Origin of the sequence: Allobosea sp. (assembly GCF_017308015.1) — a bacterium.
Classification (GTDB): Bacteria; Pseudomonadota; Alphaproteobacteria; order Rhizobiales; family Beijerinckiaceae; genus Allobosea.
Window position 1 is genome coordinate 1 of record NZ_JAFKFW010000020.1, and the last position, 101,698, is coordinate 101,698.

General features: G+C 66.8%; 104 protein-coding genes, 4 tRNA genes and 2 pseudogenes. 49 read left to right on the forward strand and 61 right to left on the reverse strand.

All coding sequences use genetic code 11. The features are described from left to right. The 5 genes from tssL to J0I42_RS16445 all read left to right on the forward strand — a co-directional run. Positions 1 to 1,311 (forward strand): type VI secretion system protein TssL, long form (tssL, locus tag J0I42_RS16425; protein WP_366509839.1); only part of this gene is annotated, 1,311 nt, incomplete at its 5' end. A gap of 11 nt (positions 1,312 to 1,322) precedes the next feature. Further along, positions 1,323 to 4,958 (forward strand): type VI secretion system membrane subunit TssM, encoded by a 3,636-nt coding sequence (gene tssM / locus J0I42_RS16430; protein ID WP_291656306.1) that lies wholly within the window; start codon positions 1,323 to 1,325, stop codon positions 4,956 to 4,958. Positions 4,959 to 4,961: 3 nt separating this feature from the next. After that, positions 4,962 to 5,669, forward strand: coding sequence for a type VI secretion system-associated protein TagF (gene tagF / locus J0I42_RS16435; RefSeq protein ID WP_291656307.1), 708 nt, complete (start codon positions 4,962 to 4,964; stop codon positions 5,667 to 5,669). 10 nt (positions 5,670 to 5,679) lie between these two features. Then, positions 5,680 to 6,489 carry a PP2C family protein-serine/threonine phosphatase gene (locus tag J0I42_RS16440; RefSeq protein ID WP_291656308.1) on the forward strand — a complete coding sequence of 270 codons (810 nt, stop codon included), beginning with the start codon at positions 5,680 to 5,682 and terminating at the stop codon, positions 6,487 to 6,489. Beyond that, complete coding sequence (locus tag J0I42_RS16445) at positions 6,486 to 8,624, forward strand: serine/threonine protein kinase (protein ID WP_291656310.1); 2,139 nt, start codon at positions 6,486 to 6,488, stop codon at positions 8,622 to 8,624. The genes J0I42_RS16440 and J0I42_RS16445 overlap by 4 nt, the downstream gene beginning before the upstream one ends. A gap of 65 nt (positions 8,625 to 8,689) precedes the next feature. On the opposite strand, the gene J0I42_RS16450 is transcribed toward J0I42_RS16445, so the two are convergent. The 3 genes from J0I42_RS16450 to J0I42_RS16460 form a co-directional block, all read right to left on the reverse strand. After that, complete coding sequence (locus tag J0I42_RS16450; protein ID WP_291656311.1) at positions 8,690 to 8,968, reverse strand: hypothetical protein; 279 nt, start codon at positions 8,966 to 8,968, stop codon at positions 8,690 to 8,692. Positions 8,969 to 9,025: 57 nt separating this feature from the next. Then, positions 9,026 to 10,786: a transglycosylase SLT domain-containing protein gene (locus tag J0I42_RS16455; protein ID WP_291656312.1), complete on the reverse strand. Its 1,761-nt coding sequence runs from the start codon at positions 10,784 to 10,786 to the stop codon at positions 9,026 to 9,028. A gap of 66 nt (positions 10,787 to 10,852) precedes the next feature. Further along, on the reverse strand, positions 10,853 to 12,406 hold the full coding sequence (locus J0I42_RS16460; RefSeq protein WP_291656313.1) for a methyltransferase domain-containing protein: 1,554 nt from the start codon (positions 12,404 to 12,406) through the stop codon (positions 10,853 to 10,855). A gap of 367 nt (positions 12,407 to 12,773) precedes the next feature. Between J0I42_RS16460 and J0I42_RS16465 the strand changes: the two genes are divergently transcribed. Further along, positions 12,774 to 14,891, forward strand: a complete 2,118-nt coding sequence (locus J0I42_RS16465; protein ID WP_291656314.1) for a caspase family protein — start codon at positions 12,774 to 12,776, stop codon at positions 14,889 to 14,891. Positions 14,892 to 15,005: 114 nt separating this feature from the next. Then, positions 15,006 to 15,079 (forward strand) — tRNA-Gly (locus J0I42_RS16470). 117 nt (positions 15,080 to 15,196) lie between these two features. On the opposite strand, the gene J0I42_RS16475 is transcribed toward J0I42_RS16470, so the two are convergent. Together J0I42_RS16475 and J0I42_RS16480 are read right to left on the reverse strand one after the other, a co-directional pair. After that, the gene (locus J0I42_RS16475) at positions 15,197 to 17,920 is read right to left on the reverse strand and encodes a bifunctional diguanylate cyclase/phosphodiesterase (RefSeq protein ID WP_291656315.1); all 2,724 of its coding nucleotides are present in this window, start codon (positions 17,918 to 17,920) and stop codon (positions 15,197 to 15,199) included. 22 nt (positions 17,921 to 17,942) lie between these two features. Next, a complete protein-coding gene (locus tag J0I42_RS16480; protein WP_291656317.1) occupies positions 17,943 to 19,043 on the reverse strand; it encodes a TRAP transporter substrate-binding protein in 1,101 nt (366 codons plus the stop codon). 170 nt (positions 19,044 to 19,213) lie between these two features. On the opposite strand from J0I42_RS16480, the gene J0I42_RS16485 reads away from it, so the two are divergent. Further along, complete coding sequence (locus J0I42_RS16485; RefSeq protein WP_291656318.1) at positions 19,214 to 19,897, forward strand: hypothetical protein; 684 nt, start codon at positions 19,214 to 19,216, stop codon at positions 19,895 to 19,897. A 53-nt stretch (positions 19,898 to 19,950) separates the two neighbouring features. Here J0I42_RS16485 and J0I42_RS16490 read toward each other — a convergent pair whose 3' ends face one another. From J0I42_RS16490 to napE, 16 genes and pseudogenes are all read right to left on the reverse strand, one after another. After that, a complete protein-coding gene (locus tag J0I42_RS16490) occupies positions 19,951 to 20,202 on the reverse strand; it encodes a hypothetical protein (protein ID WP_291656319.1) in 252 nt (83 codons plus the stop codon). A 189-nt stretch (positions 20,203 to 20,391) separates the two neighbouring features. After that, positions 20,392 to 20,694 carry a DUF6522 family protein gene (locus J0I42_RS16495; protein WP_291656320.1) on the reverse strand — a complete coding sequence of 101 codons (303 nt, stop codon included), beginning with the start codon at positions 20,692 to 20,694 and terminating at the stop codon, positions 20,392 to 20,394. A gap of 68 nt (positions 20,695 to 20,762) precedes the next feature. Continuing rightward, positions 20,763 to 20,906: pseudogene (gene ccoS / locus J0I42_RS16500) on the reverse strand (cbb3-type cytochrome oxidase assembly protein CcoS); the annotation flags it as partial. Beyond that, positions 20,903 to 23,161, reverse strand: a complete 2,259-nt coding sequence (locus tag J0I42_RS16505; RefSeq protein ID WP_291656322.1) for a heavy metal translocating P-type ATPase — start codon at positions 23,159 to 23,161, stop codon at positions 20,903 to 20,905. The gene J0I42_RS16505 and the pseudogene ccoS, both read right to left, overlap by 4 nt. Further along, entirely contained in the window at positions 23,158 to 23,943 is a 786-nt protein-coding gene (locus J0I42_RS16510; protein WP_291656324.1) for a DUF2189 domain-containing protein, read from the reverse strand. Before J0I42_RS16510 ends, J0I42_RS16505 begins: the two co-directional genes overlap by 4 nt. A 15-nt stretch (positions 23,944 to 23,958) precedes the next feature. Then, a complete protein-coding gene (locus tag J0I42_RS16515; RefSeq protein WP_291656325.1) occupies positions 23,959 to 24,165 on the reverse strand; it encodes a hypothetical protein in 207 nt (68 codons plus the stop codon). Continuing rightward, positions 24,162 to 25,040 (reverse strand): cytochrome-c oxidase, cbb3-type subunit III, encoded by an 879-nt coding sequence (gene ccoP / locus J0I42_RS16520; protein WP_291656326.1) that lies wholly within the window; start codon positions 25,038 to 25,040, stop codon positions 24,162 to 24,164. Before ccoP ends, J0I42_RS16515 begins: the two co-directional genes overlap by 4 nt. 3 nt (positions 25,041 to 25,043) lie before the next feature. Continuing rightward, positions 25,044 to 25,214, reverse strand: coding sequence for a cbb3-type cytochrome c oxidase subunit 3 (locus J0I42_RS16525; protein ID WP_291656327.1), 171 nt, complete (start codon positions 25,212 to 25,214; stop codon positions 25,044 to 25,046). 4 nt (positions 25,215 to 25,218) lie between these two features. After that, positions 25,219 to 25,953 (reverse strand): cytochrome-c oxidase, cbb3-type subunit II, encoded by a 735-nt coding sequence (gene ccoO / locus J0I42_RS16530; protein WP_291656328.1) that lies wholly within the window; start codon positions 25,951 to 25,953, stop codon positions 25,219 to 25,221. Positions 25,954 to 25,957: 4 nt separating this feature from the next. After that, positions 25,958 to 27,613, reverse strand: coding sequence for a cytochrome-c oxidase, cbb3-type subunit I (ccoN, locus tag J0I42_RS16535; protein ID WP_291656329.1), 1,656 nt, complete (start codon positions 27,611 to 27,613; stop codon positions 25,958 to 25,960). 338 nt (positions 27,614 to 27,951) lie between these two features. Next, on the reverse strand, positions 27,952 to 28,665 hold the full coding sequence (locus J0I42_RS16540) for a NapC/NirT family cytochrome c (RefSeq protein ID WP_291656330.1): 714 nt from the start codon (positions 28,663 to 28,665) through the stop codon (positions 27,952 to 27,954). 12 nt (positions 28,666 to 28,677) lie between these two features. Then, positions 28,678 to 29,181, reverse strand: a complete 504-nt coding sequence (locus J0I42_RS16545) for a nitrate reductase cytochrome c-type subunit (RefSeq protein WP_291656331.1) — start codon at positions 29,179 to 29,181, stop codon at positions 28,678 to 28,680. After that, on the reverse strand, positions 29,148 to 31,649 hold the full coding sequence (gene napA, locus J0I42_RS16550) for a periplasmic nitrate reductase subunit alpha (RefSeq protein WP_291656332.1): 2,502 nt from the start codon (positions 31,647 to 31,649) through the stop codon (positions 29,148 to 29,150). Before napA ends, J0I42_RS16545 begins: the two co-directional genes overlap by 34 nt. Then, the gene (locus J0I42_RS16555; protein ID WP_291656333.1) at positions 31,646 to 31,933 is read right to left on the reverse strand and encodes a chaperone NapD; all 288 of its coding nucleotides are present in this window, start codon (positions 31,931 to 31,933) and stop codon (positions 31,646 to 31,648) included. The genes napA and J0I42_RS16555 overlap by 4 nt, the downstream gene beginning before the upstream one ends. Next, on the reverse strand, positions 31,926 to 32,438 hold the full coding sequence (gene napF, locus J0I42_RS16560) for a ferredoxin-type protein NapF (protein ID WP_291656334.1): 513 nt from the start codon (positions 32,436 to 32,438) through the stop codon (positions 31,926 to 31,928). Before napF ends, J0I42_RS16555 begins: the two co-directional genes overlap by 8 nt. Positions 32,439 to 32,448: 10 nt before the next feature. Then, positions 32,449 to 32,643, reverse strand: coding sequence for a periplasmic nitrate reductase, NapE protein (gene napE / locus J0I42_RS16565; RefSeq protein WP_291656335.1), 195 nt, complete (start codon positions 32,641 to 32,643; stop codon positions 32,449 to 32,451). 333 nt (positions 32,644 to 32,976) lie between these two features. On the opposite strand from napE, the gene J0I42_RS16570 reads away from it, so the two are divergent. After that, positions 32,977 to 33,669 (forward strand): Crp/Fnr family transcriptional regulator, encoded by a 693-nt coding sequence (locus J0I42_RS16570; protein ID WP_291656336.1) that lies wholly within the window; start codon positions 32,977 to 32,979, stop codon positions 33,667 to 33,669. Here J0I42_RS16570 and J0I42_RS16575 read toward each other — a convergent pair whose 3' ends face one another. The 5 genes from J0I42_RS16575 to J0I42_RS16595 all read right to left on the reverse strand — a co-directional run bounded on the left by J0I42_RS16575 (position 33,670) and on the right by J0I42_RS16595 (position 38,110). After that, positions 33,670 to 34,299, reverse strand: a complete 630-nt coding sequence (locus tag J0I42_RS16575; protein WP_291656338.1) for a hypothetical protein — start codon at positions 34,297 to 34,299, stop codon at positions 33,670 to 33,672. Positions 34,300 to 34,378: 79 nt separating this feature from the next. Beyond that, the gene (locus J0I42_RS16580) at positions 34,379 to 34,810 is read right to left on the reverse strand and encodes an RrF2 family transcriptional regulator (protein WP_291656339.1); all 432 of its coding nucleotides are present in this window, start codon (positions 34,808 to 34,810) and stop codon (positions 34,379 to 34,381) included. Positions 34,811 to 35,007: 197 nt separating this feature from the next. Then, a complete protein-coding gene (locus tag J0I42_RS16585) occupies positions 35,008 to 36,213 on the reverse strand; it encodes an NnrS family protein (RefSeq protein ID WP_291656341.1) in 1,206 nt (401 codons plus the stop codon). Between the two features lie 77 nt (positions 36,214 to 36,290). Next, positions 36,291 to 36,719, reverse strand: coding sequence for a pseudoazurin (locus tag J0I42_RS16590; protein ID WP_291656342.1), 429 nt, complete (start codon positions 36,717 to 36,719; stop codon positions 36,291 to 36,293). 371 nt (positions 36,720 to 37,090) lie between these two features. Then, entirely contained in the window at positions 37,091 to 38,110 is a 1,020-nt protein-coding gene (locus J0I42_RS16595) for a DUF2891 domain-containing protein (protein ID WP_291656344.1), read from the reverse strand. 203 nt (positions 38,111 to 38,313) lie between these two features. On the opposite strand from J0I42_RS16595, the gene J0I42_RS16600 reads away from it, so the two are divergent. The 5 genes from J0I42_RS16600 to araD all read left to right on the forward strand — a co-directional run bounded on the left by J0I42_RS16600 (position 38,314) and on the right by araD (position 42,971). Further along, positions 38,314 to 39,084 (forward strand): HpcH/HpaI aldolase family protein, encoded by a 771-nt coding sequence (locus J0I42_RS16600; protein ID WP_291656346.1) that lies wholly within the window; start codon positions 38,314 to 38,316, stop codon positions 39,082 to 39,084. 87 nt (positions 39,085 to 39,171) lie between these two features. Next, on the forward strand, positions 39,172 to 39,387 hold the full coding sequence (locus J0I42_RS16605) for a hypothetical protein (protein ID WP_291656348.1): 216 nt from the start codon (positions 39,172 to 39,174) through the stop codon (positions 39,385 to 39,387). A 102-nt stretch (positions 39,388 to 39,489) separates the two neighbouring features. Continuing rightward, entirely contained in the window at positions 39,490 to 40,191 is a 702-nt protein-coding gene (locus J0I42_RS16610; protein ID WP_291656349.1) for a GntR family transcriptional regulator, read from the forward strand. Continuing rightward, entirely contained in the window at positions 40,181 to 41,098 is a 918-nt protein-coding gene (locus tag J0I42_RS16615) for a dihydrodipicolinate synthase family protein (protein ID WP_291656351.1), read from the forward strand. Before J0I42_RS16610 ends, J0I42_RS16615 begins: the two co-directional genes overlap by 11 nt. Positions 41,099 to 41,237: 139 nt before the next feature. Continuing rightward, complete coding sequence (gene araD, locus J0I42_RS16620) at positions 41,238 to 42,971, forward strand: L-arabinonate dehydratase (protein WP_291656352.1); 1,734 nt, start codon at positions 41,238 to 41,240, stop codon at positions 42,969 to 42,971. Positions 42,972 to 42,984: 13 nt separating this feature from the next. Here araD and J0I42_RS16625 read toward each other — a convergent pair whose 3' ends face one another. Continuing rightward, positions 42,985 to 44,091, reverse strand: coding sequence for a helix-turn-helix transcriptional regulator (locus J0I42_RS16625; protein WP_291656354.1), 1,107 nt, complete (start codon positions 44,089 to 44,091; stop codon positions 42,985 to 42,987). A 133-nt stretch (positions 44,092 to 44,224) separates the two neighbouring features. Here J0I42_RS16625 and J0I42_RS16630 point away from each other — a divergent pair, with 133 nt between their 5' ends. Continuing rightward, positions 44,225 to 44,560: a hypothetical protein gene (locus J0I42_RS16630; protein ID WP_291656355.1), complete on the forward strand. Its 336-nt coding sequence runs from the start codon at positions 44,225 to 44,227 to the stop codon at positions 44,558 to 44,560. A gap of 13 nt (positions 44,561 to 44,573) precedes the next feature. On the opposite strand, the gene J0I42_RS16635 is transcribed toward J0I42_RS16630, so the two are convergent. Both J0I42_RS16635 and J0I42_RS16640 read right to left on the reverse strand, forming a co-directional pair. Then, positions 44,574 to 45,968: a DUF2793 domain-containing protein gene (locus J0I42_RS16635; protein WP_291656356.1), complete on the reverse strand. Its 1,395-nt coding sequence runs from the start codon at positions 45,966 to 45,968 to the stop codon at positions 44,574 to 44,576. Positions 45,969 to 46,057: 89 nt separating this feature from the next. Continuing rightward, positions 46,058 to 46,807, reverse strand: a complete 750-nt coding sequence (locus J0I42_RS16640) for an aspartate/glutamate racemase family protein (protein WP_291656357.1) — start codon at positions 46,805 to 46,807, stop codon at positions 46,058 to 46,060. Between the two features lie 242 nt (positions 46,808 to 47,049). On the opposite strand from J0I42_RS16640, the gene J0I42_RS16645 reads away from it, so the two are divergent. Both J0I42_RS16645 and J0I42_RS16650 read left to right on the forward strand, forming a co-directional pair. Continuing rightward, positions 47,050 to 47,424: a VanZ family protein gene (locus J0I42_RS16645; RefSeq protein ID WP_291656359.1), complete on the forward strand. Its 375-nt coding sequence runs from the start codon at positions 47,050 to 47,052 to the stop codon at positions 47,422 to 47,424. Between the two features lie 189 nt (positions 47,425 to 47,613). Beyond that, positions 47,614 to 49,056, forward strand: coding sequence for an undecaprenyl-phosphate glucose phosphotransferase (locus J0I42_RS16650; RefSeq protein WP_291656360.1), 1,443 nt, complete (start codon positions 47,614 to 47,616; stop codon positions 49,054 to 49,056). Positions 49,057 to 49,067: 11 nt separating this feature from the next. Here the strand turns inward: J0I42_RS16650 and J0I42_RS16655 are convergent, their stop codons facing one another. The 3 genes from J0I42_RS16655 to J0I42_RS16665 all read right to left on the reverse strand — a co-directional run bounded on the left by J0I42_RS16655 (position 49,068) and on the right by J0I42_RS16665 (position 50,666). After that, the gene (locus J0I42_RS16655; RefSeq protein WP_366509840.1) at positions 49,068 to 49,628 is read right to left on the reverse strand and encodes a WecB/TagA/CpsF family glycosyltransferase; all 561 of its coding nucleotides are present in this window, start codon (positions 49,626 to 49,628) and stop codon (positions 49,068 to 49,070) included. Between the two features lie 192 nt (positions 49,629 to 49,820). Then, the gene (locus J0I42_RS16660) at positions 49,821 to 50,042 is read right to left on the reverse strand and encodes a hypothetical protein (RefSeq protein ID WP_291656363.1); all 222 of its coding nucleotides are present in this window, start codon (positions 50,040 to 50,042) and stop codon (positions 49,821 to 49,823) included. 228 nt (positions 50,043 to 50,270) lie between these two features. After that, entirely contained in the window at positions 50,271 to 50,666 is a 396-nt protein-coding gene (locus J0I42_RS16665; protein WP_291656364.1) for a (R)-mandelonitrile lyase, read from the reverse strand. Between the two features lie 210 nt (positions 50,667 to 50,876). Here J0I42_RS16665 and J0I42_RS16670 point away from each other — a divergent pair, with 210 nt between their 5' ends. Next, positions 50,877 to 51,143, forward strand: a complete 267-nt coding sequence (locus J0I42_RS16670) for a heavy-metal-associated domain-containing protein (protein ID WP_291656365.1) — start codon at positions 50,877 to 50,879, stop codon at positions 51,141 to 51,143. 22 nt (positions 51,144 to 51,165) lie between these two features. Continuing rightward, positions 51,166 to 51,657: a DUF411 domain-containing protein gene (locus tag J0I42_RS16675; RefSeq protein WP_291656367.1), complete on the forward strand. Its 492-nt coding sequence runs from the start codon at positions 51,166 to 51,168 to the stop codon at positions 51,655 to 51,657. Between the two features lie 389 nt (positions 51,658 to 52,046). Here J0I42_RS16675 and J0I42_RS16680 read toward each other — a convergent pair. Continuing rightward, a tRNA-Tyr gene (locus J0I42_RS16680) sits at positions 52,047 to 52,131 on the reverse strand. Between the two features lie 168 nt (positions 52,132 to 52,299). Continuing rightward, positions 52,300 to 52,854, reverse strand: coding sequence for an AAA family ATPase (locus J0I42_RS16685; protein WP_291656369.1), 555 nt, complete (start codon positions 52,852 to 52,854; stop codon positions 52,300 to 52,302). A 100-nt stretch (positions 52,855 to 52,954) separates the two neighbouring features. Here J0I42_RS16685 and rlmB point away from each other — a divergent pair, with 100 nt between their 5' ends. From rlmB to J0I42_RS16700, 3 genes are all read left to right on the forward strand, one after another. Continuing rightward, positions 52,955 to 53,752 carry a 23S rRNA (guanosine(2251)-2'-O)-methyltransferase RlmB gene (gene rlmB / locus J0I42_RS16690; protein WP_291656371.1) on the forward strand — a complete coding sequence of 266 codons (798 nt, stop codon included), beginning with the start codon at positions 52,955 to 52,957 and terminating at the stop codon, positions 53,750 to 53,752. Between the two features lie 325 nt (positions 53,753 to 54,077). Further along, a complete protein-coding gene (locus J0I42_RS16695; RefSeq protein WP_291656373.1) occupies positions 54,078 to 55,688 on the forward strand; it encodes an MFS transporter in 1,611 nt (536 codons plus the stop codon). 167 nt (positions 55,689 to 55,855) lie between these two features. Continuing rightward, positions 55,856 to 55,930 (forward strand) — tRNA-Thr (locus J0I42_RS16700). 71 nt (positions 55,931 to 56,001) lie between these two features. Here the strand turns inward: J0I42_RS16700 and J0I42_RS16705 are convergent. Next, positions 56,002 to 56,487 (reverse strand): DUF3617 domain-containing protein, encoded by a 486-nt coding sequence (locus tag J0I42_RS16705; protein WP_291656374.1) that lies wholly within the window; start codon positions 56,485 to 56,487, stop codon positions 56,002 to 56,004. A 184-nt stretch (positions 56,488 to 56,671) separates the two neighbouring features. Between J0I42_RS16705 and J0I42_RS16710 the strand changes: the two genes are divergently transcribed. From J0I42_RS16710 to J0I42_RS16730, 5 genes are all read left to right on the forward strand, one after another. Next, positions 56,672 to 56,962: a hypothetical protein gene (locus tag J0I42_RS16710; protein WP_291656376.1), complete on the forward strand. Its 291-nt coding sequence runs from the start codon at positions 56,672 to 56,674 to the stop codon at positions 56,960 to 56,962. An 80-nt stretch (positions 56,963 to 57,042) separates the two neighbouring features. Next, positions 57,043 to 57,546, forward strand: a complete 504-nt coding sequence (locus J0I42_RS16715) for a hypothetical protein (protein WP_291656378.1) — start codon at positions 57,043 to 57,045, stop codon at positions 57,544 to 57,546. Positions 57,547 to 57,669: 123 nt separating this feature from the next. Further along, a complete protein-coding gene (locus J0I42_RS16720) occupies positions 57,670 to 58,095 on the forward strand; it encodes a hypothetical protein (protein WP_291656380.1) in 426 nt (141 codons plus the stop codon). 75 nt (positions 58,096 to 58,170) lie between these two features. Further along, positions 58,171 to 59,154, forward strand: coding sequence for an MBL fold metallo-hydrolase (locus tag J0I42_RS16725; RefSeq protein WP_291656382.1), 984 nt, complete (start codon positions 58,171 to 58,173; stop codon positions 59,152 to 59,154). A gap of 152 nt (positions 59,155 to 59,306) precedes the next feature. Next, positions 59,307 to 60,080, forward strand: a complete 774-nt coding sequence (locus J0I42_RS16730; protein WP_291656384.1) for an NAD kinase — start codon at positions 59,307 to 59,309, stop codon at positions 60,078 to 60,080. 83 nt (positions 60,081 to 60,163) lie between these two features. On the opposite strand, the gene J0I42_RS16735 is transcribed toward J0I42_RS16730, so the two are convergent. Both J0I42_RS16735 and J0I42_RS16740 read right to left on the reverse strand, forming a co-directional pair. Next, complete coding sequence (locus J0I42_RS16735; protein WP_291656387.1) at positions 60,164 to 61,378, reverse strand: DUF2336 domain-containing protein; 1,215 nt, start codon at positions 61,376 to 61,378, stop codon at positions 60,164 to 60,166. Next, on the reverse strand, positions 61,375 to 62,451 hold the full coding sequence (locus tag J0I42_RS16740) for a lytic transglycosylase domain-containing protein (RefSeq protein WP_291656388.1): 1,077 nt from the start codon (positions 62,449 to 62,451) through the stop codon (positions 61,375 to 61,377). Before J0I42_RS16740 ends, J0I42_RS16735 begins: the two co-directional genes overlap by 4 nt. A gap of 192 nt (positions 62,452 to 62,643) precedes the next feature. Here J0I42_RS16740 and J0I42_RS16745 point away from each other — a divergent pair, with 192 nt between their 5' ends. The 3 genes from J0I42_RS16745 to J0I42_RS16755 are packed head-to-tail and all read left to right on the forward strand — an operon-like array spanning position 62,644 to position 64,251. Continuing rightward, complete coding sequence (locus J0I42_RS16745; RefSeq protein WP_291656391.1) at positions 62,644 to 63,141, forward strand: MaoC family dehydratase; 498 nt, start codon at positions 62,644 to 62,646, stop codon at positions 63,139 to 63,141. Between the two features lie 2 nt (positions 63,142 to 63,143). Continuing rightward, positions 63,144 to 64,022: an HpcH/HpaI aldolase/citrate lyase family protein gene (locus J0I42_RS16750; protein ID WP_291656392.1), complete on the forward strand. Its 879-nt coding sequence runs from the start codon at positions 63,144 to 63,146 to the stop codon at positions 64,020 to 64,022. Positions 64,023 to 64,041: 19 nt separating this feature from the next. Then, on the forward strand, positions 64,042 to 64,251 hold the full coding sequence (locus J0I42_RS16755; protein WP_291656393.1) for a heavy-metal-associated domain-containing protein: 210 nt from the start codon (positions 64,042 to 64,044) through the stop codon (positions 64,249 to 64,251). Positions 64,252 to 64,381: 130 nt separating this feature from the next. On the opposite strand, the gene J0I42_RS16760 is transcribed toward J0I42_RS16755, so the two are convergent. Both J0I42_RS16760 and J0I42_RS16765 read right to left on the reverse strand, forming a co-directional pair. After that, positions 64,382 to 64,987 carry a flavin reductase family protein gene (locus J0I42_RS16760; protein ID WP_291656394.1) on the reverse strand — a complete coding sequence of 202 codons (606 nt, stop codon included), beginning with the start codon at positions 64,985 to 64,987 and terminating at the stop codon, positions 64,382 to 64,384. Positions 64,988 to 64,991: 4 nt separating this feature from the next. Continuing rightward, positions 64,992 to 65,561, reverse strand: coding sequence for a nitroreductase family protein (locus J0I42_RS16765; RefSeq protein ID WP_291656396.1), 570 nt, complete (start codon positions 65,559 to 65,561; stop codon positions 64,992 to 64,994). A gap of 262 nt (positions 65,562 to 65,823) precedes the next feature. Between J0I42_RS16765 and J0I42_RS16770 the strand changes: the two genes are divergently transcribed. Further along, on the forward strand, positions 65,824 to 66,687 hold the full coding sequence (locus J0I42_RS16770; protein WP_291656397.1) for a hypothetical protein: 864 nt from the start codon (positions 65,824 to 65,826) through the stop codon (positions 66,685 to 66,687). Between the two features lie 26 nt (positions 66,688 to 66,713). Here J0I42_RS16770 and J0I42_RS16775 read toward each other — a convergent pair whose 3' ends face one another. The 6 genes from J0I42_RS16775 to yidD form a co-directional block, all read right to left on the reverse strand. Continuing rightward, the gene (locus J0I42_RS16775; protein ID WP_291656398.1) at positions 66,714 to 67,556 is read right to left on the reverse strand and encodes an SGNH/GDSL hydrolase family protein; all 843 of its coding nucleotides are present in this window, start codon (positions 67,554 to 67,556) and stop codon (positions 66,714 to 66,716) included. Further along, complete coding sequence (locus J0I42_RS16780) at positions 67,463 to 68,689, reverse strand: OpgC family protein (RefSeq protein ID WP_291656399.1); 1,227 nt, start codon at positions 68,687 to 68,689, stop codon at positions 67,463 to 67,465. Before J0I42_RS16780 ends, J0I42_RS16775 begins: the two co-directional genes overlap by 94 nt. Before the next feature lie 287 nt (positions 68,690 to 68,976). After that, entirely contained in the window at positions 68,977 to 69,594 is a 618-nt protein-coding gene (locus J0I42_RS16785) for a GDYXXLXY domain-containing protein (protein ID WP_291656401.1), read from the reverse strand. Next, positions 69,594 to 70,883, reverse strand: a complete 1,290-nt coding sequence (locus J0I42_RS16790) for a DUF2157 domain-containing protein (RefSeq protein WP_291656402.1) — start codon at positions 70,881 to 70,883, stop codon at positions 69,594 to 69,596. Before J0I42_RS16790 ends, J0I42_RS16785 begins: the two co-directional genes overlap by 1 nt. 158 nt (positions 70,884 to 71,041) lie before the next feature. After that, the gene (gene thrS / locus J0I42_RS16795) at positions 71,042 to 73,039 is read right to left on the reverse strand and encodes a threonine--tRNA ligase (protein WP_291656404.1); all 1,998 of its coding nucleotides are present in this window, start codon (positions 73,037 to 73,039) and stop codon (positions 71,042 to 71,044) included. A 51-nt stretch (positions 73,040 to 73,090) separates the two neighbouring features. Then, positions 73,091 to 73,453 carry a membrane protein insertion efficiency factor YidD gene (gene yidD / locus J0I42_RS16800; RefSeq protein WP_291656406.1) on the reverse strand — a complete coding sequence of 121 codons (363 nt, stop codon included), beginning with the start codon at positions 73,451 to 73,453 and terminating at the stop codon, positions 73,091 to 73,093. A gap of 101 nt (positions 73,454 to 73,554) precedes the next feature. On the opposite strand from yidD, the gene J0I42_RS16805 reads away from it, so the two are divergent. After that, positions 73,555 to 74,316, forward strand: a complete 762-nt coding sequence (locus J0I42_RS16805) for a phosphatase PAP2 family protein (RefSeq protein ID WP_291656407.1) — start codon at positions 73,555 to 73,557, stop codon at positions 74,314 to 74,316. Positions 74,317 to 74,323: 7 nt separating this feature from the next. Here the strand turns inward: J0I42_RS16805 and J0I42_RS16810 are convergent, their stop codons facing one another. Then, on the reverse strand, positions 74,324 to 74,770 hold the full coding sequence (locus J0I42_RS16810) for an iron-sulfur cluster assembly scaffold protein (protein ID WP_291656408.1): 447 nt from the start codon (positions 74,768 to 74,770) through the stop codon (positions 74,324 to 74,326). Positions 74,771 to 74,955: 185 nt separating this feature from the next. On the opposite strand from J0I42_RS16810, the gene folE reads away from it, so the two are divergent. The 3 genes from folE to J0I42_RS16825 all read left to right on the forward strand — a co-directional run bounded on the left by folE (position 74,956) and on the right by J0I42_RS16825 (position 77,255). Then, positions 74,956 to 75,600: a GTP cyclohydrolase I FolE gene (gene folE / locus J0I42_RS16815; RefSeq protein WP_291656410.1), complete on the forward strand. Its 645-nt coding sequence runs from the start codon at positions 74,956 to 74,958 to the stop codon at positions 75,598 to 75,600. Between the two features lie 68 nt (positions 75,601 to 75,668). Next, entirely contained in the window at positions 75,669 to 76,076 is a 408-nt protein-coding gene (hisI, locus tag J0I42_RS16820) for a phosphoribosyl-AMP cyclohydrolase (protein WP_291656412.1), read from the forward strand. A 201-nt stretch (positions 76,077 to 76,277) separates the two neighbouring features. Continuing rightward, positions 76,278 to 77,255 carry a patatin-like phospholipase family protein gene (locus J0I42_RS16825; RefSeq protein ID WP_291656413.1) on the forward strand — a complete coding sequence of 326 codons (978 nt, stop codon included), beginning with the start codon at positions 76,278 to 76,280 and terminating at the stop codon, positions 77,253 to 77,255. Positions 77,256 to 77,429: 174 nt separating this feature from the next. Here the strand turns inward: J0I42_RS16825 and J0I42_RS16830 are convergent, their stop codons facing one another. Together J0I42_RS16830 and J0I42_RS16835 are read right to left on the reverse strand one after the other, a co-directional pair. Then, on the reverse strand, positions 77,430 to 77,861 hold the full coding sequence (locus tag J0I42_RS16830; protein WP_291656415.1) for a CBS domain-containing protein: 432 nt from the start codon (positions 77,859 to 77,861) through the stop codon (positions 77,430 to 77,432). Positions 77,862 to 78,059: 198 nt separating this feature from the next. Continuing rightward, positions 78,060 to 78,872 (reverse strand): rhomboid family intramembrane serine protease, encoded by an 813-nt coding sequence (locus tag J0I42_RS16835; RefSeq protein WP_291656417.1) that lies wholly within the window; start codon positions 78,870 to 78,872, stop codon positions 78,060 to 78,062. A gap of 408 nt (positions 78,873 to 79,280) precedes the next feature. Here J0I42_RS16835 and J0I42_RS16840 point away from each other — a divergent pair, with 408 nt between their 5' ends. Both J0I42_RS16840 and J0I42_RS16845 read left to right on the forward strand, forming a co-directional pair. Beyond that, positions 79,281 to 79,850 (forward strand): PAS domain-containing protein, encoded by a 570-nt coding sequence (locus J0I42_RS16840; protein WP_291656419.1) that lies wholly within the window; start codon positions 79,281 to 79,283, stop codon positions 79,848 to 79,850. Between the two features lie 61 nt (positions 79,851 to 79,911). Beyond that, a complete protein-coding gene (locus J0I42_RS16845) occupies positions 79,912 to 80,526 on the forward strand; it encodes a PilZ domain-containing protein (RefSeq protein WP_291656421.1) in 615 nt (204 codons plus the stop codon). 15 nt (positions 80,527 to 80,541) lie between these two features. Here the strand turns inward: J0I42_RS16845 and J0I42_RS16850 are convergent, their stop codons facing one another. Further along, positions 80,542 to 81,204 (reverse strand): glutathione S-transferase family protein, encoded by a 663-nt coding sequence (locus J0I42_RS16850; RefSeq protein WP_291656422.1) that lies wholly within the window; start codon positions 81,202 to 81,204, stop codon positions 80,542 to 80,544. A 377-nt stretch (positions 81,205 to 81,581) separates the two neighbouring features. On the opposite strand from J0I42_RS16850, the gene J0I42_RS16855 reads away from it, so the two are divergent. Beyond that, positions 81,582 to 82,217 (forward strand): transglutaminase-like cysteine peptidase, encoded by a 636-nt coding sequence (locus J0I42_RS16855; protein WP_291656423.1) that lies wholly within the window; start codon positions 81,582 to 81,584, stop codon positions 82,215 to 82,217. A gap of 142 nt (positions 82,218 to 82,359) precedes the next feature. Here the strand turns inward: J0I42_RS16855 and J0I42_RS16860 are convergent, their stop codons facing one another. Together J0I42_RS16860 and J0I42_RS16865 are read right to left on the reverse strand one after the other, a co-directional pair. After that, positions 82,360 to 82,890 (reverse strand): gamma carbonic anhydrase family protein, encoded by a 531-nt coding sequence (locus tag J0I42_RS16860; RefSeq protein ID WP_291656426.1) that lies wholly within the window; start codon positions 82,888 to 82,890, stop codon positions 82,360 to 82,362. Positions 82,891 to 82,944: 54 nt separating this feature from the next. Next, entirely contained in the window at positions 82,945 to 83,271 is a 327-nt protein-coding gene (locus J0I42_RS16865) for a DUF6949 family protein (RefSeq protein ID WP_291656427.1), read from the reverse strand. A gap of 163 nt (positions 83,272 to 83,434) precedes the next feature. Between J0I42_RS16865 and J0I42_RS16870 the strand changes: the two genes are divergently transcribed. After that, on the forward strand, positions 83,435 to 84,154 hold the full coding sequence (locus J0I42_RS16870; protein ID WP_291656428.1) for a hypothetical protein: 720 nt from the start codon (positions 83,435 to 83,437) through the stop codon (positions 84,152 to 84,154). A 109-nt stretch (positions 84,155 to 84,263) separates the two neighbouring features. Here J0I42_RS16870 and J0I42_RS16875 read toward each other — a convergent pair whose 3' ends face one another. Continuing rightward, positions 84,264 to 84,476 (reverse strand): DUF3126 family protein, encoded by a 213-nt coding sequence (locus tag J0I42_RS16875; protein ID WP_149128549.1) that lies wholly within the window; start codon positions 84,474 to 84,476, stop codon positions 84,264 to 84,266. 168 nt (positions 84,477 to 84,644) lie between these two features. Here J0I42_RS16875 and J0I42_RS16880 point away from each other — a divergent pair, with 168 nt between their 5' ends. Further along, on the forward strand, positions 84,645 to 86,021 hold the full coding sequence (locus J0I42_RS16880) for a serine hydrolase domain-containing protein (protein WP_291656431.1): 1,377 nt from the start codon (positions 84,645 to 84,647) through the stop codon (positions 86,019 to 86,021). Positions 86,022 to 86,220: 199 nt separating this feature from the next. After that, entirely contained in the window at positions 86,221 to 86,559 is a 339-nt protein-coding gene (locus J0I42_RS16885) for a hypothetical protein (RefSeq protein ID WP_291656433.1), read from the forward strand. Here J0I42_RS16885 and J0I42_RS16890 read toward each other — a convergent pair. Continuing rightward, positions 86,556 to 87,878, reverse strand: a complete 1,323-nt coding sequence (locus J0I42_RS16890; protein WP_291656435.1) for a serine hydroxymethyltransferase — start codon at positions 87,876 to 87,878, stop codon at positions 86,556 to 86,558. The genes J0I42_RS16885 and J0I42_RS16890 overlap by 4 nt on opposite strands. A gap of 125 nt (positions 87,879 to 88,003) precedes the next feature. On the opposite strand from J0I42_RS16890, the gene J0I42_RS16895 reads away from it, so the two are divergent. Next, positions 88,004 to 88,909 (forward strand): LysR substrate-binding domain-containing protein, encoded by a 906-nt coding sequence (locus tag J0I42_RS16895; RefSeq protein ID WP_291656437.1) that lies wholly within the window; start codon positions 88,004 to 88,006, stop codon positions 88,907 to 88,909. On the opposite strand, the gene cysE is transcribed toward J0I42_RS16895, so the two are convergent. Both cysE and J0I42_RS16905 read right to left on the reverse strand, forming a co-directional pair. Further along, positions 88,900 to 89,748 (reverse strand): serine O-acetyltransferase, encoded by an 849-nt coding sequence (gene cysE / locus J0I42_RS16900; RefSeq protein ID WP_291656438.1) that lies wholly within the window; start codon positions 89,746 to 89,748, stop codon positions 88,900 to 88,902. The two genes, J0I42_RS16895 and cysE, sit on opposite strands and share 10 nt — an antisense overlap. A 189-nt stretch (positions 89,749 to 89,937) precedes the next feature. Next, entirely contained in the window at positions 89,938 to 90,705 is a 768-nt protein-coding gene (locus tag J0I42_RS16905) for an alpha/beta fold hydrolase (protein ID WP_291656440.1), read from the reverse strand. Between the two features lie 124 nt (positions 90,706 to 90,829). On the opposite strand from J0I42_RS16905, the gene J0I42_RS16910 reads away from it, so the two are divergent. The 4 genes from J0I42_RS16910 to J0I42_RS16925 all read left to right on the forward strand — a co-directional run bounded on the left by J0I42_RS16910 (position 90,830) and on the right by J0I42_RS16925 (position 93,772). After that, a complete protein-coding gene (locus tag J0I42_RS16910; RefSeq protein WP_291656441.1) occupies positions 90,830 to 91,789 on the forward strand; it encodes a heparan-alpha-glucosaminide N-acetyltransferase in 960 nt (319 codons plus the stop codon). 79 nt (positions 91,790 to 91,868) lie between these two features. Continuing rightward, complete coding sequence (locus tag J0I42_RS16915; RefSeq protein ID WP_291656442.1) at positions 91,869 to 92,120, forward strand: zinc-finger domain-containing protein; 252 nt, start codon at positions 91,869 to 91,871, stop codon at positions 92,118 to 92,120. Between the two features lie 84 nt (positions 92,121 to 92,204). Continuing rightward, entirely contained in the window at positions 92,205 to 93,386 is a 1,182-nt protein-coding gene (locus tag J0I42_RS16920) for an FAD-dependent monooxygenase (RefSeq protein WP_291656443.1), read from the forward strand. Positions 93,387 to 93,457: 71 nt separating this feature from the next. Continuing rightward, on the forward strand, positions 93,458 to 93,772 hold the full coding sequence (locus J0I42_RS16925; protein ID WP_291656445.1) for a hypothetical protein: 315 nt from the start codon (positions 93,458 to 93,460) through the stop codon (positions 93,770 to 93,772). 3 nt (positions 93,773 to 93,775) lie between these two features. Here J0I42_RS16925 and chrA read toward each other — a convergent pair whose 3' ends face one another. After that, on the reverse strand, positions 93,776 to 95,164 hold the full coding sequence (gene chrA, locus J0I42_RS16930; protein WP_291656446.1) for a chromate efflux transporter: 1,389 nt from the start codon (positions 95,162 to 95,164) through the stop codon (positions 93,776 to 93,778). A gap of 6 nt (positions 95,165 to 95,170) precedes the next feature. Further along, positions 95,171 to 96,433 carry a hemolysin family protein gene (locus J0I42_RS16935; RefSeq protein ID WP_366509841.1) on the reverse strand — a complete coding sequence of 421 codons (1,263 nt, stop codon included), beginning with the start codon at positions 96,431 to 96,433 and terminating at the stop codon, positions 95,171 to 95,173. 126 nt (positions 96,434 to 96,559) lie between these two features. Between J0I42_RS16935 and J0I42_RS16940 the strand changes: the two genes are divergently transcribed. Then, a complete protein-coding gene (locus tag J0I42_RS16940; protein WP_291656448.1) occupies positions 96,560 to 97,207 on the forward strand; it encodes a DUF938 domain-containing protein in 648 nt (215 codons plus the stop codon). Positions 97,208 to 97,255: 48 nt separating this feature from the next. Here the strand turns inward: J0I42_RS16940 and J0I42_RS16945 are convergent. The 3 genes from J0I42_RS16945 to J0I42_RS16955 all read right to left on the reverse strand — a co-directional run bounded on the left by J0I42_RS16945 (position 97,256) and on the right by J0I42_RS16955 (position 99,679). Then, positions 97,256 to 97,342 (reverse strand) — tRNA-Leu (locus tag J0I42_RS16945). A gap of 67 nt (positions 97,343 to 97,409) precedes the next feature. Beyond that, entirely contained in the window at positions 97,410 to 98,066 is a 657-nt protein-coding gene (locus J0I42_RS16950) for a DUF1190 domain-containing protein (protein ID WP_291656449.1), read from the reverse strand. Positions 98,067 to 98,113: 47 nt separating this feature from the next. After that, complete coding sequence (locus tag J0I42_RS16955) at positions 98,114 to 99,679, reverse strand: AMP-binding protein (RefSeq protein ID WP_291656450.1); 1,566 nt, start codon at positions 99,677 to 99,679, stop codon at positions 98,114 to 98,116. Between the two features lie 201 nt (positions 99,680 to 99,880). On the opposite strand from J0I42_RS16955, the gene J0I42_RS16960 reads away from it, so the two are divergent. Continuing rightward, a complete protein-coding gene (locus J0I42_RS16960; RefSeq protein WP_291656451.1) occupies positions 99,881 to 100,474 on the forward strand; it encodes a DUF2239 family protein in 594 nt (197 codons plus the stop codon). 143 nt (positions 100,475 to 100,617) lie between these two features. Next, positions 100,618 to 101,511, forward strand: a complete 894-nt coding sequence (locus J0I42_RS16965; protein ID WP_291656452.1) for a DMT family transporter — start codon at positions 100,618 to 100,620, stop codon at positions 101,509 to 101,511. Between the two features lie 65 nt (positions 101,512 to 101,576). On the opposite strand, the pseudogene J0I42_RS16970 reads toward J0I42_RS16965, so the two are convergent. Beyond that, positions 101,577 to 101,698 (reverse strand): annotated as a pseudogene (locus J0I42_RS16970) (xanthine phosphoribosyltransferase); the annotation flags it as partial.

Below are 101,698 nucleotides of genomic sequence, written 5' to 3' on the forward strand. Positions count from 1 at the left end.
CCCCAGCCCTATCAGCCGCCGCAGGCGCCCTCGCCCGGCGTGCCCGGCACCGGCGACGAATGGATGTCGCAGCCGGCGCCGGTCCCGCAGCGGCAGGCTCCGCCGCCTTCCAGCGGCGGCCAAGCCCTGCCCCGCCGCGACCAACTCCTGACGCCGAACGCCAATCCGCTGCTGCGCGCCGCAGGCCCGCTCCTGCTCCTGCTCGGGCGGATGCGCGCCAATCTCTCGAACGCCCCCTTCGCCCAGCTTCTTGGCCAGGTCGGCGAGACGATCGAGGCCTTCGAGCATGAGGTCCGTGCCGCCGGCGTCTCGGCCGAGACGGCGCAGACCGCGAAATACGTCATCGCCGCCACCGCCGACGACATCGTCCAGAACATCCCCGGCGACGACCGCCATGTCTGGACCCAGTACAGCATGCTCTCGCGCTTTTTCGGCGAGCGCATCGGCGGCGTCCGCTTCTTCGAGATGCTCGACAAGGCCAAGGCCGATCCGTCGGTCAATTACGACCTGCTGGAGCTGATGCATGCCTGCCTGGCGCTGGGCTTCCAGGGCATCCATCGCACGTCTGCCGGCGGCGCCAACAACCTCCAGATGATCCAGCGCAACCTGTTCGAGACCTTGCGCCGGGTGAAGCAGCCCGATCCCGAACTCTCACCGCGCTGGCGCGGACAGGCTATCGCGCAGGCGGTCGCCGGCTTCAAGGTGCCGGTCTGGTCGGTGGCCGCGATCGCGGCCGTCGCCCTGCTCGGCGTCTATTTCGTCTTCCGCGCCCTTCTCGCCGGCAATGCCGAGGCGGCCTCGACCGCCCTGCTCTCGGTTCATCCCAAGGGCGAGATCGGCATCATGCGCAAGGTCTTCACGGCCCCCCCGCCGCCTCCCCCACCACCGCCGCAGCCGCCCAAGGTCTGCGCCGCCGTGCAGCCGCCGATCGTCTGCCTGGTGACGCCCAACGTCGTCATCGTCCGCCTCGTCGGCATCACCCTGTTCGAACCCGGTCAGGCCGCCGTGCGCACGGAGTTCCAGCCGCTGATCGAGCGCATCGCCGGCGTGCTGGAGCAGGAGGGCGGCGCGATCAAGGTCGTCGGCCATAGCGACAACGTGCCGATCCGTACCGCCCGCTTCCCGTCCAATGTCGAGCTCTCGCAGGCCCGCGCCAAGGCGGTTGGCGATGGGCTGAAGGCCAAGCTCAGCAAGCCGGACAGGATCGCCACCGAGGGCAAGGGCGCCGACGCCCCGATCGCGCCGAACAACACCGCCGATGGACGCGCCCAGAACCGGCGCGTCGAGATCCTGATCCAGCGTCAGAACTAGGAGGCGGAACGATGAACCTCGCCACCTGGCTCCGCATCGTCGCGATCCTGATCGGCGCGCTCGCGCTCGCTGCGCTGATCTGGTTCGGTGGCCCCTTCGTCGCCTTCGGCGAGGTCCGCCCGTTCGAGTCCGTCTGGGTCCGCCTGCCGATCGCCGTGCTGCTGCTTGTCGGCGCGCTCGGCTGGATCGCCGTCATCGTCATTCGCCGCCGCAAGGCGACGGCCGCGCTCACTGAGGCGCTGGAAAAGGAAGAATCGACCGGCGACGGCGCCGCCCTTTCCAGCGCGATGAAGGATGCGCTGGCAACCCTGAAGAGCGCGCGCGGCAAAGGCGGCGATTATCTCTACGACCTGCCCTGGTATGTCATCATCGGCCCGCCCGGCGCCGGCAAGACGACCGCACTGGTCAATTCCGGCCTGAAATTCCCGCTGGCGCGCGGCACGACTCCGGCCGCTGTCGCCGGTTCGGGCGGCACGCGCTATTGCGACTGGTGGTTCGCCGAGGACGCGGTGCTGATCGACACCGCCGGCCGCTACACCACGCAGGACACCGACACCAAGGCGGAGAAATCGAGCTGGTTTGCCTTCCTCGACCTGCTCAAGACCAATCGCCCGCGCCAGCCCATCAACGGCGTGCTGGTCGCGATCAGCGTCGAGGACCTGCTGACCTCCTCAGCCGAAGAGATCGCTGCCCATGCCGACGCGATCCGCGCCCGCCTGCTCGAACTGCACGAGCGCCTGAAGGTCGATTTCCCGGTCTATGCGGTCTTCACCAAGGCCGACCTGATCGCCGGCTTCAACGAATTCTTCGGCCAGTTGACCGAGCCGCAGCGGCGCATGGTCTGGGGCCATACCTTCCAGACCGCCGACAAGACCCGCAACATGATCGGCGACGTGCCGCCGGAATACGACGCGCTGATCGAGCGGCTGAACGAGCGCCTGCCCGACCGTCTGCAGGATGAGCACAACCCGACGGCGCGCGCCCAGATCTTCGGCTTCCCGAGCCAGATGGCGACGCTGAAGCGTTCCATCGTCGATTTCCTCACCCGTGTCTTCGAGCCGACGCGCTACCACGCCAATGCGACCTTGCGCGGCTTCTATTTCACCTCGGGCACGCAGGAGGGAACGCCGATCGACCAGTTGATCGGCGCCCTCTCGCGCAATTTCGGCTCGGACCATGCCGGCGCAGCCTCCTTCTCCGGCAAGGGCAAGAGCTATTTCCTGACCGAGCTGGTCCAGAAGGTCGTGATCGGCGAATCCGGCTGGGTCTCGACTGATCTCGGCGCCGCGCGCCGCACCACCGCGCTGCGCATCGCCGGCTTCGCCACGGTCGCGCTTTTGTCGCTCGCCGCTCTCGGCCTGTGGTGGACCAGCTTCTCGCGCAACAGCGACCTGATCACCGCGACCAATTACGGGCTGTCCGACTACCGCAGCGCCGCGGCGCCTGTGTTGCAGGAAACCACGATCTCCGACCGCAATTTCAGCCGCATCCTGCCGCTGCTGCATAAGCTCCGGAACATGCCGGCGGGCTATGCGACGAAGAGCGAGCCGACACCGACGCTCGCCACCTTCGGGCTCAGCCAGCGCGACCGCCTCCAGAACGCGACCGAGATCACCTATCAGCAAGCGCTGGAGCGCATGCTGCGCTCGCGCATCATCTTCCGGCTGGAGGAGCAGCTCGAGGCCAACGCCAACAATCCCGGCTTCGTCTACGAGGCGCTGAAGGTCTACATGATGGTCGGCGGCCAGGCGAAGCTCGACCGCGAGCTCGTGACCTCCTGGATGCGGCTCGACTGGGCCGAGAACCTCTTCCCCGGCCCGGCGAATGCCAAGGGCCGCGAGGCTCTGGAGGAACATCTCGCCGCCATGCTCGATCTCGACGAGGGCACGGGCGAGCCGATCGTCAAGCTCAACCAGTCGCTGATCGAGCAGAGCCAGCGCACGCTCCGCCGCCTCAGCATCGCCGAGCGCGCCTATGAGCTCCTGCGCACGCAGTCCCGCAGCGAGAGCCAGAAGGACTGGGTCGTCTCGCAGCGCGGCGGCTCCGATGTGCGCCTGGTCTTCGAGGGCATCACCGGAGAGGATCTCGACCAGATCCGCGTGCCCTATTTCTACACTTATGACGGCTTCCAGAACGCCTTTATCGCCAAGCTCGGCGATATCGGCGACCAGATCGAGCGCGAGCGCTGGGTGCTCGGCGAGAACCTCGACCAGCAGGCGATCACCGCCCAGTACGCCACGCTCTTCCCTGACCTGATGAAGCTCTACAGCCGTGACTATGCCGCGAGCTGGCAGCGCATGCTGAAGCGCCTGAAGCTCCGGCCGCTCAACGCCGACAAGCCGCGCTACGTCGCGCTCAGCGCCATCTCGGCCGCGACGTCCCCCTTCAAGCAGGTGCTGGAAGCGCTCCGCGACGAGACTCAGCTCACCAAGGAACGCCCCAACGCCAAGAAGGCCGTCGCGCAGGCCGCGGCCCAGGCAGCCGCCGATACGCTAGCCCAGCGCGCGAGCAACGCCTTGAGCCGCCTCGGCACCAACCTGCCGCTGGCAGCGCCCGGCGTCGACCGCGTGCTGGCGGGCGGCGGGCCCGATACCGCGCTCGGCGCCGATATCGAATCGCAGTTCAAGCCCTTCCACGTCCTCGTCGATGGCGATCTCGGCCGCCGGCCGGTCGACCAGCTCCTCCAGACGTTCTCGGAGATCAACCAGAACCTCGCGACAGCCGCGACCAACCCGGCCCAGTCAGCGGCGGCGAATGCCGCGCTCGTGCCGCTGATAGCGACGCTCCGCGCCAATTCCTCGCGCTATCCCGCCCCCTTCGACGGCATGGTCATCCAGGCGGTCAACGATTTCGAGGGCGATGCCACTGGCGCGACCGTCGCCCTGCTGCGACAGGCCCTGGCCGAGCAGGTCACACGCGTCTGCACCGAAGTGATGAACAACCGCTACCCCTTCACCAAGGCGAGCACGCGCGACGTGCCGCTCGCCGATTTCGCCCGGCTCTTCGCGCCCGGCCAGATCATGGACAAGTTCTACAAGGAGCGGCTCGAGCCCTTCGTCGACACCTCGAAGCCGCAATGGAACTGGCGCGTCGACAGCCGCGTGGCCCGCGCGCTCTCGCCGACGACCTTGCGCGAGTTCCAGCGCGCCAACGAGATCAAGGAGGCGTTCTTCCCGACCGGCGGCAACCTGCCCTCCTTCCAGATGGTGGTGACACCGACCGCGCTCTCGGCCGATGCCGCCAATGCCAAGCTGGAGATCAACGGCTTCACCGTGACGAGCCAGCAGGGCGTCAACACGCCGACCCCGGTGATGTGGCCGGGCGGCGGCGTCGGCAAGACGGCGGTGACACTGACGCTCGGCGGCGGCAGCAACAATTCCGGCGGCATGTTCAGCGGTGGCTTCTTCTCCTCGGGCCAGCAGGGTGGCGGCGGTCAAGGTGGCGAGGCCAAGCTCTTCGAAAAGGAGGGCACCTGGTCCTTCTTCCGCCTGCTCGATGCCGGCTCGGTGCTGAAGCAGGGCGACAATGTCGGCTTCAACCTGAATGCCGGCGGCCGGCAGGTCGGCTACTCTTTCGGCGTCGGCTCGCTCAAGAACCCGCTGATCCTGCCGGCGCTGCGGGAAATCCGCTGCCCAACCGGGATCTGAGCCTTGAGCTGCGGCCTCTTCGGCAAGCTGCCGGCCAAGCGCGACTTCATCGCGCTCAACGCCCCCTCCGGCTTCCTCGCCACTTACGAAAAATGGCTCCAGGGCGGCCTGACCGCGAGCCGGCTCGAACTCGGCAATCGCTGGCAGGAGGCCTATCTCAACGCCCCGATCTGGCGCTTCTGGCTCGGCGGTGCCCATGGCGGGCAGACGGTGGCTGGCGCCTTCATGCCCTCCGTCGATGGCGTCGGCCGCTATTTCCCGCTGGCGGTCTTCGCCGCCGCCGGCCCGGGCGCCGCGATCCCGCCGCCGGAGCTCGATCCGCAGGACACATGGTTCGAGGCGATCGAGGATTTCCTGCTGCAGGCGCTGGAGCCCCAAGCGAGCTACGAAGCCGTGGCGCAGCGCCTCGCCACCCTGCCCGTCCCCCACGACCACCATCTCGCCGCCCCGCCGCAGGACATGGTCCGCCTCTCCGACGGCACCATCGTCAGCGCCGCGATCGCCTCCGGTTTCCCCGAGCGTCTGGCCGCCTTGCGCGTCGAAGACCATGCCCGCGCCTATGCCCATGCGTGTTATCTTTGGACTGTTGGCGGCCCAAATTTCGAGCCGCTGGCCCTCACCGGCCACGCCTTGCCCGATCCCTATCTCTTCGCCGGCCTGCTCACCGGCCGCTTCGACGGCCACCTCGCGCCCGAGCGAGCCGGGTCATGAGGGCGACACCATGAACGACGCCCCGCGCCGAAATGCTGATTTCGAGACCGGCTGCATCAGTCATACCGGCATGGTGCGGAAGGCCAACGAGGACAATTTCATCCTGCGGCCGGAAATCGGCCTCTGGGCCGTCGCCGACGGCATGGGCGGGCACGAGAACGGCGCGCTCGCCAGCGCGACCGTCGTCGCGGCGCTGGAGGCGGTCGGCGCCGCAGGTTCCGCGCCGGACCTGCTCGCCATGCTCGAAGCCGGCGTGCTCAAGGCCAACGAGGACCTGCGCGCTGAGGTCGACCGGCGCGGCGCGACCATGGGCGCGACGCTCGTCTGCCTCCTGATCCACCAGCGCCATTTTGCCTGCCTCTGGTCCGGCGACAGCCGCATCTACCTGATCCGCAGCGGCATCATCGCGCAGGTCTCGCGCGACCATACCGAGGTCCAGGACATGGTCGATCGCGGCCTCCTCACCGCCGAGGAGGCGAAGCGCTCGCCGCGCCGGCACATCATCACCCACGCCATCGGCGTCCACGAGACACCCGAGCTCGACCTCGAGAACGGCGAGATCGCCGATGGCGACGCCTTCCTGCTCTGCTCGGACGGGCTGACCGAGCATGTCACGGACACGGAAATCCTGGCTGCCGTCCAAGCCGGTAACGCGCAGGAGGCGTGCGACGCCCTGCTGGCGCTGACGCTGGAGCGCGGCGCGCACGACAATGTCACGGTCGTGATCGTGCGCTATCGACAGGGCATGAGCGAAAGGACACGCTGGATGCCGAACCGGTCCATACGCGGGGGCACGACGCCAGGGAGCACAACGCCATGAGCGACGACTCCGAGCGCACCGTCTTCGCGCCCCGCGCCAATGCCCGCATCGGCACGAAGCTGAACGGCATCTACGAAATCGAGAGCCTGATCGCCGTCGGCGGCATGGGCGAGGTCTACAAGGGCCGCGCCATCCAGACCGGTGATGCCGTGGCGATCAAGATGATCCGCCCCGAGATGGCACGCGACGAGGCCGTGCTCGCCCTGTTCCGGCGCGAGGCGGCAGCCCTGCACAATCTCTATAACGAAGCCATCGTCCGCTACTACGTCTTCGCCATCGATCCGGTGAGCGAAACGCCCTATCTCGCGATGGAATTCGTCGACGGCCAGCCGCTCTCCGAGCGCATCCGGCAGGGGCCGCTCAGCGTCGAGGAAGCCGACATCCTGCGCCAGCGCGTGGGACCCGGCCTGCATGCGGCGCATCGGCTCGGCATCATCCATCGCGACATCTCGCCGGACAACATCATCCTGCCGGGCGGCGATCCCTCCCGCGCCAAGATCATCGATTTCGGCATCGCCCGCTCCAGCATCCTCGGCGAGGGCACGGTGATCGGCTCCGGCTTCGCCGGGAAATACAACTATGTCTCGCCCGAGCAGCTCGGCCTCTACGGCGGCGAAGTCTCCGGCCGCTCGGACATGTATTCCTTCGCGCTGGTGCTGGCCCAGGCCCTGACCGGGCGCGCCATCGACATGGGCGGCAGCCAGGTCGACATCATCGACAAGCGCCGCCGCCTGCCCGATCTCTCCGGCGTCGATGCGCGCATCCGCCCGCTGCTGGCACGCATGCTCGCGCCCGACCCCAAGGATCGCCCCGCCGACATGGCCGAAGTCGCCAACTGGCAGGCGCCGGCTTTCGGAAAGACGGCAGCGGCCAAGGCGCCGATCGGCAAGGCAGATCCGGAAAAAGCGGGGCGCTCGCCCCTGCCGCTCGTCGCCGGCATCGCCGTGCTCGCGCTGCTGGCAGGCGGCGGCTTCTACGCCTGGACGACTCTGGGCGGCAGCCAGCCCCCGCGTGTTGCCACCAACGAGCCACCGCCGCTTTCGGAACAGCCGTCCACCAGCGCCCCCACGACAACGAACGCGCCGCCCGCCCTGAGCGAAGTGCCCGCCACGAGCGCCCAGCCGGCACTCACCGAAGCGCTGGCACAGCCATCCGCGTCCGCAACGCCGGCTGCGCCTCCAGCCACCGAGAAGCCCGTCGCTGCGCAGAGCCCGCCCTCGCAGCCTCCGACAGCTCAGCCTCCTGCCGCGCAACCGCAAGCCGGGCAGCAGCAGCCTTCGCGGCCTCAGCGGCCTCCGTTCAGCTCATCGGGATCGCAGATCGCGGTCAATGTCGAACCGCCCCCGCAGCAAGCCCCTACACGTCCGCCGGGGACGGAATCCGTCAAGCCGCCTGTGGCCGTCGAAGTGAAGCCGCCGGAGCCGCCGCCCGTCGCGGTCGTCATCCCGACGCCGCCCGCCAGCCAGACAACCTCGCCGCCGCAGGCCGCCGCCATGGTTCCGGACCCCGAGCCGCGTACCCCGGCCGAGCGGATCGAGCGCTATGTCCGCGACTATGACGGCGGCTCCTGCTTTTTCCTCTGGCCGCTGGAGATCGGCGATCGAAAGGCGACGCTGGAAGGCTTCGGCAGTTCGTCCGCACCCTTCGTCGCCTTCGACAGCGCCTTCAAGGCCGCGCAGGGCTTCGAGGCGCAGATCCACCTGCGGCCGATGACCGAGGCGCAATGCCCGATGGTCGATTTCCTGCGCCGGCCCGGTATCGGCATCGACCGCAGCCCGCGAGTTCAGATCGGCGCCTTCAATATGAAGAGCGGCGACATCCTCAACGGCTCGGTCGAGGCCGGCGGGGGCCAGAATCTCGACGTCGTGCTGATCGGCGACGACGGTCTCGTCTACAATCTCGCAAGCTTCATGAAGCGCGAGGGCGGCAAGGTGACCTTCAACCTCAAGCTGGAATCGACCGGCGGCGCCGCCCGCCCACAGACAGTTCTGGCACTGGTGACCAAGGAGGCCCTGCCGGCACTGTCAGGGCCAAATCCGTCGCCGGCTTCCGAATTCTTCGCCAATCTCAAGCTCGACCTCGCCCGCCAGAGCGGCAAGCTCGGACTGGGAATCAAGTATTTCCGGATCGAGTAAGGCGATGACGGACGAGGCGTCCACCGGGCTCTCTCCTTGAAGGACAAAGCCCGGCCGACACTCTCTCAATCCTCGCGATAGAGTACGCCCCACTCGTCCTGCCAGACGCCGGCCTTGTCCTCGACGACGATCGGCGCCCTGATCTCGTTAGCGAGACGGATCGCAGTGCGGAAGGCGTCCTTCGCGGCCAGCTCATCGCTGACGAAGTCGTTGACGAGATGACCGCCGGCGAGATCGGCCGGGCAGAGCACGCGTCCGAAGGCCTCGCCGCCGCGCTGGGAGAGGCTGAGCGTGATGGCATCGGTCGGCGGCTCGTCGACCTGTTCGAAACGGTTGGCCGGCATGGGTCGTCTCCTTTCGGTGCTCGCTGGGAGCGGATGGCCGCGCGCGGCGGCAAGACGTCATTTCTTCGGTTGCGGTCGGGCGATTCCTGGCCCCTGCCCCGGCCGGACCGCGCTGTAGCGGTCGAGCCTGACCTTGATCATCTCGTTGAATTTCCTGTGGACCTCGGAGACCGTGAGCACCTTGGTCTCGCCGCCGGCATCGGCATAGAAGATCGGCCGGTTGGCCTGGGCCGGCTTGGGCAGCAACTCGGCTGCCTTGACGCCCGGCTGCTCCTCCATCGTCTCGATGAAGGTCTGCGCGGCATCCGGGCCGAGGAAGTGGATCAGGTAGATCTCGCCGCCGGTGAGATGGCGCCCGAGCGCCCGCTCCAGCCGGAGCGTGTCGCGCTTGAGCATCTCGGCCGCCAGCAATGCCGAGATATAGGGCTCGCGCCGCATGTCGAGGATGCGCTGGCGCTGGGCAGCGTCGGTCACGACGAATTGCCGGCCGGACTTGCCGATAAGCTTGGCGTCGGCGCCAAGTCCATGCTTTGCGCCGAACTCGTAGATCACGCCGAGCCAGGTCTGCTCGATGAACTGGTAGAGCCCGGTCGCCGAGGAGGTCTGCGCCTTCACCGCCGTCGAGAACGAGGATTCCTTGTCGGCGACGGCCATCAGCAGGGTCGGGTCGGCACCGACGACCTTGCTGGCGCGCACGATGGTATCGACGAGATGGCGGCGGATCTTGATCGGCCCGAAGGTCAGCACCTGGTCGGGATCGCCACTGGAGATCTGCGGCGGCGGCTGCGGCGCACCGCTGGACGAGACCGATCCCGGCGGCGGCCCACCCTGCATCTTCGGCGGCACCAGCAGAATGTTGGACGGCAACTGCAACTGGTTGACCGGCACCTGCTGGGACGGTGCATCCTCCTGCGGCTTGATCGCCGCCAGAGACGGATCGTTGTCGAGTGCGAACTGGGCCGCCTGCCGCGCGCCCTCCAGATCCTGCTCGACCGAGGACAGGATCAGCGAGGGCCGGGCCGGCGCATCCTTCAGTGCAGGGGCCTCGACGGCCGCGACGTCGACCCCGCGGTCAGGCTCCGCCCGCTCCCGCTGCTGGAGCCGCGCATAAGCCAGGCCGAGCACGGCGGCCGCGACGCAAGCGACCCCGACTGCAACGGCCGCGATCGCCGCGTGCCCGGAGAAGGCCTTCCGCGGTCGCGTATCGGGCGCTTCGGCAGCGGCCGTAGATTTCGCGGGGGAGGCTCGCAAGGAAGCCGGAGGAGCGGCGGCCGCCTCAGCCGGCCGAGTCGAAGCGCGTCGCGGTCGCTCCGCCACTGCCGGTCGCACGGGAGTGGGCACGGCCGGAGCGGATGATGTGCGCGGAAGCGGCAGGCTGGGCGTCACCGGCGCCGCGACCGCCTCCGGTCTCCCGGTCACGAGGCTGCGCAGCCTCTCCAGCCATCCTGCATCGCTTCGTCCGGCAAGGGCCGTCAGATCATCGACAAGCCGCTGCGCGGTGATCTGCGCTGCCCCGGTATCGCGCGTGATCATACCGATCGCAGCCTTGCCGGGCTGCTCCGAAGCCGCCTTGAGGGCGTAGAACCAGAGCTGGAGCGGCGTGCGCCGGCTTTCCAGCGGCGTTCCGGCCGCCGGATGGATCATGTAGTTGCAATGCTGGCAGGTGAAGCCGCGCAGCTTCGGGCGCGGCTCGAATTGCGCCGGCCGGCCACAGGCTGGGCAGTTCATGCTTGTGCCGCCATGGCGCAGGCGCATCAACGCGGCGAGGCAAGCCTCCTCCGGAAACAGCGCCTGGAATTGCCGGAAGCGCTCGCTCATTCAGCCGGCCCGCGCTCCATCGCCCCGTGCCGCAAGGTTACGCCTGGCACGGGCGCTCCACAATCGTCACGCCCGCAGCAGCCCGAGACGCGCGACATCCTTCAGGTGCATCGCCACCTCCTCCGCCGTTGCCCGCTCCGGCAGGCCTGGGATCGTGATGCCGGCGGCGCGGGTCTCGTCGAGGAAGGCGTTCATCCCATCGAGCAGCATGCGCTGGTCGCGCGAGCCGTCGAGCAGGCAGACGAATTTACGCACGACGACACCGTCGAGCTGCACGGTGCGGTGACGCAGATCGGTAACCTCGGCGGAGGTCGAGGCCTGCCAGCGCGCGATCTCGCTGGCGGCCGGCTTCTCGCTGATCGCCGTCGTCAATGGCGGCGCTTCCAGGCGTATGTCGAGCAGCCCCGCCTTGAAGATCGCGATCAGGGCTTCGTCCAGCCGGGCGATCTCATGAATGCGGTCCGGCCCCAGCTCGCCCGCCGCATCGCGGCAGGAGCGATCGACGAGCTCATCCCAGCCGATGCTCGCCGGCCAGATCGTGCTGAGGATGGCGAGTGCCGCCTTGCAGAGCGGCAGGTCGACGGCAAGCTGCACGCCTTCGTCGAAGTTGAAGCGCTGGACGCCGGGCTTCTCGCCGTCCTTGGCGGGCACCAGCCGCGCATTGGCAGCGAGATGATAGGGTTTCAGCGAGCCTGGGCGGACGCCGCGCCTGAGCGGGACGTCCGCCCTGCACAGCAAGGTCTCGCGAAAGGCGCGGCCAATCAGCAGATCCAGCGTCTGCTCGCGCAAGGCCATCTGCTCCAGCGGCATCCTGTCGAGCATCTGCTGTGCCGGCCCCTTGGCAGCGCCGTAGAGGTTCGGAAACGACGCCTCGGCCAGGAACTGCAGGCCATGCTGCCCGGCGACCGAAAGCACCTCGTGCAGCGCGAAGGCGCGCGCGCCTGGATTGAGATCATCGTGATAGAGGACATTGTCCGGCAGTTCGTCGACCTGCTTCAGGCGCTGCCGCAGCGCCGCGCCATGGAAGCTGTCGGGGTCGCTCGCTTCCGCGATCTCCTTCAGGGCCGTGCGGGCAACGCTGACCCGCTCGCGCGGGTCCTCGATACCCTTGACCGCGAAGAGCATGACGTCGCGCGCGATATCCCGCAATCGGCAGCCGGGCAAGGCGTTATAGCTGACATAGGCCACGCCCTGCGGCGCCAGCAATTGCCCGAACAGCACGATGATCCGCTCGCGCACCGCATCCGGCACCCAGGAGTAGACGCCGTGGACGATGATATAGTCGAACGTCCCGATCTCCTCGTCCACGGCGAGAATATCCCGCTGCTCGAAAGCCAGATTGGTGAGCCCGAGCTCCGCGACATTGATGCTCGCCTGCCGCACCGAGTCGCCGCTGAGATCGATGCCGAGGAAGCGGCTGCCGGGATATTGCGCCGCCATGGGAATGAGATTGCCGCCGCGCCCGCAGCCCAGTTCGAGGACGCGCATGTTCGTCGGCAAGGCGGGGGCCATGCCGTGGAAATGCGCGATGGTCGCCAGCCGTGATGGGTGTGTCTGCGAAAAGGAATGGCCGGGATAGGCCACGGCATCATAGGGATTGATGGCAGGATCGCTCGTCATGGCCGCTTCCGCCCTGCTCCGTCGGCATCATTCCACCCGAAGCGTGCCCTCGACGCCTCATTCATTTGAAGGAGCGGCCTCCGGGACCGCCCGCCGGAATTGGCAGACAGGCCCCGTTTACGCTGACAATAAGGTCACACCTTCACGATCTTACTTCAAATACCGCTGCAACCGACGCAGCTAACGCAAGGTACGATCTGCAGAATGGCGCATTCGGCTTCGCTGCCCGTCCGTGCTTCTTCCATGAGATCGGGTATTGCTTCAGCATGCGGCTTTCTGGGAACCTCCCTCATATGGCGGACGCCCCTTCGAACCACGAGTGTCAGACAGATCCAGCGAGTCGTTCTTCTCGCGCAGGGGAAGCAGCATGCGGATACATGCCCGGGCCTATGCGTATCTCGTCGTCGCATGGACGGTGCTCTTCGCCGCGCTGAGCCTCGGCGCCACGCCCGCTCTCGCCGAGAAGCGCTTCGCCTTCGTCATCGGCAATGGGGCTTATGCCAATGTCACGAAGCTGCCCAATGCCCTGAACGACGCCAACGCCACCCGCGCCATGCTGCAGGAGGCAGGCTTCGACATCACGCCGGCGCTCGATCTCTCGCTCGCCGGCCTGCGCAGCGCACTCGACGTCTTCGTCGACAAGGTCCGCCGCAGCGGCCCGGATACCACGGCGCTGGTCTATTACGCCGGCCACGCGGTGCAGCTCGACGGCGCCAACTATATCCTGCCGACCGATATCCGCCCGCAGATCGCGACCAGCATCGCCGATCAATCCCTGTCGCTGGGCGATATCCTGCGCCGCCTCGACGGAGCCGGCGCCAAGTCGAAGATCGCGATCCTCGACGCCTGCCGCGACAATCCCTTCGCCAACCGCCAGGTTGCCCGCGGCCTCGCCCTGCAGATCGTCGACGGCGCCAACGAAGGCATCAGCAGCGAGGCAGGCCTCGCCCGCATCGATTCCGGCAGCGGCACCTTCGTCGCCTTCGCGACCTCGCCAGGCTCCACCGCAGCGGACGGCACAGGCAACAACAGCCCCTTCACCACCGCCTTCCTGCGTGAGGCACGCGAGCCGGGCCTCGCCGTCGAGCAGATCTTCCGTCGCATCCGCCTCGCCGTCTACGATTCCACCAACGGCACCCAGATCCCCTGGGACACCTCTTCGCTGATCACGGAATTCAGCTTCTTCCAGCGTCCGCCCGCTGCTCCTGCGGCCCAGCCAGCGACCGCCGGCAACGTGCCGATGACCACGCGTCCGACACTCGCCGCGCTGCGTGCCATGTCCCCGGCCGATGCCGCCCGCACCGCGATCGCCTGGGACCGCAGCGACATCTATGGTAATGCACTGGCCATCAATCCCGAGGACCAGACCGCGCTGCGCCTCAACCGCATCCTCGCACAGCGCACCGACGAGCGCGCCTGGGCCGAGGCCGTGCTCGCGGGCGATGCCGAATCCTTCAGGCTCTACGCAAGGCTTTACCCCGTATCAGAACACACCGCCGCGGCTCTGCGTCTGGCCGCGACCGCGCCCAGCCGCAACCGCGTTCAGGTTGCCCAGACCTGCCCGGTCTGCCCGGCCATCCAGCAGCCCCGGACGCGACGCGCCGACTACACGCCGCGCGGCGTCTCCCCGACGCATGCCGGCGCGCCGCATCAGGCTCCCGTTACACCTCCTTACGCGGCGCCTCCCCCGCCGCCGGGGCCTCAGGCTCAGGCGCCGGACCTGCCCATGCTCTTCCCCGAGCGCCCGCGCTGGACCGGCTTCTATGTCGGTGGCTCCCTCGGCGCCGGACGCCAGGGCGGCCGCACGACCGTCGCCGGCCCCTTCGGCAGCCCGACGATCCCGACGACGATCATAGTCCAGACGACTCCGATTCTGATTACGGCTCCCGGCCCCGCCAATCGCGCGCCCTATGCGATCGATCCGGCAGCGGTACCAGGCCGGCTCTCGCCGGACGGCAACGGCGTGGCCGGCGGCGCACAGTTCGGCGTCAACTACCAGATCGGTGCGGTCGTCATCGGCGCCGAGACCGATCTGACTGCGACGCGCCTCGGCGGCAGCCGGACAAGTTCTGCCAATCCAGGCGGAACCCGCTTCACTACGCGGGCCGAGAGCGATGTCTCAATGCTGGGGACAATACGCGCCCGCGCCGGCTTCGTACTCGGCGATTTCATGATCTACGGCAGCGGCGGCTATGCCTATGGCCTGCTCGACCAGAAGGGCTCGATCTCGCCCGACAATTCCGCGACCACATCCGGCGTCTCGGCCTCGCGCTCCGGGCTTGCGAGCGGCTGGGTGCTCGGCGGCGGTGTCGAATACGCGATCCTGCCGGGCATGACGCTCCGGCTCGACTACACGCATTACGATCTCGGCAACCGGAAACTGACCCTGCAGGATTACACCGGGCTCGCGCCCACCCAATACGCGATCATGCGCACTCGCTCCTCGGGGGACATCGTCAAGGCCGGTTTCAACTTCGGCTTCTGAAACCGCCGGGGTCCCGTCTGGCCGCAGCGTCGAGCACGCCGGGACCGCATCTGGCGATCAACTCCCATCGGCCTCTTGACACCGGCGGGTCCGATGGGGAATTTGGCGCCCGATGCGGGTGTAGCTCAATGGTAGAGCAGCAGCCTTCCAAGCTGAATACCCGGGTTCGATTCCCGGTACCCGCTCCACTTCCCTGCCCTTCCGAATGCCCGGTTTTCCCGTTGATGCCTATCCGGCAGAATTGCGCCGGGACGCGGGTAACGTCGGAATGACGCACCGCAGCGCCGCGGTCGGCGCTCGCGCGTTTACAGCGTGTCGGACGAATCGTGCGCCCGCCCACCCCGCTGTCCGCCGCGGCTTCGTGTCGAACGCCTGAACAGCGTCGTGTGGATCGCCTGCAGGATCGGTTGCGGTTTCCCCAGAAGATAGCCCTGCACTTCAGTGCAGCCTGCCCGATCGACCGCGTCGAGCTGGTCCTGCGTCTCGATTCCTTCCGCGGTGGTCGCCATACCGAGTTCGGCCGCCAGCGCAGCGACGGCGGCGACGATCGCGGCACTGTCGGAATGGGCCGTCATATCGCGGACAAAGGAGCGGTCGATCTTGATCTTGTCGAGCGGGAAGAGCCGCAGATGGCTCAGGCTGGAATAGCCCGTTCCGAAATCGTCGAGCACGATTCGGACGCCGAGTTCCTTGAGGCTTTTCAGCGTCCCGAGATTGCGATTGTCGTTGGCAAGCAGCGCGGTCTCTGTGATCTCCAGTTCGAGCCGCGCCGGATCGAGCCCGGTCTCGGCCAGGATACCGCGCACGGTCGCGACCGCGTCGCCGAAGATCAACTGCACGGGCGAGAGGTTGACGGCGATGCGGAGGTCACCCGGCAACCGGGCCGCGTCCATGCAGGCTTGGCGAATGACCCATTCGCCGAGATCGACGATCAGTCGCGTCTCTTCCGCCAGCGGCACGAATTCCGCCGGCCCGACCAGCCCCCGGCCGGGGTGATGCCATCGGAGCAGTGCCTCGAAGCCGCAGAGCCTGCTCGATTTCAGGTCGAAGATCGGCTGGTACGATAGCTCGAACTGCCGCTCCTCAATCGCCTTGCGCAGATCCATTTCGAGGGCGAGACGGGCGCGCAACTTCTCGTCCATGGCAGCCGTGAACACGCAACAGACGCCGCGGCCCTCCGCCTTGGCCTGGTAGAGGGCGAGGTCGGCCTGTTTCAGCAGGAGGTCGGCGTCGAAACCCGGCCCTTCGGCGATGGCGATACCGACGCTCGCGGATATCGAGATCGTCCGGTCCTGAATGGAATAGGGCTGGCTCAGGATCTCGATGATACGGGCACCCAGCGCCTGCGCCTGCTGCGGCTGCTCCCGGCCGAGGCTGAGAACCGCGAACTCGTCCCCGCCCAGCCGGGCGACGCATTCCGTATCCGGCACGCAGGTCGCCAGCCGCTCCGCGACCGAGAGAAGCAGCAGGTCGCCGACAGGGTGCCCGAGCGTGTCGTTGACGTCCTTGAAACGATCGAGATCGAGGAAGAGCAGCGCAACCGTCCCCGGCTCGCCCCCTTCCTGCAGCAGCGACTTCGCGATCTGGCTGCGGAAGGCGAAGCGGTTCTGCAACCCCGTCAGGTCGTCGTGATGGGCCAGGAAGCGGATGCGGCCTTCCTGCTCGAGCAGCGCCACATTCTGCTGCCGTGCCTCTTCGGCCGCTTCGTTCGCCCGCATATTGGCGACAGCGAGATCCGCGAGCGCTTCCTTGAGCGCCGTGATGTCGGTGCGGATTCCGACGGTCCCGCCATCCCGCATCCTTCTCTCCGAGATCAGGAGCCAGCGACCGCCCGGCAGCAGGCGCTCGATCGAGCCGCTGCCCTGCCGGTGCCAGGTCGCGATATCACGCACGAACGCATCGATATCTCCGCCGGCCTGGGGATACTGGCCGAGTTCCGCCCCCTTCCGGATGATGTCCTCGAATCGCGCTCCCGGCACCATGAAAGGCGCGCTCAGGGCATAGAGTTCGCGGTAGCGCTGGTTGCACGTCACCAGCCGGTCGTCCCTGTCCCACATCACGAAGCCGTCGGACATCGCGTCGATCGCATTGTCGAGAACGGTCGCTGCCCGCGCACGCTCGGCATCCGCCCGTTCACGCTGATGGATGGCAAGCAGAATAGCCCCCGCAAAGGCCGTGAGGAGCAGCACCGCGACGGCCGCCGCAGTCACCGTCCTGTCGCGGTCGTGGCGCCAATCCGCGAGGAGCACCGCGCTCTTTGCGCTTAGAACGACCCGGATGTCGCCATAGAGCGAATTTCTGACCACGTTGAGCGTGCTGGTGTCGCTCGCCCTGTCTCCTGCCATGAAGGCCTTGCCGTTCTCCGCCCGCTCGGGCAGTGCCACAGCGCGGACTTTGCCGATCAGCAGTTCGTCGTGCGGCAGCGTCGCGACGATCTCACCGTTGGCACGCTCCAGCGAAATCCGGGTGCCCGGGCCGATGCTGGCCTCCCCCAGAAGCTTCATGAGGGTGTGCAGAGGCACTTCCGCAACGGGGATGATGCCGTGCCACGCCGGAATCCGGCGCGCGACATAGAGCGCCCAGTCGCCGGTGACGGCATTGCGGAGCGGGCCGATCAGATTCGTGGGCGTACGCCCGACCATTGCGACATCGAGTGGCAGCGCATGGCGCGCCCCGCTGGCTCTGGCGGAGGCCACGATGCTACCGTCCGGTCCGACGAGTTGCAGATCGCGAAACGCCATCGTCTGGAAATTGAGGCCGCGAAGCAGGCGGCTGGCGGCCTCTCTCTGGCCAGGGCCGATCTGCGCGACATCGAACAGGGTCGCAAAGCTCGCCAGTGCCCCATCGACCTGCAGCAATTGCCGGTCCAGCGCATTCTCGACCGCGACGGCCGCGCCTTCCAGGGAATGCTCGGCGGTGCGCCAGGCAGCTTCCTCCCTCTGGCGAACCAGATTGGAGGCGCCGAAAGCCGCCACCGCCATGATGGCCGCCATCCCCGCTACGACCATGAGTTTGAGGCGCTTGATCATTGATCCTCGTCGAGGCGGCGCGTCACCGCGTCCGGGGCTCGATGGCGTGGAGCGGTTTGAGGTAGGTGTTCCAGGCCGAGACGCAGTCCTGGCCGCAGCGCTCGATCCAGCGCGGCAGGACGACCTCCGCCAGGAGGCGTCGGCGCGCCGCGTCCGCCGGAAGGGCCGGCACTACGGTCATCGGCCGCTCGGGCTTGCCCGAACAGGTTTCCGTTCCGGCATTGCAGGCGAGGCCGCGCAACGTATCGGCTTCCGTCTGCGACCAGATCCGCTCCTCGAGCCCGCTCACGCCTTGGCGGATGATGCTGCGCACATCGGCCGGGAGCGCATCCCAGTAAGTCCCGTTGGCTCCGAAGATCGAGATGCCCCAGTTCAGCGCGAAGGCGTGAACGGCGACGGCAACGCGCGGCAGCCCGATCTCGTAGCCGCTCAGCGTGCCGGTGATCGCGCAATCTGCCACCCCACCGCGCAAGGACGCGGCGATCTCGGCAAAGGGCAGGATGATCGGCACGGCGCCCATAGCCGCCATCAGCTCGGATTGCGCGACCGACGAGGTTCGTATTTTCCGGCCGGCGAGATCGTCGAGCCCCTTGAAGGGCTTGGCGCAGAACAGCACCTGGGCGGGCAACGCGTAGATTCCGAGAAGTTCGATATCGTAGCGTTCGCGCATGACCTCGCGCAGGTGCGTCCTGAACGCCGAGACCGTGCGGCGCAGCGTCGCGACATCGGGATTCAATACGGGCAGATCGACAGCGCTGAATTCCGGCTCCTCCCCGGCGATGGCGCTGAGCTGGGCCGTGCCGAACGACACGACGCCGAGCCGCATCAGTTGGAGCATCTCCTGGTTGCGCAAGCCACCCGTATCGAGCGGCCGGATCGTCGCACTGATCCGCCCCTTCGACAGCGTGTTGATCTCCGATAGCCAGAACGGCTGTTCGATCTTGGTGTATTGGGTGATACTGGCGAGCCCGCCGATGATCTGAAGTTTGATCGGCTCCTCGGCGCGCACCCGCGCCGGAGCACCGCAGTCCGCGAAGACAAGGATGGCTGCGGCCGCTGCAATCACAGGCTGCAGACGACGGTGCGGGCGAGATGTGATGGCGATATCGCAGGCCCTGGCCATCTCCCCCCCGGTGTCAGCCCGTCAGATCGGGATGATATTCAGCCGCCGCGGTTAACCGCGGTTGAATCGGCAGCTCGCATTCGAGCCGAATTCGCATCTTTTCGCTGCATTCGACACGCAGAGCGCGCATCCGGCGGCACGTATGCGACCCCATGGCTCGCACTGGATCCGTGTCCGTTCTTCAAGGGGCGCATCTGTCGGAACCGGCTTCACCTCACGGCGACAAGGTCCTCAAGGATGCGGCCGGGAATTGTTCCCGACTCTGTCGCGGCTATATTGCAAAAGCGCGATATCGCCGAAGCCCGGCACAACAACGCCGGATTATGGATTCGGCTGTTGTCGTACAAACGAAGATTGCTATGCTCGGTCAACTAGCGCTCCCCTTGCAGATACACGCCCTGACCTCCAAGGCTCTTCCCGCCATGTGCGTCAGGCGACAGAACGCGAGGCGGGGCAAGGCTGCCGAACCGCCGCCGGCAGAGCCTGAAGATCGGAAGCGGCCGGGGACGACAGCATCGGAAGGGATCGGGGGAATGATGCGTCTGGGGGCGATGGCGGCACTTTTGATGCTGGCTTGTCCGGCATCTGCGATGGGCGAAGTGCTGCGCCAGGGAGAATTCCTGCAGGACTACGTCACCTGCGAAGCATGGTTGAAACGCGAGGCGGCGGATGCGGAGATTCATGGCCTGATCGGCCGCTGGGCGATCGATTCACTGCGCCGGAGCTCCCCGTCGCGGCTGTCGAAATATGGCGATGGCGAAGTCCTCGACGCGGTCGAACGGCAATGCCGGGCGCAGCCGGGCAAGACGCTGACCGTCGCCACCTTCCTCGCCGGGCTTCGCTTGCCGGAATAGCGCCCCGCGCGGCCCGAAGCCTCCTCCGCGGCGCGTTTCCGACGCCCGCCGCGTCAGAACGATGGCAGTACGCCGTTGCCGAAGCTGTCGGAACGCCCGGCGAAACTCGTCCCGCTATCGCGCTGATAGGCGGCTCCGCTCTGCCGGGCAGGCGCTGGACCGGGATCGAGAAAGCTGCGCTGCGGCGGCTGGATGGTCATGCTCTGGACCACCGGCGCTTCTGAGAATTCAGCAGGCTCGCGGGAGGCGCAGCCGCCCAGCGCGGCGAGAAGGATCGTGGCCGGAGCGAGTTGGATAAGACGCATCGTTCCCTCATCGAGGCAGCGCGGAAGCAAAGCGCAAATCACCTATGCGAGTCGCGCGATCGAAACCGCATTATCGGGATAGCGCCCGGAAAAGTACATCGAGGCTTCGCCCGGCAGATTCGCGCCACGACCTGCCGCCGCAACCGATGGACCGCCGATATCCCTGACCGGAGTGTTCCTCATGTTACGTCAGGCCCGTCCGCGACGGCCGGGCGGTGGCACGAATTCGAGCTGCTCCTCCGCCACCGTCCCGTCGGGCAGCACGACGGCTTGCCAGCAGCGATTGCCGCACCGAACAGAGAGGCGCCAGCGCCCCTCATCCTCCGCCTCGCCGCGCTCGACCAGGCTCTTCACCAACCCGCGGCGCATCAACTCGCGCAACTCCTCCGCCGACCAGCCGAAGCGCTTCGCCAATCGCGCGGCATCGAGCACGAAGGAGCCGTCCTCTCCCCGGACGAAGGGAAACTCGGGCGCCGCCTCACCCGCGATCATCGCATTTCACTCGGCGGCGGCGATCGGTCGGGCGTCTTCTGCTCCGAGGAACTGTCGGCATCCAGGGCATCGTCCTCCTCGTCGAGCAGGATGCGCACGGCAGCACCGTCGAGGTCGTCATATTGGCCGCTGCGCAAGGACCACAGAAAGCTGGCGAGCGCGGCCCCGCCGAGCAGCAACGCCAACGGCACCAGGAAAACCAGGCTGCTCATGTACCGGTCTCATGCGCCGCAGCGAGCCCCTTCACCGGCCGAGGGCCCGACTTCGCCGGCACCGCCGCGTTTCCCGCATCGAGCCGCAAGGCATTGGCGACGACGAGGATCGAAGACAGCGACATGGCGAGCGCCGCGATCAGCGGCGTGACATAGCCAGCGATCGCGACCGGCAGGGCCAGCGCGTTGTAGAGAATCGCCAGGGCGAAGTTCTGCCGCACCAGCCGGCCGGCCGCTCGCGCCACGGCCACAGCCACCGGCACCGCATCGAGCCCGTCATGAAGGAAGACGAAATCCGCGGCGTTGCGGCCGATATCGGCGGCCGAGGCCGGCGCCATCGAGGCATGCGCCGCAGCCAGCGCCGGAGCATCGTTGAGGCCGTCGCCAACCATCAGAACCTTGCGACCCTCGGCCGCCAGCGCCTCAAGGCGCTCGACCTTGCCGGTGGGCAGCAGCCCGGCCGAGACATCCCCGATGCCAAGCCGGCTGGCGACGGGTTGCACCGCCTCCGGGCGGTCGCCGGAGAGCAGTTCGATGACGAGACCATCCGCGCGCAGGACATCGATGGCGTCACGCGCCTGTGGGCGCAAGGTCTCGACGAAGGCAAAGCTGGCGACGAGCGCACCGTCGCGGCTCAGCACCGTCCCGCTCTCCTGCCGGCCACCCGCTTGCGCCAGTGCCCATCGCGCGCGTCCGAGACGATAGCGGTGCCCTTCCAGCTCGGCCTCGATGCCAAGGCCAGGATGCTCCCGGATCTCGCGTAGCCCCAGTGCCTCCTCGGGCGCCGCGGCAGCGATGGCGCGCGAGAGCGGATGGCCCGAGCGCCGAGCGATCGCCGCCGCGATGGCCAGATCGCCGGCCGGAATCGATTCGGGGTCGACCAGTTGCGGCTGGCCGTAGGTCAGCGTACCCGTCTTGTCGAAGGCGACCGTATCGACCTCAGCGATCCGCTCGATGGCCGAGCCGTCCTTGACCATGATGCCCGCTTCGAACAGGCGCCGCGAAGCCACGACCTGCACGATCGGGACGGCCAGGCCCAGCGCGCAGGGACAGGTGATGATCAGCACGGCGATGGCGATGGTGATCGCGCGATGCCAGTCGCCGGTCGCCAGCATCCAGCCGAGGAAGGCGACGAGCGCGGTGGCGTGGACCACCGGCGAATAGAGCGCCGCAGCCCTGTCGGCGATACGGCGATAGCGCGCGCGGCCGCCTTCCGCTGCCTCCATCAATCGAACCATCTCGGCGAGGAAGGAGCTCTCTGCCTTCGCCGTCGCGCGGATCGTCAGGGGACCTGAGAGGTTGAGCGTCCCGGCCTGCACCGCGATGCCCGGCGAGACCGCCTGCGGCAGGCTCTCGCCGGTGGCGATGGCGCAATCGAGCTCGGAGGTGCCGTCCTCCACAACGCCGTCGACGGGCACGCGCTCGCCGGCGGTGAGCGCGATCCGCCTGCCCGGCCCGACCTCGGCCAGCGGGAGATAGCTCCGCTCGCCATCCACGTCGAGCACGGTCGCACCGCGCGGCGCCAGCCGCATCAGGCCGCGCACGGCCGCACGCGCCTTCTCATGCATGAGATGGTCGAGCGTGCGGCCGATCAGCAGGAAGAAGATCAGCGAGGTCGCCGCGTCGAAATAGGCATGCGGCCCGTCATGGATCGTGTCGTAGAGGCTGAGGGCGAAGGCGAGGCAGATGCCGATCGAGATCGGCACGTCCATATTGGTCCGGCCGCGCCGCAGCACCGTCCAGGCCGACGCGAAGAAGATGCGGCCCGAATAGAGCAGGCAGGGCAAGGCCAGCGCGCCCGAAATCCAGTGGAAGGCCTGCCGCGTCTCCGGCTCCGCCCCCGACCAGACCGAGACCGAGAGCAGCATGATGTTCATGGCGCAGAAGCCGGCTACCGCCAGCGCCCGCACCAGCCGATCGCGCTCGGGGTCCGTCCCGGCCGCCTCGCTCTCGAAAAGATGGCCGGGATAGCCGAGCCCGGTCAGCGCCGTCAGCAGTTCGGGCGGGTCCTCTCCCTGCCACTGCACGGAGACGCGGCGGGTCGAGAGATTGACCCGCACCTGCGCGACGCCGGGCAGCCGGGCTAGCCCTGTCTCGACCGCCCGGATGCAGGCAGCGCAATGCAGCCCCGGCACAGAAAGATCGCTCTGCCGCAGGCCGTTGCCGAGATCGCGACTGGCGAGGCGGATTTCCTGCCGCGCGGCGGAAGGATCGGGCGCGCCATCCAAAGCCAGTGGCGGCGCGCAGCAGCTCATCTCAGCGCCCGATAGCTGTGCCAGGTCGCATGGCCGAGCAGCGGGAAGACCACGATCAGCCCAAGAAGCCCGGTCGCGACGGCCACCAGGAACAGGGCAAGCACGATCGCGCCCCAGGCGAGCATCACCGGGAGGTTGTTCCAGACCATGGAGATGCTGGTGCCCATCGCGGTGAAGGCATCGACCTGCTCGTCGAGCAGCATCGGGATCGCGAAGGCGCTGATGGCGAAGGAAAAGGCGGCGAACAGCCCGCCGACCACCGTGCCGACCAGCAGCATCGCCCAGCCGACCGGCGTCCCGAACAGCATCGCCGCGACGTCATGGAGGCCGGGAAACGGCCGCAGCCCGAAAAACAGCGCGTAGATGATGACCGCCGCGCGCATCCAGACCAGCATCAGCAGCGACAGGATCGCACCGGTGTACCAGACCTGACCGCCCGAGGCCGCCTTGACGAAGATCATCCGGGAGAGGCTGATCGGCTCGCCCTGCTCGATCGCGCGGCTTTTCTGGTAGAGCCCGATCGCGAGCAGCGGCCCCATCACCATGAAGCCCGCCAGCGCCGGGAACAGGATGTAGTCGAGCCCCAGCCGGAACAGCCCCCAGACGATGATCGCGGAGACCGCGAAGACCGCGAGCCCGTAGAGCAGGCTAGGCGCCGGCTGGCGCCAGAGATCGCGCCAGCCTGACCCGAGCCAGGACAGGGCCACGCCCGCCGGCAGGTTGCGCCGCCGCTGGGCGGAGAGAGGCAGCGGCATCTCCTGGCCGTTCCCGATCGCAGCCATGTGCTCCTCCTCTCCTCAGCAGGATGGGCGGGCAGCGCGGAAACCGCCTGCCTCGCCCGCCGATTTCGCATGCGGCACGCAGTCCGGCTGCGAGCCTATGGCGACATAGACCAGATGAGCGTTGGCGAGGATCAATCCCCCCGCCAGCACGCCGGCAAGCGTCAGCCAGAAGGCCTTTCGCCCGTTGCGCCGCCTCGCTTCGCCGCAGGCCGGCGAGCTCATCGTTTCGCCTCGCCCAGCGTGCCGACATAGAGCGCCAGCAGCTTGATATCGGTCGGCGAAAGCCGGCCCTCCCAGCTTGGCATATGGCCCATCCGCCCGCCATGGATACTGTTGACGACCGATTGCAGGTCTCCCCCGTAAATCCAGTTGGCGTCGGTCAGGTCCGGCGCACCGAGATCATGCTGGCCCTTGGCGTCTTCCCCGTGGCAGGCGACGCAATTCGCGGCGAAAACCTCCTTGCCCGCCGGGACACGCGCCTGCTCGGTCGCATCGAGCGTCTGGCCCGACAGCGAGCGGACATAGGAGGCGACGGCCAGTACCTGCTCGCGCTGGAGCACGCCGTCGCGGCCGAAGGCCATCATCTGCGCCGTACGGGTATCCTTGGCCGTTCCATTGATGCCGACCCGGATCGTCTCGGCGATGGCTTCCGGGCTGCCGCCCCAGAGCCAGGAGCCGGCGGCGAGATTGGGGAAGCCCGGTCCGCCCTTCCCCTGCACGCCGTGACAGACGGCGCAGTTATCTTCGAAGAGCGTGCGGCCGGTGTCGCGAACATGGCGCATCAACGCCGGATCGGCGGCGATCTCGGCGAAGGAGGCCTTGCCCAGCTTCGCGGTCCAGCTCGCCCGCTCGGCCGCGGCGTCGCGAACCTGCTCGGCCACGACCTGCCGCTGGTCTATACCGAGCAGCCCCTTGGTATAGGTCACGCCCAGCGGCCAGGCTGGCATCAGCAGCCAGTAGCCGATCGAGAACAGCGTGGTGACGGCCAGGAAGAACAGCACGACGCGCGGAATCGGCGTATCGAGTTCCTCGATGCCGTTCCACTCGTGGCCGGTCGTGATCGTCCCTGTGACGGGATCGCGGGTCGCATCTGCCATCGCTCAGTCCCCCGGCCTGTCGTCCTTGTCGAAAATACTCTTCTTGGCCCGGTCGAAACGTTTCCGGTTCGAAGGCCACAACGCGTAGATCAGCACGCCGGCCGCCATGGCGATGAGGTAGAACAGCCCCCAGCTCTTGGCGAAACCGACCAGCGACTGATGATCGAGGTCCATCGGCTCATTTCTCCGCCGTCGCGGCCTGCTTGTGTGCCGCATCGGTCAGGCGGCCCAGCACCTGGAGATACGCAACCACCGCATCCATCTCGGTCAGGCGGCCCGGCTCGCCATCGAAGGCGCGAACATTGGTGGCATCGCCATAACGCTCGCTGACACCGCTCGCGAAGGCGCTGTCGGGGCTGGCCTGACCGTAGGCGTCGCTGCTGGCATTGGCGATCTGCGCATCGGTATAGGGCACGCCCACCGCGCGCTGTGCCTTGAGATGCCGGCCGAGATCCTCGGTTTTCAGTTCGTTGCGCATCAGCCAGCCATATCGGGGCATCACCGATTGCGGCACGACATCGCGCGGATTGATCAGATGCGCGACATGCCAGGCATCGGAATACTTGCCGCCGAGCCGCGCGATATCCGGCCCGGTCCGCTTCGAGCCCCAGAGCATCGGATGGTCGTATTTCGACTCGACCGCCAGCGAATACGGACCGTAGCGCTCGACCTCGTCGCGCAGCGTCCGGATCATCTGGCTATGGCAGGCATAGCAGCCCTCGCGGATATAGATGTTGCGCCCTGCCAGCTCGAGCGGCGTGTAGACGCGCATGTCCGGCGCCTTCTCGACGGTGTCGCCGATGGTGAAGAGCGGCGCGATCTCGACGAACCCGCCGATCGCGGAGACGCCGATGATGGCCAGGACGAAGCCGATCGCGCTGCGCTCGAGCTTGCGGTGGAAGAACTCGCGCATCGGCTTACTCCCCAGCCTGCAGCGCAGCGCCCTGCAGCGCCGGCAGGTCGGTGTCGCCGGCACCCGCCGCGGCCTGCGAGCGGGACATCCGGATCGTCATCCAGACATTGTAGGAGGCGACGATCGCGCCGAGCAGGAACAGGAGCCCGCCCACGGTGCGCGCGATGTAATAGGGATGCATCGCCACGAGACTGTCGATGAAGGAATAAGCCAGCGTGCCGCTGTCATTGTAGGTGCGCCACATCAGGCCCTGGATGATGCCCGAGTTCCACATCGCGAAGACGTAGATGACCGTCCCCGCCAGAGCGAACCAGAAATGGACTTCGATCAGCTTGGGCGAATACATCCGCTCGACTTTCCACATCCACGGCACCAGCGCATAGAGCGAGCCGAAAGTGATCATGGCGACCCAGCCGAGCGCGCCGGCATGGACGTGGCCGACGGTCCAGTCGGTGTAGTGCGAGAGCGAGTTCACCGCCCGGATCGCCATGAACGAGCCTTCGAAGGTCGAGAGCCCGTAGAACACGGCGGCGACCATCATGAAGCGCAGCGTCGCGTCGTCGCGGACCTTGCCCCAGGCGCCGTTGAGCGTCGCCAGCGCGTTGCCGGCCGAGGCCCAGGACGGCACCAGCAGCACCACCGAGAAAGTCATGCCCAGCGTCTGCACCCATTGCGGCAGCGCCGTGTAATGCAGGTGGTGCGAGCCCGCCCACATATACATGAAGGTGATGCCCCAGAAGCTGATGATCGACAGCCTGTAGGAGTAGATCGGGCGCCCTGCCCGCTTCGGCAGGTAGTAATACATCATCCCGAGGAAGCCCGATGTCAGGAAGAAGGCGACCGCGTTGTGGCCGTACCACCACTGCGTCATCGCGTCCTGCACGCCCGAGAACAGCGAATAGCTCTTGGCCTCCCCGAAGGAGATCGGCACCGCCAGGTTGTTCACGATGTGCAGCACCGCCACGACCAGGATGAAGGCCATGTAGTACCAGTTGGCGACGTAGATATGCGGTTCCTTCCGCCGCTGCAGCGTGCGGATGTACAGCAGGAAATAGGTGACCCAGACGATGACGAGCCAGAGATCGGCATACCATTCCGGCTCGGCATATTCCTTGGACTGGGTGATGCCCATCAGGTAGCCGCTGGCCGCCAGCACGCAGAACAGGTTGTAGCCGATCAGCACGAACCACGGGCTGAACTGGTCGGGCAGGCGCGCCCGAGTCGTCCGCTGCAGGACATGGAACGAGGTCGCGATCAGCGCATTGCCGCCGAAGCCGAAGATCACGCCGGAGGTATGGACCGGCCGTAGCCGCCCGAAGCTCGCCCAGCCGGCATCGAAGGTGAGATCGGGCCAGGCCAGCAGCGCCGCGACCCAGACGCCGAAGAACATGCCGACCACGGCCCAGCCGAGCGAGAGCACGATGCCGACCCGGGTCGGGTCGTCGTAATAGCGCTTCAGGCGCTCGTCCGACGGCTCGGGCGCGAAATAGCTCGACATCACCAGGCCGATGCAGCCCAGGCCGAAAATCAGGACGATGGCGCCATGGACTCCGAACAGATCCTCGCGGCCGGCGATCGCCATGGCGAGTCCGCACAGCGCCAGCACGGCTGAGATGGCAATGGCGCGCTGCCGCTCCGCGACAGTGAGTGTCGCAATCATCGCTCGCCTTCTCCATGGCTGACATGGGCCGACGCCCCCATGCCTTCGAGGCCGGTATCGCACAAAAGGATCATTTCAGATACCCAATTTGCCGATGAACGGGTCGGACAAAATGCCCTAGCACTGGTGGCCGTTGCCGAGCTGTGAACTGGCCGGAATCGCCTTCGTGAGTCCGGTGCAGGCCACAGGCCGAGCCCGGAATCTAGAACCGATGCCATCCAGAACTCAAGCGCCGGCCCATCCGCGCTCGTCCAGGAAACCGCATCGGCTCCGCATTCCCGGCTCTTCGCCGACGCGACGCCCGGAACGACGGAGGTTTCCGGGCTGGAGAAGTCGCCTCACCGCTGTTCGATCTCGGCAAGATAGGTGCGGACGGCACGCTCCGGCCCGTGCCAGGAAGCACTGCCCTTGCCCTGCAGCTCCGGCGCATCCTTCCACCCCGGCTCGATTCCCGTCATGTCCGGCAGCAGATGGGCGATGCCCTTGTGGCAGTCGATGCAGGTCTTCTCGCCCGTCGTCAGGAAGCGACCATGGATCTCGGCGGCGCGGCGCGTCTGCTTGGTGAAGTCCATCGCCACCGATGAATGGCAGTTCCGGCATTCCAGCGAATCATTCGCCTTCAATCGGGCCCATTCGTGTTTGGCGAGTTCGAGACGCATGTTCAGGAACTTCTCGCGCGTCGAGATCGTGCCGAAGATCTTGCCCCAGACCTCCTTCGAGGCCTGCATCTTGCGGGCGATCTTGTCGGTCCAGTTATGCGGGACGTGGCAATCGGGGCAGCTCGCCCGCACGCCCGAGCGATTCGAGAAATGGATCGTCGACTGCAGCTCCTGATAGACGTTGTCGCGCATCTCGTGACAGGAGGTGCAGAATTTCTCGGTATTGGTGACCTCCAGCGCGGTGTTGAAGCCGCCCCAGAACAGCACGCCGCCGACGAAGCCGCCGAGCGTCAGCAAGCCCAGCGGCAGATAGGCGCTCGGTCGGCTGATGATGCGCCAGAAGCCGATGACGACGCCCCAGCACCAGAGAATGAAGGATTTGAGCCTGGCCATGATGCACGCGCCTCAGGGCTTCCGGCCAATGTCTTTGGCGTCCTGGAACCGGTTCTGAACCAGAGGCGCGACATCGGTCTGCTGGACATGGCATGCAGTGCAGAAATAGCGCCGCGGCGTCACGTCCGAGAGCACCTGCCCGTCGCGATCCTGGAAATGGGTCACGCTGATCATCGGCGCGCCCGAGCCCTCCGTGAACTCGCGCTTGTGGCAGTCCATGCAGCGATTGGTGTTGAGCGTGAGCTGGTAGCCGTCGATCGCATGCGGGATCACGGGCGGCTGCTCCGGATAGTTGCGCATGCGCCGGACATCGTCGACGACCGGGCGGCCGAGCGCCGGCACGCGCTCCAGCGCCATCGGGTCGGCGGTACCCGTCAGGCGCGGCACGATCTTCACCGGTGCGCCCTCCTGCGAGACGGCGGCACCGAAAGCGAGGACGAGGCCCGCCGCCAGGGCGGCCCCGAGGAAGGTCCGCGAGCGCATCAGCCCGAGACCGGAACGATCTTGACCGCGCATTTCTTGAAATCCGTCTGCTTGGAGATGGGATCGGTGGCGTCGAGCGTCGTCTTGTTGATGAGCTGGCTGGCGTCGAACCAGGGCACGAAGACCACACCGGGCGGCATGCGGTTGCGCCCGCGCGTCTCGACGCGGGTGCGCATCTCGCCGCGGCGCGAGATCAGCCTGATCTCGGCGCCCTGGTTGAGGCCGCGCTTGCGGGCATCCTCCGGATGCATGAAGCAGCGTGCGCCGGGGAAAGCCTTGTAGAGTTCCGGCACGCGCATCGTCATCGAACCGGAATGCCAGTGTTCCAGAACACGGCCGGTGACGAGCCAGAGATCGAACTCGTTGTCGGGTGATTCCGCAGGCGGCTCGTAGGGCACCGCGATGATCCGGGCCTTGCCGTCCTTGTTGCCGTAGAACTCGACGCCCTTGCCCGGCTTCACATAGGGATCGAGCCCCTCGCGATAGCGCCAGAGCGTCTCCTTGCCGTCGACCACCGGCCAGCGCAGCCCGCGGACCTGATGGTAGAGTTCGTAAGGTCCGAGATCATGGCCATGGCCGCGGCCGAAGATGGCGTATTCCTCGAAGAGACCCTTGTGGACGTAGAAGCCGAAATCCTTCGATTCCTGGTTCTCATAATCGGGGCTGGCCTCGGAGAGCGCGAACTTGTCGACCTGGCCGTTGCGGAACAGCACGTCGAACAGCGTCTTACCCTTGTAATTCGGATTGGCGTCGAGAATCTCGGCCGGCCAGACCTCGTCGGTGGTGAAGCGTTTCGAGAACTCCATGAGCTGCCAGAGGTCCGAACGGGCCTCGCCGGGTGCGTTGACGAGCTGGTGCCAGACATGGGTACGCCGCTCCGCATTGCCGTAAGCGCCCTCCTTCTCGACCCACATCGCGGCGGGCAGGATCAGATCGGCGGCCAGCGCCGTCACCGTCGGATAGGCGTCGGAGACGACGATGAAATTCTCTGGATTTCGGTAGCCGGGATAGGTCTCGTTGCTGCTGTTGGGCGCCGCCTGCAGATTGTTGTTGACCTGAATCCAGTAGAAATTGAGCTTCCCGTCCTTGAGCATCCGGTCCTGCTCGACAGCGTGGTAACCGGGCTTCTCCGGAATGATCCCGTTCGGGATGCGCCAGATCTCCTCGGCATGCTTGCGATGCTCGGGGTTGGTCACCGTCATGTCGGCCGGCAGGCGATGGGCGAAGGTGCCGACCTCGCGCGCCGTGCCGCAGGCCGAGGGCTGGCCGGTGAGCGAGAACGGGCTGTTGCCCGGCTCCGAGATCTTCCCCGTCAGCAGATGCAGGTTGTAGACGAGCTGGTTAGCCCAGACGCCGCGCACATGCTGGTTGAAGCCCATCGTCCAGAGCGACGTGACCTTGCGCTTGGGGTCGGCATAGAGCTCGGCGAGCTGCTGCAGGAAACCGGGCTCTACCCCGCTCAGGGCCGAGACCTTCTCCAGCGTGTACTCCTTCACCGAGGCGGCATAGGCCTCGAAATCGATCGGGGTGGTTGCGGCCACGTCGGCAGCCTTGCGCGCCTTGACCTCGCGCGGATCGTCGGGACGCAGGCCGTAACCGATATCGGTCGCGCCCTTCACGAACGTCGTGTGCTTGTCGACGAAATCCTTGTTCACCCTCCCGGTCGTGATGATGTGGTTGGCGATGTAGTTGAGGATCGCCAGGTCCGTGCCCGGCTTGAACACGATGGGGATGTCGGCCAGGTCGGAGCTGCGATGCGTATAGGTCGACAGCACCGCGACCTTCACATGCGGCTGGCCGAGCCGGCGGTCCGTCACCCGGGTCCACAGGATCGGGTGCATCTCCGCCATGTTCGAGCCCCAGAGCACGAAGGCGTCGGCATGCTCGAAATCGTCGTAGCAGCCCATCGGCTCGTCCATGCCGAAGGTGCGCATGAAGGCATAGGCAGCGGATGCCATGCAGTGGCGGGCATTGGGATCGAGATTGTTGGAGCGGAAGCCGGCGCGCATCAGCTTGGTCGCCGCATAGCCTTCGAAGATCGTCCACTGGCCCGAGCCGAACATGCCGAGCCCGGTCGGCCCCTTCGCCTTGAGGGTGGCCTTGGCCTTGGCGGCCATGGTGTCGAAGGCCTCCGCCCAGGAAACCGGCGTGAACTCGCCGTCCTTTGCATAGACGCCGTTCTTCTTGCGCAGCAGCGGCTGGGTCAGCCGGTCGTTGCCGTACATGATCTTGGAAAGAAAATAGCCCTTGATGCAGTTGAGGCCGCGATTGACGTCGGCCTTCATGTCGCCATGGGTGGCGATGACCTTGCCTTCCTTGACGCCGACCATGACGCCGCAGCCCGTGCCGCAGAAGCGGCAGGGCGCCTTCGACCATTTGATCTGCAGGGTATCGACGCCGCCTGTGACGGGCTGGGCATCGGCCGGGACGCTCATATTGGCGGCAAGCGCGGCGACACCGGCCGCCTGCGCCTTCAGCATCTCGCGACGGGACAGGGTCATGGGATCACTCCGGGGTCGTCGAGGGTTTCGAGATCTTCGATCTGCTCGAACACCATGTTGGCCGAGAGCACGCCGTCGAAGAGGCTGATCGAGGCGAGCCGGTCACCGATAACGCCTGTGCTGGAGCCCTCCAGCACGACGACGATCTTGCCGTTCTCGACCCGATGGATCTCGGTTTCGGGAAGCTCCGCGATACGCGCGAGCACGGCCTCGACCTTGGCCGGCAGGGCCGAGACGACGGCGCTCGAAATATGATGGTAGCGCGGGCGGGCGGGCTCAAGCATGGGTGGACTCCAGCAGGCGCGCACCGATCGCAATGGCCTGCGCCGGGCAGGCGGGGATGCAGGCACCGCATCCCGTGCAGCGATCGCCGGCGATCTCGGGCAAAGCCGGGCCGCCGAGTCGTGGGCGGAAACGGATCGCGCTCTCCGGGCAGGCATCGCCGCAGCTCTGGCAGACGATGCCGCGCCCGGCGAAGCAATCGGAGCCGACCGTCGCAACATGCTCGAAAGCGGGCAGCAGGCGATCGAAGACCGGCTCGGGGCAGGTTTCCGCACAGGCGCCGCAGAAGCTGCACTCGCTCACGGCGAAATTCAGGATCGGCCGGCCTCCGGCATCGAGTGCGATGATGTGCTGCGGACAGGCTGGCACACAGGCGCCGCAGCCGGTGCAAGCCCCGGCGATCGACGTCGCACGCGACCAGGGCGGGCGCACGCCCTCCGGTTGAGGCTGCGCAGATCGGCCGGTCAGGAAGCGTCGTCGTCCGGGATCGATGGCATTCTCGCCCATGCCAGCCTCCTCAACGCGGAGGCCCGGGCGGGCCGAGGACGAGCTGGGACATCCAGACGAGGAAACCGTAGCCGCCGACGATACCGACCGCCACGACCGGCCAGATCAGCACGGCCAAGGTCAGGAAGGCGAGGAACTCGGCTCGCTTGGTCGGCTTTTCAGGCACGGCATCCGGGCCGCCCGTCTTCGCGGTCTCGGTCGTCATCTCCGGTCCTTTCGGCCGGCCGCATATCGCACCGACGCGTGTTGAGAGATCGACTAAAGAGAATATGGATTCCCGGACGCTGTCCATGTCAAGGGCCGCATCGCGCCGCCGTTTCGCTGACATCTTTGACATAACGCAAATTCGATAGGCCGAATGCAAGCGACCACACAGAGTGGTCCCGATATTGCTTGCTGCGTGCCGGCCCTGCCCTCCCGAACAGGCGATCGTGCCGCACTTGAACCCTCCACGTGATTGCGGTCTTATCCGGCGCCGCGCTCCGATGCTTCGAGACATCGCGGGCGCCCCGAACTCGTCCGAAGGAAAGGCTGTCACGTGGGAATGGACCGCAGCGTGCTGCGCAGCGTCCCGCTGTTCGCGGCGATGAGCGATACTCAGCTCGACCGCATGACGGCGCAGGCCACGGCACGGCGAATTCCCCAGGGCGAAGCCGTCTTCGAGCAGGGCGACCCGGCCAAGGCCTTCTATCTGCTCCTGCACGGCCGGCTGAAGGTGACGCAGGTCACACGCGACGGCCAGCAGATCATCGTGCGCGTCGTCCATCCGGGTGATCTGTTCGGCTTCACGCGGGCGCTCGGCCGCAGCGACTATCCCGGCACGGCGACAGCGGCGGTCGACAGCCTCGTCGCGAGCTGGCCGACCGAATCCTGGGACAGCTTCGTCGCCGACAATCCGCATCTGGCGATGAACGCGATCCGCACCATCGGCCAGCGCCTGGACGAGGCCCATACCCGCATCCGCGAGATGTCGACCGAAGAGGTCGAGCGCCGCGTGGCCCATGCCGTGCTCAGGCTGGTCGAGCAGGCAGGCACGCGTGTGGACGCCGGCATGCGCGTCGATTTCCCGATCTCGCGACGCGACATCGCCGAGATGACCGGCACGACACTGCATACGGTCTCGCGTATCCTCAGCGCCTGGGAGACGCAGGGCCTCGTCGAGGGAGGGCGCCAGAAACTCGTCGTCTGCGACGCTCCTGCCCTGAAGCGGCTCGCCGAGAACGCCGGCTGATCAGGCCTCGGCCGGGGACCAGTCGTAGAGATGGATCAGCTTCGGGTCGTCGGCATGCTCGACCAGCATCCGGCGGACGCGGTCCTGCCAGAGCGCGGCGAAGCTCTCGAGCCCGGCCGCATCCGCCTTCCCCGTCACGGCCTGCGGCATCACTGCGCCCATCGCCGGCGCATGGGGCACGGCACCGGTGTCGATATCGACCACGACGCCAGCGCCGGTATCGCGGCGGCGCAACGCCATCGTGCCTTCGATATCGGCGCCGAAATGCAGGAGATCGCGCCGGGAGAAGCGCCGCGCAGGGCCGATCCCGCCAAAGCCGGTCTCCGGCGCCGCGCCGGTCAGAAGAGTCGCGACCGAGGCCAGGACCCCCGTCGTACCCTGGTCTCGCTCGCCCCGCATGAAGACCTCGATGCCACCGCGTTCCGGCATCTCGTCGTCGTGGAGATAGGCGAGCCCGCCGATCACCATGAGATAGGCACCGGCGACCGCCGGGCAGGAATGGCCGGCCAGCCGGACCACATCCTCATAACCGTATTCGAGAATGCCGTTTTCGCTGGCGCCCAGGAAGGCGGAGAGCGGATCGCGAACCTTGAGACGCGGGGCGTCGGTGAAGAAGGACGGGAAGTTCATTGCGCTTCCTTTGAGCAGGAGGCGAGCGGCATCGCGGCTTCGCCCCGGAGAAACGTCATCCTGTGAAAACGGCCCGACCTCAGACCGGTGGGCGGGCAAGGCCGAGGCGTTCCGGATCGGCAAGCAGATCGGTCAGGGAATAGCGATCGAGTTCGCCGAGGAAGGCCTCCATCGCATCGCTCAGGATACCCCGCCAACGATCCCCGCGCAGAACCGCGCGCCCTTCCGCCTCGCCGAAACATTCGACGATCGCGAACGCCGGCTCCGTCGCCCGGATCAGCATGCCGAGCGAGATATCGGCCGGCGGCCGAGCCAGCATCAACCCGCCGGCGCGGCCGCGGACGCCCTTGAGGAAATCCTGCCTGACCAGGAGATTGGCGACCTTCATCAAATGCGTCCGCGAGATGTCATGAGCCGTCGCCGCCTCTTCGACCGTGACCAGCCGCTCCGGATGCGCCGCCGCGAAGACGAGCAGCCTGAGCGCATACTCGCTGAACTGGGTCAGGCGCATGGGCGCCGCCCGCATCGGCACCCGGCCCGCTTCTGGCCGAAATCTGGAAAGAGCACCATCCGACAGTCCCGTTCGCCGCGCGAAGTCCCCCCTCACCCGGGGCGCCGGCCTTCTGGAGCGCGACGCTGCGCGTCTCCCGCGCCTCGATACGGCAATCCGCTCCCCTGCGCATCAACAGATCCTCTCCCTCACCCATTTCAGGCCGGCCCGGCCGCCGACGCAGCTTTCGGACCGAGCCTCGCCCCTGTCAGGGCGCGCCAATAGCTTGCGGCGAAAACGAGGAAGGCCAGCGACCAGCACAAGCCGGCGACATGAAGCAACGCGATCGGCCCATGGCCGAGCGCCGAGCAAATACGTGCGACGCTGCCGATCACGATCAGGACGTAGCAGGCTTGTGTCCCCGCGGTCGCGATGAGCGGGCGTCCGGTATGCCCCAGGCTGGCTCGCGACATCACCGCCAGCGTCATGGTGCCGAAGGCGCCGGCCGTCCAGGCATGCAGGCCGGCCCCGGGTCCGGTCAGCCCGAAGCTCGCGGCGGCCGAGAGCGCAAATCCCAGCGGCACGAAGGCATAGCCGACATGCAGGATGACGAGCAGCGGGTTTCGCCAGGTGCGGTCTCCCGCCCAACGCGCAAGCCGTGCGGCGTGGAGCACGGCCGAAAGCGCCAGCGCGACACCGCTCGCAAGCGTATCCGGCCGGGCTACCCAGAGAGCGAGCGCCAGCCCGCTCGCCGCCAGAACGGCCTTGTCATAGCCGCCGAAGGGAATCGGGAGGCGTCCGGCCCCGCGCGGCGCCAGCCAGTTGCGCGTGAAGCTCGGCACGATCCGCCCGGCGATCAGCGCGACCAGCATCAGCACGACGGCGATGGCGAAGCGGCGGGCGTAATCGGCTCCTCCCGTCAATGCCGACTCGACATGGAAGGCGAGATTGGCCGCGAGCAGCAGGGCGAGGAGCACCACGACCTTGAGATTGCGCCAGTTGCGGCCCGCGACGATCTCGCGCGCGGCCGCTCCCGCCAGGAGCAGGAGGAAAAGCGCGTCGACCGCCAGCGCAAGGCGCCAGCCGATGAGGGCCGAGACGGCAACCGCGATGCGGCCCGCGATCCAGGCCAGCACCAGCACGAGCAACGGGGTCCCCTGCACGGGCAGGCGGCCGGTCCAGTTGGGAATCGCCGTCAGCAGGAAGCCGCCGATCGCCGCGGCCTGATAGCCGAAGAGCATTTCATGGATATGCCAGTCCACCGGCGCGAAAGCCGTGGGGATGTCGAGGCGACCGGCGAGGAGGCCGAGCCAGACGATGATCGTCAGCCCCGCCTGCAGCGCGGCCAGCAGGAAGAGCGGCCGGAAGCCGTAGGACAACAGCGCAGGCCCGTCATAGGCCTTCAACCTCGGAATGGGCGCCATCTTCGCTCCTCCTGACGTAAGCGGGCGCAGCCTGTCGCTGCGCCCCTACCCCTTCGACGGATCGCGCGGCGGCGCGTTCACTTCGCCTTGGCGACCAGATCGGCAAAAACCTGCTTGGCCTTGCCCGGATGCTTGGCGGCGGCGGCGGCTTCCAGATTGGCCGGCTCGCCGACCACGATCAGCGCGACCATGCCCATGCCGTAATGCGGCTTGCACTTGATGCCATAGACGCCGTTCTGCTTGAAAGTGACCTCGACCTGCTCGTTGAGCTTGCCGACGAAAGGCTCGGCCCCGGCCGGGAGCATTTCCGGAACGGTTTCCGCGTTGTGGCTCTTGTCGGTCGGTACGAATTTCACGGTATCGCCGGGTGCGATCTTCACCAGCGCCGGTTCGAACACCATGGCGCCGGCCGCGCCCTTGTTGAGCATCTTGACCTCGACCTCCGCCGCATTGGCGCCGGCGGCTGCCAGCGCCATCAGCGCGCCGGCCAGAAACGTCCTGAACATCTGCCTTCTCCTTCAGCAGCGGGGCACGTCCGTCCCTCGCTGCACCGCAACATTAGCCGGAGGGGTCACGCGCAAATTTGCGAAAACGCAAACTCGGGGCAGATTGCGGAAGGGACCGGACCGCTTCGGCAAAGCTGGGGATTTGGTGCGGCACGGGTCGTCCAGATGGTGCGCCACCCGGAGCCGGAACAGCAACGATGCCCAACTATCGGACCGCCGGAGCCTCGCGGCCGGGGCAATCGAAAAACCGTTCGCCAGCCTGCGCCGCTCGCGACCAGACCCGGGAATCCTCCTCCGGCCCATGACGCCTGGATCAGCGGCTGCGATGCATCCGGAATGACGCCGCTGGCGCCGAAAGATCGGACAATTGCCTATGCCGCCCGGTGCTCCTCGATCGCAAGCACGGCGAAAGACGCAAGCCAGTGCTCGCCCATATAATCGCCGGCGATATGCGGCAGGCCGGCATCGAGATGTCGCGCAGCCGCATCGGCGATGACAGGGCGCCGCACATCGCCCATCGGCAGGGCTGCGGCCAAGGCACTCAAGCACCAGGCACGGCTCAGATTGAGCCCGTCGAGATGTGCGATCTTGCCGTCGGTCCGGTCGGTCACGGTCGCCGGCTCGAACAGGACCGCCGGCTGCTTTTCCGCGATACGCGGCAGGAAGCGCTCGAACCAGGGCAGGAAGCGCCCCGGCGCCAGCAGGCGGCGCATGCATTCCGCCTCGATCAGCGCCGGGGACTGGAAGTCATCGCCACTCGGCTCGCCCCAGGCCGGACAATCCTCGTCGGCGCCATACCAGCGCAGGGCGGTCTCGCGCAGCAGCGCCAGAAAGGCGCCGTCGGCGGTCACCGTGGCGTAGTCTGCTGCCATCCGTAGGCCGAAGGCCGTGTTGAAATGCGTGCCGACCCGCACCGGATAGGTCGCGATCGGCAGGAAATCGCGGAATCGCTGGGAAAAGACCTCGGCGAGCGGCGTCAATGCCCGGCCCCAACGCCCGTCATCGAGCCCGTACAGCTCGGCCGCGAGCTTGAGCAGCCAACCCCAGCCATAGGGCCGCTTGAAGCCGCGCGCCGTAGGCTGGGCGAGATAGGCGCATTCGACCGCAATCTTTTCGGGGATCAGTTGCTCGTCGAACAGCGCGACGATATCGGCCGCCGCCTCCATGCTCGGATGGCGCCGCAGCAGCCGGGCCAGCATCCAGTAGCTGTGCACGCAGGAATGCCAGTCATAGCTGCCGTAGAACACCGGATGCAGCGCGCTCGGCGTCCGCGCATCCTCGGGCCCTGCCAGCGTATGATCCGGCTTGTTCGGATATTCCCGGCGGACATGGCCGAGCGCGATCCGGGCGAAGCGCAGCGCGATCTCTTCAGTGAGCGAGGGCGTGGTCATGGCGTGCTTGTCTCCGAGCCGCCGCAACCTAACAGCGTTTCCATCCCCGCAAAGAGCCACCCGCCCATCAGGCTGCAACCCTGCCATCTCCTGTCGTCGGGTTTCCCCGCCCATCCGGTGTGATCTAACCGAATGAGCGCGCTCCTCACCGGTTCCGGCCGGCGCGGCGGTGCTGCCGATCATCATGCCCAAGAGGAAATGCCGTGGACCTGCCTGCCAACGCCTTCAAGGCCGCGCTCAAGCGCGGCGAGCTTCAGATCGGATTGTGGAGCAGCCTGTGCAGCCCGATCGTCTCCGAGATCATCAGTCAGAGCGGCTTCGACTGGATCCTGGTCGATACAGAGCACTCGCCCAATGAGCCGCCGGACGTCCTCGCCCAGTTGCAGGCTCTGAAGGGCGGCACCGCCACTCCGATCGTCCGCCCAGCCTGGAACGATGCCGTGCTGCTCAAGCGCCTGCTCGATATCGGCGTGCAGGCCGTGCTCGTGCCCTTCGTCCAGAATGCCGAGGAAGCCCGCAAGGCCGTCGCCGCCTGCCGCTATCCGCCCGCCGGCATCCGCGGCATCACGGTCAGCGGCCGCGGCAGCCATTACGGGCGCGTGCCGGACTATCTCAAGCGGGCCGACGGCGAAATCTGCGTCCTGGTCCAGGTCGAAACCGGCGAGGCGCTCGCCCGCATCGAGGAGATCGCCTCGGTCGATGGCGTCGACGGCGTCTTCATCGGCCCGGCCGACCTCTCGGCCTCGCTCGGCCATATCGGCAATCCCGGCCATCCCGAGGTTCAGGCCGCGATCCGGGATGCGGTGAACCGCCTGACGGCTATCGGCAAGCCGGCCGGCATTCTGACGCCGTCCGAGCCGGACGCGCGCCGCTATATCGAATGGGGCTATCGCTTCGTCGCGGTCGGCTCCGATCTCGGCCTCATGACCAAGCATGCCGATGCGCTGGCCAAGGCCTTCGCCCCGCAGCGCTGACACGAGGTTCCAGCAGCCTCATCACGTCATGGTCGGGCTTGTCCCGGCCATCCACGTCTTCCCATGAGGCCAGCGTTCAAGCCGTGGATGCTCGTCACGACGGCGGGCATGACGGCCGGGCTCTCGCTCGACTTCGACTTCGCCTTCCGCGCGACCTCGTCCCAAGGCTGGACCATGGCGACCCTGACGGCGCTGCCTGTGATGCCCGTCAGCTTCGCCACTCCCCATCGCGGAGAATCCCGCTTGCGTCTCCAGCCAGCGCTTGCCCTGATCGTCGGCGCCGGCTTCAGGCATGAAATCTGAAATTTCAGATTGCCGGGAGCTGCGCATTGTGCTGCTTGATGGCTATGGCGCCCGGCCGGCTGCCGCGATCAGACGGCTCCGGTCCGGCACCCCGGAAGAACCATGTTGCAGCCTGCCGTCGAACCCGTTGCGCCCGATCTGCTGCGTTCGCTGCGCGAGCATGTCCATGAACGCCTGCGCCGGGCCATCGTCGCCGGTCGCTTCCGCAATGGCGAGCGCCTGAACGAGCGCCACCTCGCCGAGATGCTCGGCGTCAGCACGACCCCGGTGAAGGATGCGATCCGCAAGCTCGAAAGCGAGGGTCTGGTCCGGACGGAAGCACGCCGCGGCGTCTTCGTCGAGTTCTCGCCCCGACAGGCGCTGGAGATGGCGCTGGGTCGCGCCGCGCTCGAAAGCATCATGGCCCATATCGCCGCCAACCGTCTGACGGAGGCCGATGCCGCCGAACTCGGTAAGCTGATCGCCGAGATGGAGCTGGCGACGGAGCATGGCGATCTCGAGGACCTCGTCGCGCTGAACGAAGCCTATCATCGGGCGATCCATCACATCTCCGGCTGCATCTATCTGGAGCGCCGACTCGACGGCCAGCGCATGTACGACCATGCCCAGCGGATCGCCCTGCACTCAGAGCCGGACGAGCGCCGCCGCGGCTTCGAGGAACACCGCGACATCTACGAGGCGCTCCTGGCGCGCGATCCCGCGCGCGCCGAACTGAGGATGCGCCGTCACATCGTCCGCTCGGCGAAGGCCCATGTGCGATTGGTCTTCGGCGCGGATGCGGAGGGACTGGACTATGACGAATGACAAGATCCGCCGCGCACTGCGCGGCATTTCCGGCGTCCATGTCACCGCCTGGAAGGCGGATAGCGAGGCCGATTGGGCGCTGACCGGCAAGATCGTTCGGCGCATCGCCGAGGCCGGCATCCACAACATCGTCTCGGCCGGTAATACCGGTGAGTTCTATCCGATGACGACGGCCGAGGTGGAGCGCTCGCACGCGACCGCCGCCGAAGCTGCCGCCGGCAAGGCGCTGGTCACCGCCGGCATTGGCCGCTCGCTGCGCGAAGCCATCGCGACCGGCAAGCTCGCGGCCAAGGCCGGCTGCGATGCCGCGATGGTGCATCACCCGCTCGACCCCTTCGCCGCCCCGCAATCCCAGGCCGACTACATCCTCGCCATCGCCGAGGCGCTGCCGATCCCGCTCGTCGCCTATATCCGCTCGGATGCGATCGGCGTGAAGGACCTGATCCGCGTCGCGACCCATCCGAACGTCGCCGGCGTGAAATTCGCCTCGAACAACATGATGCTGCTCGCCGATTGCGTGCGCGAGACGGAAGGTTCTTCCGCCAACTGGATCTGCGGCCTCGCCGAGGGCTGGGCCGCTCCCTTCTATGCGCTGGGCGCCCGCGGCTTCACCTCCGGCCTGATCAATGTCGCGCCTGAGCGCTCGCTCGCGGTCTGGCGGGCGCTGGAGGCCGGCGACTACAAAACTGCCCGCAGCGAGGTCGATGCGATCGCCGGCTTCGAGAAGCTGCGCACGAAATACGGCAACGGCGCCAATGTCACGGTGGTGAAGGAGGCGCTGGGCCTGCTCGGCACGGATGTCGGCCCGGTCCGCCTCCCCGGCCTGCCGGAGCTCAACGAGGCCGAGCGCGCTGAACTGCGCGGCATCGTGTCGAGCTGGGGCGCCGCCAAGGCTGCAGCCGAGTGACAGGCCGTCATTCTCGGGCAAAGCATAGCGCGGGTCCGAGAATCTCATGACAAGATGACACTGGCTTCCGAGATGATCGGGTTAGGCCCGGTCACGCCTCCGGTATCGCTTAGAACGACAAGAATTCGAGGGAACGCCCATGTCCGCCCGCCCCCGCAAGACGCCCGAGACTCTGCGCAGCTGGCGCTGGTTCGGGGCGAGCGACCTGCGCTCCTTCGGGCATCGCTCGCGGGCGCTGCAGATGGGCTTCGGCCATGAGGAGTTCATGGGCAAGCCGGTCATCGGCATCATCAATACCTGGTCCGAGATCAATCCCTGCCACACCCACCTGCGTGACCGTGCGGAAGCCGTTAAGCGCGCGGTCTGGGCGGCCGGCGGCTTCCCGATCGAAATCCCCGTCATGTCGGTTTCCGAGCAATATCAGAAGCCTACGACCATGCTCTATCGCAACTTCCTGGCGATGGAGACCGAGGAATCGATCCGCTCCCACCCGCTCGACGGCGCCGTGCTGCTCGGCGGCTGCGACAAATCCACGCCAGCCCTGATCATGGGCGCCTGCAGCGCCGGCCTGCCCTTCATCTTCGTGCCGGCCGGGCCGATGCTGCGCGGCAACTGGGCCGGCAAGGTGCTGGGCTCGGGCGCCGATGTCTGGAAATACTGGGCCGAGAAGGAAGCCGGCAACATCCCCGACGGCCAGTGGAAGGACATGGAAAGCGGCATCGCCCGCTCCTACGGCACCTGCATGGTGATGGGCACGGCCGCGACGATGATGAGCCATGCCGAGGTGCTGGGCCTCACCCTGCCCGGCGCCTCCGCCATTCCTGCCGCCGACGCCGCCCATCCCCGCATGGCCGCGATGGCGGGCAAACGCATCGTCGAGATGGTCTGGGAAGACCTGACACCCGACCGGATCCTGACCCGCAAGAGCTTCGAGAACGCGCTGACGGTGCATATGGCCGTCGCCGGCTCGACCAATGCGATCATCCATCTTGTCGCCATGGCCGGCCGCGCCGGCGTGCCGCTGACGCCTGATGATTTCGACGCATTCTCGCGCAATGTCCCGGTCATCGCGAACCTGCGCCCCTCCGGCGATTTCCTGATGGAGGATTTCTTCTATGCCGGCGGACTGCCCGCCCTGCTGAAGCAGCTCGAAAGCAAGCTCCACACCGACGCGATGACCGTGACCGGCAAGCCGATCGCCGAGACCATCGCACTCGCCCAGGTCTACGACGACAACGTCATCCGCCCGCTCGACAGACCCGTATCGACGGCCAACGGCCTCGCCGTGCTCAAGGGCAACCTCGCGCCCGATGGCTGCGTCATCAAGCCTTCGGCCGCCGAGCCGCGCCTGCTCAGGCATTCCGGTCCAGCCATTGTCTTCGAGCACTACGATGCGATGATGCAGGCGGTGAACGACGAGAATCTCGACGTCACCGCAAACCACATCATGGTGCTCAAGAATTGCGGCCCGGTCGGCGGCCCCGGCATGCCGGAATGGGGCATGCTGCCGATCCCGAAGAAGCTCTTGAAGCAGGGCGTGCGCGACATGCTGCGCATCTCGGATGCCCGCATGTCCGGCACCAGCTATGGCGCCTGCATCCTCCATGTCGCGCCGGAGGCCTATATCAAGGGTCCGCTCGCGGCGGTGCAGACCGGCGACATCATCAGCGTCGATGTCGAGGCGCGCAGCATCTCGGTCGATCTCTCCGAGGCTGAGATCGCCACCCGCCTCGCCGTCTGGACGCCACCGGATCGGGACTATCCACGCGGGTGGGGCAAGATGTCGGCGGCCCATATCCGCCAGGCCGATAAGGGCTGCGATTTCGATTATCTGGAAGGGACGGCGCAGGTGCCGGAACCCGAGATCCATTGACGGCACATGGCGGTCAATCCGGCGGCACTCTAGCGATCGCCAGCCGCACCAGCGCGGCCTGGCTGTTGACACCCGTCTTCGCGTAGACGGCCTTGAGTTGCGCACGCACGGTCTCTCGCGACAGCCCGGCCCGTTCGGCGATATCCGTCAGGCTGCGCCCCGAGACGATGCTCGCAGCCACCCTCGTCTCCGCGGGGGAGAGGCGAAAATGCGCCGCCAGCCAGCCAGGATCGCCCGACCCTTGATAGCCCTGCGCCGGATCGATCAGGAGCAGCACCGTCGGCCCGGCGAAATACGCGCTGACCTCATCCAGCTCGGCGCGTACCAGCGCGAGGCTGTGCCTCCCGATGCGCATGGTGCGGACTCGCTCCCCTTCGTAGTCACGCCGCAGCATCTGGCGCAGGATCGCGTCCGCCGCATCGTCCCGGATCCGGATGGTGCCCAGTGCCGTCGTGCCGACGACCCTGCCGTCGGCGAGCATGCTCCCGGCGCGGCGCGAGAGCGCCTTCACGCTGCGCCCCTCGCCCAGCACGATGACACCGTCAGCCTGCGATTCCAGCAGTGAAGCACCAAACCGCGCCGTCGCCTCCCGGAGCGGCCCGGTTCGATAATACTGGAAGGCGCGCCTCAGATGCGGTGCCAAGCGAGTCATGAGATCCGCCGCCGCCTGATTGGTGTCGGGATCGTCGCGGCTGGTCAAGGTGCTCAGCAGGAAGGAGCAGCCATGGTCGCGGAAAAGCGTTATGCCGACAGCGGTCTCGTAGCCGGTGGGCCTCAGGAAATCGGAATAGTATTCCGAATTGCGGAACTGATCTCGGGGCACGATGCGCTCGCCGACGATGCCGACACCCAGCGGCGTTTCCGAAACCTTCTGCATCCACGGGTTCAGCGGCGCGTAATAGGCGGCGTAATCGCCGATCTCCTTCTCGCCGATGCCGGCAGCGAGCGAGACCACGCCGGACTTGGCGCCAGGATCATGAAAGAACAGCGTCGAGGCGCCTGCCGGGAGAATTCCGTTCAACCGGTCGAGGAAGCTCTGCCATGGCGTCTCGCCGAGTATCGCGGCATAGACGAGTTCCGTAAGTTCGTGCTCGAGCGCCGGGATCGTCTGCAAATCCATTACCCTGCCGTCCCGGCCACCCTCCGCGGCCGGTCGCGCAGGCTAACCCGGACGGGTTAAGACGCAAACCTTCCTGGCCATTACGGATACTCCTGTTGCCGGCAGCACGTAGCCGCAACGACTGGAGACGCTCATGTTTCGCTTACCGCACCAGATCGCACTCTTCGTCATCCTCACGCTGGCGCTTCCCCTGGCAGGAACGGCTTCCGCCGCGGCTTTCCCCATCACCCCTCCGGGCACTCCGGCGATCGGGGGAGAATTGCTCCACCAGACCCAGAGCACCTATCGCCGCCAGAGCGTCGGCGAGATGCGCGAGGCGCTGCGTCGCCAGCAGATTCGCGAACGGATCGCGCGGCAGCAGTTTCGCGAGGCGGATGCACGCCGGCAAGAGCAGCTTCGGCGCGCCTACGGCCCGCCGGCCAAGCCCAGCCCACGCTCCCCCAACTGCTGCTACGGTGCCACGCGCTGAAGCGAGCACGGCGCTACAGCTCGGCATCGAACGCGATATCGTCAAAGCTCGCCCGCACACGCCCCGTCACCGCCGCCGTAAGATGCGCATAGGCCTGTTCCGGCGATTGCACAGTGACGCCGCGCTCGCTGCCGGAAATGTTGATCTCGCCGGCGACGGCGAACGAGACGCTAGGATCTGCCCGCATCGGCACCGGCAGGACGATCAACTGGCATAAGCTCGCCGAGGCCGCCTGATAGGCATCGATCAGGATGTTCCCGGCAAGCCGCCAGTAATACCTTCGGCAGATGAATTCCTCCTGCACCGTCGGGCGCACCGCCACGTTCGTTACAAGCGGGCCGCGCTCGAGCTTGACCCGTGCGAAGCTCACAGCCGCTGTCGCCGGCGCAAGCCTGACTGCCAGCACGCCGGTATCCCCCGCAGCCGGCGTCAGAGACACCGAACGGCGCCCCGCCCCAGCCGTGATCGTGCCGGACTGGCTACCGATCGCGACCGCAAGGCTGCCGCCGCTCAGATCCTCGACCGAAAGCGTCAATGGCAGCCCTGCGAAGGATGCGAGCCCCCATAAAGCCGGCTCGACCGGCTGAACGACCGCGCCGGATGTCAGGGTGATCGTGAAGCCACTGATCGAAAGGTTTGCCCCGCCCGTCGCCGCCTTCCAGCGATCGAAGCCATAGGCGTCGGCAGCGAGCGCGCCGCCTGCGAAACCGCGCTGGTTGATTGCCATGTCGCCATTGACCAGCAGGTTCGCGCCGGCAGCCCAAGGTGAGGCTGATAGGGCGACGGCGCCCGACGCCCGATCGATCGCCAGCGCATCATGCCAGGCCGAGCCATCGGCGCTGACCTTGACCCGGAAATCGTCGTCACCGGCGAGCCCGAACTCGGCCCGGCCCGACCAGTTGCTCTGGAACAGCAGGCTCGCGGTGTTGCCGGCCGCGTTCTTGTTGATCTTCAGCCTGTGATCGCTGCCGGCATGATTGAACAAGCAGGCATCCGATGACACGGCGAGGCGGTTGGCCGTGTCCGCGGTCGCGTTCACGCCCCAGCGTTCGGCGCCGAGGCTGCTGAGCGGGCTGTCACGGCGCCATTCCGTGCCGGTCCAGAGATTGTGCTCGGCCTCGTCGATCACCCAGGCCTGCCAGCCGGCGCGGGGAACGAGAAACGTCCAGCCACCATCCTCGAACAGCGCCACCTGATCGGTACGCCCCGCGAAGGCGCCGGTGCCGGCTGCCGGCACGATATAGGCCGAGAGCTCGGTCGGCGAGGCCGGCGGCGCGGTCTGCGTCCGGCTGTCGACAGTGAGATGGATCAGCCCGTCGAGCCGCATCAGGGCATCGTTATGGGTGACGTGCTTCTGGGCCTGCCCGGCAGCCAGCAGCGGCAGGGAAAGACGGGGCGTGTCGGTCATGGGGCCTCGCGGAAGGGGACGCAGCGCTCTGCTGCCGCGAGGCGATGATGCGGCCGGTTCCGCCCTCCGGGGATAAGTCGGCCTGCCGCTCAGCCGAAGCGGCGTGGCCGCAAGCCGGCGTGGAACCAGTTGATCAGCGAATAGATGTCATGGACCGGCAATCCGGTCGCCGCCTGCACATCCGCCGCATAAGGCGGCATGTTCGTGCATTCGAGCACGATCGCACCGACATCCGGGTGGCGGGCGACGAGATCGAGCGCCGCCTGCACCACATCCTGCCGGGCGAGCTCGACATCCATGTCGTCCTTCTCCGCCCTGATCAGAACACGGAAGAACTCGCGCCCGTTCTCCGTGCCGGTGACGGGTGTGTCGAGCGGCACGCCGGCCGCCTCCAGATGCGCCGGCGTCAGCGTCGCCGCCGAGACCGTGACGATGCCGACGCGCTTGCCGGGTGGCAGCGTCGCCTGAACCCAGGGCACCTGCATCAGCGACGAAGTCGCGACCGGCACGCCTACGGCGGCCGCGAGCTCGCGCTGGAACAGCGAGAGAAAGCCGCAATTGGTGGTGATCGCTTCGGCGCCGAGCCGGACGAGGTCGCGCGCCGCCTCGACGAAATCAGGCAGGAGCCCGGCGGCGCCCTTGAGCACCACCTTCTCGGGGCTCGCTCCGCCGACGACGCGGTACAGCACCGGGAACGGCCAGGTCGTGCCATTACCCATGTCGCCGGGAATCCGGGGGAAGCGGGCTTCCAGCATCAGGATACCGAGCGGAACGCCATAGATCGCCTTCCCGCCGCGTGCGATCCGCGCCGCCGGGGGCGTTGCGAGAATATCGGTCATCATCTCTCCCATGGGCCGGTACGCCAGCATGCTAGCGTTGGAATCGGCGGCCCGTCACGGCATGGGATGACTTCTCCGCATGAACGCCAAGAAAATTCCTCGACACCGGCAGAAACGCCCTTTGCTGCCATTGCTTCGTCGTTTTTGCCTCCCCATAAGGGATGTTTTCGTCCTGCTTGCGCGATCTTGCCGGTTCTGGTCCACATCTTGCTTGCACAGCGCGCCATTTGCTTGGAGCTCTCTTGAATCTGTCGCTCGAAAAGCTGCGTCGCCTCGCCATGCTCCTCGGCTGGGCTGCCATACTGGTGATCACCGTCGCGACGCTCTCGCCGATCGAGGCGCGCCCGCACGCCCCCATGCTCGGCGCCGATGCCGAGCGGTTCCTGTCCTATTTCGCCGCGAGCGCTGCGCTCGCCTTCGCTTATCCTCGCGGACGCTGGCTGGTCCTTGCCGGCATTATCGCCTTCGCGATCGGACTGGAGTGGCTCCAGACCTGGGAAGCCACGCGCCATGGCCTGCCGCATGACGCGATGGTGAAGGTTGCCGGCGCCCTGTCGGGTAGCTGCTTCTCCGTCTGGTTCGACCTGATGACGCAGCGCTTCCGCAAACCCGCCTGATTCATCCCGGCACAACGCCGGCCGACGCCGGTCCGCCGGGGCATCCCGCTTCTATCCCGAAAGCCCCGCCGCTGCGCCGAATTGACCCGGCGGACGCCGGCACGCGGCTTGCCACTCTGCCTCCCATCATGGTCCGGCGCCGGCACGTTGTGCCGAAACGGGGCATGCACTGGCCGGCTGGGGATAGAGATGAGCGTCAACGATATGAGCGGCCTGCCGCAAGCCCTGCCCGATAACCGTACGGGGATCTGGCGGCTCTGGCTCGGTCCTCTGACGGCGGCGAGCGACGCGATCGTGGTCGCCGCCCTCGTCTACGCGGTATCCTTCGCCTACCATCTCGGGGCGACCGGTCAAGCTGGCGTCGATCGCTCGACGCCAGAGCTTGCGGCGGTGCTCGCGACCCTGTTCATCTTCGTCAATCTGATGCGTGGCCGCTATCAGATCGGAAACTATCTCTCGACGCGGGGGCAGATAGGCTCCGCCTTCGCGGTCTGGAACATCACCCTGATCGTTTTCGTGATCCTGCTGTTCCTAGCCAAGATCGCCGACCACTATTCGCGCGCCGTCATCGTCACGACCTATCTCTCCGGTATCCCCGTCATCGCCCTGTCCCGTTCGGCGGTCGTCCGGCTGGTCGCGGCCGGCAGCCGGGCAGGCCGGATCACCGCAGAGCGCGCTTTCCTCATCGGGCGCGAGGCGAACATCATGTCCTTCGTGTCGCGGCACAAGCCCTGGCATATGGGCTTCGCGGTCACCGACGTGGCGTTCCTGAAATCCTCGGGCGAGGCCGGATCGGCCGCCCTGGCCGCCGATCTGGCCGCCGCCGTGGGGAACTGCCGCGCCAAGCGGCCGGACACGGTCTTCATCGCTGTGCCCTGGTCCGAGCAGGACACCATCGCAGCCTGCGTCGACGCCTTCTCGAATCTGCCCGTCGCGATCCATCTCGCGCCGGAGCCGATCATGGAACGGTTCAGCGGAGCGCATGTCGTCCATACCGGCTCCCTGTCGAGCCTGCGCCTGACCCGTCAGCCTCTCTCGGCAGCCGAGATCGCGGTCAAGCGCGCCTTCGACATCGTCGCTGCCTCCTGCGGCATCGTCCTGACCCTGCCGCTGCTGCTCCTGATCGCAGCACTGATCCGGCTCGATTCGCCCGGCCCCGTTCTGTTCCGCCAGCGGCGCTACGGCTTCAACCAGCAGGCCTTCCGCATCTTCAAGTTCCGCACGATGACCACGACCGACGACGGCCATGTCGTCGTCCAGGCCAAGCGCAACGATCCCCGGATCACGCGTCTTGGCCATCTCCTGCGGCGCTACAATCTCGACGAACTGCCGCAGTTCCTGAACGTGCTCGCCGGCGACATGTCATTGGTCGGGCCGCGCCCGCACGCCCTGGCGCATGATGTCGAGTTCGAGCGCAAGATCGCCAACTATGCCCGCCGTCACAACGTCAAGCCCGGCATCACCGGCTGGGCTCAGGTCAACGGCCTGCGCGGCGAGACCGATACCGACGACAAGATGGCCAGGCGCGTCGCCTATGATCACTGGTATATCGACAACTGGTCCTTCTGGCTGGACATCACGATCCTGTTCCGGACCGTTCTGAGCCGGAAAGCCTTTTCCAACGCGCGCTGAACTCTTTGCGATCAGCCTCGGCCGTTGCGCCGGGGCGGGGGCGCGGAAGCGCGCGGCGATCCGGCCCGGCGCAGGCTCTGCCTCAGAATGATACGGGCAAATTCCAGACCGGCTTGTGCCGCGACTCCGATTCGACGCAGACGCGCCGGGACCGGAACGCCGGACAAGCCCTGCCCGGAGCCGAAGGCGAAATCGGTGAAGCTTCCCGGCAGGTTGATCCGCGTTCCGCCGATTCCCATCGCGACACATTGCGCGCCGAACGGCCGAAAGCGTGCTTCCGGAAGATCGGTGACGATCACATCCGCACCAGCGGCGGCGATATGGTCGAGAACGGCGCGATCGACCGGTCCGGCGAAATCGGCATCGCAGATGCCGGCGATCCGGACAACCGGGACGGCCGAGACGATCCGCTCCCGCAGCGCATAGATCTCGCGACTGTCGCCGCCGAACAGAAACACCCCGCGGTTCCGTTCGGCGCAGTCGCGAAGAAGATCGACCAAACCGCCGGCCTCGCCTGCCCGCGTTGAAGCCGAACGCTTGTCAACCTTGCCTTGAATGATGCCCGACTGCACGGTCGCCCCGAGATGGCTACGATTGGCGCCCCGATGGCACCGAGGCGCAGCACCTCGGAATGCCTGTGAACGCCCGCGGCCCCTTTGGTCCGATACGGCAAATTTTAGCGATTGCGACCGCAGCGTCAATGCGTACGGCTGGCGGCTTTGTGAAACCCGGCCGTTGCAACACTTCGCCTGAGAGGCGTCGGGTCAGGCGAAGTGTCGCCAGATCACGCGGCCGAGCCAGAGGCTCCATCCGGCGACGATGGCCATGGCCAGCAGTGCCCCGCCGACGATCAGAGAACGCCCGATCAGGAGGCTGACGACGCTCTCCTTGGTATCAGGCTCGTTGTCGTTCGCGGCCTGCAGCCGATGGCCAGGGCTGGGAGCCTGAACAGGCGCCGGGAAATGTCGCACGCGCTCGGGCCGCATGAACTCTCTCGTAAGGTTACGCAGGCATTAAACTCACAGCCCTATCAATGATCCAATTCGTGGCAAAATAAAAGCACAAGATGCAAACATTCCTCAGCTCCGGCCGGTAAGAACTGCCGCCGGGAGCCGGAACGTTTTCATGCGAAGCGGAACCCTGCCAGCGCAAAGAAAATGCGATGAAACAAAGGCTTGGAACGATCCTGTGATTCAGGGAGTGAGGAAATTGCGCTAGCCGCCATACTGGGTATCGGAGACCTGCTCCATCCAGTCGACGACCTTGCCGCCCTGAACCTCCTGGATCGCGATATGCGTCATGGCCGTTGCCGGAGAGGCTCCGTGCCAGTGTTTCTCACCGGGCGGGAACCAGACGACGTCGCCGGGCCGGATTTCCACGATCGGCCCGCCCCAGCATTGCGCACGGCCGAGGCCGGCGGTGACGATCACCGTCTGCCCGAGCGGATGCGTATGCCAGGCCGTGCGGGCACCGGGTTCGAAGGTGACGCTGGCCCCCTGGACCCGTTCGGCCGCATGGGGATTGCAGAGCGGGTCGATGCGGACCGTTCCGGTGAACCAGTCCGAGGGGCCCTTTCCGGAGGGCCGTGATCCGGCGCGCGTGATGTCCAAGGCAACTCTCCTCGCTTCGATCCGAAGTTTCGGGAAGCATGCCGCCACCGGAGCAGGGAATCCAGCAACAGATCCCTCGTCTCCCCTTGTGCCGGCGGGATGCCCCGGGCGAGACAGAGAAGTCGCCGGCGAGAACGGCAGGGGCGGGCTTGAGTTTGCCACGAAGGGCAGGTGCAGGCTGCGTTTATCGACAGTCAGGAACGACAACCCATGTGCTCTTGCCGACAGCATGCGACGATCGCCTCCAGCACAACCCGGGCACCCGCCGGTGCCGTCATCCTCCGGGTCGACGACATGACCTGCAGCCACTGCGCCGGCACCATCGAGCGGGCCGTCAGGGATGCGTTCCCGGGCGCGACCGTAACCGCCGATCCGGTCTCGAAACTGGTCACGGTGCTGGGCGGCGGCGATTTCGCCGGCATAGGCGCCCTCGTCACAGCCGCGGGCTACACGCCGCGCGCAACCCCTGCCCGCTGACGCAACGGCCAAGGAGGCCATTTTGACAATCCGACGTTTCCCCTCCCGCCGTCACTTCGTCGCGGGCGCCGCGCAAGCCGCAGCCGCACTTGCCTTGTCCGGATCGGCACTGGCCGCCGGGTCGCTCCCTAAAATGACCGTGACGCGTGATCCGAACTGCGGCTGCTGCGGCAACTGGGTCACACATGTCAGGGCGGCGGGCTTCACCGTCGAGGTGGTCGAGGTGCCCGATGTCGCCCCGCTGAAGACGCGGCTCGGCGTGCCCGATCCGCTGGTCTCCTGCCATACTGCCGAAATCGGCGGTTATGTCGTGGAAGGCCATGTCCCGGCCGAAGCGATCAAGCGCCTGCTGGCCGAGCGGCCGGGGGCGACCGGCCTGGCGGTGGCGGGCATGCCCATCGGCTCTCCCGGCATGGAAGTGGCGGGGCAGCCTCTCGATACCTACGAGGTCATGATCTTTTCCGCCGGCCGCCGGAACGTCTTCGCACGCTATCGCGGGCTGCGTCAGGTCTGACGCCGGCGCGGGCGCTCTGTGGGCCCGGCTCCATCCAGGGGCAATCGCCAGGGATGCGCCTCCTGGACCACCGGCACGGCGACCTGCAAGCCCTGCCAAGATCATCTCGGCCGGCTTCCCGCGCCCGGAAAAGCCGGCCGATCACGTTTTCATCGAGGTTCAACGGACGCTTCCGGCGCGAGTGCCTGAAGACGCATTGTTTCCCGACGCCTGTGAATGCCGCGGAAACGAAAATCGGCGAAGCGAATCGATTGCGCTTTCACTCGGATTTTCGGACAAACCCGATCGTCTCGCCAGAGAAACACGCGTTATCGGCGGAAACGAGATCGCGACCAGAGCTTTTGTAAGCACCCCGCCGGCAACGGCCGGCTAGCAATTCTGATCGGAAATGGTGGGGGAAGCAGGACTCGAACCTGCGAAGGCATAGCCAGCGGATTTACAGTCCGCCCCCTTTGCCGCTCGGGACATTCCCCCGCCTGCGCCCTTGATCGGCTCTGTGAGCCCAGGGCCACCGATATGTCACTTCCGCGACAACCGGTAGGCGCGGCCGGACTTATGGTGACCGGGCCGCGCCCTGTCAACGGCAAAAAGGCCGATGAAGCGAATTCGTTGTGAAGGCGCGCCGCCGACCCCAAAAATCGGTCAGTACGCGGCAAGTCCGTGGTCGAGGACGAAGGCCACCCGCTCCGAAACGCTCGCCCGGGGCAATTGCACGAGTCCATAGCCGTAGCGGGGATAGATCTCGGCCATGACCGCATAGGTCCGCTCCGCCTCGGCGAAATCCTGCTTTCGCTCCGCGTCCTGCGTGAAGATACCCCGCCAGGGCGGCGCGATGAAGACGGTGGGGCGATAGCGCAACTGCCGCGCGGCCTGCTCGACAGATTCGGGGATCGCCAGGCCGCAAAGCATCAGGTATCCGGCAATGTCCGGAATGCCGCGGTCGAAAAATACTTCTCCCCGCCCGGTGAGCGCCTCGGCATGGCTGTGCAGATCGGCTGCCAGCATCAGTTCCGCGAACAGGACCGGATCGACCCAGGGTAGCCCCCTGCCGCCGATCGCCTGCTGGTCACGGATGATCGTGCGGCCGGCTTCGGGCCGCACCGCCCGGCCAGTAGCGGCCAGCGCCTCGATCAGGCTCGTCTTGCCCGAGCCCGGCCCTCCGGTGATAACGATCAGCCGATCCGTCTCGTCCGGCATCGGGGTTCCTTTCTTCCTGGATTCGTCGGTGAAGGCCGGTTGGTGCTGGCCAAGCGCGCCGCATCGTGGCACGGCAATCCCGCAATCACTGGAGAGAGCGATGGCTCCGCCGTTCCGTCCGAAACATGCCAGGCCCGCCGGGGGCAGACCGGGTGCCCGCCGCCCTGACGGGCCGCCGCCGCACCGGCCGGGCGAGATCGACGAGGCCGTGCTCTACGGCGTGCATCCGGTCGTCGAGGCCCTGAAGAATCCGCAGCGGCGCCACAGGCGGCTGCTCGCTACCGAGAATGGCCTGCGCCGCCTCCAGGAGCAAGTCGGGGACCTGCCGCTCGAGGCCGAGATCGTGCGCCCCTCCGAAATCGACCGCCTGCTCACGCCCGATTCGGTGCATCAGGGTCTCTACCTCGTCTGCGATCCCCTGCCCTCGCCCGATCTCGACAGCCTGCCTGACGACGCGGTCGTGCTCGCGCTCGACCAGATCACCGATCCGCACAATGTCGGCGCCATCCTGCGTTCCGCCGCCGCCTTCGCCGCCGCGGCCGTGATCGTCACGATCCGGCACTCCCCGGCGGCAACCGGCGTGCTCGCCAAATCCGCCTCGGGCGCGCTCGAGCATGTGCCGCTGATCGCCGTGCGCAATCTCGGCGATGCGCTGGAGACGCTGGGCAAACGCGGCTTCCTGCGACTCGGCTTCGATTCGGACGGCGACGTCGCGCTCGACGACGTCGCGTTGCGCCGTCCGCTGGTCATGGTGATGGGCGCCGAGGGCAAGGGCCTGCGCCAGCGTTCGCGTGAGCTCTGCGATCATGTCGCGCGGCTCGAAGTGCCCGGCGCGATCACCAGCCTCAACGTCTCGAACGCGACCGCTATCGCGCTCTACGCAGCCAGCCGCCGCTGACCGGCAGCGCCGCAATATACGGCTGAAAAAGGCGCGATAGCCGCCCTTTTTCGGCCTGCGGCGCCTCCTTCACCGATAGTCTCATAGACGAACGGTGCAAGACCAAGTGCCTGATTGCCCCTGCGACAATCCGCGCGCAATCCTCTGAAGCGAGCTGGAGTGACGGGACTCGCCCTTCCTCCGGCGGCGCGGCCATCGTCATTCAGAACGCGAACCGCGCGGAACGAGTTGCCGGGACCGCCCCGGCTTCAGGGCTTCACCAGGGGAGACAAACGCCATGAGCTTGGCATCGCAAGCATCGGACTCGCGGGCAGCGCCCCGACCGATGACCAAGGAGGAAAGGAAGGTCATCATCGCCTCGTCGGCCGGCACGGTCTTCGAGTGGTATGATTTCTATCTGGCGGGTTCGCTCGCCGCCAACATCGCCCAGACCTTCGTGCCCGGCGACAACGACACGGCGAAGTTCATCTTCGTGCTGTTCGGCTTCGCCGCGGGCTTCGCGGTCCGCCCCTTCGGCGCCCTGTTCTTCGGCCGCCTCGGCGACATGATCGGCCGCAAATACACCTTCCTCGTCACCATGACCGTGATGGGCATCTCGACCTTCGTCGTCGGCCTGCTTCCCAGCTTCCAGACCATCGGCTATCTCGCGCCGGCAGCCTTCATCATCTGCCGCCTGCTGCAGGGCCTAGCACTTGGCGGCGAATATGGCGGCGCCGCGACCTATGTCGCCGAGCACGCCCCCATGGGCCGGCGCGGCTTCTACACCTCGTGGATCCAGACCACAGCGACGGTCGGTCTCTTTCTGTCGCTGATCGTGATTCTCGGCCTGCGCCTCAGCATGACGCCGGAAGCCTTCGCAGCCTGGGGCTGGCGCGTTCCGTTCCTGCTCTCGATCATCCTGCTCGGCTTCTCGATCTGGATCCGCCTCCAGCTCGCTGAATCGCCGGCCTTCGTGAAGATGAAGGAAGAGGGCACCCATTCGAAGGCTCCGCTCTCGGAAGCCTTCGGCAACTGGCAGAACGCCAAGATCGGCCTCATCGCCCTCTTCGGCGGCACCGCCGGCCAGGCGGTGGTCTGGTACACTGGTCAGTTTTATGCGCTGTTCTTCCTGACCCAGACCATGAAGATCGACGGCACCACCGCCAACCTGCTGATCGCGCTTTCGCTGCTCGCCGGCACGCCGTTCTTCATCTTCTTCGGCTGGTTCTCGGACAAGATCGGTCGCAAGCCGATCCTGCTGGCGGGCTGCCTGATCGCGGCCCTGACCTACTTCCCGCTCTTCACGATGCTGGCGAAGACGACCAACCCGAAGCTCATCACCGCGACGGACACCGTCAAGCTGGTGCTCACCTCCGATCCGGCCCAGTGTGGCACGCTCTTCGACCCCGTCGGCGTGCGGACCTTCACCAAGCCCTGCGACGTCGTCCGCCGCACGCTTGCAACCAACTCGATCCACTACGATCTGGTCCCCGGTCCGGCCGGCTCGCCGCTCAAGGCTTCGATCAACGGTGCCGACGCCCCGGCGACGGCCGCCGAGCTCGTCGCCGCCGCCCAGGCCGCCGGCTATCCCAAGGCCGGCGACCCAACCATCCTGAAGACGCCGTCGATCGGCCAGGTTCTGACCGACAGCCGCGCTCTCCAGGCCACGGGCATCCTGTTCATCCTCGTGGTGTTCGTGACAATGGTCTACGGCCCGATCGCCGCCCTGCTGGTCGAGCTTTTCCCGACCCGCATCCGCTACTCCGGCATGTCGCTGCCCTATCACATCGGCAACGGCTGGTTCGGCGGCTTCCTGCCTCCCACCGCCTTCGCTATCGTGGCGGCCAGCGGCAACATCTTCTCCGGCCTCTGGTACCCGATCATCGTGGCGCTCGGCACCTTCGTGATCGGCTTGCTCTTCCTGCCGGAAACGAAGAATCGCGACATCCTGAAGTGATCGTTGCCTGAGACGACACCGGCCCCGCCTTCCAAGGCGGGGCTTTTTCATGGGCGCAGATGCGCAGACTTGCCCTCGCGCCACGCGGCTGGTAACCGCTGCTTCGGTCGATCTCGGATACTGGTTTTCGAGATGGCCATTCCGGTCGCAAGGCCGGATTTGACGGCGCCGGCGTAGCACAGCGGTAGTGCAGCGGTTTTGTAAACCGAAGGTCGGGAGTTCGATCCTCTCCGCCGGCACCAGATCTCTCGGGAGCCCGCACCGGGCGGACGGCTCCCTCCCCGATTTCGCTCAACGCCTCGCGATCGCCTGGTTATGGCGCCGGCTTCGCCGACGGCATCGAGATCACCTTGCCGTCCGGCATGATGATGTCGCCGGGCTGCTGGCCGGGGGCGCACTCGCCGAGGCGCGTTGCCTCGACGACGAGCTTGCGCTCCACCGGGCCGGACTGGCCGGGCATGCCGCTGATCTTCGTCGTGCCTTCGGTCCGGACCCATGTCTGGAAATCGCCGGTGATGGCGCTGTTGCCGGAAGCCTTGATCTGACCGACCGTGCATTCCGTCTCTACGGCGTATCCGGTAGCGGTCTTGGTCACCAGCATCTTCGAGCAGGCGCCGGCAGCCAGACCACCGACAGCCGACTGGTCGGTTTCCGGCCCGACGCATTGCCTGGCCGTGGTCCCGCCCTCGTTACTGGTCGATTTCGTTTCCCACAGCCCGGGCCTGCGCTGAGGCACCTGCTCCGCTGTGGCAGGCAGCGCGGCCAGGACCCCGAGGGCGGTGATCAACGCAAGTTTCATGGGCACGGCCTTCCCGGGTGAATCGGCGAGCCGAGACAAGACCGGTGCCAAGGCCAGATTGAGGCCGCATCATGCGCAGCAAGCGGCGAACAGCCGTCGGGAAATCCGCTTGACAGATCCCCCATACGCGGAACGTTTGGCGAGCCAGGCGGTTACCTGTCTCGCCAAGCTCCGGGAGGCTTCCATGAAAGCCATTGTCCTTACGCTCGCCCTTCTGCTTCCTGCCGGAATCGCGGCAGCGCAGTCACGTCCTTCGACCGTTTCGCGCCCATGCGCAGCGAGCCAGCGCGATGTCCAGGTCCATGGAGCGATCGTTCTCGGAACCGGCGGCTACACCTATGATCGCTTCGTGCGCGATCGCAGCTTCTGCCTGGTGAATGAAGGCACCGACCCGGCCTTCGTGCCGAGCGCCGATACCCAGGCCTGTTTCGTCGGCTACCGCTGCAAGGACATGATGCGCTGGTTCGACGACTGAGGTCGTCGCCGGGCGGAACCTCGCGCCCCGGACCACGTTTCCTCGTGGGGCGAAACCCCGGTCTACCCAGGGAGGTTCGCATGCGTCGCCTTCTTCTCGTCACCGCTTCCGTAGCGCCGCTGCTTCTGGCCACCGGCCTCGCGGCTTCGGCCCAGCCGCATTTCGGTGGCGCCGGCTTCCGCCATGGCGGTTTCCACGCCCGCGGCATCGGCATGAGGCCGCACGGGATGCGGCCGGCATTCCCGGCCTATCGCCAGAATCTCCGCACCGGCTGGCATGGCGGCGGCTGGGGCTGGCGCCGCGCCGGCCATTATCCCTATCGCGGATATCGCGGCAGCTATCCCTATTGGGGCTCGGGCCTGGCCGCCGCGGCGACGCTCGGCGCGATCGCGACCTATCCGGCCTACCCCGTCTATCCCACCTACCCGGTCTATCCAGCCTATGAGGTGGTGCCGGCGGCCGAGGGCGGGCAATGCAGCACACCGGTCAAGATCTGCACGCTCTATGAGCCGGCACCGCTGGGGATCGGATGCTCTTGCCGCGTGCCCGGGGGCCGTGCCCGCGGCACGGTCGTCGGTCCTTGAGGCACGCCGCGCCGGTCTCTTGAATTTGCATGGCTGGCCGTCGAGCGCGATCATGGCTAGAAGTCGCGGCTTGCAATGCCGGCAAGCCGCGCGCTCACCTCTTCGCTCTTCATACGGACCGGAATGGACGACCGGATTCACCTTCTGACGCTCGCGGCCAGGTGCGAGGCTTCCAGAAAGCCGGATCGCGAGCTCGACGCCGATATCTACGAGGCGCTCGGCTTCGTCGTGCGGCGCAAGCCGACACGGCTGGTCAACCGGCGCACGCCCGCTGGCGGCATCTATCAGCACGGTTCCTTCTGGAAGACGCTCGGCGCCGTCAGCGCGGATATCGACATCGCCGTCTCGCTGTTGCGGCAGAAGGCGCCGGGCTGGAGCTGGAGCCTGCAATGCCTCGCGAACGAGGACAGCCTGGCCTTCCAGGCCCTCGTCGCCGACTGCTCCGGCCAGGGCGTCATGGGCTCGCTCGCGCTCTGCGCCGCGATGCTGCGCGCGCTGGCGCGACGCGAGCCGGCCGCCGCCCCGGATTCCGGCCTCACGGAAACTTGACCTTCCGGCAAATCCGTGCGGTTGAACGCAAGGCGACCGCCGCTAGTCTGCACTCTCCCGAGGGGAGAACAGACCATGCAGGACACAGAATTCTCTCGCCGCGCCGCCCTTGTCGGCGCCGGTGCTTTCGTTGCCGCTGCGACACTCGACCTGCCCGGCATCCGCCCGGCCCAGGCACAAGGAGTTCCCGTGAACCAGGCTCCCGGATTCTACCGGTACAAGATCGGCGACATCACCCTCACCGCGATCAATGACGGCTTCGGCAAGCGGCCGCTCGAAGGCTTCGTCCGCAATGCCGAGCTCGCCGACGTGAAGAAGGCGATGGAGCAGGCCTTCCTGCCGCAGGATGCGCTCAACATCACCTTCACCACGCTCGCGATCCAGCATGCCGGCAAGCTGACCCTGATCGATACCGGCAACGGCGATTCGGGCGCGCCGACCTCCGGCACCTGGATGGCGAATTTCAAGGCCGCCGGCCTCGAGCCGAAGGACGTCTCCAGCGTCGTGTTCAGCCATTTTCACGGCGATCACATCAACGGCTTCCGGCTGAAGGACGGCACGGCCGTGTTCCCCAATGCCGAGGTCATGGTGCCGGCGGCCGAATGGGCCTTCTGGATGGACGACGCGAAGATGAACGCCGCGCCCGAGGCCATGAAGGGAGCCTTCGCCGGCGTGCGCCGCGTCTTCGGCCCCGTCGCCAAGGACGTGAAGCAGTTCGAGCCGGGCAAGGAGCTCCTGCCCGGCCTGACCCCTATCGCGGCCCCGGGCCATACGCCCGGCCACACGGTCTTCGCGCTCAGTTCCGGCAACGGCAAGCTGATGATCATGTCCGACACGACCAACCACCCCGCCCTCTTCGTGCGCAATCCCGACTGGTCGGCGGTGTTCGACATGGACGGCCAGCAGGCGGCGGCAACACGGCGCAAGCTCCTCGACATGGTCTCGGCCGAGCGCATGCAGGTTGCCTTCTATCACGCTCCCTTCCCGGCGACCGGCCACATCGCCAAGGACGGCAACGGTTTCGAGATGGTGCCGGTACAGTGGAGCGCGGCCCTCTAGCGCCGCTCTCTCGTCGGCTCGTATCGAGGCCGGGCGAAAGCCCGGCCTTTTCCGTCGAGCGGGCTTTGGTCGCAGCCGCAGGCTCGCCGCACGCCGTTCGATCGTGTTAAGCCTGCCCCTGATGCCGCAAGGCCTGCCGCTCAGGACACGCTATGACCGAACGATTCGGCGCGATCTCCTTCGTCGCCAGCGAAACCCCTGAAGCGCAGGCGGCGCTCGACAAGCTGGTCGAGCGCTATGGCAATGCCGATCCGGCCAAGGCCGATGTCGTGGTCGCGCTCGGCGGCGACGGCCTGATGCTGCAGACCCTCCATCGCTTCCTTGGAACGGGCAAGCCGATCTACGGCATGAATCGCGGCTCGGTCGGCTTCCTGATGAACGAGTTCAAGGAGCGCGGCCTGACCAGGCGGCTAGACGCCGCCCAGCGCAGCATTGTGCACCCGCTCTCGATGCAGGCGACCGACCGCAACGGCGCCATCGTGCAGGCCAAGGCGATCAACGAAGTCTCGCTGCTGCGCCGCTCCTATCAGGCGGCAAAGCTGCGCATCTCGGTCGACGGCCAGGTGCGTCTGTCCGAGTTGATCGCAGACGGCCTCCTGCTGGCGACGCCCGCGGGTTCGACCGCCTATAATCTTTCTGCCAATGGACCGATCCTGCCGCTCGACGCACCGCTGCTGGCGCTGACGCCGATCTCGGCTTTCCGGCCCCGCCGCTGGCGCGGCGCCCTGCTACCGGAGCATGCCAAGGTCTTCATCGAAGTGCTGGAGGCCGAGAAGCGCCCCGTCAGCGCCGTCGCCGACCATACGCAGATCGACGAGGTCAGCACCGTCTCGATCGAGATCGACCGCAGCGTCGATCTCGTCATGTTGCACGATCCCGGCCACAGCCTGGACGAGCGCATCCTGCGCGAACAGTTCGGGTACTGAAGCGTTTTCAAGCGAAGTGGCGCCGGATCGCGTGAAGGACCGAGGGTCCGCGTCAACGAACAGGCGATCAATTGGCAGCCGGATCAGGCGGCGTCGCGCAGATCGCTTTCGGCGAGCTCGATCAGGAACGACGGGTCGGCCTCGACAAGCAGCGCCAGCGCCGCATCGTCCGCCAGCGAATCCGCCAGACTCCGGGCCTCCTCGCGCGCAGCTTCCGCATCGAGGCGGCGCAACAGGGCCATCAGCGCCTCCGCTTCCGCGCCCCGCACCCCCTCGCAGGCGGTCAGGACCGCACGCAACAGACCGCGATCGATGCCCCGTCCGGTTCCACCGCAGTCGAAGCCGCGCGCATTCAGCGCCAGGATTGCAGCCGAGAAGGCAGGTTCCAGCGAAACCGGCAACCCGGCCTTGCGGCAGAGCGCCTTGATGCCTGCACCGCGCCGATCGCGCAGCAACGCCGCGACACGCTCCTCGGGCAAGCCGGACAGAGCGACGAAAGCCGCCTCGGCCAAAGCTGGCTCGCCGCTGAGCAGCGAACGCAGGATCAGCCCCGAGGTCAATCGCCCGGTGACCCTGAGCACCTCGACGATCGCCGGCGCGTCGCTGGCTTCGCCGCCGGCGGCAAGCGCGACCGCGACCCGCTCGGTCGATTCGCGGGCAAGCCGCGCGCTGCGCTCCGGCGTCAGCCAGCCGCAGCCCGTGACGAAATTCGCCAGAGTGTCTGAAACCTTGGCGGCAATGGTCTGTCTCAGGCCGCCCGGCAGATCGGCGCGTTCGAGCAAGGCCTCGCGCAGGGTGCCGCTATCGCCATGGCGCTCGATCATGCGCTCCAGCGAGAAATCGGGAATCTCGGCTGTTCGATTGCCGGCAAGCGTGACGAGGGCCTCCGCGCAGCCGACCTCGGCGAGCGCGGCGCAGACGCCGACCGGCAGGCAACGGCGCATGGCGATCGCCTTCTGGGCGAGCGCATCCCCGATCGCGGCGGCATCGACCAGATCCGCCTCGGTCAACACCGGGGAGTGCGCGAGGACGAGGGCTGCGACATCGCTCTGCTCGGCGATCAGGCTGAGCGCGAGATTGCGCGGCGTGCGCATCGAGGGCGCCATCTCCTCGGCGATAGCCCGGCGCACCAGTGGCGAGGGATCGTCGATCAGCGCCATCAGGGCCGTCTCGGCCTCGTGCCGGTCCTCGTCGGACATGCCGGAGCGCAGATAGGCTCCCGCCAGGCTGGCCGCGCCGCTCGCGCGTGCCTCCGCCGGTGCGGTCCGGGCCCAGAGCAGGAAGCGCCGAACGATCATGCCCCGCTCCGCTGAATCATGAAGGAAGACAGGTCGAGCGGTCCGCTGCGCCGCTTGGCCACGGGCTGCGAGGTCGCGACATCAGGCAGGGACAGATCGCTCGGCCGCGATGGCGGCAGTGGCGCATTGACCGCCTTGGCCGCGGCGCCGACAGACGCCGCGCCTGCGATCGGGTTCGCGTCCGACATGGTTGCTTCGCCTTGTCCGGAGCGTGGGAAATAACGCTCCCCGCCTTCGAGGGAGGCCATGCGCGTGCCGTTGCGCGGCGGCGTCGTCCAGAGATTGGCGACGGCCTTCGAGACCGGATCGCGCGAGCCGCCGGTCGAGAACAGGCCGACGAGCCCCTTGGCACGCTCTGGCCGCAGCGCCGCCGCGATCTCCACGGCCGGAATATCGCCCTGTCCGGCTTGAGCGTTCGCCGTCACATTGGCCGCGACCTGCGTACTCGCATGACTAGCAGCCAGCACGCCGTAAACCTCCTGCACGCTGCGCGCGCGGCCGGCCTTGTCGTAGAAGATCGAGCGATTGGCGGCGGCGGCCTCAGGGAAATCCCGCGCCGCCACGCGGGCGGGGTCGCTCGCCGCGGCCCGGATCAGGTCGGACGCGCCGCGCGCACCTAGCACATGCGCCATATAGAGTTCACCGGCCTGCGGCTGGCGGCCGAGGGTCGAGGCAAGCTGGTCGCGGTTCTTCTGGGTGAGCGCACCGGCCATCACGGCCGCGACCTGCGGATCGTTGCGCAACTGCAGGATCCTGTCGCGCGCAGCCGGGTCCGAAACACTCAGGCGCCCGCCGCTCTCGGTGATCGCATCCGCATATTGCGAGAGGCCCTGCTTCGGACCCTCCTGCTTGACCATGGCGAGCCAGGTCTGCTCGATGAACTGGAAGAGGCCTGTGGCGCTCGATGTGCTCGCCTTGGCCGTCGGTTCCAGCGACGATTCGCGCTGCGCCGTCTTGAGCAGATAATCGAACCCCGCGCCCGTCCGCTCCGCACCCTGGCGAATGGCACTGACGACCGGGTTCGCTGGCTGCGTTTCGCGGCTCTGGCTTTGCGGCGTGGTGAAGAGGAACATCGAGACCTTCGGCGGCGGCCCGCGCGCATCGCGAGGACCCTGTCTCGAAATTGCCTCCATTATGGTAAGCGAACCGTTAAGATCGATCGTATGCCGCTGGGGCAGCGGCGCTTTCCGCTTCCCTCCCCGCAGAGGTCCCTCTACGATTCTGGTTCCGGCTCAGCAGCCGGCGTGATGAGGACGGAGGCGTCGATGGCGGAAGTGGTGCGTCACAAGCGTGGCGGAATCTATTTCGAGGATTTCCAGGTCGGCGCGGTCATCGAGCACGGCCTGACCCGCACCGTCACGCAGATGGACAACATGCTGTTCTCCAACATGACGCTCAATCCGCAACCCCTTCATATCGATGCGCATTTCTGCGCGACCGAGACCGAGTGGGGCAAACCGCTGATGAACTCGCTGTTCACGCTCGGCCTGATGATCGGCATCTCCGTCAACGACACCACGGTCGGCACCACCATCGGCAATCTCGGCATGACCGACGTCCTCTTCCCCGCCCCGCTCTTCGAGGGCGACACGATCAACTGCACCACCGAGATCGCGGCCAAGCGCGAATCGCGCTCGCGGCCCGATGCCGGCATCGTCGAGTTCGTGCACAAGGCCTACAAGCAGGACGGCACGCTGGTCGCTCAGTGCCGCCGCCAGGCCTTCATGCGCAAGCGCCCGGTCCCCGAGACGGTCGCGGTCTGATCATGCGTTCGCTCCTGTTCGTGCCGGGCGACAGCCCGAAGAAGCAGCAGAAGGGTTTGGAGAGCGGCGCCGACGCGCTGATCCTCGACCTGGAGGATTCCGTCGCGCTCGATGCCAAGCCGCAGGCACGCGAGATTACCCGCGCCTTCCTCGAATCCTCCCGCGCCCTGCCGAAGCGCCCTCTTTTGATCGTCCGCATCAACGGCCTGGCGACGGGCATGAGCGACGCTGATCTCGACGCGATCATGCCCGGCGCGCCGGATGCGATCATGCTGCCCAAATCCGAGGGCGGCACCGATGTCGGCCATCTCGCCGCCAAGATCGCGGTACGCGAGGCCGAGGCCGACCTTCCGGACGGCACGACGCGAATCCTGCCGATCACCACCGAGAACGCCAAAGGCATTTTCGGGCTCGGCAGCTACAGCCGTTCCTCGCACCGCCTGATGGCGCTGACCTGGGGCGCGGAAGACCTGTCGGCCGATCTCGGCGCCGAGACCAACCGGCTGGAGGACGGCTCCTATACCGATCCCTACCGCCTCGCCCGCGCGCTCACCCTCTTCGGCGCCACGGCGGCGCAGGTCGACGCGATCGACACCGTCTTCACCAATTTCCGCGACGATGCCGCATTCCGGGCCGAGTGCCTCGCCGCTCGCCGCGACGGCTTCACCGGCAAGATGGCGATCCATCCGGCACAGGTCGCCCCGATCAACGAGATCTTCGCGCCCTCGCCGGCGGCGCTCGCCAAGGCGAAGCAGATCATCGCCCTGTTCGAAGCCAATCCCGGTGCCGGTGTCATCGGACTCGATGGCGAGATGCTGGATCGCCCCCATCTGATCAAGGCACAGCGGCTCGTCGCACGGGCTCGCAAACTGGCTGAATGAACCGCCGGAGGCGATTCCAATGACTCAGATTTTCGAGATTTCAGGTATGCATTGCGGCGGCTGCGCCTCGCGCGTCCAGCGCGCCGCGACGGCGCTCGCTCCCGGCGCGACGGTGACGCTCGATCCGCCGCGCCTCACCCTGCCGGAAGGCGTGAAGCTCGATGCCGAGACGGTCAACAAGGCGCTGGCGGAATTCGGGGATTACCGCGCCGAGCCGCTGGTGGGCTGAATCCGGCCGCCCTAGCGCGTCATGCCCGGGCTTGACCCGAGCATCTCCGGCAGAAAGAGGCTCCTGCACCCGCTCGTCATGAGATTCTCGGGTCGAGCCCGAGAATTTCATGACGAGCGGGAGAGACACGCTACCCGCCCGCCGGGCGCGTGATCGAGAACAGGCTCGTCACCTCGGCATAGTCGGCATAGCCGCAGCGCGCGATCGGGTTGGCACCGGCCGTATCGAAACGCCCGTCCTTGACGAAGGCGTCGTCGATGAAAGTGCCGACGACCTGCCCCAGCACCATCCAGCGCGGTACGGCATTCCCGTCGAGATCATGCAACTGCTGGATCGAGAGCAGCTTGCATTCCAGCGCGGCCGGCGTTCCGGCGACGCGCGGCGGCTTGACGAAACGCGACGGTGCCATCTCCAGTCCGGCATGAGCGTATTCGCTCTCGCCGCGCGGCAGCGGCGCCGAGGTCAGGTTCATCGGCTGCGCCAGTGCCCTGGTCACCAGCGAACAGGTGAATTCGCCGGTCTCCTCGATGAAGGCGACGGCGTCCTTCTTGTTCTCCGATGAGAACATCACGATGTTCGGCCGCGACGAGATCGCGTTGAAGAAGCTGTAGGGTGAGAGATTGACCTCGCCCTTCGCGCTCAGCGCCGTGATCCAGCCGATCGGCCGCGGCGCGACGATCGCCTTGAACGGGTCGTGCGCGAAGCCGAGATCGTCCTTCGTGGCGGAATAGATCATCGCGTCAGCTCCCGTAATAGCTGACGATATCGGCCATCACCGGCCGGTCGCGATCGGTGATCGGCGCGGTCGGCGTGCCCAGATGGACAAAACCGGCCATCCGCTCGTCCCCGACAAGCCCGAAAGCCGTCAGGACGTCGCGATCGAAGGAGAACCAGTTGGTCAGCCAGGAGCCGGCATAGCCCATGGCATAGGCGCCGACGAGCATGGTCATGCAGACCGCGCCAGCGGAAAGCTGCTGCTCCCAGAGCGGGATCTTGGCGTGATCCCGCGCCCGCGAGACCACTCCGACGATGACCGGCGCATGCAGCAGGCGCTTGCGCTCGAACTCGACCTGGTCCTCGCTCGCCTGCGGGTTCTTCTCGCGAAAGACGCGCGCGACGATCTGGGCCGCCTCCTCGCGGGCCGCGCCCTTGAAGACGATGAAGCGCCAGGGCGCGAGCTTGCCATGATCGGGCACGCGCGCGGCGATGGCGAGCAACTCATCGAGTTGGGCGCCTTCGGGGCCGGGCGCCGTGAGGAACTGCGGCGGCACGGAGCGACGCAGCTTGAGCAGAGAGAGCGTATCGGTCATGAAACATCCGGACAGTGGCTTTGGAATTGACCTATTCCTTCGCCATGATGAGGACAAGCCGAGCTGCTCATACATCGCCGCAGAGCCGCCGAGGACGAAAAGCATGCTTGAATTGGAGCATTTTCAAGCGAAGTGGATACCGGTTCGCGTGAAGAGAATGCAACACAACAAGAAGCCGGAGGGTTTTCGTGTTTCAGGGAAACGCGAAAATGCTTCGGGTGGCTATGAAGCCGGTCGCCGCCTTGCCGGGGTCGCCTTCGCCGTGGCCGTCTTGCTCGCACCGACACTTGCGGGCGCCCAGTCCGCCGATCCCGGCCCCGGCGCGGATACTCCGGCCCCAGCCCCCATGCAGGGCCAGCCTGTCGCGCCGAACGGATTGGCGCGCCTGTCCGTTTCGGCCCAGTTCGCAGGCGACCGGAAGCCGATCCGCTCCGGTTTGAACTGGCGCGTGCTGAGCGAAAGTGCCGACGGCGCCTCGCCCAGGATCGTCGCGCGCTCCTCCGAGCCGGAGCCCGCCTTCTCCCTGCCGCCAGGCAATTACATCATCCATGCCGGCTACGGCTTCGCCAGCGGCACCAGGCGGGTCAGCCTCGGCCAGCAAGGCTTGAGCGATCTGGTCCAGATCAGCGCTGGCGCGCTCTCGCTGGCCGGCTCCATCGGCGATGCGCCGATCCCGGCGACGCTCCTGTCCTTCTCCGTGTTCGTGCCGCTGCAGGGCAACTCCGAAGGTCGCCTGATCACCAGCGGCGCCAAGGCGGGCGAGGTCATCCGTCTGCCCGAGGGCACCTATCACGTCGTCTCGACCTATGGCGATTCCAACGCGATCCAGCGCGCCGACGTGAAAGTCGAGACCGGCAAGGTCACCGACGCGACGCTGCATCATCGCGCGGCCAAGGTCACCCTGAAGCTCGTTGCCAATACCGGTGGCGAAGCCTTTGCCGGCACCGCCTTCAGCGTGCTGACGCCGGGCGGCGACGTCATCCGCGAGGCGATCGGTGCCTTTCCGCAGGTCATTCTGGCCGAAGGCGACTACGTCCTGATCGCCCGGCAGGAGGGGCAGGTTTTCTCGCGCGACTTCAAGGTCGAGTCGGGCAGCGACCATGATGTCGAGGTTCTCGCGAGGTAGGCCGGCGCGGGCCGGCGGCGCCCGCTTCAGTTCGTCTGCCTGGCGCTATTGCCGGCGGCCTCGATCCTGACCGGACCGATCCCCGCGACGATCCCATCCGCCAGCCGCAGCGCCAGGCAGCGATAGCCCGCATCGACGAGATGCAAGCCATCCATGCCGACGAGCTCCTCCGGGGTAAACTGGCGCGAATTCGACCAGCCCTTCATCATCGCATAGCGTGGGAACAGCGAGATGCCCTGATCCTGCGCCGTTTTCGCGAGCACCGCGCGATAATCGTCGTAATGCGGATAGCGCCCTTCGCGCGGCAGCCAGGGCAGGTCCATCAGGATCATCTCGATCCCGGCGGCACGGGCCTTGCTCACCCCCTTGCGCAGGATCTTGCCGAGCTTGTCCTCGCCGATATCGCGAATGGCGTCGTTGATGACGGTCTGCCAGATCACGATCGCCGGCTTCTCGTCGATCACATCGGGCTGCATGCGCAGCAGCATGTCATAGGCTGACTGGCCGCCGACCCCCTTGTTGACGACCCGGACCTCGGCACCGGGCAGGCGCCGACGCAGCTCCGCCTGGAGCACCGCCGGATAGCTCTTGTCGTCGGCACTGGCGCCGGAGCCGGCTGTAGCCGAGGAGCCCAACGCCACCACGGTCAAACGGCCGGTTTCCTGGAGCGCCTTGCGCGCGGCCGGCAGGTTGGGCTGGAAGGCGGCCTTAGCCCCTTCGGCGCGGCAACGGATATCGGGCGGCGGCGGCAGCGGTGCGGCGCTCGATCCGGAATTCAGCGCGAGGAGAAGGAAGGCCGTGACGGCTGCGCGCCACGGGCCGGGGCAGACTCGGCGCTTGCGCCGCGTTTCGTGATCGAACGGTACCACGACAGGAAAATCCCTAACCCTGTCAGAATTGTAGCGCCACCGGCACAGATCAGCAACTGAACGCCCGGATCGAACGATGTTTCCGCGAGCAGGATCTGTCCGATGATCGAGAGCACGATGCCCGCGCAGAAGACGTGAAGCGAATTCTGCCCGGCGCTGGCAAGCATGCGACCCGGGGCAGCCTTCGCCAACGCGGTTCCGGCCGGCAGCCAGCGGATCGCCAGCCAGGCCAGCGCGCCGATATGAAGCAGCCTGGTCCAGGCAAGATTGGTCTTATCCGAGCCGAGCTGGACGGAATCGAACCAGTCGTTAAGCGCGGCGATGCCTGTCGGATTGCCGCTTGTGATCTTCACCGCCCAGGCAAAGGCGATGAAAGCAACCGCCATAACGTCGATCCAGGGCAGCCGTGGCGCACGGATGCCGAGCTGTGCCGCCCGCCCGATGACGACGCCGAGCGTGAACACGACCTGCCAGGCGAAGGGGTTGAAGAACCAGACCCCTGCATTGCCATTGGGCAGGTTGAGCTCGAAGGCGAGCGCCGCCTGCCAGATCGCCAGCGAGCAGGCGAGCGTGAGCAGCGGGCTAAGCCGCGCCGCATAGTAGATCGCCGGAAACAGCGCCAACAGCACGATATAGAGCGGCAGGATATCGAGATAGGACGGCTGGTAGGTCAGTGTCAGCGCGCCGATCAACGCTTCGACCGTGTCGCGGAAGAAGGGCTGGATGTTGATCGCCTCGATATAGAGCGGGTTCTGCGTCCGCGTGACCGCCGTCGCGACGACACCGCAAACGATGATGAACACGGCGATATGCGCGATGTAGAGCGTCCAGATTCGTGCGCCGAGCTTCAGCCCTGCGACCGCCAGCCCGCGCTGCTCGATCAGCCCGCCATAGGCGAGCGCCGCCGAGACGCCGGCCAGCAGGACGAAGATGTCGGCCGCATCCGAGAAGCCGTAATTATGCGGCATATAAGCCGAAACCACGTTCCCCGGCATGTGATTGATGAAGATGATCAGCAGGGAAAGCCCGCGGATCACGTCGATCCGCGCATCCCGTCCCGGAGCGGCCAGCACTGCATCCGCGGCCGGGCGGCCGAGAAGCAGGAAGCGCCTGAAGGAAGAATGGGAGGACACGGGACGCAAGTCCTTCAGAGAGGCTGCCTTCAGCAGGCCGAAAAATCCAGGATCGAAACGCCGGCGGCCGCTTCATGTTCCGGCTCGCCGCTCTCAAGATGAACGTTTGCTGTCGAATCCGTTCATCTGCTGTTCATATAACTCCCGAGGATTCGCGTCACGCGGCGCGTTGTCACAAGCGCGTGTGGCGGATCATGAGCGTCTTTGCGGCGGGGTTGAGACGAAGCGGCGCCGACACGGCAATGTGATGCCGCGCCGGTCGGTTCGGGGCTGCTCAGCAGGCTGCTTCAGTAGGGTGGTTCGGCGTAGACCGGCTTGCCGTCGATCAGCAGACGCTTGATCGCAGCCTCACCCGCAGACGAGACGGCGACGACGACCTCGATCCGGGCCTTGTCGGTGGTCTCGATCGCCTTGCCCTCGCCCTGCGGCACGAAATAGCTCTCGAGACCGTAGGCGATGCGCAGGCGGTTGCGCTGACCGCTGCAATCGAAGGCACCGTCCGCATTGGTGGCACAGGCCGAGGTCGACGTGACGCGCCCTGCGATCACCACCACGCCTTCGCCGGCCTTGGGCCAATCGCGCGAGACGCCCACCGCCTTGGCAAAGCCCTGCTCGTCCCGGCCGAGGCTGACATAGACCTGCTCGCCGCGCTGAAAACCCGGCTGACCGGCAGCATCGGATTCGACCGTGCTGATCGGGTAGGCCAGCACGACATAGTCGCCGCGAAAGAGGTCGCGCGGATCGACGGGGACGGTTTTCAGACGGATTTCCGTGCCGCTCTTCAGGATCCGTGCCCGCTGTTCGACGAGGCCGAGCAGAACGAGCCCCAGCAGCACCACGGTCGCCAAGGCGCGCCAGACCAGCGGCACCTTTGCGACGAGGGTATCGGCCGCAAACGCGCGCATCACGCGGCTTCCTTCTCAGGCGGATTGAAGCGGGCGAAAAGGCGGCGAGCGCCGGAAGCGACGGCCAGCAAGGTCGCGCCTGCGACGAAGAAGAACAGCGACTGATCGAGCAGCGTACCGATCGTCTGCCAGAGCAGGATCAGGATCGCGACGCCGAACAGCACCGAGCCGGCCAGCACCAGCCGCCGAACGCCTCCGGCAGCGCCGGACGCCACGAGCGCCGTCGCGGCCAGCAACACCAGACTCGCGACGATGATCTTGCCGGCCATGGCGGTGACGATGCCGCTCCAGAACACGACCGGTACCAGCAGGACGAAAACGAGCCCCGTAGCCAAGGGCCAGGCGAAGCGCTGCTCCCGGGCGAGGCCCGCAAGGCAGGCGACGACCGGGACGGTGACCGCATAGGCGAGGAAGACGAAACGGAACGCATGCCCGGCCCGAGCCTCGTCGTGGTCGAGGATGCGGATCAGCTCGACATTCAGCACCAGCACCAATCCGACCAGCCCCCAGGGCAGGCAGGCGGTCAGAACCGGCGGCAGGCCCCGGTCGAGCGCCAGCGCGCCCAGCGCCACATAGAACACGGCGAGCGCCAGCCCATAGGCCAGAAAACCATAGTCGAGGCGATCGAACAGTGCGTAACCCGGCGCCATCCCAAGCCAGGCCGCCGCAGCCAGAACGACGAGGTGATGGACCAGCCGATTGTCGCGCGACAGCGAAAGCCACAAGGCCGGCAGATAGAGGATGAGGAAGCCGAGATGAGCGCCGCTGCGCGCCTCCTCCCAGCGCCCGCCACTCCAGGCGCAGATCGCGATCAACGCGATCGCCAGCGCACCGTTCGAGCGCATCAGGAAAGCGGCGATCAGGCCGCCGAGCCCCACCAGCAAGGCCCCATCCGGCCAGTCTGCCGGCAGATGGTACATCTGGCCGACCAGCGCGAGCCCGGCGCCGAAGATCAGCACGCCGCAGGTCACGGCGGCATCGGCGCCGCGCGGCGAGCCCTGACGCTCCAGCCGGAAGGCATAGCCGATGCAGGCGGCGATGGCGGCCAGGATCATACCGAGCTTGACGAGGCGCGGAATGTCCTCCCAGCCGGCTGCGACGAAGGCCGCGACGCTGGCAGCGATCAGCAGGCCACCGAGTAGACCGAGCAGCGCCGGCAGGCGGACACCGCCCCGTTCCCGGGCGACCGAACGCCGGATCGCACCGGCATTCTCGGCACTGAGCCAGCCTTCGGTGACCCAGCGAGGAAGATCGGCTTCGAGCCGCTTGAGATAGGAACCTGTCAGCATCGCCGGCAATCTGGCACGGTGGGGGTGGGATTCGCTAGGGGCGCGCTCCGCCCCGAAGCGGAGACGATCGCCGGGCCGCTTCCGAACAAAACATGGCTGTCGTTCCGGATTCGCGCCTGTGACGCGTCCCGGAACGACAGCCATTCGACAGCTCTTGGTCAGGCCGTCTTCACGGCCTTCTTGCGGGCCAGATCCGGCGCCAGCGCCTCCTCGCCCAGCGCCTTGAGCGCGTCGTCGAGGGACATGACCGTCTGCGCCTGGCTGCCGAGACGGCGGACCGTCACGGTCCTCTCCTCGGCCTCGCGCTTGCCGACGGCGAGGATGACCGGAACCTTGGCCAGCGAGTGCTCGCGCACCTTGTACGAGATCTTCTCGTTGCGCAGGTCGGCGCGTGCCCTGAGGCCTGCCGCCATCAGAACCATCGTCACATCCTCGGCATAGGCATCCGCCTCCGAGGTGATCGGGCAGACGACGATCTGCTCAGGCGCCAGCCAGAGCGGGAAATGCCCGGCATGATGCTCGATCAGGATGCCGGTGAAGCGCTCCAGCGAGCCGCAGATGGCGCGGTGGACCATGACCGGCTGCTTCTTCTCGCCATCGGCACCGATATAGAAGGCCCCGAACCGCTCCGGCAGGTTGAAGTCGACCTGCGTCGTGCCGCATTGCCAGTCGCGGCCGATCGCATCGCGCAGGACATACTCGAATTTCGGCCCGTAGAAGGCGCCCTCACCCGGGTTGATCTCGGTCTTGATCCGGTTGCCGGACTGCCTGGCGATCGTCTCCAGCACCTTGGTCATGACGTCCTCGGCATGGTCCCAGAGCGCGTCGGAGCCGACACGCTTCTCGGGCCGCGTCGAGAGCTTGATCACGAGGTCCTGGTCGAATCCGAAATCCTCGTAAACCGACAGGATCAGGTCGTTGATCTTCAGGCATTCGGCCGCGAGCTGCTCTTCCGTGCAGAAGATATGCGCGTCGTCCTGCGTGAAGCCGCGCACACGCATCAGCCCATGCAGCGCGCCCGAGGGCTCGTAGCGGTGGACATTGCCGAACTCGGCAAGCCGGATCGGCAGATCGCGATAGCTCTTCAGGCCGTGCTTGAAGATCTGGACATGGCCCGGGCAGTTCATCGGCTTCAGCGCGAAGACGCGATGGTCGCGCTCGGCATCGGCCGGGTTCTCGAAGGCCGCGGCCGATTTCACCGCGAACATGTTGTCCTGGTACCAGCCCCAGTGGCCCGAGGTCTCCCAGAGCGACTTGTCGAGGATCTGCGGCGCATTCACCTCCTCATAATCGGCGGCGAGGCGCCGGCGCATATAGGCGATGATCTCCTGGAACAGGCGCCAGCCCTTGGAGTGCCAGAACACGACGCCCGGCCCCTCCTCCTGGAAATGGAACAGGTCCATCTCCCGGCCGAGCTTGCGGTGGTCGCGCTTCTCCGCTTCCTCGATCTGCTTGAGATAGGCGTCGAGCTCTTCCTGCTTGGCGAAGGCCGTTCCGTAGATACGGGTCAGCATCGCGTTGTTCGAGTCGCCGCGCCAATAGGCGCCGGCCGTCTTCATCAGCTTGAAGGCGTTGCCGACCTTGCCGACCGAAGTCATGTGCGGGCCGCGGCAGAGGTCGATCCAGTCGCCCTGTGCGTACATCTTCAGCGTCTGGTCGGCGGGGATCGCATCGACCAGCTCGACCTTGTAGGTCTCGCCCTTCCCGGCGAAGAAATCCTTGGCCTTGTCGCGGCCCCAGATCTCCTTGGTGAAGGGTTTGTCGCGCGCGATGATCTCGCGCATCTTCTTCTCGATCGCCGGGAAATCCTCAGGCGTGAAAGGCTCGTTGCGGGCGAAATCGTAATAGAAGCCGTTCTCGATGACCGGGCCGATCGTCACCTGCGTGCCGGGAAAGAGTTCCTGCACGGCCTCGGCGAGGACGTGGGCGGTGTCGTGCCGGATCAGCTCCAGCGAACGCGGGTCTTCCCGGTTCAGGAGCTCGATCTTCGCGTCCGCGGTGATCGGGTCGGCGAGGTCGACGACGGTGCCGTCGAGCGCCATCGCGACGGTGCGCTTCAACAAGGAGGGAGAGATGCCCTTGGCGATCTCGACCCCGGTGATGCCGGAGGGAAACTCGCGCTTGGCGCCGTCGGGAAATGTCAGGGAGATCGTCATGGATCGCTATCCTGCTCACTCGGGGATACAAGCCCCGTAAGACTAGGCCGGCTACGAATGTGGGGGTTGCGTTCCGCCGCCCGTGGCCGGTTCGGCGTCGGAATCGAAAGCCGCCGGCACGTTTGCCCCGCGCCAGCGGCCATAGGACCATGGCCTATACCAGGATGCGTCCGGCGGCAATTCCTCGCAGACGATATCGATGCCGCTCGTGCCCCATGGATTGCAACGGCAGATTCGGGCGAAGCCGACCCAGCCGCCGCGCCAGAGCCCGTAGCGCAGGATCGCCTCGTCGGTATAGGCCGAGCAGCTCGGCCAGTGCCGGCAATGCCGCCCGACCAGCATGGACAGGCTCAGTTGATAGCCGCGAATGGCGAGATGCGCGGCCCTTCGCGGAAAAAGCGCGACGTTTCGCAACAGCGAAAATCTTTGCTTAACAAAGAGACGCTGGAATAGATCGTCAGCTTCGTTTCGTTCAACCACAACCAGAACCGCTTCTCTTGCTCGATACCGGAAACATGATGCGCGCCGCTCGCTTTCGCCAAGCCCTCCTTCGCAAGGCTTCCGTTCGCACTGCCCTGCTCGGCGCCGGACTGGCTCTGGGCCTCGGCCTCGCCGCACCGGCCTCGGCCCAGCAGCGGCCTTACCTGCTCTGGCTCGACGGCGCCAAGCTCGACATCGCCAAGATCATCGGTCTACCGCCGGCGCAGAACAGCCCCGAAGGCAAGGCCGAGTTCGAGCAGGTGCAGCACATCACGCTGAACCGCACGCCCGAGCGCGAGCAGCAGGCGATCGCCGACCAGCGCCAGGCCCTGGTGAACTTCCTGAACGGCATGGACACCGGCTATGTCGACAACACCCATCGCGAGGTAAGGCTGCTCTTCCGCGAGGCGCAGGTCGAGCTCGGTATTCTCCTGAAGAGCGTCAACCGTCTGACCAGCCGCCAGCGCCCCTTCCAGCTCTGGGCCAAGACCCGCGTCAAGCCCTGCCCCGGCGCACGGCCTATCGGTACCTCCTTCCCGTCCGGCCACGCGGCGACCGCAGCCCTCTATGCGGAGCTGCTGAAGGCGGCCATCCCCGAAATGTCGGACAAACTGGAGGAACGGGTGAAGAGCTATGATGAGAGCCGCCTGATCTGCGGCTTCCATTTCCCGAGCGACCTCGTCGCCGGTGACAAGGTCGGGCGCGCCGTCGCCAAGGCCCTGCTGGCGGATCAGGCCTTCAAGGCCCGCTTCGACGAAACCCTGCCGGAAATCCGCGTCGCCTTCGGAGTGAAGTGAGTTTCCGCTAGGCCGCGGCCTCGCGCCGCTTTGCCTCGATCTGGTCGATCGCATCGACCACCGCGTCGAAGGTCAGCATGGTCGAGGCATGGCGCGCCTTGAAGTCGCGCACCGGCACGAGCACGGTGAGATCGGCCCATTTGCCGTCCGGCGGCGCGGCATTCTCCTTCAGGATGGCGCGGGCCTGCTCGCGCACGGCACGCAGTTCCGCCGCCGTCGAGCCGACGATATGGCGAGCCATGATCGAGGACGAGGCCTGCCCCAGTGCGCAAGCCTTCACCTCATGGCCGAAACCGGTGACGACATCGCCGTCCATGGTGACATCGACTGTCACGGTCGAGCCGCATAGCTTCGAATGCGCGCGCGCCGTCGCATCGGGCGAAGGCAGGCGTTGCAGCAGGGGGATGTTGGCGGCGAGCGACAGGATGCGCTTGTTGTAGACGTCGTCCAGCATGGCCAGTTCTCTCACCGGTCTGGAATGACCGGCATGCAGACCCAATATAGGGTTGATCGCCACAAAACGGGAGGGCATGGGAACCTCTTCCGCCGCGAGGCATCGAACTTGTCGCACCGGCCTCGCTGCCGCAGCCCTGGAACGGCGGCTTGCGAGGCCTTCATCGTCCCAACGGGAGGCACCACATGATCCCTGTGGTTAAGTCCTTGTCCGTCGAGGGGGCCATCGGCCCCTCCGCTGACAAGTTTCTGGTCCGCAAGCCGACGCAGGAAGAGGCCGAGGCCGCCGTCCGCACGCTTCTGCTCTGGGCGGGCGACGATCCGTCGCGCGAAGGGCTCGCCGACACGCCGCGGCGCGTCGCCAAGGCCTACCGGGAATTCTACAAGGGCTATGCCGAAGATCCGCACCATATCCTCGACCGCGTCTTCGAGGAGGTCGAAGGCTATCGCGACATGGTCCTCGTCCGCGACATCCCGTTCTATTCGCATTGCGAGCACCATATGGTGCCCTTCGTCGGCAAGGCGCATATCGGCTACTACCCGTCGAAGGGCGTGGTCGGCCTGTCGAAGCTCGCCCGCATCGTCGACGTCTATGCCCGCCGTCTGCAGACACAGGAAACGATGACCGCCCAGATCGCCGACGTGATTGAGGAGGTCCTGGAGCCACGCGGCGTCGCCATCCTCGTCGAGGCCGAGCATATGTGCATGTCGATGCGCGGAGTCCATAAGCAGGGTTCCTCGACGATGACCACGCAATATCGCGGCGTCTTCCGCGACGATCCGGCCGAGCAGGTCCGCTTCTTCACGATGGTGAAGTCGCCGGGGCTCTAGCAGCTCCGATTGGCCGCGCCCCCGTCGTTCCCATACAAGGCGCATGACCGCCTCTCCTCGGAGCCGAGATGAGTCTCTTCCCCACTGCGTCCGACAAGCACGCCCTCGAGGAGGGCACGACGCTGAGCCCTCGCTTCGACGCGAACGGCCTCGTCACGGTGGTTGCGACCGAGGCCGATACCGGTGCCGTGCTGATGGTCGCGCATATGAATGCCGAAGCGCTGCAGCGCTCGGTCGAGACCGGCGAGGCCTGGTACTGGTCGCGCTCCCGCCAGGAGCTCTGGCACAAGGGCGCGACCTCCGGGCAGATCCAGACCATCGTCGAGATGCGGGTCGACTGCGATCAGGACGCGCTCTGGATCAAGGTGAAGGTCGGCGGCGACGGCGGCTGCTGCCATACCGGGCGCTGCTCCTGCTTTTATCGGGTCCTGCCGCTGCGTGGCGAGGCGGACAGGTCGTTGATCGTCTGCGACTGACAGGGCTGACCCCGGCGCGCAGCGGCGATGCCGCCGACGTGCCTTCACGGTTTCGTCAAATACGAGCGATAATCGCCGGAGGCCGCCGTTCATCTTTCGCTCATCGGCTTTTGAGACCCTCTCATTCCACGGAGGGACGAGCCCATGCGGTGGGATGGTGTCGCGCGGCGAGCCTTTGGTCTCGGCGGAGGTGGTGCCGCAATGAACGATATGCGCCCGGTCGACAGGCAGCCGGCACTGATCAGGCCGAAGATCGGCCTCGCGCTCGGCGGCGGCGCGGCGCGCGGGTGGGCCCATATCGGCGCACTCGAAGTGCTGATCGAGGCAGGCTTTGCCCCCGATGTCATTGCCGGAACGTCGATCGGCGCCGTCGTCGGCGGCTGCCTCGCCGCCGGAAAATTGCCCGAGCTCACCGAATTCGCCACCAGCATGACCAAACGCCGCATCGTCGGCCTGATGGATTTCCATATCGGGGGTGCCGGGTTGATAGCCGGCGGCCGCCTGAAGCGGCTGCTCGAACAGCATCTGAACGGCATCCGGATCGAGGATCTCGATCGCCGTTTCGTCGCCGTCGCGACCGAACTCGGATTCGGCCACGAAATCTGGCTGACCCATGGCCCGCTGGTCGAGGCGCTGACCGCGTCCTACGCCCTGCCCGGCATATTCGATCCGGTGAAGCTCGGCGGACGCTGGCTGATGGACGGCGCGCTGGTCAATCCGGTTCCCGTCACGGCGGCGCGGGCGCTCGGGGCCGATGTCGTCATCTGCGTCAACCTCAACAGCGATCTCACCGGCCGCGGCACCACCATCCAGGACCAGAGCTCCGACCCCGATCCGCTCGTCCCGGAGTTGCGCATCCAGCCCGAGCCACGCTGGTATGATGGAATCAGCGGCGCCGCCAAGCGTGTCCGCAACATCGTCGGTCGTCCGACGGAGAACCGCCCGGGCCTTGCCGGCGTGATGATCGACGCATTCAACATCACGCAGGACCGCATCTCGCGCTCGAGGCTGGCGGGCGACCCGCCCGACGTGATGATCGGTCCGAAGCTCGGCCGCATCGGCCTGTTCGATTTCCACCGTGCCGGCGAGACGATCGAACTCGGGCGGCAGGCGGCACAGCGGTCGCTCGAAGACATCGCCGCTCTCGTTGCCGCCAATCATATCGCGCCGGAAAGCTGACGCCCTGCGGCAAGGCGGAAGCGGGCTCGCCCCAGCGCAGAAGCGCGGTCATCCCCGGCCGGGGCCGGGTCCCATGCACGAGCCCTGCCGATCGACGTTCAGGCGCGCATCCCGGATCTTCGCTTCGCGGCGTCCGGGATGCCCTGCGTTTCGGTCAGGATGCGGCGCTCTCCGTCACGCCATCGCGATGTAGTCGCGCATCGCCTGGCTCTCGGCCTCGATCGCGGCGACCCGATGCTTCACGACGTCGCCGATCGAGACGATTCCGGTGACCCGTCCGTTCTCGACGACGGGAACATGGCGGAAACGGCCGGTCGTCATGATTTCCATCAACTCGTCGACGCTGGTCTGGGGCCTGCAGGTCACGACCTTCGAGGTCATCGAGCGCGAGACCGCACTCTCCAGCGCGCCAGCTCCCAGCTCGCCGAGTGCCCGGATGATGTCGCGCTCGGACAGGATGCCCACCAGCGCTCCGTCCGCGCCCATCACCGCGACGGCGCCGATGCGTTTTTCGCTGAGGGTCCGGATCGCCTCGGTCAGCGTGCGATGCGGCTGCACCGAGACCACATCGTGCCCCTTGCCGCTCAGCAACTGCTCGACATTCATGGACAGTCCCTCCTCGCAGGCGCGCCGTCGCCGGCGCGCGGTTTCGCTGGAACTCCGCGAGGGTCGGCAAAACTCTTCATGCCGGGCCGGCTCGGGAAGTGCTTCGCAATGAAGCGAGTGTGAGCGAAGACCTTGGCACAGGCAAGGTTTCAGAAGCGATTCTGGAGAGCCCGCGGGCGCCCGCGCGACACCCGCCGTTCAGCGCGCCTGGCGGCCCCGATCCAACAGGGGGAACAGCAGGAGTCCAACGACGAACCCCCCGATATGGGCCTCCCAGGCGATACTGGTCTCCTCGCCGAAGATCGGGACCAGCCCGGCACCGAACAGGATGTTCGTCACGAACCAGATCGCGATGAACAGTAGCGCGCGCGAATTGCGCCAGAGCTGCCCGAGCGGCTCGGCCGGAATCGCGCGCACGACCGCATCGTCGCCCAGCTCTCCGAAGCGCAGACCCGGCGCGAAGACGAAGCGGATCGCTGCCGCGGTCGCCCCCGAGATGCCGGCAGATGCACCGACGAGCGGCAGCACGTCGAGATCCCGCGACCACCAGTGCAGCAGCGCGCCGCCGATCGTTGCCAGCGCCATGAGGTTGAGAAAGCGCCCCGACCCGAGCCTCCGGGCGACGGGGCTGCCGAAAGCCGCGAGCCATACCGCGTTGGAGACGAGATGCAGCCAGGAGCCGTGCAGGAAGCCGTAGGTCAGGACGGTCCAGAGCCGCACCCCGCCATCGGCCAGCAGCAGCCTGACGAGCTGGAGCCGCTCGGCCACGTCCTGCCCTGCGGTGACTTGCGCCATCGCACCGACGACATCGTCGATCCGCCCCGGCGTTAGCCAGAGCGTCAGGCGCGCCGGCACGAAGGCGAGCCAGGACATCAGCACGTAATCGTCATAGTCCGACAGCAGCGAGCGGCCGGCCTGGATCAGGGTCAGGGCCGCCAGCAGCCAGACGACGGCGGAAGGCAGGTTGAAGACGGGTTCGCGCCGCGGCAGGGAAGGATCGTGGGAAGCCATGCGGCCGACACACTTGCCGAAGCACCGTCACGGCGCAAGCACCAGGCCACCGCGACTCAACGAAAAAGGGGAGCAGCTCGCGCCGTCCCCTTTTTCGCCGGCTGTGAGGCCGCCCGGTCGTGCCGGGCGGCTGGCTCACGCCCCCCTCCACCTCTGGCTGGCATGCTGCCCGCATCCGCAATTTCCGGAGCAATTCATGCGCATTTTAACGATCATCCACAATCGCAAGACTTGATTAACCCTAACGCCCCTGCCGCCTCCCCCGACTCAGGCGACGGTGGCAAGACGGCACGGCGAATGCGTCAGCGGTCTTCCAGGAGATTGATTCGTCCTCCTTTCGAACGGTTTCGCGTCGTCTTCGGACGCCGGCCCGCTCCAGGGAGAGACAGAGGCGAATATGGGCACAGGATGAAGAACGCGAGCACACGTCTGGTTTTCGAATATTGGGACGGGCTGCGCGGCGAGCGGGCCGCGCCGGAGCGCGGCGAGATCGAGCCCGGCGCCCTGCGGCATGCCCTCGCCGATACCTTCGTTCTGGAGAACGAGCCGATCGGCCCGGTCTTCCGGCTCGCTGGGACGCGGCTCTGCGCCCTGATCGGCCAAGAGCTGCGCGGCCGTGCCTTTACGGCGCTCTGGGCCGATGTGGAGGCCCAGGCCGATATGCGCCGCCTCGTCCAGACCGTGATGGATGAGAGCGCCGGCGCCGTCGCCGGCCTCTCCGGCAAGTCGATGACCGGCACACCGATCTATCTCGAGCTGCTGCTGCTGCCGCTGCGCTACCGGGGGCGCACCCATGCCCGCGTGCTCGGCGCGCTCTCCCCTGCCCTGTCGCCGGACTGGCTCGGCCTCGACACCATCGAATCGATGCGAATGATCTCGCTCAGGATGCTCTGGCCCGCGGCAGCCGCACGCCCACCCGTCGCTCCCCGCCGTGCCGCACCACCCCGTCTCGTGGTACTACCGGGCGGGCGGGCATGATCGGAACGATACGTTAACCGACACCCGCCTAGGATCGCTGGGGAATCTAGGTCGGGTATTGATGCTGAACGCCCTTAAAACGCCCCGTACGGCTGCCTACCCTGCTGAGCGCAGGCGGCATTTCCGTATGAAAGTGGTGTTGTTGGGCCGCTACATGCTGCCGAACCGCATGGAATACCCCTGCCAGACGATCGATATCTCGCCCGGCGGCGTCCATCTTGCGGCGCCGGCCAAGGCCAAGCCCGGCGAGCGCGTCATCGTCTATCTCGAACATCTCGGCCGCATCGAGGGCGCCTGCGTGCGCACCACGGCCGAAGGCTTCGCGATGACCATCACCGCGACCAGCCGCAAGCGCGAGAAATTCACGGCGCAACTGACCTGGCTCGCCAATCGCGAGGAGCTTGGCCTGCCCGAGGATCGCCGCCACGAGCGCATCGTGCCGCGCAATCCGCGTTCGGTGCTCGTGATGGAGGACGGTGCGGAGCACATCGTCCGCGTCATCGACATCTCGCTCTCGGGCGCGGCGTTCTCCAGCGAGCTCGACCTGCCGATCAACACGCCGGTTCGGCTCGGCACCACGCCGGCCCGCGTCGTACGCCGCTTCGACGGTGGCTACGCCGCCGAGTTCCGCTTCCCGCTCTCGGCCGACCTGCTCGACGAGAACCTGGAACTCTGAAGCAACCTCTGGCTTTCAGGCTTCTCCCGGACGTCGGCTCGCAGCGCACCGCTTCGCATCGGCTGCCCGGAACAGGGCGATCTGGTCGGTGAGGGCCTTCCTGAAGGCCGGACGATCGGTGATACGGGCAACATAGGCCTCGCTTGCGGGCCGGTCACCGAAGGCCCGGACCCTCTCGACACGCAGCACGTCGGCCATCAGCAGGTCCGCGGCGGTAAAGCGGCCCCCCGCGAGCCATTCCCGCTCCCTCAGCACCTGCTCGAGCTGACCGAGGCGCACGCGCATCCAGTCCGTGAGCTGATTGTCCTGCGCCCCGGTCACGGTCAGGAACCACCAGGGCACGGAAACCATCTCGATCGAGTTGAGCGCGGCCAGCATCCATTGCAGCGTTTCCGCCTCTCCCACCGGATCGACGGGCATCAGCCGCTCGCTCTTCCGCGCCAGATGCAGCAACCCTGCCCCGCTCTCGAACAGCTTCACCTCCCCGTCATCGAGGAACGGGATCTGGCCGAAAGGCTGGCGCGAAAGGTGATTGGTCTCGCGCCCGTCGAAAGGGATGGTGCGGACCTCATAGGCGAGGCCCGCCTCCTCGCAGGCCCAGCGCAGCCTTAGGTCGCGCACGAAGCCGCGCGGGCCTTCTGGCACCCAGTCATAGCTCCAGATCGTCAGTCCGCTCATCGCGACGGCCCTTTCCGACACACGCACATCCCTGAACAATCCCTGATCGCCAGCCCGCGTTCCACCTCACGGCGGCCTCGTGAAGGGCGACACGGTACGGAAAAGGCCGGAAAACCACGCCCGGCCCCGAACCTGCACACGCCACCGGCGCGTTAACGGGTGCGTAGGTTAATCGACCGTTGCAGCACAACAAAGAATTAATGGTTACTGATTTGTTTTAAGTTCGACGCAAATCGTTACTTCCGGCTTTGAACAAGGTTGATCCTGATCGTTACTTGGCGGCCTCGGAGGCCGAATACATAAATTTGTACGTTTCCATTTCAGCCTGAATCCATTCGCTGCCGCGCATCGTCTCCCCGGGACAGAAAGGGGACGACATGCTCTCACTCCATCGCAATCTGATTGGTACCGCTCTCGCCGCCATGGTCGTCTTGACCGGCGCAGGCATGGCTCAGGCGCAAGGCGCCGCCGGCATTCCCGTCGCAAGCCTCCCGGCCGAAGCATCCGGCGATGCGCGCGCACCCTATGCCTGGACGGACTTCTGCAAGCGCACGCCGTCCGAATGCCGCGTCGACACCCGCGAGGTCGAGCGGATCGAACTGAACGGCAAGCTCTGGAAGACGATCGTCGGCGTCAACAACACGGTCAACCGCGAGATCGAGGCCGTCACCGACGAGGATCACTGGGGCGTCGTCGACCGCTGGGACATCCCAACGGACGGCAAGGGCGATTGCGAGGATTATGTGCTCCTGAAGCGCAAGCGCCTGGCCGAAGCCGGCCTGCCGCGCCGCGCCATGCTGGTCACCGTGGTGATCGACGAGGAGAACGCCGGCCATGCCGTTCTGATGATCCGCACCAATCGCGGCGATTTCATCCTCGACAACAAGCGCAACGCGATCCTGCCCTGGAGCCAGACCGGCTACGTCTACGTCAAGCGCGAGTCCCAGTACCGCACGGGCTGGACCTCGCTCGGCGGCGCGCAGACCCCGACGGTTGCCTCGGTGCAGCGTTGATGAAGACCTCCGCAGCCACAAGCCGGCTGCGGGCATAAGGACGGCGAGGCTCGGTCACGTCCCCACCCACCCGTCCCCAAGGATCGGGTTTCGCCAGGGGCCGGCTTTCCTTCACGGAAAGCCGGCCCACCTTTTTTGAACTTCAATCCAGCCGTTCGAGCCCGGCCGCAAACTGCCGCCAGCGTTGAACATAGCCCTGCGCCGAGGCGGCGATCCTCGCCGCCGCCTTGTCGTCGAGGGTCCGGATCGCACGGGCCGGCGAACCGACAATCAGCGAGTTGTCGGGAAATTCCTTGCCTTCCGTCACCAGCGCATTGGCGCCGACGAGGCTGTTGCGGCCGATCTTGGCACCGTTGAGGACGGTCGCGCCCATGCCGACAAGGCTGTTCTCGCCGATCGTGCAGCCATGCAGGATGGCGCGGTGGCCGATCGTGCAATTCGCACCGATCGTCAGCGGGTAACCCATGTCGGTATGGAGCACGCAGCCTTCCTGGATATTGCTGCCCTCGCCGATCGCGATCCACTCGTTGTCGCCGCGCAGCACCGCGCCGAACCAGATTCCGACCCCGGCCGCCAGCCGGACCCTGCCAATGACATGCGCATCGGGCGCGAGCCACCACTCTCCCGCCTTCGCGGTTTCGGGCCTTGTTCCATCGAGCGCATAGAGAGGCATCGGCTTGTCCTGACGGTTCGAGCCCTCAGGATTGCAGGCGGGCGGCGCCTGCCGTCAAGCTCCGAGCAGATGCAGCAGATCGAGCACGACGCGCCCCGAGATCAGGCTCCAGATCGCCGCGGTCATGCTTGCAAACATGACGAACGAGAACGGCCGTCCGTCCGATACCCGGCCGTTCACGATATTGCGCAGGATCAGGAACGGCGCGCTGAAGACTACCACCGGCACGCTGGCGACAGCAGCGACCCCGCCGGCCTGCAGAAGCTTGAAATCGGCCCGCTGCGCCGTGAACAGCTCGAATGCGCTCGCCAGAAGTCCGGCGAAGGCGAAGCCGAGGAACAGGGACTGCAGCGCCTCGACGGCGGAAGGCTGGATGGTCACGAACGCGAACTCTCGACCAAGGCGACACCCGAGCCTGTCGCATGGTTTACGAACTGTGAAGCGGAGATTTAACCGATGGTTAACCGTATCGGCGCCGTCATGGTTTACGCAGCATTAAGCCGCCGGTGATTCAGTGTTTGCAACTTGATTGCAAGGCTCCGGAATGACCGCATCGCTGCCCTATCATCGGCCGGGCCACCAGGCCGCCCACATCACGTCGATGGTGCGCATGCGCCTGCAGCGGCAGGCCGCACCGCTCCCGCGCGCGGACGGCGCGCTTCTGAAGGCGATGCTGCTGATCCTGACGGCGGGCGTTCTGGGGACGGCCCTCGCCGTCTACCTCACCCATCGCGGGGACGAACCGGCCACCGCGCCGCAGCCGGCCCGTGTCGGCGATGTCGCCCTGATGATCCCGAAGGATCTCACCGGCATCGATGATGATGGCGACACGAGCCGGCTCGTCGGCATGGTCCGCCTGCGCCTGGACTGGCCGAGCCTCGGCCCGGCCCAGCCGGAGAACCGCAAGCGGCTACTGATCACGCTGAGCCCGCCCAACCGGGTGAACGAGCCGGCCCGGCAGCTCGCGACCTATGCCCGCTTCCTGACGCCGACGGTCTGGTCGAACCCCGGCGGCCTCGTGGTGCGCGGCTTCCGCAAGGGCTCGCCCTTCGAGAATGACGAGTTCTACGTCTCCGTCCCTGACGGCAAGGGTTTTGCGGCGCGCTGCCCGATCGAGACCGGCGCCGGGCTCGAAGAGCCCTGCCGCATCACCTTCCAGCATCGCGGCATGGACGTGAACATCCGCTTCCCCCGCGCCATCATCGCCGACTGGGCAGTGATGCTCGGCGGCGTCAGGCGAACGCTCGACGGGCTGACCCGCTAGGATTGAACGTCATTCTCGGGCTTGACCCGAGAATCCCGGCGGAGGAAGGCACGGAGGCCTCACCGTCTCAAGATGCCCGGGTCGAGCCCGAGCGTGACGGCGCCTGCCCTCAATCCTCGAGATCGACGTCGAGGATCGCCATGGTGAAGTTGAAGGAGCGGTCGCCATCCTCGTCGTCGACATGGATGATGCCGATGAACTCCTCGCCCAGATAGACCTCGGCCGAATCGGTCTTCTTCATCCGGGCGCGCACGCTGATCGCGTGGTTGTTGAAGGTGCGGCGCAGATAGGCTTCGAGCTTGGCGAGTTCTTTCTTGTCCACGGTCCTGGGTCCTTTCGATTGGCCGGGAGCGATGCCACGGCAGACGGGGAAGGGCAAGCGAAAGCAGCCGCTGCGGACATGGCAGGCCTCATCCATCCGGTGGTTGTCGGCACCCGGCGGAATCGTGCCATGCTCACAGACTTCCGGAACCGTGATGGACCTGAGATCATGAAGCCGTGGCTTGCTCCCGCCCTCGACTATGTCGCGTCTTGGCTCGATTTCCAGCGCAGCCATCATGACCAGCCGGGCTGCGCGGTCGCGGTCGCCGACGGTGATGAGATCGTGCTGGAAGCCGCTTTCGGCAGCGCGAACCTCGCCACAGGCGAAGCGCTGACGCCGCGCCATGGCTTCCGCATCGCCTCGCATTCCAAGAGCTTCACCTCGGCCGGCATCCTGCGCCTCGTCGAGCAGGGACGCCTGAGGCTCGATGACGAGGTCGGAGGCCTGATCGACGGGCTGCATCCGGAGATCGCCCGGGTCACGATCGGCCAGGTGCTGTCGAACAGTGCCGGCCTGACCCGCGACGGTCCCGATGCCGGCCAGTTCCTCGACCGAAAGCCCTATTGCAGCAAGGCGGAACTGCTTGCCGATCTCGCAAAGCCTCCGGTCTTTCCCGGTTCGCAGCGCTTCAAATACTCGAATCACGGTTTTGCCCTGCTCGGCCTCGTCGTCGAGGCCGTGACCGGCCAGAGCTACAGCGAATGGATCACGGACGAGGTCGTCTCCAAGGTCGGTCTCACCGAGACCAAGGCCGATATCGAACTCTGGGGACATCGGCCGATGGCAAGAGGCCATAGCGGCAGGCAGCTGCTTGGCCGGCGGGTCGTCATTCCGGCCGACAATCCCGGCCATGCCATGGTCTCCGCCGCGGGCTTCGTCGCGACCGCCGCGGATGTTGCGCGCTATTTCGCGCAGCTTTCGCCGAACGCCGAGCGCAGTATCCTCTCCGCCCGGAGTCGCCGCGAGATGACGCGCCGACTCTGGCCGGACGACGAGACCAGCCTCGGCCGCCATTACGGCCTCGGCACGATTTCAGGCGGCGAGGGCGACTGGCGCTGGGTCGGCCATTCCGGCGGCTTCCAGGGCTTCATCACCCGCACCGCGATCTTCCCGAAGCAGGATCTGACGATCTCGGTCCTGACCAACGCGATCGACGGGCTCGCCCATCCCTGGCTCGACGGCGTCGCTCATATCCTGAAGACCTTCGCCGAGCGCGGCGTCCCGTCGCCCGAGACGCGCGACTGGACGGGACGCTGGTGGACGATCTGGGGCGCGACCGATCTCGTTCCCGTCGCGGATCGCGTGCTCTGCGCCGCACCGGCCCTGCCCATGCCTTTCCTCGATGCCGCGGAGATCGCGGTCGAAGCCCCCGATCAGGGCCGCATCATCCGCGCGTCCGGCTTCCACAGCCCCGGCGAGACCGTCGCGCTGGAGCGGGACAGGGCGAAGGTTCGCTCGGTCAGGATGGCCGGATCGCGCCTGCTCGGCGCGGACGCCATGCGCGCGGAGATGGAAGAGCGTTACGGCGATGGAGCCAAGGGCTAAGGCAACCCGGCCTCTCGAGAGAACCACGGGTCATCCCGGACGCAGCGAAGCGGAGATCCGGGATCCATGTCAGAACCTTCTTCGGAAGAGATCCGACATGGATCCGGGGTCTCCCTGCGGTCGCCCGGGATGACGGCTGGGATCGTCCGCCACGCATTCGCCGCCTTCCGGTCGCAGCCTCTCGTTCGAGGGCTGGCCGATGCGTGTTCTTGCCTCGATGATCGCTGCTGTCCTGTTCTCGGGAGCGACGATCGCGCACGCCCATCAGGCTCCGAGCGGCTGGGATTATCCGTTCTATTGCTGCCTCGATTCCGACTGCGCCCAGATCGAGGCGGAAGCCGTGCGCGAGGTCACCGGCGGCTTCGTCGTCACGATCGCGCCCGGCAAGCACCCCATGTGGTCGAGCGAGCGCAAGCAGCCGCTCCGGCTCGAAATCCCGCAGGACAAAGCCAGGCAATCGCCGGATGGCCGCTGGCATCTCTGCATCGACGACTCAGGCGAACTGCTCTGCTTCTTCGCGCCGGGCAACGATTCCTAACGCATGAAATGCAGGCTGCGGAACCGGCCTCGGAAGGCGGTGACATCCTTCGCCACCGCCTCGACCGGGCGCGAGCCATTCAGCCCCTCGGCGATATAGCCCGCGAGCTCCGGCATATCCGCCGCCGTCATGCCGAAGCGGACGATCTCCGGCGTGCCGAGCCTGAGGCCATTCACGTCGCCCTCGACCGCCGGCAACGGCAGGCCGATGCCGCAGGATAGGATGTTGACCGCCCGGAGCTTCCTAGCCGCCGCCTGCCCGCCGCCATAGCCGGCCGCCTCGATCGCGAACTGGTGAGAGGTCGTCATGCCCCGGTCGCGCGCGAAGACCGGCACCTGCCGCTCGCCGAGCGCCTCGGCCAGCGCCTTCGCCGTATTGGCCATTTCCTGCGCATAGGCACGGCCATGCGCCTTCCAGTCGAGCAACGAGACGGCGAGCGAGGCCGATTTCGCCGCGTCGAAATTGGCAGTGAGGCCGGGATAGGCGATGGCGTCGAGCTTTCTGGCGATCGTGGCATCGTTGGTCACGATCAGGCCGGAAGGCGGCCCGCCGAGGCTCTTGTAGGTGCTCATCGTCATCAGATGGGCGCCCTCCTCCAGCGGCTGCTGCCAGCCATGGCCGGCGATCATGCCGGACATATGCGCCGCATCGAACAGCACGATCGCGCCGACCTCGTCGGCGATGGCCCGGATCTCGCGGATCGGATGCGGGAACAGGTTGAGGCTGCCGCCGATCGAGATCAGCTTCGGCTTGAGGCGCAGCGCATCGGCGCGAAGCTTCTCGACATCGACGGTATAACGGACCGGATCGATCGGCGCAGGATGCGTGACGATGCCGTAGAGCCCGGCCGCGCCCGCGCCGTGATGGGTGACATGCCCGCCGATCTCGCCCGGCGGCGCGATGATGCAATCGCCCGCCTTGGCCGCGACCATGAAGGCGTAGAGATTCGCGATGGCACCGGAGGGCACGCGGATTTCGGCATATTTGGCGCCGAACACCTCGGCCGCGAGCTCCGCGGCGATGATCTCAATCTGCTCGATCGCCTCCAGCCCCATCTCGTATTTGTCGCCGGGATAGCCGAGCGAGGGTCGCACCCCGATCCCCGCCGAGAGCAGCGCCTCGGCTTTCGGGTTCATGACATTGGTGGCGGGATTGAGATTGACGCAGTCACGCTCGTGGATCGCCCGGTTCTCGGTCGCGAGCGCATCGATCCGCGCCGCGATCGCGTCGAGCGGCTGGCTCGCCGTTTCGCCGGCCACCTTGAGCACATAGTCCTCGCTCGCCTGCGGAACCCAATCGCGCCTGCCCAGTGCCGTCATGTCACTCATCTCCCGACCGACCAATACCCCGTTGCCGCCATAACAGCGGTTTGCCGGCCGGTGGGCAAACGAGTATTCATCGCTCGCAGACTGAGGAATTCTCAGCCTCGACCTGGAGCCTCCCCTTGCCGGTCAAGCCGCCGCGCCCACGCCTGCCTGCACTCAATGCGCTGCGTGCCTTCGAAGCGGCCGCGCGCCTGGAAAGCTTCGCCAAGGCCGCCGACGAGATCGGCGTCACGGCCGGCGCCATCACCCAGCAGATCAGGCAGCTCGAAGCGACCCTGGGATTCGCGGTCTTCCGCCGCCTGCCGCAGGGCGTCGCCTTGACCGATGCGGCGCGCGAGGCCCTGCCGCGCCTGACCCGCGGCTTCGACATGCTTGGGCAGGCGGTGCAGGCATTGCGCGAAGCCCAGCCACATCGACCGCTCGCCATCGCCGCCCTGCCCTGCATCGCCCAGCTCTGGCTCTCGCCGCGCCTGCCGGCGTTACAGACGGCGTTTCCTGATTTGCAGATTTCGATCTCGGCGATGGAAGAACCGCCCGATCCGCAGCGCGATCCATACGATCTCTCGCTGTTCTATCGGGGGAACACGCCGAGCGGCGGCGGGCTGCAGCTCGGAGACGACTCGATCACGCCGGTCTGCGCCCCATCTCTCGCGACGAAGCTCACGGCACCGGCCGATCTGGCCACGCAGACGCTGCTGCATGACGCGGTCTGGCGCAGCGACTGGATGCGCTGGCTCGCCTTCGCCGCACCCGGCGCGAAGATCGACCCGAATCGCGGCCCGGCTTTCTCCCTCTACAGCCTCGCGCTGGACGCCTGCCTGTCGGGCTCCGGCGTCCTGATGGGGCGGACAAGCCTCGTGGGCCCCCATCTTGCAACGGGCAGGCTGGTCACGCCCTTCCCGCAAGCCATGCCAACCCCGGACCGGCTGACACTCGCGACGGCGACGGCTGCCGGCGCGCATTCGCGCCGGGCCGAAATCATGGAGTGGCTCGCCTCATCGACAAGCCGCGAGGCTCAGATATAGGCGCCGCAATCCCCGGTCAGCGTCTGATCCATCGAGCGTGACGGCTCGGCACAGCCGGCCTCCCCGACCACCTTGGCCGGGACGCCCGCAACGGTCTTGTTGCGTGGCACGGGCTGGAGCACGACGGACCCCGCCGCGATGCGGCTGCATTGGCCGACCTCGATATTGCCGAGGATCTTGGCGCCCGCGCCGATCAGCACGCCCTTGCGGATCTTCGGATGACGATCGCCGCCCTGCTTGCCGGTGCCGCCCAGCGTGACGCTGTGCAGCATCGAGACGTCGTCCTCGATGACGGCGGTCTCGCCGACGACCAAGCCCGTCGCATGGTCGAGGAAGATACCCTTGCCGATCCGCGCCGCCGGGTTGATGTCCGTCTGGAACACCTCGGAGGCGCGCGCCTGCAGGTAGAGCGCGAAGTCGCGCCGGTCGCGCTTCCAGAGCCAATGCGCCAGGCGGTGGCATTGCAGCGCGTGGAAGCCCTTGAAGAACAGCACCGGCTCCAGCACGCGGTAGCAGGCCGGGTCGCGGTCGAGCACCGCCATCACGTCGGCGCGCATCCCGGCGCCGATCGTCTCGTCGCTGGCCATTGCCTCGGCGAAGCCCTGCTCGATCAGGTCCGCCGTCACGGCGGGGTGGCCGAGCCGTGCCGCCACGCGATGGGCGACGGCGGCCTCGAAACTCGGCTGGTTGAGCACGGAAGCGACGATCAGCGTGCCGAGCGCCGGTTCGGCGGCGACGGCGGCTTCTGCCTCCGTCCGCAGGCGGGACCAGACAGGATCGACCCGATCGAGCCCGGTGGCAAAGCCGCGTGCTTCCACGGCGGAGCGCCCTGACGGCATGGTCATTCTCCGAAAAGGGTGGTTCGACGGAAGGACAGCCTAGCCCGAAGCAGGCGCCCGCATCAAAAGCTCATGCCGAACCGAAATTGAATCGAAAAGCGAGGCAGCGGAATCAGAATTTCAGGGAAATTCGACAACACATTGGCGTCGCCCGCTTTTCCGAACTGCCTCTCTTCATTGTGAAGGTTCTCACAAACGCGCGAGGAAGTCGAGAACGGCCTGCTTGTGGCTCTTGTCGCCGACCGCGAGGTTATGATCGCGCCCGACGATGTCGAAGGCCTCCGCGCCGGGAATGAGCTTCGCCAGATCCGGGCCGGAGCCGGACACATCGTCCTTTGTTCCCACGCTGATCAGGGTCGGCATTGAAATCTGCCCCACCTGCTCGGCCGTCAGGGTCTGACGCGACCCGCGGATGCAGGCGGCCAGCGCCTTCAGATCGCTCTTGGTCTGCTCGGCGAAGGCACGGAACATGCGCTGCATCGGATCGGTCAGGACATCGAGCGACGGCGCCTCCATCGCATCGGCGATGCCGAGCGGCAGCCCGACGCCCTCGACCAGATGGATGCCGAGCCCCCCGAGCAGCAAGGCGTCGAGCCGGCGCGGATGCGCCAGCGCCAGATGCGCCGAGATGCGGGCGCCCATCGAATAGCCCATCACCGCGGCGCGCGGGATGTCGAGATGGTCCATCAGCCGGCGCACGTCCTCGGCCATGACCTGCGAGGAATAGGCTTCCGGGTCGTAGAGCTTCTCGCTCTGGCCATGGCCGCGATCGTCGAGTGCGACGACGCGATAACCGGCATGGGTCAGCGTCTTCGTCCACTGGGTATTGACCCAATTGATCATGTGCGAGGAGGCGAAGCCGTGGACGAGCACGACGGTGCGGTGCTTCGGCACATCGCTGGTCGGTGCCATGTCGATGAAGGCGATCTTCACGCCATCGGAAGAAAAGCTCTGCATGCCAATACCTGAGTCCGGTCTGGACGGGCGGGATATCATCCCTCCCTGCCATGCCCCGACGTCTTTGGATACCCGCCAAGGTGCGGCTTGCTTATGAGCTCCCGCCATGATGAACGATGGCCGCATGACCCAGCCCGCGCCCCGCGAATCGTCACGCCTCGCCATCGTCGACATCGCCCGCGGCGTCGCGCTGCTGGCCATGTTCGTCTACCATTTCGCCTATGACCTCTCGATGTTCAGGCTCATCGAGACCGATATCGTCGCCGAACCGGGCTGGCGATTATTCGCACGCGGCATTGCCGGCACCTTCCTGACCATCGTCGGGTTCAGCCTCGTCCTCGCAACGCGCAAGGGGCTCGACCACGCGGCGTATCTGAAGCGTCTCGCCATGGTCGCGGGCGCAGCCGCCCTGGTCACGCTCGGAACCTGGCGGTTCATGCCCGGCGATTTCATTTTCTTCGGCATCCTGCACCATGTCGCGGTTGCTAGCGTGCTCGCTCTGCCCTTCCTGCGCCTGCCACTCATCATCGTCGCACTGGCAGCGGTGCTCGCCTTCGCTCTCCCCTCCTTCATCGCCCATCCGCTGCTCGACCAGCCCTGGGCGGTTTGGCTCGGCTTCTCGCAGGCGCCCATTCAGACCGCCGACTTCGTGCCTGTCTTTCCTTGGTTCGGTTGCGCGCTGAGCGGCATCGTGCTCGCGCGCCTCGTTCTGCCGCGCCTCACCGGCACAGCGCTCGCCGGCTGGCGGCCCGGCGACAAGGTTTCCCGAATCGTCGCCTGGGGTGGGCGTCACAGCCTGCTGGTCTATCTGGTCCACCAGCCGCTCTTCATCGGCGCACTGATGCTGTCGACGCAGATCATCGCCCCGCCCTCACCGGAGGAGCGCGCCTTCCGGACCGAATGCCAGCGCAGCTGCGCCGGCCCGAACGTGCCTGAGCAAGTCTGCAAGGCGGTCTGCGCCTGCACCATCGACCGGCTCAAGCGCGAGCAGCTCTGGCAGAAGGCGCTGGACAACCTCCTCTCTCCGCAGGAAAGCGCCCGCATGACCGAGCTCGCCCAGGCCTGCCTGCGCGACGGACGCTGATGCGAAATAGCGCACTGGCGTCGGGCGGGTTCACGCGATAGGTTGCGGCCGAATTCCAGCCTTTCGAAGAGCGACGACCATGGCCGCGACCGGCATCCCGCATTTTCACAACGACCCCGGCGTACCCGTGATTCAGGTCGGAGCGCACGAGTTCATGTGCATCGGCGCCAAGCCGCCCTTCGACCATCCGCATGTCTTCCTCGACATGGGCGCGGACCATGAAATCATCTGCCCCTATTGCTCGACGCTGTTCAAATACGAGCCGTCGCTGACGGGCGCCGCCTGCATCCCGCCGGAATGCGCCTATACGGATTCGGTCAAGGCCGCCTGAGGCTGAACAGGGTCTGCCGGCGGCACGGGTACTGAGGGCCCCCGTGCCTCGTCTTCCAGCACCATCATCGAAGGCGCTTATCCCGTGTCCGCTCCTCATTTCGTCATCGCCGGCGCCGGCATCGGCGGCCTGACCATGGCCCTGTCGCTGGCGCGGCGCGGCATCGCCGCGACCGTCGTCGAGAAGCGCACCGGATTCGGCGAACTGGGCGCCGGCCTGCAGATCACCTCCAATTCCGGCCGCGTGCTCGATGCGCTCGATCTCGCCTTGCCGCTGAAGCGCATCAGCGTCACCTCGCACGGGTTGATGGTCCGGCGCTGGACCGATGGCTCGCCGGTGCTGGAGATGCCCTCCAGCCCCGAGCGCATGCCGACGCCGTTCCGCATGATGAAGCGCAACGACCTCCATACCGTGCTGCTCGACGCCGTCCGCGCCATGCCGAACATTCGCCTGATGGTCGGCCGCAGCGTGCAGGATGTCAGCCCGGATGGGAGTGGCGTCACGGTCGGGCTCGCCGCACGCGACGGAATCGGCGGGACGCTCTCCGCTCTCGGGCTGATCGGCGCCGACGGTCTGTGGTCGCGCGTCCGTGATCTCACCGGCGATGACTCGCCGCCGGTCTTCACCGGCTACGAGGCCTGGCGCGCCGTGGTGCCGGCCCGGGCCGACGACAAGCCCCGCGTGACGCTGCATATGGGCTCCGGTCGCCATGCGGTGCACTATCCCGTCGCCGGCGGCCGCGAAATCAACATCGTCGTCGTTAGGCAGGCGAGGGAAGCGCGCGAGGGCTGGTCCCGCGAGGGCGACCGCACCATCGTGACCGAACATCTCGCCGGCGCCTCCCCGGCCCTGCGCGGTCTCACCGGCGCCGCCGACGGCTGGCAGGTCTGGTCGCTGTTCGACCGCAAGCCGGCCGCCATGGCCAAGGAGCGGATCGCGCTGCTCGGCGATGCTGCCCACCCGATCCTGCCTTTCCTCGCGCAGGGCGCTTCGCTCGCTATCGAGGATGCCACGGTGCTCGCCCGCCTGCTCGCGGAGACGCTCGGTCGCGAGGGCGCCGCCGGCGTGCCCATGGCCTTCGCCGCCTATGCTGCCGCTCGCGCCCAGCGCGTCGCCCGCGTGCAGGAGGAGAGCCGGAGCAACGGCCGCAACTACCACATGGGCTGGCCACTCAGCATCGCCCGCGACTTCGCACTGAAGCGTCTGGGTCCGACGGGCCTGCGCGACCGCTATGGCTGGCTCTACGACTGGCAGGATGCGGCCTAAACTGGCGGCCCGACCTCGTCAAAGCCGCAATCGCTCCCTATCTCTGTGCCGGAGGAAGGGACCGACACCAGATGATCCGCGTCAATCTCTACGAACAGCTCAACGGCCGCGCCCGCGCCATGCCGCGCTGGCAGGCTTGGCTCGCCATGGCGGCGAGCCTCATCGTCGGTGTCGCGCTTTTCGTGCTGGCCGCGAGCCTCGCGCTCATCCTGATCCCGGTCGTGCTCGTCGTTGGTGCGATCGCGGTCTGGCGCCTGAAGGCCAAGCTGAAGGCGGCGGGCATCGACCCCGCCAATCCGTTCGCCAACCAGCCGCGCCAGCCGGATCGCGTTGAGATCATCGATGCCGAATACCGCATCGTCGAGCCGGACGAGCCGCGGCGCTGAAGCTCAGAACCCGCCCTTCAGGACGATGCCGGCCGCCGCACAGGCCGCCAGAACCAGCACCATGCCGAGCTTGAAGCGCAGCAATGCGATGGCCGCGCCAGCCGCAAGCAGGGCCGCGCGCCAGTCCAGCGTGGTCAGGACCGGCACCTCCGGGCTCATACCGAAGAAGGACAGGCTGACGACCTCGCGAAAGAGGACATGCAAGCCGAACCAGAGCGCGAGATTGGCGATGACACCGACCACAGCCGCTGTGATCGCTCCGAGCGCGGCTGAAATCGCCCGGTTGCCGCGCAAGGCCTCGACATAGGACGCACCCAGAAAAATCCAGAGGAAACACGGTGCGAAGGTCACCCAGACCGTCAGCAGCGCCCCCAACCCGCCGGCGGCGAGGGGCGGCAGACTACCCGGCGCACGAAAAGCAGCGAGGAAGCCGACGAATTCGAGCACGAGGATGAGCGGCCCCGGTGTCGTCTCGGCCAGGCCCAGCCCGTCGAGCATCTCGCCCGGCGCAAGCCAGCCGAATCCCTCCACCGCCGCCTGTGCGACATAGGCCAGTGCCGCATAGGCGCCACCGAAAGTCACCACCGCCATCGCGCTGAAGAAGCCGCCGATCTGCGTCCAGACGCTGCCCGATCCCGCCGCCAGCCAGAACAGGGCGACCGGCCCGAGCCAGAGCGGCAGCCAGGCGGCGAGCACGCCCGCCGCCCGCCTCCACGAAGGCCTGACATGATCGAGTTCTCCCCGCGCGAGCAGGCGGTCGAGCAAACCCTCGTCCGCCATGCCCGCACTGCCCGCTGCGCTGCCTGCGCCCGTCTTCGCGAACCAGCCGGGCCGGATGCGATCGCCGAACCAGCCAGCGAGCCCCGCCAGCAGAACGATCAGCGGAAACGGCAGCTTGAACAGGAAGATGCCGGCGAAGGCCGCGACGGCGACGCCGACCATCGCGCCGGTCTTCAGCGCCCGGCGGCTGATCCGCAAGCCCGCCTCTATGACGATGGCGAGCACGGCCGCCTTCACGCCGAAGAAGATGCCGTCGATCAGCGGAACATGGCGCCAGGTGACATAGAGGATGCTGAGACCGAGCATCACCAGCGCCCCGGGCAGGACGAACAGCAGGCCGGCGATGAGCCCCCCGATGGTCCGGTGCATCAGCCAGCCGATATAGACGGCGAGTTGCTGCGCCTCCGGGCCGGGCAGGAGCATGCAGTAGTTCAGCGCATGCAGGAAGCGGTCCTCGCCGATCCAGCGACGCTCCTCGACCAGTTCCTTGTGCATCAGCGCGATCTGACCCGCCGGCCCGCCGAAGGACAGAAAGCCGATCCGCGCCCAGATGCGCGTCGCCTCGCCCAGCGTCGGCAGGCGCGGCGCCGATGGCTCCAGCTCCCGCGCCATGCGACCTCACTCGATCCGGCTGACCAGGATCTTGTCGATGCGACGGCCGTCGAGATCGACGACCTCGAAGCGCCAGTGCCCCTTGTCGAAGCTCTCGCCGACATTCGGCAGATGGTTCATCTCGGCCAGTATGAAGCCGGCAACCGTCTGGAAGTCGGCATCGCGTGGAATCGGAATGCCCAGCTCATGCGAGAATTCGTCGACCTGCATCCAGCCCGCGACGAGATAGGAGCCGTCGGCACGCGTCACGATCGCCGGCTCGTCCTCTTCCTCCTCCTGGAAGGCGCCGATGATCGCCTCCAGCACGTCGCCAGGCGTGATGATACCTTCGAAATGGCCGTACTCGTCGAAGACCAGTGCCATATGCACGCGGCTGGAACGGATCTCGCGCAGAACATGCAGCGAGTCGGCCGTGTCCATCACGATCGGCGTCTCCTGCACCAGTGCGCGCAGCTCCTGCGTATCGCCGGCCTGAAGGAACTCGATCAGGTCCTTGACCACGATCACGCCAATGATCGAATCCGCCTCGCCGTCCTGCACCGGAAGTCGGGAGCGCCGCGTCGCACGCAATTGCTCGCGGATTTCCTCGGCGCTGTCCTCGAGATCGACAACCTCGACCTCGCGGCGCGGCGTCATCAATGCCCGGGCCGAGCGATCTGCAAGGCGCATCACGCCAGCGATCATCTCGCGCTCGTCGCGCTCCAGCACGCCGGCGGTCTCTGCCTCGGCGATGATGGTGCGCACCTCCTCCTCGGTGACCCTCTCTTCCGACTCGCCTTTCTGGCCGAGCACGCGCAGGACGGCCTTGCCCGAGATATCGAGCAGGAACACCAGCGGCGCGCCGACCTTGGAGAGCAGCGCCATCACCGGCGCGACCCGCGCCGCGACCCGCTCCGGATCGCGCAGCGCGATCTGCTTCGGGACGAGTTCGCCGAGGATCAGCGACAGATAGGTGATGGCGACGACGACGATACCGACGCCAAGCGTGTCCGACATCGATTGCGAGAAACCCTGCGTGCCCAGCCATTCGGACAGGCGCGCGCCGAGCGTGGCGCCGGAGAAGGCGCCCGAGAGCACGCCGACGAGCGTGATGCCGATCTGGACAGTGGAGAGAAAGCGACCGGGATCTTCCGCGAGGCGCATCGCCGTCGTGGCGCCCTTGCTGCCTTGATCGCTGAGAACCTTGAGGCGCGCCGGGCGTGACGAAACCACGGCGAGTTCCGACATGGCGAGGAGTCCATTGACGATCGTCAGCGCCACGACGATCAGGATTTCGGTTAACAAAACCAGCCTGCTTGCTGCGTAGCCGCGACATCTGGCGACCCGCTTCCTGCCCCCTTATAACGGATCGTCGCCCCAACGCGATGGGGCCGGCGAAAGATTCGTGAGCGGATGATGAGCAAGCCCAGCTTCTGGCAACCGGTCGCCGATGCGCAGGCGGATGCCGACGCGCGCCTGCGCGCGCCCTCGGCCCAGCGCAACCGCGATGCGATTCTGCTCGTCCTGCGCGACGTGCTGCCGCCATCCGGGCGCGTGCTGGAGATCGCCTCCGGCTCCGGCGAGCATGCCGTGCACTTCGCCGCAGCCCTGCCAGGCCTGACGTTCCAGCCGAGCGATCCTTCGCCCGACGCAGTGGCGAGCATCGCCGCCTGGACCCGGGACTCGGGTCTCGGCAACGTCCTCGCGCCGCTGGTCGTCGACGCCACCGCACCTGACTGGCCGGTCGGAGCCATCGATGCGATCCTCTGCATCAACATGATCCATATCGCGCCTTGGGCGGCGGCCGAAGGGTTGTTCCGGCAGGCAGGTCGCCTCCTGAAGCAAGGGCAACCGCTCTATCTTTACGGCCCCTATCGCCGGCCGGGCCGGCCGCTCGAACCCGGCAATGCCGCCTTCGACGAAAGCCTGCGCAGCCGCGACGACGCCTGGGGCCTGCGCGAGCTCGATGCCGTTGCAGAGCTCGGCGCCGCCAACGGCTTCGGCGCACCTGCGATCGTCGAGATGCCCGCGAACAATCTCAGCGTGATCTTCAGGAAGAACTGACTGCCGGGCAGCCTGTCGTCTCCAAACGGAGAATCACAGCTCCGGAGATGGTGCGGACGGCGGGACTCGAACCCGCAAGCCTTTGAAGGCGCAAGATTTTAAGTCTCGTGCGTCTACCAGTTTCGCCACGTCCGCGAGCCGCACAGCGATAGCGGGCGGGCGCAGCTGGCGCAAGCCTGGGGATGCGCCAGCGGCGGAGCGTCTAGTGCCGGCGGGCGGGCTTGTACCATTCGACCCCATCGGGATCGACATAGAGCCCGGGCTTCACATCCGCGCCGATCGCCTTCTCCTCCATCGGCACGCGTACCGTGTCGTCCCGGTCTCCGCGCTTGATATAGGGGGCAGAGCCCTGCCCGGCCTGGCCATGCGCGCCGCGCCCGGCGCTGCTGGCCTGTCCGATGATGCCGCGCCGCCCGGCGACCTTGTCCTGCAATTCCGTCACTGGCCGTCCGGCAAAGGCGACCCTGGCCGTACCTTCGACCACCGGCACCGCCCGGCGCGCTGCGCCTTCACCGGTGACGCGCACGCCGATGAAGCGCGGCACATAGCTCGCGCCGCCCTTTCCGAAGGATTCCCAGCCGCCGGCCGAGATCATCTGTGCGCCGCAGCGCTTGTGGCTGCGCTCGCAGGCCGCGCGCGAGCCATAGCGCGGTGCGGCTTGCTCGAACTCGGCGCGGGCATTGCGATAGGCGAATTCGCATTGCTCAGCCGTCAGCTTGCCAGCCTCGATGCACTCGTCGCGACGAACATAGAGCGCAGCTTGCGCCTGCGCGGCGAGATCGGAAGGCCCCGTCAGCGACAGGGCGGGAGCAAGAGCGGCGACGCGCAGCAGCGCCAGAGCGGAACCCGGAATCATCATGCGGCGTAATAGAATGACGATTGTGGCCACAAGGCAGCGAGCCGAACTCACAGGAGCGATCGCCGCGAAGCCGCAAGCTCTCGTGTCGAGCCATAGTCGATCTTGCCGTTGCCGAGCACGGGAATGGCCTGCGTCACGAGGATCGCGCGCGGCACCCACAGCTCCGGGAAACCTTGCGCCTTCGCGGCCTCCTGCAGCGCGGCCCGATCGGCATCGGGCGTCTCGGTGACGAGGACGAGCTGCTCGCCCTTGCGCGCGTCGGGCAAGGCAACGACGACATGGTTCTGGCCCGGCCAGACCTTGGCGACCATGGTCTCGACCGCCGCCAGCGAAACCATCTCGCCGCCGAGCTTGGCGAATCGCTTGGCCCGGCCGCGGATCGCGACGAAACCGTTCTCGATCACGACGATGTCGCCGGTATCATGCCAGCCGCCCTCGGGCGGGATGATGCGGCCCGGCCGATCGGGATCGAGATAGCCCGCCATCACATTCGGCCCGCGCACGGTGAGCCGCCCGCCCTCATGGATGCCCTCGACCGGCTCCAGCCTCGCCTCGATGCCGGGCAGGAGCTTGCCGACCGTGCCCTCTTGCATCGCAGCAGGCGTATTGACGGCCAGCACCGGCGAGCACTCGGTGCAGCCATAGCCTTCGAGGATCGTGGTGCCATAGGGCTCCCACATCCGCTTGGTCTCGGCCTTCACGCGCTCGGCTCCGGCCACGACATAGCGCACGCTGCCGAGATCGTTCTTCTCCGCTGCGCGAGCGTACCCCTGCAGGAAGGTATCGGTCGCGAGCAGGAAGGTCGCCTTCATGTCCCCGATCAGCTTCGGTACCTGCTTGTAATGCAGCGGGCTCGGATAGAGCACGACCTTCATGCCATGCAGCAGCGGCACCATCAGCCCGGCCGTCAGCCCGAAGGAATGGAACGCCGGCAACGGGTTCATGAAGACATCGTGCTCGGAGATCGCGCCGGCGGCATGGGCGAAGACCTGTCTGGCATTCGAGACGATATTGGCATGGCTCAGCGCCACGCCCTTCGGCTTGCCCTCGGTGCCCGAAGTGAACAGGATCACCGCGGTGTTGTCAGGCTGCGTCTCATGAGCGCGATGGACGAACCCCGGCGCCAGACTCTGCAAGGCACCGAGCGCCTTGTCGAAGCTGGTGATCTGCTTGCGGACGTCTTCCAGATAGACGATGCGCCGCCCTTCGCCCAAGGCCGCGATCTCGTCGTCGAGCTTGCCCTGGTCGACGAAGCGGCGCGAGGTGACGATGGTCTTGAGCTGAGCCAGATCGGCCGCCGCGCGCAGGTTCCGGACGCCGGCCGTGAAGTTCAGCAGCGCCGGCACCCTTCCATAGGCGAAGAGCGAGAACAGCGTCACCGCCATCCCCTGCATGTTCGGCAGGAGCACACCGACCTGCTCCTTCGGCTCCGTCAGCGCCGCGAGCTTGCGCCCCAGCACCAGCGCGCCGAGCACGAGCCGGCCATAGGTGATCGGCTGGCGTTCCGGGTCTTCGAGCGCGATCCGGCCCTTGCCATGGCGGGCGATGGTCTGCAGCAGCGCGCGAAAGATGGTGATCCGCGCGCCCGCGGCATCGAAGCTGGTGGCGGCCATGTCCGGCGCGTCTCCCGTCGGCGTTTCCTGTGCCGATCAAACTAGGGGGATCGGCTCCGGTTTCAAAGCCGGTCTGGCGCACAGTCAGCGTCATTCGCGGATGAAACGTCGCTTCGGCATGGGGGGCAGAGAAATTATACCCGGATCATATTGCTTCGATGAATTCGCCCGGATAATAAGCTCCGATCCAAGGGAGCCCCCATGTCCGAGCCGACGCCCCACACCGCCTTCCGCGACACCACCCGCATCGCGAGCGGCCCGCTTGCCGCCGTCGCGCTGACCGTGAAGGCCGCCATCGCGGCCGCCCCCACAGCCACGATCCTCGTGTTCGACGACGCGACGGGCAAGGTCGTCGATCTCGACCTGCGTGGCAGCGATGCGGAGATCGCAGCCCGCTACACTCCCCTCGGCAGCGACGCGGCAACGGCAACCTACGATACCCCGCGTGGGCGGGGACGGCCGAAGCTCGGCGTCGTTGCCCGTGAGGTGACCTTGCTGCCGCGCCACTGGGACTGGCTGGCCCTGCAGCCGGGAGGCGCCTCGCAGGCCCTGCGGCGGCTCGTCGACGACGCCCGCAAGGCCGATGGCGGCCGCAGCCAGGCGCGCATGGGGCAGGAACGCGCCTATGCCTTCATCGCGACGATGGCGGGCAACCGCGAAGGTTTCGAGGAAGCCTCGCGTGCCCTTTTTGCCGGGGACCACGCACGCTTCGTCGAGCACAGCCTGACATGGCCGCAGGATATCCGCGACCATGCGGAGAAGCTGCTGGCCGGCAGCGCCCGGGCGAACGGCTGAAGGCATCCGCCGACGGGCTGGCTGCCTGCCCCGGAAGCATTCCGGCATCGCTCCCGCGGCGGGTTGCTGGCCGGACACAGCAAGGGCATAGCAGCGCCACGACATCACGCCGCCTGCACCGCCCTGCCGAAAGCCGCCTTTTCATGACCTCCCGCGCACAATGGCTCGGCATCCTCTGCGGCTTGCTCACCGCGATCATCTGGGGCGTCCAGTCCGTCGTCTCGCGGCACGCCATGCTGATCGATCTGACGCCGGCCGATGTCACGATCCTGCGCTTCGTCTCGGCGGCCGCCGTGCTGCTGCCCTGGGCGCTGAAGCATATGCGCCCCTTTCCTGTCGGTTCGCTCGGCTGGCCGCGCGCCTGGGCGATGGCGCTGCTGATCGGACCGCTCTACAGCCTGATCCTCGTCGCCGGGGCGTCCTTCGCGCCTGCGCTGCATTCGTCGATCATCTCGCCGGGCCTGATCCCGGTTTTCACGGCGCTGCTGATCTTTCTCGTCACCGGGGAACGCGCCGGGCGGATGCGGCTCATCGGCCTCGGCATCATTGTGCTGGGCATCGCCGTCTTCTCGCGCGATGCGCTCGCCATGGCGCCGTCGCGGCCCGATGCCTGGATCGGCGACCTGCTTTTCGTGCTGATCGCCTTCATGTGGTCGATCTTCGGCCTGCTCGCGCGGCGCTGGGGCGCAAGCTCGCTCGAGATCACCGCCGCATCATGCATCCTCGCGGTGCCGTTGCTCGTGCTGGTGGCGCTGGTATTGCCGATCCATATGGAGCGCGTGCCCTTCGCCGAACTGCTGCTGCAAGCGCTCTACCAGGGCGTCCTGGTCGGTGTCGTCGCGCTTTATCTCTACGCCCGCTCGGTCGCGACGCTGGGCGCGGCCAAGGCGACGCTGTTCCTGCCGCTGGTGCCGGTCGCGACGGCCACCGCCAGCGCCCTGCTGCTCGCAGAGACGCCCTCGCCTGCCGAACTCGTCGGGATGGCGATCGTGGTCGCTGGCATGCTGATCGCGTTCCGCTCGCCGTCTACCGGTTGAGCGGTCCAACACCCGCAGCCCTCATCCTGAGGAGCGCCCCGGTCCCAGCGCGCCGGACAGGAAGCTCAGCCCTTGTGTCCCTTGGCGATCGGCTCGACATAGGAGAGCCCGAGGTCCCAGGGGAAATAGATCCAGGTATCCTGGCTGACCTCGGTGATGAAGGTATCGACCGTCGGCAGGCCGGCCG

Coding starts and splice junctions, on each gene's coding strand:
- tssM (WP_291656306.1), top strand. CDS start 1,323: ATGAACCTCGCCACCTGGCTCCGCATCGTCGCGATCCTGATCGGCGCG.
- J0I42_RS16440 (WP_291656308.1), top strand. CDS start 5,680: ATGAACGACGCCCCGCGCCGAAATGCTGATTTCGAGACCGGCTGCATC.
- J0I42_RS16445 (WP_291656310.1), top strand. CDS start 6,486: ATGAGCGACGACTCCGAGCGCACCGTCTTCGCGCCCCGCGCCAATGCC.
- J0I42_RS16450 (WP_291656311.1), bottom strand. CDS start 8,968: ATGCCGGCCAACCGTTTCGAACAGGTCGACGAGCCGCCGACCGATGCC.
- J0I42_RS16455 (WP_291656312.1), bottom strand. CDS start 10,786: ATGAGCGAGCGCTTCCGGCAATTCCAGGCGCTGTTTCCGGAGGAGGCT.
- J0I42_RS16460 (WP_291656313.1), bottom strand. CDS start 12,406: ATGACGAGCGATCCTGCCATCAATCCCTATGATGCCGTGGCCTATCCC.
- J0I42_RS16465 (WP_291656314.1), top strand. CDS start 12,774: ATGCGGATACATGCCCGGGCCTATGCGTATCTCGTCGTCGCATGGACG.
- J0I42_RS16475 (WP_291656315.1), bottom strand. CDS start 17,920: ATGATCAAGCGCCTCAAACTCATGGTCGTAGCGGGGATGGCGGCCATC.
- J0I42_RS16480 (WP_291656317.1), bottom strand. CDS start 19,043: ATGGCCAGGGCCTGCGATATCGCCATCACATCTCGCCCGCACCGTCGT.
- J0I42_RS16490 (WP_291656319.1), bottom strand. CDS start 20,202: ATGCGTCTTATCCAACTCGCTCCGGCCACGATCCTTCTCGCCGCGCTG.
- J0I42_RS16495 (WP_291656320.1), bottom strand. CDS start 20,694: ATGATCGCGGGTGAGGCGGCGCCCGAGTTTCCCTTCGTCCGGGGAGAG.
- J0I42_RS16505 (WP_291656322.1), bottom strand. CDS start 23,161: ATGAGCTGCTGCGCGCCGCCACTGGCTTTGGATGGCGCGCCCGATCCT.
- J0I42_RS16510 (WP_291656324.1), bottom strand. CDS start 23,943: ATGGCTGCGATCGGGAACGGCCAGGAGATGCCGCTGCCTCTCTCCGCC.
- J0I42_RS16515 (WP_291656325.1), bottom strand. CDS start 24,165: ATGAGCTCGCCGGCCTGCGGCGAAGCGAGGCGGCGCAACGGGCGAAAG.
- ccoP (WP_291656326.1), bottom strand. CDS start 25,040: ATGGCAGATGCGACCCGCGATCCCGTCACAGGGACGATCACGACCGGC.
- J0I42_RS16525 (WP_291656327.1), bottom strand. CDS start 25,214: ATGGACCTCGATCATCAGTCGCTGGTCGGTTTCGCCAAGAGCTGGGGG.
- ccoO (WP_291656328.1), bottom strand. CDS start 25,953: ATGCGCGAGTTCTTCCACCGCAAGCTCGAGCGCAGCGCGATCGGCTTC.
- ccoN (WP_291656329.1), bottom strand. CDS start 27,613: ATGATTGCGACACTCACTGTCGCGGAGCGGCAGCGCGCCATTGCCATC.
- J0I42_RS16540 (WP_291656330.1), bottom strand. CDS start 28,665: ATGGCCAGGCTCAAATCCTTCATTCTCTGGTGCTGGGGCGTCGTCATC.
- J0I42_RS16545 (WP_291656331.1), bottom strand. CDS start 29,181: ATGCGCGGTCAAGATCGTTCCGGTCTCGGGCTGATGCGCTCGCGGACC.
- napA (WP_291656332.1), bottom strand. CDS start 31,649: ATGACCCTGTCCCGTCGCGAGATGCTGAAGGCGCAGGCGGCCGGTGTC.
- J0I42_RS16555 (WP_291656333.1), bottom strand. CDS start 31,933: ATGCTTGAGCCCGCCCGCCCGCGCTACCATCATATTTCGAGCGCCGTC.
- napF (WP_291656334.1), bottom strand. CDS start 32,438: ATGGGCGAGAATGCCATCGATCCCGGACGACGACGCTTCCTGACCGGC.
- napE (WP_291656335.1), bottom strand. CDS start 32,643: ATGACGACCGAGACCGCGAAGACGGGCGGCCCGGATGCCGTGCCTGAA.
- J0I42_RS16575 (WP_291656338.1), bottom strand. CDS start 34,299: ATGAACTTCCCGTCCTTCTTCACCGACGCCCCGCGTCTCAAGGTTCGC.
- J0I42_RS16580 (WP_291656339.1), bottom strand. CDS start 34,810: ATGCGCCTGACCCAGTTCAGCGAGTATGCGCTCAGGCTGCTCGTCTTC.
- J0I42_RS16585 (WP_291656341.1), bottom strand. CDS start 36,213: ATGGCGCCCATTCCGAGGTTGAAGGCCTATGACGGGCCTGCGCTGTTG.
- J0I42_RS16590 (WP_291656342.1), bottom strand. CDS start 36,719: ATGTTCAGGACGTTTCTGGCCGGCGCGCTGATGGCGCTGGCAGCCGCC.
- J0I42_RS16595 (WP_291656344.1), bottom strand. CDS start 38,110: ATGACCACGCCCTCGCTCACTGAAGAGATCGCGCTGCGCTTCGCCCGG.
- J0I42_RS16605 (WP_291656348.1), top strand. CDS start 39,172: ATGCTCGTCACGACGGCGGGCATGACGGCCGGGCTCTCGCTCGACTTC.
- J0I42_RS16610 (WP_291656349.1), top strand. CDS start 39,490: ATGTTGCAGCCTGCCGTCGAACCCGTTGCGCCCGATCTGCTGCGTTCG.
- J0I42_RS16615 (WP_291656351.1), top strand. CDS start 40,181: ATGACGAATGACAAGATCCGCCGCGCACTGCGCGGCATTTCCGGCGTC.
- araD (WP_291656352.1), top strand. CDS start 41,238: ATGTCCGCCCGCCCCCGCAAGACGCCCGAGACTCTGCGCAGCTGGCGC.
- J0I42_RS16625 (WP_291656354.1), bottom strand. CDS start 44,091: ATGGATTTGCAGACGATCCCGGCGCTCGAGCACGAACTTACGGAACTC.
- J0I42_RS16630 (WP_291656355.1), top strand. CDS start 44,225: ATGTTTCGCTTACCGCACCAGATCGCACTCTTCGTCATCCTCACGCTG.
- J0I42_RS16635 (WP_291656356.1), bottom strand. CDS start 45,968: ATGACCGACACGCCCCGTCTTTCCCTGCCGCTGCTGGCTGCCGGGCAG.
- J0I42_RS16640 (WP_291656357.1), bottom strand. CDS start 46,807: ATGACCGATATTCTCGCAACGCCCCCGGCGGCGCGGATCGCACGCGGC.
- J0I42_RS16650 (WP_291656360.1), top strand. CDS start 47,614: ATGAGCGTCAACGATATGAGCGGCCTGCCGCAAGCCCTGCCCGATAAC.
- J0I42_RS16660 (WP_291656363.1), bottom strand. CDS start 50,042: ATGCGGCCCGAGCGCGTGCGACATTTCCCGGCGCCTGTTCAGGCTCCC.
- J0I42_RS16670 (WP_291656365.1), top strand. CDS start 50,877: ATGTGCTCTTGCCGACAGCATGCGACGATCGCCTCCAGCACAACCCGG.
- J0I42_RS16685 (WP_291656369.1), bottom strand. CDS start 52,854: ATGCCGGACGAGACGGATCGGCTGATCGTTATCACCGGAGGGCCGGGC.
- rlmB (WP_291656371.1), top strand. CDS start 52,955: ATGGCTCCGCCGTTCCGTCCGAAACATGCCAGGCCCGCCGGGGGCAGA.
- J0I42_RS16695 (WP_291656373.1), top strand. CDS start 54,078: ATGACCAAGGAGGAAAGGAAGGTCATCATCGCCTCGTCGGCCGGCACG.
- J0I42_RS16705 (WP_291656374.1), bottom strand. CDS start 56,487: ATGAAACTTGCGTTGATCACCGCCCTCGGGGTCCTGGCCGCGCTGCCT.
- J0I42_RS16710 (WP_291656376.1), top strand. CDS start 56,672: ATGAAAGCCATTGTCCTTACGCTCGCCCTTCTGCTTCCTGCCGGAATC.
- J0I42_RS16715 (WP_291656378.1), top strand. CDS start 57,043: ATGCGTCGCCTTCTTCTCGTCACCGCTTCCGTAGCGCCGCTGCTTCTG.
- J0I42_RS16720 (WP_291656380.1), top strand. CDS start 57,670: ATGGACGACCGGATTCACCTTCTGACGCTCGCGGCCAGGTGCGAGGCT.
- J0I42_RS16725 (WP_291656382.1), top strand. CDS start 58,171: ATGCAGGACACAGAATTCTCTCGCCGCGCCGCCCTTGTCGGCGCCGGT.
- J0I42_RS16730 (WP_291656384.1), top strand. CDS start 59,307: ATGACCGAACGATTCGGCGCGATCTCCTTCGTCGCCAGCGAAACCCCT.
- J0I42_RS16735 (WP_291656387.1), bottom strand. CDS start 61,378: ATGATCGTTCGGCGCTTCCTGCTCTGGGCCCGGACCGCACCGGCGGAG.
- J0I42_RS16740 (WP_291656388.1), bottom strand. CDS start 62,451: ATGTTCCTCTTCACCACGCCGCAAAGCCAGAGCCGCGAAACGCAGCCA.
- J0I42_RS16745 (WP_291656391.1), top strand. CDS start 62,644: ATGGCGGAAGTGGTGCGTCACAAGCGTGGCGGAATCTATTTCGAGGAT.
- J0I42_RS16750 (WP_291656392.1), top strand. CDS start 63,144: ATGCGTTCGCTCCTGTTCGTGCCGGGCGACAGCCCGAAGAAGCAGCAG.
- J0I42_RS16755 (WP_291656393.1), top strand. CDS start 64,042: ATGACTCAGATTTTCGAGATTTCAGGTATGCATTGCGGCGGCTGCGCC.
- J0I42_RS16760 (WP_291656394.1), bottom strand. CDS start 64,987: ATGATCTATTCCGCCACGAAGGACGATCTCGGCTTCGCGCACGACCCG.
- J0I42_RS16765 (WP_291656396.1), bottom strand. CDS start 65,561: ATGACCGATACGCTCTCTCTGCTCAAGCTGCGTCGCTCCGTGCCGCCG.
- J0I42_RS16785 (WP_291656401.1), bottom strand. CDS start 69,594: ATGCGCGCGTTTGCGGCCGATACCCTCGTCGCAAAGGTGCCGCTGGTC.
- J0I42_RS16790 (WP_291656402.1), bottom strand. CDS start 70,883: ATGCTGACAGGTTCCTATCTCAAGCGGCTCGAAGCCGATCTTCCTCGC.
- thrS (WP_291656404.1), bottom strand. CDS start 73,039: ATGACGATCTCCCTGACATTTCCCGACGGCGCCAAGCGCGAGTTTCCC.
- J0I42_RS16805 (WP_291656407.1), top strand. CDS start 73,555: ATGATGCGCGCCGCTCGCTTTCGCCAAGCCCTCCTTCGCAAGGCTTCC.
- J0I42_RS16810 (WP_291656408.1), bottom strand. CDS start 74,770: ATGCTGGACGACGTCTACAACAAGCGCATCCTGTCGCTCGCCGCCAAC.
- folE (WP_291656410.1), top strand. CDS start 74,956: ATGATCCCTGTGGTTAAGTCCTTGTCCGTCGAGGGGGCCATCGGCCCC.
- hisI (WP_291656412.1), top strand. CDS start 75,669: ATGAGTCTCTTCCCCACTGCGTCCGACAAGCACGCCCTCGAGGAGGGC.
- J0I42_RS16825 (WP_291656413.1), top strand. CDS start 76,278: ATGAACGATATGCGCCCGGTCGACAGGCAGCCGGCACTGATCAGGCCG.
- J0I42_RS16830 (WP_291656415.1), bottom strand. CDS start 77,861: ATGAATGTCGAGCAGTTGCTGAGCGGCAAGGGGCACGATGTGGTCTCG.
- J0I42_RS16835 (WP_291656417.1), bottom strand. CDS start 78,872: ATGGCTTCCCACGATCCTTCCCTGCCGCGGCGCGAACCCGTCTTCAAC.
- J0I42_RS16840 (WP_291656419.1), top strand. CDS start 79,281: ATGAAGAACGCGAGCACACGTCTGGTTTTCGAATATTGGGACGGGCTG.
- J0I42_RS16845 (WP_291656421.1), top strand. CDS start 79,912: ATGCTGAACGCCCTTAAAACGCCCCGTACGGCTGCCTACCCTGCTGAG.
- J0I42_RS16850 (WP_291656422.1), bottom strand. CDS start 81,204: ATGAGCGGACTGACGATCTGGAGCTATGACTGGGTGCCAGAAGGCCCG.
- J0I42_RS16855 (WP_291656423.1), top strand. CDS start 81,582: ATGCTCTCACTCCATCGCAATCTGATTGGTACCGCTCTCGCCGCCATG.
- J0I42_RS16860 (WP_291656426.1), bottom strand. CDS start 82,890: ATGCCTCTCTATGCGCTCGATGGAACAAGGCCCGAAACCGCGAAGGCG.
- J0I42_RS16870 (WP_291656428.1), top strand. CDS start 83,435: ATGACCGCATCGCTGCCCTATCATCGGCCGGGCCACCAGGCCGCCCAC.
- J0I42_RS16880 (WP_291656431.1), top strand. CDS start 84,645: ATGAAGCCGTGGCTTGCTCCCGCCCTCGACTATGTCGCGTCTTGGCTC.
- J0I42_RS16885 (WP_291656433.1), top strand. CDS start 86,221: ATGCGTGTTCTTGCCTCGATGATCGCTGCTGTCCTGTTCTCGGGAGCG.
- J0I42_RS16890 (WP_291656435.1), bottom strand. CDS start 87,878: ATGACGGCACTGGGCAGGCGCGATTGGGTTCCGCAGGCGAGCGAGGAC.
- cysE (WP_291656438.1), bottom strand. CDS start 89,748: ATGCCGTCAGGGCGCTCCGCCGTGGAAGCACGCGGCTTTGCCACCGGG.
- J0I42_RS16905 (WP_291656440.1), bottom strand. CDS start 90,705: ATGCAGAGCTTTTCTTCCGATGGCGTGAAGATCGCCTTCATCGACATG.
- J0I42_RS16910 (WP_291656441.1), top strand. CDS start 90,830: ATGACCCAGCCCGCGCCCCGCGAATCGTCACGCCTCGCCATCGTCGAC.
- J0I42_RS16915 (WP_291656442.1), top strand. CDS start 91,869: ATGGCCGCGACCGGCATCCCGCATTTTCACAACGACCCCGGCGTACCC.
- J0I42_RS16925 (WP_291656445.1), top strand. CDS start 93,458: ATGATCCGCGTCAATCTCTACGAACAGCTCAACGGCCGCGCCCGCGCC.
- chrA (WP_291656446.1), bottom strand. CDS start 95,164: ATGGCGCGGGAGCTGGAGCCATCGGCGCCGCGCCTGCCGACGCTGGGC.
- J0I42_RS16940 (WP_291656448.1), top strand. CDS start 96,560: ATGAGCAAGCCCAGCTTCTGGCAACCGGTCGCCGATGCGCAGGCGGAT.
- J0I42_RS16950 (WP_291656449.1), bottom strand. CDS start 98,066: ATGATGATTCCGGGTTCCGCTCTGGCGCTGCTGCGCGTCGCCGCTCTT.
- J0I42_RS16955 (WP_291656450.1), bottom strand. CDS start 99,679: ATGGCCGCCACCAGCTTCGATGCCGCGGGCGCGCGGATCACCATCTTT.
- J0I42_RS16960 (WP_291656451.1), top strand. CDS start 99,881: ATGTCCGAGCCGACGCCCCACACCGCCTTCCGCGACACCACCCGCATC.
- J0I42_RS16965 (WP_291656452.1), top strand. CDS start 100,618: ATGACCTCCCGCGCACAATGGCTCGGCATCCTCTGCGGCTTGCTCACC.